We start from the raw sequence: 114,271 nt of genomic DNA, 5'->3' as shown, positions 1-114,271 counted from the left end.
ACCGTGCTCCCCGAAAATACCATGTTGGGAACGGTAAACTGGCAGGCCTGAGCAAAAGCAAAGCTTGGCAGAAGCAGAAGACCGAGGAAGCAGGCGAGATAAATCCACCAGTTTCTCATGAGCACACCACCTTGCCTATCTTGACCTGCGTTCCCGGTTGCGGCCGGTAGGAAAACTGCGCCTTGCAACTGCGTCCGTCCAGAAGATCGACGCTGATGCTGTTCTGCGCCTGCAGCTTGTCGATGAAGGCCTCGCCGTCATAACCGATGACAAATTCGTCCGGCGAGCCGTCCAGATGCCCGCGCAGCCCGGCTTCGAGCGGCTTGCCGCTGCTATCGACCAGATCGACAACGGCCGTGGCCGACGTCTTGCTGACGTGAAAATCCACCACCACGCCGCTGCGGTCGGCGGGCACGATGATGTTACGCGTCGATCCGATACTGGCATCGACCGGCAGGTTCTTGGGATCGATGGCCACCGTGTTGGGCTCATAGGAGTTCAGATCCGGCACCAGGATCTTGCCGCTGCGATTGGTCTTGCCGACCGGCCGGTTTTCCGACAGGACCTCGACATCCGGTGCGCCGACATCGACAACGGCAAAAGCATCGTTGATGCGGTTCGTGGCAAACACGCCGCCAGCCGCCACGGCAAGAGCACCATCGAGCTGGAGGCTGGCGCGGGTATTGCCCGCGAACTGCTCGACATCCCCCTGCACCCGTGCATACCGTCCGCGATAGCTCGCGGAGGCCAGGCGGTCGGGATTGTTGCCTTCGCGTGTCCTCAACCGCCAGCCGTAGCTGCCCTCTTCGAGCTGCTCCGATTTGGCGACGTCGACAACGCCGGAGACGCCGTCTGCGGTCTGTTCCACACCGGTTGAAACCGTGATGTTGTTGTCGAACGGGATCGTCAGTCCGGCAAAGATGCCAAAACTGTCACTATTTTCCAGATCGGTGAAAGCGGTTGCATAGAACGAGCTGTTCTTGAAAATCGACTGGGTATAGGAGGCCCCGACGATGCGGTTCCTGTCGCCATTGGCCGATTCAATCTGCGTGAAGGACAGATTGAGATTGGACCGGTCAAACGGCCCTGGTGCCGACACGGTGACCTGGGCCAGCGAACGCGGAACGCGGGGGCTGAACACCGTCACGCCCGTCGGATCGAAAACCGACAGCTGCCGTGTATCGGCTGAAACCGAAGCGACATCGTCGTAATTGCCGAATGCCTGCTGCATCCGCGCGAAAACCGTATAGCCGTGATAGCTGAGTTCCACGGAGCCGTTGACAAGAAAGCCCGTGTCTCCGTCATGACTGCTGCCGGCCACCGCCAGCGAACTGACGCCATAGCCGCCGATGGGGAAAGCCACGCCGACGCCGCCATTGAGCAGGTTGGCCCCGCCTTCAAAATGTCCTTCCAGGGTCAGCCAGTCGGCAACACCGTATCGTGCCGTGGCAAACCCCATTGCATCGCCGGCATAATCGTTGGACGCCGTGCCGAAATCCCGCCGCGGAAAACCCACTTCGGCGGAAAAATCCAGCAGTCCCTTCTGCAGCAGCAAATTGGATGAATAGAACGGCAAGGTGGTCTTCGTCTCGCGGCCAAGCGTATCGCGCACCACCACCTGCGCTTGTCCCGAACCGGTAAACACCGGAAAATTCGTCACCTGAAACGGACCCGACGGTACCGTACCGCTATAGGTCCTGACATTCTGGGTGTAGACTTCAAGCGTCGAAGGCACCGCAGCGGAACCCGATATGACCGGTATGGGGATGGTGACCAGATCCGAACGCAGGTGAAAATTGCGCTGTACCTGAAGGCCGCCCAGATAAACCGGCCGCGTCCACTGCAAACCGCCGGAAATGAAATCACCGGCGCGATAGGTGATCAGCCGTTCCGTGTCGGAGTAGGCATAGGTCGTGTTGAGGCGCTTGAACCCCTGAAAATCCGTATCGCTCGCACTTGATGTGAAGGATTGGGTCAGCGTGCCGAACGGGCTGAAAAAGCGGGCATCAAACCCGCCGGAAATACCCTGAAACGGCTTTGTACTGCCCTTGAACAGATTGTTGCTGCTGGCAAAGAGCGAGTAATTCAGAACAGCGCCATAGCTGGATTGGGGCTTGGGGCGGTCCTCGTCGGATTTTGGATTGAGATCGACCACCTTGGCCGCGCGGGCAGTGTCGTTCGTGGTGACGTAAAGCCGCTGGTTTTCCGCATCAATGCGGTACTGAACATTCGGCAGACGGTCGACCCGGATCGAGCCATCCTTGTCCTTCGCATCGGACACCGGCTTCAGTCCCACATCCGCCAATTCCTGCGGACTTGCCGACAAGCCTCCATCCTCCCTTTGGCGGAAGGCAGCGACCAATCCGGTCGGCTCATCATTGATGAAGACCTCGAGATAGAGATCCTGGGAGATACCGGGCTGTGGCACGGTCTGCTCCACATCTTGAGCATTGGGTTCCTGGGCCCGTCCAGAGGTAAGCGTGCACGGGCCTATGCAGAGTGCCACAACAAGGCTAGCGGCCGCTGACCGCAACGTTGACATCAAGCGGTCCAGAATCGCTTTGAGCTTTCATGGACACGGAACCGGATGACAGGGACTTGCCGCTGCCAACGGGCCATTCCATGGAAGCTCCGCCCAGGACGTAGCCAATCAATCCCTTTCGCGTTGCAATTTCGCGGCCGCTTTGCGTCAATTGCAGCTCGGAGAGGCGCAATCGCGTATCGCCATTGTTGCGGGCGGCAAGGACAAGTCCGTTGCCGGAGCGCTTGATCGCCCATGCCACCTTGGGCGCCGATGCATCGGGGCCCTTGAAGAACACCGGAATGGAATAGCGCACGACCAGCGTCACCGTACCGGACTTGCGGCGGGCTGGATCGGGCAATTCATCCACGATGACCCGGTAGCTTTCTTCCCGCGTCACCGGCTTTTTGCTCACCCGGATAACCCGAACGAGATAATCCTTGTTGCCGGTCAAAGCGGTTGATGGCGGACTGACAACCACATCGTTCGTCGGTTCGAGCTGCTCGACACCATTTGTCTGAGTCCAGCGAAAAACACGGATCTGCACGTTGATCGGCCGCTTCGCCTCGTTTGTCAGCGTCAGTACGGCCGCGCTTCCCGGTGCAATCATTTCCAGATTTGTCGGGGCCACACGCAGCGAAGCTGCCGTGGCGCTGCCGCAAAACAGCATAAAGAGCCCCGCCGCTCCAATGCCTTTGAGCATGGATCGCATCCTGTTCTCCTTTGTATCTTATCTTCAATAGGTGACTGTCACCGTGATCGTATCGGTGTAGGCACCGGGCGCCGGTGTGTTCTGGGCGGGAACCCGCCCGAATACCGTATAGGGTTGCGCGGCGCCGGTACCCACCGCCGAAACCGTATCGGTGTTGACGGTCTGCCCCCACACGGTGGTCCGGTTTGAATCGGAATAAAGGGTATAGTTCACAAGCGCACCGGCCGGCCCCGTCATCTTGCGCGAAGCCACGGTTGCACCAATGCCCAATCCGGCGTTCAACCCTATATTATAAGGGGTCGTGTTGGTGCACTGAACGGAAAGCGTCGTGGACGCATCTTCGTTTGCCGTGATCACACCCACGGCGGCGAAGGTCAGCGGCGCCGTGCTCACCACGGTGCAGGATGCTTGAATGGTGATCTGGACTGTGAAACTGCCGCTGGCCGTTGCGGCCAGCGCCGGACTGGAAAAGCCAAGCAGAGCGGCCAGCCCCACTGTTGTAAAACTGCGTAGCGAATAGCCGAAACTCATTCATCCTCCCCAAGGCTGCTTGCCGCAGGCAACCGCCTCTGATTGACTATAAATGACCCAGTAGTTCTTCACTGCATAATACTTAAGTCTTATATCTTTAAAAGAACTTATCGAACAATCGAAAACATTACATAAAATATCCCGTCTTCTGTCGCAATTTGTACTACTATACAGAAAACGACATATCCTATTTGGATAACATTCTTAAATTCTACATCAAACTATCGTGTTTATTCGTTGATAAAACTGAACATTACAATTTTCTCTATTTTATTTTACTATCAAAATAATTTCTTATGAATATTACATGCTACAAATGTACAGAGCATTCATCGCAATATAAGCGTCATAATTTCTTCATTTCCTGCGCCATCGTTGTAATTGAGCATCGCTTGTTATTTGTATTGGAAGAGATATAGAGCGAATCAGAATTACTCGGTAATTTACTTTCGATACTGAGGATTGATACGGGCGTTGTGCATCTCGCGCCTGCCCTTCCATGGCATCAAGCGAAATGATCCATCCGCAGCGACACGGTGTGTCAGCATGAAGCTTTGTTTTGCCGGCGAATGGCAGCACTGCACCGCACCATGATGAATTGCTCTTGAACATTTGTTTTTTGGCGGCAAAGATCGCGCCGGACCTATGAAAGACCGGGCACATGGCACAGCAAGGAATACCCACGACATCCGACGCTCTGGCACAGCTGAAATGGCTGACACCGGAAAATGTTGGCGCAGCGCTCAAAGGTCTGCCTTTGAAGGTGCAGGCCGCCCTAAGAGCGGCAGCGCATCTCCCCCGCGGCACACTGACCATCACAACCCCCGACCAACAGGTGTTCAAGGTGGGGGGCAAAGCCTCCGGCCCCGATGCCGCCTTGGTGCTGCACAACTGGAATTTACCGCAGCGGGCCTTTTCCGCCGGAACGATCGGCGTGGCGGAATCCTACATGGACGGTGACTGGGAAAGCCCGGATGTAACCACTTTCCTGGAGCTGTTTGTGGTCAACCAGCAGATCGGCGAACGCATTGCCGGCGGCGCGAGCTGGTTTGCCAATACCGTTCAGAGATTGCGCCACTGGCTCAACGACAACACGCGGTCGCGCTCCCGCAAGAATATCTCGGCCCACTACGATCTCGGCAACGCCTTCTATCGCGAATGGCTGGACCCGACGATGACCTATTCCTCCGCATTGTTTGCCGAAGGCGCCAATGACCTGGAGAGCGGACAGACCGCAAAGTATCGCGCCCTTGCCCGCAATATTGGTATTACCAGGGACAGCAAGGTGCTCGAGATCGGCTGCGGCTGGGGAGGTTTTGCCGAGTTTGCGGCGCGTGAGATCGGCGCCCGTGTCACGGGCCTGACCATCAGCCGCGAACAGTTCGACTTTGCGACGGAACGGATGCGCAAGGCCGGCCTTTCCGACAGGGTTGAAATCAAGTTCCAGGACTATCGCGACGAGACCGGCCAATATGACCACGTCGCCTCGATTGAAATGTTTGAGGCCGTCGGCGAAAAATACTGGCCGGTCTTTTTCGGCAAGGTGAAGGAATGCCTTGCTCCCGGCGGCAGCGCCGGCATGCAGATCATTACGATCAACGAAGACTCGTTCGAACGCTATCGCAAGCGTCCCGACTTCATCCAGCGCTATGTGTTCCCCGGCGGCATGCTGCCGACACCGGCCCGTTTGAAGACCCTTGGCAAGGATTTCGGCCTCAATCTCTATCGCGAAACCATTTTTCCGCAGGATTATGCCCGCACGCTGGCCGAATGGCGCGCGCGCTTCTGGGGCTCATGGGACAAGCTGAAACATCTGGGTTTCGATGTCCGCTTCAAAAAACTATGGGAGTTTTACCTCTTTTATTGCGAAGCGGGCTTCAGATCGGAATATATCGACGTGCGGCAGGTATTTTACAGGTCATGACAGAGATATCGCTCAATGAGGTTTTCGAGCGCATCTGGGCGCTTGCGGATGCGTTGCACCTGCCGGAATTGACCCAGGGCACGCACCATGGCACGCCATCGCTGAAGGCCAGGAGTGCGTTTCTGGGGCGGCTTCGGGATGCGGACACATTCGCCATTCATTGCCCGCTGGAAGAAAAGCCGCTCTTGATGGAAAGCGCGCCGAACATCTATTTCGAGACCGATCATTACAAGGGCTGGCCCTATATTCTGATCCATCTCGATACCATCTCCGATGCGGAACTCGCGCACCGCATCCGGCTCGCCTGGCTGGCCAAGGCGCCAGCCAAGCTCAAAAAGCTCGTCGAACCTAAAGCTTGATGCGGTAGCGGGTGAAACCGTTTTCACCGTCGCCTGCTTCCTCGATTTTCACCGCTTTCACATCGGCGAGGAAATTCTTGCCCTTCGGACCGGATTCGAACACCACCGACGCGCCCTTTACCGGGGCGAATTTCCAATTGTCATCCGCCGACGGGTTGATGGTCTTCTGGTCGATGATGTAGCGCACGATCACGTCGCGATTGGTGTCGGGCGCAACGAAGATGACCTTGCTCTCATTGATGCCGGGGAAATTGCCGCCGCCCCCTGCCCGGTAATTGTTGGTCACGACGACAAATTTCTGCGCCGGATCAATCGGTTTTCCATCAAAGGTCAAGTTGACGATGCGATTGCTCTGCGCATGGGCAAGCTCGCCCTTCGCACCATATTTCGCCGGTTGCGACAGGTCGATCTGATAGGAGACGCCGTCGATAACATCGAAATTGTAGGACGGGAAGCTGGTGTCGATCAGCGGCTGGTCCGCCTTTTCAGGCTCGATGGTCTTGAAAATGCCGGACGACATTTCCAGCCATTCCTTCACATCCGCCCCGGTGATGGCAACCGCACGCACGGTGTTGGGATAGAGGTAGAGATCGGAAACGTTCTTGATGGCGATATCACCGGCCGGAACATCCGTATAGTAATCGGCACCGCCGCGGCCGCCGGCCTTGAAGGGGGCTGCGGCTGATAGCACGGGCCAATCCTTCCATTGCGTATCCTTCAGCATCTCCTTGATGTACCAGGTCTGCGCGTTGGACACGATCTGCACCGACGGATCATCGGCAACCAGGGAAAAATAGGAATAAAGCGGTGCGGACGTCTTGCCGACCGGGCGTCGGACATAGGCGAGCGTTGCCTCATGGTCGGCCTTCGCCGCTTCCAGCACATCGGCACGGCTCTCGACCAGCGGCTTGACCGCCTTTTCCACACGTTCGTAGATCGGGCGCGCCTCGGTGGTGAAATCGGCCACCTTCCATTTGTCGCCGTCGCGCTCGAGCAGAAGATCGATCAGACCCATATGCGAGCCCCAGAAACCAGCCATGACGGCAGGCTTGCCCTGCAGCGTCCCCTTCTTGACGTCGACACCCTCAATACCGGCAAAATCCTTCGGATCGGGGAAGACCAGGTGCTGGTGTCCGGCGACGACGGCATCGATGCCGTCAACGCCCGCCACATAGAGCGAGGCATTTTCCATGCCGCTGCTCTGCCCCGCAGCAATGCCGGAATGCGACAGCGCAACGATGATATCGGCGCCCTCGGCCTTCATCTTCGGCACCCAGGCCTTGGCGGCCTCGACGATATCGCGCGTCACGACCTTGCCCTTGAGGTTCTGCGCGTCCCACAGCGTGATCTGCGGCGGGACAAAGCCGATGAACCCGACTTTCACGGGCAGTTTCTGCCCGGTTCCGTCGGCAATCTCGTACTGCTTGATCAGGTAGGGCTTCATGTAGAGCGGATCGTCGGTGGGCGTTGCCGCCAGTTCGCCCTTGACCAGATTGGCGCAGACATAGGGATATCCGGCACCCGCCAGAACCTTGTCCATGTAATCGAGACCGTAATTGAATTCGTGATTGCCGAGCGTCCCCACTTCGTAGCCGATCGTGTTCATCGCCTTGATGATCGGATGGACATCGCCAGCCTTCATGCCCTTTTCGTAGGCGATATAATCGCCCATCGGATTGCCCTGCAGGAAGTCGCCATTGTCGACGACAATCGAATTGGTCGATTCGGCGCGGATTTTTGCGATGATCGATGCCGTGCGGGCCAGACCCATCGTGTCGTTCGCCTTGTCGGCGTAATAGTCGTAGGGGTAGACGTTCACATGCAGATCGGTGGTCGCCACGATGCGCAGATGCGCCTGCGAAGCCGCTGCAAAGGCCGAGAACGGGTGAAGGATTGCCACGGCCCCGGCTGCGGCCGTGCTTGCCAGAAAGGAACGGCGGGTGAGAGCGGTGGACGATTCTTGCATGACGAGGCTCCAGGGCAAGGGATTGTGAGCGGCTTTTTAGCCGGCGAGGATCACCGAATTATGATGAGTTTGTCACGGCCGATCGCCGCCAGCAATCAGCCTCCGGCAATTTCGATGAGTGCGGTCTCGACACCAAGACCGGTGCGGTCCGCCACCTCGCGCAAGGCGAAGGATGAATTGATCTTGGTGACATGCGGCATCGCCGAAAGCCAGAACTTGTGGATACGTTCGTAATCCTCGAGATCCTTGGCCGCAATGCGCAGGAGATAATCATACTCACCCGACATGAGGTAGCAGACCAGCACATTGGGGCAGCGGCGCACGGCCGCTTCGAATTCGCGCAATTGTTTGTCGGCCTGGCCCGAGAGGGATATATTGACGATAACCGTAACCGGATGACCGAGCATCTTGTTGGAAAGACGCGCGTGATAGCCGCGGATGACACCTGTCTTCTCCAGAATGTCCAACCGGCGCGAACAGGCGGACTGGGACAGCCCGACCTTTTCCGCCAAAGTTGCATTCGACATCCGGCCGTCTTTTTGCAGGCAATCAAGGATAGCGATATCAATCCTGTCCAGCGACATTGTTCGATCTTTCTTCGACAAAGAACCAATTTGGCGCAAGAATATTCGAAAAATTGCATGCCGTCGATATTGCTTAGCAAGGACATGCGAAGCGATTCATGATGTCATACGCACCTCAACCGGGAACTTTGAACTTACTCTAGAGGAGGCGCAAATGCGTGTAGGCTGCCCGAAAGAAATCAAAAACCATGAATATCGCGTCGGTCTCACTCCGGGGGCCGTACGCGAATACATCGCCCACGGCCATACGGTCATTATCCAGTCCGGAGCTGGAGCAGGAATAGGCGCCGACGATGGAGCCTATCAGGCGGCTGGCGCCAAGATCGTCAAAACCGCCGAAGAAGTCTTTCAGCAATCGGACATGATTGTGAAAGTAAAGGAGCCCCAGCCGTCCGAATGGGCGCAGCTGCGCGAAGGCCAGCTCCTCTACACCTATCTCCACCTCGCTCCCGATCCGGAACAGACCAAAGGCCTGCTGGCTTCCGGCGTCACGGCCATCGCCTATGAGACCGTTACGGATGATCGCGGCGGCCTGCCGCTGCTCGCGCCCATGTCGGAAGTGGCCGGACGTCTTGCCATTCAGGCGGGTGCCACCGCGCTGCAGAAGGCCAATGGCGGACGCGGCGTGCTGCTTGGCGGCGTGCCCGGCGTTTTGCCCGGCAAGGTCACCATCATCGGCGGCGGCGTTGTCGGCATCAATGCAGCGCAGATGGCAGCCGGGCTCGGCGCCGATGTGACCATCCTCGATCGTTCGATCCCGCGCCTGCGCCAGCTCGACGATCTGTTCCATGGCCGCATCCACACCCGCTACTCCACCATCGAAGCGCTCGACGAAGAAGTCTTCTCCGCCGACATCGTGGTGGGCGCGGTCCTCATTCCCGGCGCAGCGGCCCCCAAGCTGGTCACCCGCGAAATGCTGTCCGGCATGAAGAAGGGCGCCGTGATCGTCGACGTCGCCATCGATCAGGGCGGCTGCTTCGAAACATCCCACGCCACGACGCATTCCGACCCGACCTACGAAGTCGACGGCATCATCCATTATTGCGTGGCCAACATGCCGGGCGCAGTCCCCGTCACCTCGGCGCATGCGCTGAACAACGCCACCCTGCAATACGGCCTGCAGCTGGCGGACCGCGGCGTCAAGGCATTGGTCGACAACCCGCATCTGCGCAACGGTCTGAACGTTCACAAGGGCCGCATCACCAACCAGGCCGTTGCCGAAGCGCTTGGCCTCGAAATGGTGGAAGCCAAGGCCGTCCTCGCTGCCTGAAGCCGGCATCGCGCAAAAGAAAAGCCCGGGTTTGCCCGGGCTTTTTCTTGAGCGGTGTTCAGACCACCCAGTCGGCTTCGTGCCATTCAATCCGGCACTGGAAGCAATTGTTCCTTGCCGACCGCATATGCACATAGGCCACGTCGTCGCGCTGCAGCAGTTCAGCCGCCCGCGCCGGAATAGTGCCGGTAGGGATCACGCCGCCGGTGCCGTAGACGATCCGGTCCTGACGGGAATAACCGCGCAGGATATAGTCGCTGGTCTTGCGGAACATATCCGGCATATCAGCTGTCTCCGCATAGCGTTCACATGCATCCGCATGCAGAAAAATCGGCCCCGTTTCCGCATAGGGTTGCGGTGCGGGGAACGGCCGGTGCGACAGTATGAGATATTTATCGCCGGCTTTCACGTTCTGCAGGCAGTGGCGGCACGGCGTGCCGTCGCCATCGGAAACATGCACCTCCGGCGTCTGGCCATTTGCATCCGCACCGCCCGCCTGGTAATGGCGGGCCAGTGTCGTCGGCATTGCAATAAAGCGGATCGTGCTCATGGGGAACCTCCTTCGTTGACCCCGAGCAAACACCCAAACCGGCAAGCGAACCACCCGATTCCTGCCGCGCTGACAATCGGAGTTACAGCCAGGCCTCGATTTCCGCATCGGCAAAGCCGACGGGATTGAACCCCATGCGCTGATACATTTGCAGGGCGCGCGGACTGTCGAGCGTATTGGTCTCGATGATGACCTTTGCCGGGCTGCTCATCCACGCCGTGGCGATCGCTTCGCTCAGGAAGAATTTCGCCAGGCCCCGCCCCTGAAATTCCGGCACAAGACCGAAGTAAAGGATTTCGGCCACACCCGGCTCCTGGTTGAGCACCAGTTCGAAAAAGCCGGCGGGCGAGCCATCCACGTAGAGCACGTGGATTTCGACCGAATCCCGGTGAATGAGGGCGGCCAATGGCTCATCGCTGAGAGTGCGGTGTACAAACCAGTGATGCGGCTTGCCGACCTGTTCGTAGAGAAAGCGGTAAAACGGCAGGGAAATCCGCTTCGCCGACATGATCGCCAGCTTGAAGCTGGCGGGCGTCGGAATGGAATAGACCGGCCGGTTGGTCATTTCCAGCAGGGTCACACGTGTCTTCAGGATTTTGGGCTTCGGCGTTTCGGTCATTGCTCTGCTTCGCCGGTTGCAACAGGCGTATCCGCATGTGCACCCCACTCGCTCCACGATCCGTCGTAGAGGATATTGTCCCTGTGTCCGAGGGATTCAAGCGCCAGCGTGATCACGGCAGCCGTGATGCCGGAGCCGCAACTCGTGACAATGGGGCGAGACAGGTCGACGCCCGCTTCATCCAGAACCTGCCGCAGATCGGTGAGATTCTTCAGATAGCCTTTATCCGCCAAGGTCGAGGACGGCACATTGCGCGCACCTGGCATGTGGCCGGAGCGAAGTCCTGCGCGCGGCTCCGGGTCCTTGCCGGCAAAGCGCCCCGCTGCCCGCGCATCGGCGATCTGGCGTGATCCCGTGTCAACAATCCCGCGCATGTCGGCAAAGCTCGCCACCTTGTCCGCCTGAAAATCCGCGATGAACGCTGACGGCGCAATCTTCGTGACCTCGCTCGTTACCGGTCGGCCGTCTTTCTTCCAGTTGTCGAATCCGCCGTCGAGGACGAAGACATTCTTTGCACCCATGACGCGCAGCATCCACCAGACACGCGGCGATGTGTTCATGCCGGGACCGTCATAGACAACGATCGTATCGCTGTTGGTGATGCCCATGCTGCTGACCGCGGCGGCAAAAGCCTCAGGCTTCGGCAATGTATGCGGCAGGGACGAGTCCGGATCGGACAGTTTTTCATGGTCGAAGAACACCGCACCGGGAATGTGCGCAGCCTTGTATTCACCCTCCGCATCGCGGTTGAGGAACGGGAAATACCAGGACGCATCGAGAATGCTCAGGCCCGGCTGGCCCAGCCGCTCCTGCAACCAGTCCGGGGAAACCACAAAAGCGCTCTTGTCCGCCATGCTCATTCTCCTTCCGGCAAGGCACCGAAGCGGATACGGAACCGCCGGTTTTCCTTGCCCTTCTTTTCTATTTTTCCGATATGGATCGCGCCGACTTCACCTGTTGTTGCCACGTGGGTTCCGCCGCAGGGCTGCGAATCGATGGCCGCATCCTTGCCGATGCAGACGAGGCGGATGCGCCCCGTGCCCGTCGGCGGGCGCACATTCTTTGATTTGATCAGGCCCGGATTGGCCGCAAGCTCGTCATCGGTGATCCAGCGGGTGAAAATCGGATGGTTGGCGTTGACCAGCTCCATCAGCTTTTCCGTCACGCTTTCCTTGGTCACGCCGGCATCCGGCAGGTCGAAATCGACGCGGCTGTCATCCTCGGCAACGGACGCGCCGGTGATGGGAAACGGGCAGACAACGCTGAGCAGATGGCAGGCGGCATGCATGCGCATGAGCTTGTAACGGCGGTCCCAGTCGATGCGCAAAAGCAGCTTCTCACCGGCGGCAGGCACTGGCTGTTCCGGCGCTGGCACGTGGATGATTTCTTCCTTGCTTTCGCCCGTCACGGTCGCAGCGATGGCAATCGTGCTGCCATCGGCCCGCACGAACACGCCGGTATCGCCAGGCTGTCCGCCTGACGTGGCATAGAAAATCGTCTGATCCGTAAGAATGCCGCCGCGTTCATTGATGGCGAGGACAGTGGCCTCGATTTCCTTCAGATAGGAATCGTCGCGGAAGAGTATCGTCGTGTCGTATGCCATCAGTGATTGCCTTCAAATGGAACAGAGATATGCGTCTTCGCTTCCATCCAGCGCGGTACCGGCAAATCTTTGGAACGCAGGAATTCAGGATTGAACATTTTTGACTGGTAGCGGTTGCCGTAGTCGCAGAGGATCGTGACGATGGTATGGCCTGGACCAAGGTCGCGGGCCAGCCGGATAGCACCGGCAATGTTGATTCCAGACGAGCCGCCCAGGCAAAGCCCCTCCTCCGTCACCAGATCGAACACCACATCCAGCGCATCCGCATCATGTATCTGATAGGAAAAATCGGGGGTAAAACCTTCCAGATTGGCGGTCACGCGGCCCTGCCCGATCCCTTCCGTGATCGAACTGCCTTCGGCCTTGAATTCGCCTGTCGTATAGTAGGAATAAAGCGCCGCTCCCAGCGGATCGGCTAGACCGATCTTGACGTCCTTGTTGCGTGCCTTGAGTCCGGCCGCCGTTCCCGCAAGCGTTCCGCCGGAACCGACCGCGCAGATGAAGCCGTCGACCTTGCCATTGGTATCGCGCCAGATTTCCGGCGCCGTCGTTTCCACATGCGCCAAACGATTGGCGACATTGTCGAACTGGTTGGCCCAGATTGCGCCGTTCGGCTCGGTCTTTGCCATCTGCTCGGCGAGACGGCCGGATACTTTCACGTAGTTATCGGGGTTCTTGTAGGGAACTGCGGGAACCTCGACCAGTTCGGCGCCGAGCAGCCGCAGCGCATCCTTCTTTTCCTGGCTTTGTGTCTCGGGGATAACGATAACCGTGCGGTAGCCCAGGCTCTTGGCGACCATGGTCAGGCCGATGCCGGTATTGCCCGCCGTACCCTCGACGATGACGCCGCCCGGGCGCAGCAGGCCGCGATTTTCCGCATCGCGGATGATATAGAGCGCCGCCCTGTCCTTGACCGACTGTCCGGGATTGAGAAATTCGGCCTTGCCGTAAATATCGCACTCGGTCAAAGCCGATGCCTTGCTCAGGCGGATAAGCGGCGTGTTGCCGATGGCGTCGATCACTGAATTCAACATGGGCCAAGTCCTCATTCTGCTTGGCCTGAACCTATTTGCCCGCAGCACACCATTCAAGCACCGAATGGCAGAAAGTCATGCAAATGCAGGTCTTTATTTCCCGGCATTGCCGCATCACGCCAAGCCGATGCCAACAAAAAGGCCGCCGGTACGTCGTACCGGCGGCCTGATCGATTCTCTGCAGCGAAGCTTAGGCTGCCTTGGCGCCGAAGCTCTTGCGCTTGTTGCGGCGCATCGGACGCTTCTGCGCCGGAGCGCCGCCATCGTTGCTCCAGATCTTTTCGCCGCGCGGCTCGCGTGGCTTGCCCGGTGCCTGACCGCGATGCGGCTTCTTGGCCGGTGCGCCATTGCCGCCTTCGCGGCGTGGCGGACGCTGATCATTGCTGGCAACGCGTGCCGGCAGGCTGGACAGGTCAACCGGCGAATCGGCAACCGGAAGACGCATGCGCGTTACCCGTTCGACGGCCTTGAACTTGGAGGCTTCCTCGGCCGGATCATAGAGCGTGATCGCGCTGCCCGAAGCGCCGTTGCGGCCGGTGCGGCCAATACGGTGCACATAGCTTTCCGGCTCATCCGGCAGGTCGAAATTGATCACGTGGCTGATGCCGACAACGTCGATGCCGCGTGCGGCAATGTCGGTGGCAACGAGAACACGCACCGAACCGTCCTTGAAGCCGTTGAGCGCGCGCTGACGGGCGTTCTGCGACTTGTTGCCGTGAATGGCAGCCACATCATAGCCGTCCTTCTCCAGAACGCGGGTGACGGCATCGGCACCATGCTTGGTACGGGTGAAAACGATGACCGAAGACAGCGTTTCGTCTTTCAGCATGGCCGACAGGACCTGCTTCTTCTGCTTGGTCGGGATCATGTGCACGACCTGCTTGATCTCGGCAGCGGTGGTGCCCTGCGGCGCCACTTCCACGCGGATCGGGTTGCGCAGCAGGCTTTCAGCCAGCGTCGCCACTTCCTTCGGCATGGTTGCGGAGAAAAGGGCCGTCTGGCGGTCCTTGTGCGTGCCCTTGGCAATGCGCTTCACGTCGTTGATGAAGCCCATGTCGAGCATGCGGTCGGCTTCATCGAGCACAAGCCAGCGCGTTTCCGACAGGTCAACGCGGTTGTCACGCACCAGATCGGTCAGGCGGCCGGGTGTGGCGATGAGAACATCAACGCCGCCCTGCATCTTGTTGATCTGCGCAGCGCGCGATACGCCGCCGAGCACGAGCGCGGTCGAAATATGCGCGCCCTTGGAGAGCTTGCGGACCGTTTCTTCGATCTGCACGGCCAGTTCGCGGGTTGGCGCGAGGATGAGCGCACGGGCGGTCTTGCCCTTGCGCTTGTCGCCGATGGTCAGAATCTTCTGCAGGATCGGCAGGCTGAACGCCGCCGTCTTGCCGGAGCCCGTCTGGGCAATGCCGAGAATGTCCTGACCGGCGAGCTGTGCCGGGATGGCCTGTTCCTGGATGGGCTTGGGAGTAGCCATTCCAGCTGCCTCGACTGCTTTGAGCAGGATGGCATTCAGACCCATGGCGGCAAAGCCGGTTTTTTCAATATTTTCCAATTCAATCTTCTTTCATTGGCCAGACGCGATGGGAGATCGCGGGCCATAAACACATCACAGGGCGCAACCTGCATGCAACATATTCGGGATGAACGACGAGACGCGGAGAACCCTGAGGATTCTATGCGACTTGCGCAGCCGTGCCTGTGACGGTGTGTCAGCAGGTCTTAGACGCCACGAAGTCCGCAATCGGAAGACCGGAGTGTCCGGTCCAAGCGCCTGAGTGGCATATGGGCTCTCTTGGGCAAAAAAGCAAACGATTTTATTGTGCGCCGCAAAATAGCGCTTTCGGTGAAACGATTCATCCGGCCAAAGTCAGCGGCTCATCCAGCCGCCCGGCGGTCAGATTGCCGCTATAAAGCGCCGCAATGAGATCGGATTGGGTGACCATACCGACAAGCCTGTCATCGTCGTCGGCAACGGGCAAATGATGCAGCCCCCTGTCCGCCATGGCCGGCACGAGGTCCGTCACCAGCGTTTGCGGACGAACGAACTGCACTTCGCTGGTCATGATATCGGCAACGGTGCGATGCTTCAGACGATCGAGCTTGACGACGCGGCGCAGGCGGCGTGCCAGACCGATATGCAGATCACCGTCTCGATCCCAGTTGGCATTTTCCATGAAATCGGTCTGGGTGACGATGCCGATGATGTTGCGGTGGGCATTCACGACAGGCAATGCCTTGATGCGATGCTTGACCAGCAGCGCCCAGGCGAGATGCAGCGGCGTGTCGGCTTTCACCGTGGCAAGGTCGGTGGACATGATCTGCGCGCAGCGCACCTCGCCGAAACGCCTGCGGTAGGCCTGCATCTCGGTCTTGTGCAGGATGGCATCGAGATCGTCAGGGCTGACATTGAGCACTTCGTCATATTGGCGCAGCACCGTATCGAGGTCCGCTGGGGTAAACCCGATGCGCCGGGTCGGCAGCGGATCGGCTGTCTTGTGCACATTGGCGGCCGGAACGGGCGTGATGTGCGGATAGCGGCGGCCGGTGAGATTGTTGTAGGCCAAGGCCGCAATCAGCAGCAGAAGGGAGTTGAGCCCGACGGGCCACAGCACAAAGCCATAACCGAGATTGTGCACGACAGGACCGCCGAGGACGGCCGTCAGGGCAACAGCCCCGCTGGGCGGATGCAGGGAACGGGTGGCGATCATGGCCAGAATTGCCAGGGACACCCCAACCGCCGAGGCGATAACGAGATCGGGAATCCACAGTGCGCAGGTGACGCCGATCAGCGCCGCGATGGTATTGCCAACCATGATTGACCAGGGTTGTGCCAGCGGACTGGAGGGAACGGCAAACAGCAGAACGGCCGAAGCGCCCATCGGTGCGATCAGCAGCGGCACTGCGGTTGTCGCGCCCAGCGCCTGCTCGCTGACGACGCCGGTGACAAAAACGCCCAGCAAAGCCCCGAAACAGGCGCGCAGGCGCTCCATGGTGCTGACCGGTGCCAGCGCGGGCAGGAACCGCTGCAGATTGGACAGGATTGCTTTCATCATGCGTTCTCGACGTTGCGCCCAAGCGCATACCGCCTCGCATCCGCGCTGGCAAAGAATGAATTGCTCGAAAACGGCGGAAAAGCAGAAAAAATGACCAGGACTGGCTGGTGTGGGACCTTGGATGGAGCGGAATTCCGTCAGGCCGCGTCTGGTACCTGAATGGCTTTGACGGGAGGCTGCTCGTGCTGCAGAGCCTTGGCGAGTTCATAGCTGGTCTGCAGCGTCAGCCAAAAGCGCGCCGTGCTGACGCCTGCCCGTTCCAGTCGAATAGCCAAGTCAGGACTTATTCCAGCCTTTCCATTCAAGATTCGGGAAAGCGTGACCCGTGAAATGGCCAGCCGGTTTGCCGCTTCGGTCACATTGATACGGAGTGGTTCAAAGACATCTTCACGGAGCAATTCACCGGGATGAGGTGGTGTCTTCATCATTTGCAGCATCCTCTCAGTGATAGTCCAGATAATCCACGAGTTCCACGTCGTTTCCATCAAAACGGAACGTCACGCGCCAATTGCCATTGATCCAAATCGACCAGTGACCTTTCAATGCGCCCTCCAATGGGTGAAGCCGGTAAGCCGGCAAGTTCAATTCTTCCGGACGAACAGCATTCTCAAGAGCGTATAAAACACGCAACAACTTTGGCGCATGGGCCGGTTGTATGCCTCGTGTCGATCCTGTGCGGTAGAAAATTTCCAACCCCTTGTGTCGAAAGCGCAGGATCATGCTTTCTTGTAAACTATAACGATACACTTTGCAAGAAAACTGGCATCTTTTGGCGTTTCACCCGAGGAGTTACCGGGCGAAATGTTTTGCGCCTGCGACACACAGAATGACGGCCATCGTCACCAGGATCATCGACCAGCCCACGGTCTCGTGCAGCAATGTGGCTGCCAGAACCAGCCCGAAGAAGGGCTGCAGCAGCTGCAGCTGCCCTACGGCGGCGATGCCGCCCTGCGCCAGACCGCGATACCAGAAGATGAAGCCGATCAGCATGGAAAACAGCGAGACATAGGCAAGACCAAGCCAGGCGCCCTGCCCGATCACGCTCCAATCATGCGGCATGATGTAGAGTGTCAGCGGCAGCATCAGGGGCAATGACACGACAAGAGCCCAGGAGATGACCTGCCAGCCGCCGAGCCTGCGCGACAGCCGTGCGCCCTCCGCATAGCCAAGGCCGCAGACAATGATGGCCGCAAACATCAGGAGATCGCCGGTCAGCGAGGCAGTACCCCCCTGATAAACCGCAAAACCGACAACACACAGACTGCCGAGACAGGAAAAAACCCAGAAGACCGGGCGCGGACGTTCGCCGCCGCGCAGCACGCCGAAGATCGCAGTCGATAACGGCAGAAGGCCGATGAACACGATGGAATGGGCCGATGTGACATGGCGCAGCGCCAATGCCGTCAACAGGGGAAAGCCGACGACGACACCGAGCGCCACCACCAGCAACGACATGAGGTCCGCCTTGGCCGGGCGCTTTTCGCGAAATGCCAGCAGCATGGCCAATCCCAGCAGGGCCGCAATCGTGGCACGGGCGACCGTCAGGAACACCGGATCAAAATCGGCGACAGCCACGCGGGTGGCCGGCAGCGAGCCGCTGAAAATCACCATTCCGACGAATCCGTTGATCCAGCCGCTCGTCATCTTGTCCATCAGTACACCTCGTTTTGCCCGCAACACCCTTGTCCGAACAATCACCAGCCGATACCTCACAGCCATGGATTTTCCAGAGACGGTACAGTACAATAGTGACAAACTGTCATGGTGTATTGAGCGGTACAGATGGATGAGAAAACCGAAATTGCCGGACGGGACGCGACGCTTGTCGAACGCGTGATGCAGGCGATCCGCCAGCGGATTGCCGCGCGCACGCTCGGCCCTGGCGCGCGCCTGCCCTCGATCCGCAGCTTTGCCGCAACCATGCAGGTATCGAAATCCACCATTGTCGAAGCCTATGACCGGCTTGCGGCTGACGGCACGATCCAGTCGCGCCGCGGTTCCGGCTTCTATGTTGCCGGACACATGCCGCCGCTGTCCCTGGCGGAGATCGGCCCGCGGCTTGATCACGCCATCGACCCCTTGTGGGTTTCGCGCCTGTCACTGGATGCCGATGACGGCATGCCAAAACCCGGATGCGGCTGGCTGCCGGCGTCGTGGATGCCGGAGGTTGGCGTACGCCGCGCGCTGCGGACACTGGCGCGCGCCGACGACGCCCTGCTGACCGACTATGCGACACCGCTGGGACTGAAACCGCTGCGCCAGCTTCTGGCGCGGCGCATGGCCGAGCACGGGATCGAGGCCGCCCCGGACCAGATCATGATCACCGAATCCGGCACGCAGGCCATCGATCTCCTGTGCCGCTCCCTCGTCGGACCGGGCGACGCGGTCATTGTTGACGACCCCTGCTATTTCAATTTCCACGCCCTGCTGCGGGCGCACCGGGTCAAGATCGTCAGCGTTCCCTATACGCCGCATGGACCTGACCTCGAGCGCTTTGCCGAGGCCCTGGCGGAACATCGCCCGCGCCTCTACATCACCAATTCCGCCCTGCACAACCCGACCGGCGCGGTGCTGTCGCCTGTCATTGCCCACCGCCTGCTCAAGCTGGCGGAACAGCACGACCTCACCATCGTCGAGGATGACATTTTTGCCGATTTCGAACATGAACCAGCGCCGCGCCTTGCCGCCTTTGATGGGCTGGAGCGCGTCATTCACATGGGCAGTTTTTCCAAATCATTGTCGGCCTCCGTGCGCTGCGGCTTTATCGCCGCCCGCCGCGACTGGATCGACGGACTGGTCGACCTGCGCATCGCCACCTCGTTCGGCGGCGGCCGCCTGTCGTCGGAACTCGTTCTGCTGATGCTGAAGGACGGCACTTACCGCAAGCATATGGACCATCTGCGGGCCCGCCTCGCCCATTGCATGGGTGAAACCAGCGTGAAACTCAAAGCGCTTGGCATCATGCCATGGATTGAACCGCGCGGCGGCATGTTTCTCTGGTGCAAACTGCCGGAGGGCATCGACGCGGGAAAGGTTGCCCAGGCAGGCTTGCGGGAGAACATCGTTTTTGCGCCCGGCAATGTGTTCAGCCAGACTCATTCAGCCGACAATTATATGCGCTTCAACGTGGCTCAATGCGCAGATCCGCGCATCCTGCACGTGCTGGAGACAACGTTAAATGGCCGCGAGCATGCCCTGGAGCGTTAGAACAGTGCGCCAGTTGCGCGCCGTGAGCGGCACTTTCAGCACCTTGTCGAGCGCTTCTGCCATTTTCGACCTGCCGAAACCATCGGGCGTGTAGAGATAGAGCACCCTGTTGCGAACCGTAAATTCCTCGGTTTCGCTGGCGCGGCTGGCAAGCTCCACCAGCGCCGCATCCGTCGGATCATCGTCCATGATCACCGCATGCAGGTTTTTCGGATTGTCGAGCGCTTCGGGATAAGCGTTCTTGCTGACCATGGCGTTCCATTCATCCCCGGTGCGGATTGTCACACGCGATGGAAAGCCAAAGGTCCGCGGAAAGATTTCCCCGATGATTTCGGCAACGCGGCGCGCGGTCTGCTCCGACGACAAAATGACATTCCCGCTCTGCACATAGGTTTTGACATCGCCAAATCCTGCCACCGCCAGGACGGTGCGCAAGGTCTCCATTTTGACGATCTTGTTGCCACCGACATTGATTCCCCTGAACAGCACCACATATTTCGTCATTCTGCTCCCCTGTCGATTTGTTCCGCCAGTTGCGCGAGTTTCAGCACCGTGTTCCAGTTGCGTGCTGTCGCGGCGACTTTGAGCGTTGTCTCGATCTTGCTGTAAAGTTTGGATTCCGCAGCACCCTGCGGCGGGTAATAATAGAGCACCGTACCGTCGATGGCGAACTGCTCCGGTCCGGCATTTTTCCGCGCCAGGGCTTCCACCGCCTCCGGAACAGGCTTCTTCTCCAGAACATAGGCGTGCAGCGTGTCGCCTTCACCTTCAGGAAACGGATTGCCTGCAATGAGCTTTTTCCAGGCAGCTTTGCTGACGATCATGATGGACTTTGAAAAAGCAAATTTTTCCAGCGCGATAGCAGCGACTCTTGCCACGATTTGTTTCGGCGTCCTGTCCGAAACCAGAACGACGTTGCCGGTGTTGATGTAAGTGACAACCTTCTCGAAACCGTCGGCAAGAAGCGCGGCCTTCAACGGCTGCACCGGCAGCGATGTCGCACCGCCGACGCCGCGAAACAGAATGATGTAGGTTGTTCTGCGCCCCATGCCACCCCTTAGCCTGACACCGGGATTTTTCCCTCACGCCATGCCAATCCACGACCCCGGCGCCAATCTTTGCATCGGATGGAAGGAACTGCAATGGCCGGAAATATTCTAGATGATCAACCCGGCAATGGTTTCGTTCTCGGTAATATCCTGATAGGCCCAGCCCGCTTCATCAAAGCGCTGGAACAGAGTATCGAAGTTCGCCTTGTTCTTGGTTTCGATGCCGATGAGCACCGAACCGAAATTGCGGGCGGATTTCTTCAGATACTCAAAGCGCGCCACATCATCCTCCGGACCGAGCAGATCAAGGAATGACCGCAAGGCGCCGGGACGCTGCGGGAACCGGAAGATGAAATACTTCTTCAATCCCTCATAGCGCAGGGAACGTTCTTTCAGTTCCGGCAGACGCTCGAAATCGAAATTGCTGCCTGAAATGACCAGGATGATGCGCTTGCCCTTCAGATCGCTCTTCCGGAAATCCTTGAGCGCATCGATGGCAAGCGCGCCAGCGGGCTCGACAACGATGCCTTCGATGTTCAGCATTTCAATGATGGTCGAACTCAAGCGGTTTTCCGGAATCAACATCACAGAATCCGCGGTAAACTCCTTGAGAAGCTTGAAGTTTTCCCGGCCAATCTCGGCAACGGCAGCCCCGTCGACAAAGTTGTCGACCGTGTCGAGCTTGACGCGTTTTCCCGCCTCCAGACTGCGTTTGAGGCTGGGGGCGCCCGCAGGTTCGACAAAGCGGAACCGGGTTTCCCAGCCAAGATCGGTGAGATAGCGTGTCACGCCAGCAGAAAGTCCGCCGCCGCCGACCGGCAGAATGATCAGATCGGGCTTGCGCTTGTCTGGAAGCTGTGCGGCGATCTCATGCGCGACAGTCGCCTGCCCGGTAATGATATCAGCATGATCGAAGGGCGGTACCATGACCGCATTCCTGTCGGCGGCAAAATCCTGCGCCGCCGCGTAACACTGATCAAAGATATCGCCGACGAGGCGGATTTCGATGAATTCACCGCCGAATGTCCGGGTCTTGTCGATCTTCTGCTGCGGGGTCGTCACCGGCATGAAGACCACGCCATGCTTGCCGAAATGGCGGCAGATGAAAGCAAAACCCTGCGCATGATTGCCCGCCGATGCGCACACAAAGGTCGCATCTTCGGCTTTATGCTCGTTCAGGTAGTGGGCAATGAAATTGAAGGCGCCGCGAATCTTGTAGGAGCGGACCGGCGAAAGATCCTCGCGTTTCAGCCAGATCTGCGCGCCATATTTCTGCGAAAGATAGTGATTGAGTTGCAGCGGCGTTTCCGGGAACAACGCACGCATTTTTTCCGTCGCGCGGTCCACAGCCTTGATGAATGCAGTCATAGGAACAGGTCAACCTTCTCGAATGTTCTGACATCGATAATGCCGACATCGGAAATACGCAATTCGGGAATGACCACCAGCGCCAGCAGCGAGTGCTGCATATAGGCGTTGTTGAGGCTGCACCCCATGGCGCGCATGGCATTCACCAGCTTGTCCGCCTTGGCCGCAACGACTTCCGCCCGCTGGTCCGACATCAGTCCGGCAATCGGCATTTCCACCAGCGCCAGCTCGCGCCCTTTGGAGAACAGCACCACGCCGCCGCCGACTTCGCCGAGACGGTTGGCGGCCTTTGCCATATCATCCTTGTTGGTGCCGACAACGATCATGTGGTGGCTGTCATGGGCAACCGTCGATGCCATGGCACAATCCAGCGTGTAGCCGAAGCCGGAAACAAAGCCGTTGACCACGGCACCGGTGCCGCGATGCCGCTCCACCAGGGCGATCTGGCACACATCATTGCGCCGGTCCATCTGCACAATGCCGTCGGACACCGGCAGTTCGGCTTCCAGCGCCTTTGTCGGCGCCTGGTTCTCGATGACGCCGATCACCCGCGCCGTCACCTGTTTGCCGGGTTTGGGCGCCTTGATGTCGAAATCCCTGGCATTGAGTTTCTTGCCAAGCTTGATCGTGTTCTTGGCAAAGGCCGGATAGTCATAGGCTGGAATGTCGGCGGCAAGCTTGCCTTTTTCCGCCAGAAGCACCCCGCGGCCATACACCCGGTCGATTGTCAGATTGGCGAGGTCCGAAACAATGAGGAAATCGGCAAGGCGGCCGGGGGTGATCGACCCGATCTCGCGCTCCATCCGGAAATGCTGGGCGGTGTTGAGCGTTGCCATCTGGATTGCCGTCACCGGCTTCAATCCCTGTGCGATCGCGTGGCGAACCACCCGGTCCATGTGGCCATCATTGACCAGCGTGCCGGAATGGCTGTCATCGGTGCACAGGATGAAATTGCGCGGATCGATCCCCTGCTCCGTCACCGCCTTGATCTGACTGGCGACATCGTACCAGGCCGAGCCGAGCCGCAGCATGGCGCGCATGCCCTGGCGTACGCGGGCAATCGCATCTTCCATGCGCGTGCCCTCGTGATCGTCCTCCGGCCCGCCCGCCACATAGCCATGGAAGGCACGGCCAAGTTCCGGCGAGGCAAAATGCCCGCCCACGGTCTTGCCGGCCTTGACCGTCGCATCGATGCCGCCGCGCATGGTTGCGTCATTGTTGGCAACGCCGGGGAAATTCATCACCTCGCCAAGCCCGACAATGTTCGGCCATGTCATGGCCTCCGCCACGTCGGCCGGGCTGATGGCCGCACCGGCATTTTCAAGACCCGGCGCCGAGGGAACGCAGCTTGGCATCTGCACATGCACGTTGATCGGCATGGCCAGCGCCTCGTCATGCATCAGCCTGACGCCCTCCAGGCCAAGCACATTGGCGATTTCATGCGGATCGATGAACATGGAGGTCGTGCCATGCGGGATGACGGCGCGCGTGAATTCGGTAACGGTGACCATTCCGCTTTCCACGTGCATATGCGCATCGCACAGGCCCGGCACGAGGTAGCGGCCGCCCGCATCGATCACCTTGGTTTTGGGACCGATGCAGTGTTCGGCCCCGTGGCCGACAAAGGCAAACCGTCCGGCAACAACGGCGATATCGATGCCCGCAATAATCTCGCCGGAATAGACGCTGACAAGGCGGCCGTTGCGCACGACAAGATCGGCATGGCTGCGGCCCATGGCAACATCCACGAGCAAGGGTGCCGATTCTGTCCATGCCTGCGGCTTGTTGCCGGTTTTCGCCTGTCTGCTCATCTCATCACCTCATTCACTATCCATATAATCCATATACGAAAAATACGCCTGCAACTGTGTTTCCGGCGCAATCGTTGAAAAAAACCTGAAATCTTGAGGCCACTCGCCGGGTGGCGCTGGATGGCAAGGCGGCAAACTTTGTCTGCCGGCGCTTCAGCGCGCCGGAATAACAACGTAGCTGACGGCCTTGGTCTGATCGGGATAGTATTTGTAGCCGAGCGTGATGTGCTTGATGTCCGTGGGCGGGTTGGTGACACCCGCGCCTTGCATCAGCCCCTGCACCACCGGGTTCGGGGCCTCACCGAACCAGACAAACAGCGCGGGAAACCGGATGCGGGCCGCCGCATTGGGCATTTCCCAGTGGATCGGGCTCAGGGACTGATCGTAAAGGCGCAGATTCCCCGGCAATTGCGGGCCATCCGAAACCACAGTCACATAGTGTCCGTCAGCCCGCGTCGCCGCGTAGAGCTTGCCATAGTCCAGCTGGCCGATGGACGGAGCCCCGCCCTCATAGGCGTAGAGGATATTGACCGCCAGTATCGGAATGACCGCAAGGCCGCACAGTGCACCGACAATGGCAAAGCGCTTCAGCGGCACGTCCGAAGCGATGTAACGGCCAAGCAGCATTGCCAGATAGAGCGGTGACAGAAAAAGCACCGGTTGCAGCCAGCGATCCTTGACCTCGGCCGCACCGCTGACAAGGACACCGACAAAGACGGCGGCCAGCGCGAACAGCAGAACACGGCCGAGAAAGGTTTCGCCGTCAGTCAAACCTGCCTTCGGCGTGATCTGCTGCGCACGGCTGCGCCACCAGGCCACGGCAAAGAATACCAGCGCGACGCCGGAGAAGAGGACGCCATTGAGAAACAGTTTCCATTCGCCATGCAACCGGCTGACAATGAACTGCCCGCCCTCATTGATCTGGAACTTGTGCGAGCGCGCCAGGAGGTTGTCCATGTGGGAGAGCGCCCATAGGCCGGTCGGCGTCACGGCTGCAAAAAAAGCTGCAAGCGTCAGAATGGATTTGGACGACAGAAGAACGGCCCGGTAGGCGGGAACCGAAAGCCCGGCCAGGATCAGACCGACCAGAAAGAAGCCCGCATTGAATTTTCCGAGAAGTCCAGCCGCGATACCCAGCCCCAGCAAGGCGGCAGACAGCGAGGAACGCGATTTCATGTGCCAGGCAAAGGCAAGGAACGCCCAGGCGCAGCCGGTGGTCGCACCGACGGAATGGGTCAGGGTCCGCTGCGATTCCCACGCGATCTGCGGCAGGAGAAACACGCCGACCATGCCGGCCGCCGCAACCGCCTTTCGCATTCCCAGCAGCCGGGCGCCGCCATAAACGCTGACGAAGAGGCTTGCCAGCATGCCGAACTTCACCAGGAAGACAGTCGACATGCGGATACCGAAAACATCCCCCGCCACGCTGTTTATCCAGGTATAAAGCGGCGGCTGCGAGCCACCATAGCCCCATTGCAGCGCACCGACATAGGCCAGCTGTTCGGCATCATCGACGCCGGCGCCGTTGGAAATGATCGTCAGGAACACCACCTGAAAGGCGAAATACAGCAGAACAAACAGCAGCCCCGGATTCTCCGACGCCAGTTGTCTGACACTGCGCAAGGGAGACTGAAGCGGAATAGCGGACATTGATCTCTCATACTTTTGGATAAGCCGCTTCTAGTCCAACTAGAAGTGGAAATCCACCAGTACGTGTATCCGATGGTCAGACTGGTCTCGCCGCCGCTGGAACGCGTGCCGCACATTCGGGCCGGCCGCGACCGGCATATTGCAAAAGGGGACAGCAGCGTCCCTTTTCAAGTCCATGCAAGTGGCTAATGTCCCTAACTGTAGTTGCAATGTTCAGGGAGAGAGATCGGACATAACGTCTACAATTATTGCGGTCGAAAGCCTGTGAGTGGCGAAACGACAGGGCGCTGAGTATCTGGTGCGCTTCTTATGCGAAATTGATGACGGCATCTGAACAGCAAATCTCACACGAATATTCAAGCCTCACCAAAACAAGAACAATTCCTGGGGTGGGGTGAAGGGGCGGGATCGGTCAGTATCCCGCCCTTTCCTTTTGCGCTTTTCAATGAAGACAATAGTGCCGAAAATTAATCTGAAATTTCAACTAAATTTCCGTGTCCTTCATCCGTCTCTGTAGTGCCGGTTGCTTCCGGCTTCGGGGCTTGGTCATTGGACCATGGGCGTGGGAACGTGATCGAGCCCCGATTTTCGGCCCAGGCGCAAAATCCCATTTTACCGGCAAACGGCAGTTGACGGAATCGTGCGAACCGTTGAAAAGCATAGGCGCGCGGACGTGGCGAAACTGGTAGACGCAAGGGACTTAAAATCCCTCGGCCATAGGTCATGCGGGTTCGACCCCCGCCGTCCGCACCATATCCCATCCCCGCACACTTCATCATGCTGCCGTTCAACGCTGCCCTTGGCATTTTCATATCCACACTATATACACTTCATATACGAACCATATATGGAGATACCCATGGGCATTGTGAGCATAGACGACGATCTGCACGATCAGCTGCGCCGGGCGAGCAAAGTGTCGTGCCGCTCGATCAACGCGCAGGCCGCCTATTGGATCAAGATCGGCATGCTCTGCGAGACCAATCCAACGCTCAGTTTCACCGCGATCATCGAGCGCGAACTCAGCTCCGCCGGTGTTTCGGCACAATCGCTGGCCGCGAGTGAAGCATGACGAAGCTGCCCCAGGAACTGGCATTGCTGGCCGAATCCGGCCGGCTGCTGGCGTCCGTGTTCGGGCTGCTGGATCGAACCTCGCTGATCGGCCTGTCGACGCTTCAGATCAACGACATGGCCGAGCATTTCATCGTTCATGATCTTCAGGCCCGCCCGGCGAGCAAGGGCCAGTATGGCTATGGTTTTGTGCTGAATTCTTCCGTGAACGATGTGGTCTGCCATGGCATCCCTTCCCAATCGGACGTGCTTCGGGATGGCGACATCGTCAATTTGGACATCACGCTTGAAAAGAACGGCTATATCGCGGATTCCAGCAAGACCTATCTCGTAGGCAGCGTCAATCCGGCCGCCAGACGCCTGGTCCACACCGCCTACGAAGCCATGTGGATGGGCATCCGCGCCGTACGACCGGGTGCGCGGCTCGGCGATATCGGCTGGGCAATCGAACGCCATGCCAAGCGCAATGGCTATTCCGTGGTGCATGAATATTGCGGTCACGGCATTGGCCGCGAGATGCATGAGGAACCGCAGATCCTGCACTTCGGCAAGCCGGGAACCGGCCTCACCTTACGTGAGGGCATGGTTTTCACCGTCGAGCCAATGCTCAATCAGGGCCGCCGGACAGTGAAAACACAGGCCGACGGCTGGACCGTCGTGACGAGAGACGGGTCACTTTCCGCGCAGTTTGAACACACCGTTGCCGTTACGGCCGACGGTGTGTCCGTGCTGACGCTGCGTCCTGACGAATTGGCTGCAGGACCAGTCAGGCGGCTTGCGCCGGCTGGCTGATACACTCAGCCATGCAGCTTGATGGTGATCTCGGCAACGCGCTTGCCCTGGAACTTTGCTCCTTCCAGTTCCTGCGCCGAAGGCTGGCGCGAACCATCGCCATCGGCTGTCGTGGTCATGCCGTAGGGCGCGCCGCCGCGCACGACATCATTGCCCATCTGCGCCTGATAGGCGTAGGAAAGCGGTACGATGATCATGCCGTGATGCTGCATCTGCCACTGGGTGGAAACAAGCGCCAGCTCCTGACCGCCATGCTGGGTGGCCGAAGAAGCCATGACCGAACCGACCTTGTTGATCAGCGCACCCTTGGCCCAGAGACCGCCGGTCTGGTCGAAAAAGTTCTTCATCTGCGCTGACATCGAGCCAAAGCGCGAGGATACGCCAACGATGATCGCATCATAGGTTTCGAGTTCGTCCACCGTGGCGATGTCCGCCTTCTGGTCGAGCTTGTAGTGATAGGCCTTCGCCACATCGAGCGGAACCAGTTCCGGCACGCGCCGGACAGTGACGTCAGCGCCGGCTTCCCGTGCGCCGTCCGCAGCGGCATAGGCCATCTGCTCCATATGTCCCCAGCTTGAATAATAAAGCACCAATACCTTGGCCATGATCGTCTCCATTGTTGCAACCGTCGGGCGGGCTAATGCCCTCGCTCCTCCTCAACCTACGCTTTTCGCTGTTCATTAAAACAGACATTGTCGCGACATACTGTTCACCATTTGAAATGGCTTGCGGCGGCTGTTTGCGCCCATTACGGTCGCCACCGCGATAGGAGAATCCAGATGACGAATGAAGTCGTGAGCGCGGCCATGCTTGCCATTGGCGACGAGTTGCTGTCCGGCCGGACCAAGGACAAGAACATCGGCCATCTCGCCGACATTCTGACGGCGGTCGGCATCGATCTGAAGGAAGTGCGGATTGTTCCCGATGAGGAAGACCGCATCGTCGAGGCGTTGAATGCCCTGCGCGGCGCCTATGATTATGTCTTCACCTCCGGCGGCATCGGCCCCACCCACGACGATATCACCGCGGATGCCATTTCAAAGGCATTCGGCGTGCCATGCGAGCACGATGCCAAGGCCATGAAGCTGATGGGCGACAATTATGCCGCACGCGGCATGGAGTTCACCGAAAGCCGCCAGCGCATGGCACGCATGCCGCGCGGCGCGGTTCATATCGACAATCCCGTCTCGACCGCTCCGGGGTTCAACATCGGCAATGTCTATGTGATGGCGGGTGTTCCATCGATTTTTCAGGCCATGCTCGACAATGTGATTCCGACATTGAGGGTCGGCAAGCAGCTGCTTTCCCGTTCGGTCAACTGCCCTTTCGGCGAAGGCACGATCGCCATACCGCTGCGCGATATTCAGGCGGCACATCCCGATACGATCATCGGTTCCTATCCGAAGTATGAAAACAACAGGTTTTCAACGGAATTGGTTGTCCGTGCCCGTGACGAGGACAAGCTCGCCGCCGCAGAACAGGCCGTGCGTGCCATGGTGGAACAACTCGCATCGGGCAAGCAAATCTAGGGAACCATAGACGGCTGGCCAACGTTCCATTTCGCACCTGCGATAAAATCACACGCGCCGGTCTTGCGTTCGGAGCGTATAATGCTCTGAATAGGAAGATCGAGTATCAACCGATGGAGGCCAGCATGGCATTTCGCACGATCATCGCTTTTATCCGCAGCGAGCGCGAGGCGCCAAGGGTTATGGGCGCGGCAAAGCTGATCGCCTCGTCAAGTGAGCGAACCCATATTATCGGCCTCTACACGATCCCCTCTCCCATCGTTTACGCCGATCCCACCGGCTTTGCCGATACGACCCTGTTCGAAGCGCACGAACAGCGGCACAAGGAGAACTCGGAAGCAATCTCCGCGCTGTTCAACAAGGAAATGGGCAAAGGCAAGATTTCCCACGAGTTCCGGATCGTGCGCTCGGAAAGCAGCAGCCCGTCGGCCGGCGTTACCCAAAGCGCCCTGCGTGCCGATATCATCGTGGCCGGACAACCGGACCCGGACGATCCGGACAGCGTCAATGACGTCACCGACCCGCTTGTCATGGAAAGTGGACGTCCAGTGCTGTTTGTTCCCTACAAGGTTGAACTTCCCGCGAAAATCCACCGCGTGCTCGTTGCCTTCAACGGCAAGCGCGAGGCTTCGCGGGCAGCCTTCGATTCCCTGCCCTTTCTGATCAAGGCAGAGCGTACGGATGTCGTGTGGATCGATCCGAAGAAAACCACCGACCCGAACATGGACATTCCAGGTACCCCGCTTTCAGACGCCCTGCGCCGCCACGGCGTCAACGTCAATCCGTTCACGATTGACTCCAATGGCGAGGCTGCGGACAAGATCCTGCGCCGCAAGATTGCCGATGATAAAGTCGATCTGGTTGTCATGGGTGCCTATAGCCAGTCGCGCCTCAAGGAATGGGTATTCGGCGGCGTTACCAGCTCATTCATATCGGACATGCCCTGCCTGACGCTGATGTCACGCTGAGGATTGAGCGGATAAAGCCGTAAATCACATGTTTCTGCCTCCTTGCAACGGACAGGCTGCGCAAGCAGCTTGCCATGGGCAGGCATTTCCCGCTATTGCGAGACGCATTCCCTAGTGGTCCGATTCTGACATTTGCGTCCCTTTTGATACAGCCCATTCGGGCAAATGTCAGAATCAAAGGACCACTAGTAAGTTTATATTTCTAGTGGAACTTTGAATTTGACATTCGCAGGTTCCGCGTGATGTCAAATGGGGGCGAATGTCAAATTCGTTCCACTAGCGGATTATTAGCTCCGCCTGTTTCGTGTTTTCTTGATGGAGTGCGCCATGTCTCTTCCCGATAAAGCTTTTCCGGTTTCCTGGGACCAGTTCCATCGGGATGCCCGTGCCCTTGCCTGGCGTGTGGCCGGCATGCAGCGCGAATGGCGCGCCATGGTCGCCATCACCCGCGGCGGCCTCGTACCGGCGGCGATCATCTGCCGCGAACTCGGCATCCGCATGATTGAAACCGTGTGCATCGCCTCCTATCATGACTACGAAGAACAAGGCGAACTCAAGGTGCTGAAAGACGTCGATCCGCGCCTTCTGGAAGATGGCGGCGACGGCATTCTCGTCATCGACGACCTGACCGATACCGGCAAAACCGCTGCCGTTGTGCGCGCCATGATGCCCAAGGCGCATTTTGCCACGGTCTATGCCAAGCCGAAGGGCCGCCCGCTGATCGACACGTTCGTCACGGAAGTCTCGCAGGATACCTGGATCTATTTCCCCTGGGATATGGGCCTGACCTATCAGGAACCGATCACCAAGGGCCACCGGGGCTAACCGGCCACGCCCGGCGGACAAGCCAAAACCGCTTCCGCCCAACCGCGCAGACCGGAGCCATGATCTCACTGGAGGCCATGGCATGCCTGCCTCAGCGCCGTTCATTCTGGCTGCCCCTTATTCTTCCGTCGAATAGATTCCCTGCTTTCGAACTGGTATTGCCTCACCGGGGGCCGATGTTGTTTTTTTGCACTGCTGTTCAAAAAATCGACACAAGTCGCATATAAGCTAGGAACAGCGCCTATGAAGTGATTGCGATTTGCAAGAATCGGTTCACAATCATTGAAACAAATCGCAAAAAAAGAGCGGAGCATTGAACTTAAATTACGCCAACGAGATCGTGACGGAAAAACGGATTGAAATGCCGGACGGCAGAATCCGCCAGGTTGCCGCGCTCGTTTACCGGGTCAAGAAACAGCAGACCGAAATTCTCCTGATCACCAGTCGCGGGACCGGGCGATGGGTGCTGCCCAAGGGCTGGCCGCAGGTTGGCAAAACCTTTGCGCACTCGGCCAAGGCCGAAGCCTATGAGGAAGCCGGAGCACGCGGCGATATCGCCCCCTTCTCGGTTGGCGTCTACCGCTATGAAAAACACGATATGTCGGAAGGCGAATGCGGCGATTTCGTCGTCGATGTCTTTCCCATGCATTTTTCCCATCAGGAAAAGAACTGGCCCGAGCGCGGCGAACGCCGTCTTGAATGGGTCAGCGTGGAAGAATGCGCGCGCCGGGTCGAAGAACCGGAACTAAAGGCCCTCATTGCGAGTTTTGATCCGGCGCTCGTCACCCTGCGCTGACAGTCAGGACATGCGATATGATCCGTCTCCATTTTCCGCTCGCCATTATCGCCATCCTTTCCAGCCCTGCCCTTGCTCTCGACAATGCGCAGCTGCAGAAGATCGAGCATGGCTGCATCGACGAGACCGCATCCTCATCGCCGGAAGAGCGAATCAGCAACTGCAACAACTGGATTGACAGTGCGCCGGATGCGCTGCGCCCCAAGGCCTATTATGACAGGGGCAACGCCTATCTCGATGCCCAGAAGCTCGACCTTGCGGTTGCGGATTATTCCCACGCCATCAGCCTGAAACCGGACTTCAAGGATGCCTGGTATAGCCGCGGCTATGCCAGGCACGACCTGGGCGATTACGATCAGGCGATCGATGACTACAACACCGCGCTCAAGCTGGCGCCCGAAGACATCGACAGCCTGTACGGCAAGGCCTATGCCTATCAAAAGAAAGGCGATCTCGACGCCGCCATTGCCGGCTACACCGCCGTCATCCGCCTCAAGCCCGATTACCCCACCGCCTATTACAACCGCGCCATTGCCTACAACGCCAAGGGCGATACGGAAAATGCCACGCGCGATGCACTCGAATATGAGCGCCTGAAGGACAAGAACCCGCAATAGGTGGTGTCGGCCGGTGGGTGGCGCCACGTTTCCATGCATAGCCAGCTACCGGAAAAACAGGCGAAAGTTCTCCCCGTTATCCACATATGTGACACACAAGATGTTGCGGTCACAAATATGTAAAAAACTAATTCTTGACGCTCGACCCCGAGTCACTTTTTATAGGGCAGTCGTTGCGTTAGTGGCGTGACCGGGGAGTAATGTGACCGGTCTTTTTCCCAGTTTATGCAGTGTTTTTCGCAGCTTGCGCCTTCTGGTGCATGCCGGGGATGACCTGTGTCTGCAGTGGGAAGAATACCATCATGCACCGAGAGATATTTGTTGGGTAAATGGTGTTTAACACAATATTTAGTGTTTGCAGGTACATTCAACACCAGATAATGTGACATTCTCATTTGGGGCGAGTCACAAAACAGGCGTCAAAAAAGGGCCGCCGGGCCAGGGACTGAAGCGGGAAAAACCGCATCGAGGACGGGTCGCGGCGACAGCACCGGATTCAGGGACTGAATCCGGATAGGGCGGGTTTGTGTTCTTGGTGCGCAGCTCTTCACATGGCGCCCGATGAACACTATATATAGAGACAAGGACGAAGCAGATGCGGATCGAACGGCGTTTTACCAAAGAGAATCAGTCAGCCTATGCGGACATTGAGTTCCGCGTAGCCACGAGCGAGATCAAGAATCCCGACGGTTCTGTTGTGTTCCGTCTGGAGAATATCGATGTGCCGGCCCAGTTCAGTCAGGTCGCAGCCGACATTCTCGCACAGAAATATTTCCGTAAGGCAGGTGTACCGGCCAAGCTGAAGAAGGTTGAGGAAAATTCCGTCCCTTCATGGCTGTGGCGTTCGGTTGCCGATGAGGAAGCCTTGGCAGCGCTGCCGGCCGACGCACGTTACGGCTCGGAAATGGATGCGCGCCAGGTTTTCGATCGCCTTGCCGGCACCTGGACCTATTGGGGCTGGAAAGGCAAATATTTCGATTCGGAAAAAGATGCCCTCGCCTTCCGTGACGAGCTTGCCTACATGCTCGCCACCCAGCGCGTCGCCCCCAATTCCCCGCAATGGTTCAACACGGGCCTGCATTGGGCCTACGGCATCGACGGCCCCGGCCAGGGCCACTATTACGTCGACCCGGACACTGGCAAGCTGACGAAATCAAAATCGTCCTACGAACATCCGCAGCCGCATGCCTGCTTCATCCAGTCCGTTGCTGACGATCTGGTCAATGAAGGCGGCATCATGGATCTGTGGGTTCGCGAGGCCCGCCTGTTCAAATACGGCTCCGGCACCGGTTCCAACTTCTCGTTCCTGCGCGGCGAAGGCGAAAAGCTTTCCGGCGGCGGACGCTCCTCCGGCCTGATGTCCTTCCTCAAGATCGGTGACCGCGCTGCCGGCGCCATCAAGTCGGGCGGAACGACCCGCCGCGCCGCCAAGATGGTCGTGGTTGATGTCGATCACCCGGATATCGAGGAATATATCGACTGGAAGGTCAAGGAAGAGCAGAAGGTTGCCGCGCTCGTGACCGGCTCCAAGATCGTCAAGCAGCATCTGGCTGCCATCATGAAGGCCTGCGTCAATTGCGAGGCCGACAATGGTGATTGCTATGAGCCCGCCAAAAACCCGGCGCTGAAGCGCGAGATCAAGGCTGCCAAGAAGAACCAGGTTCCGGAAAACTACATTTACCGCGTTATCCAGTTCGCCAAGCAGGGCTACACCGATATCGATTTCAAGACCTACGACACCGACTGGGATTCCGAAGCCTACCTCACCGTTGCCGGCCAGAATTCCAACAATTCCGTGTCGCTCAAGGATGAATTCCTGCGCGCCGTCGAGAATGATGGCGACTGGAGCCTGACTGCCCGCAAGGACGGCAAGGTCATGAAGACCCTGAAAGCCCGCGACCTCTGGGAAAAGATCGGTTACGCCGCCTGGGCGTCCGCCGATCCGGGCCTGCACTTCAACACCACGATGAACGATTGGCACACCTGCCCGGCGGCCGGTCCGATCCGCGCCTCCAACCCGTGCTCGGAATACATGTTCCTTGACGACACGGCCTGCAACCTCGCATCGATCAACCTCCTCACCTATCGCGGCAAGGATGGCAAGTTCGACGTGACGGGCTATGAGCACACGGCGCGCCTGTGGACCATCGTCCTCGAAATCTCCGTGATGATGGCGCAGTTCCCGTCCAAGGAAATCGCCCGCCTCTCCTACGAATACCGCACGCTCGGTCTCGGCTACGCCAATATCGGCGGCCTGCTGATGACCTCGGGCATTCCCTATGACAGCGCTGAAGGCCGCGCCATCGGCGGTGCCCTCACCGCCATCATGACCGGCATTTCCTATGCAACCTCGGCTGAAATGGCCAAGGAGCTGGGTGCTTTCAACGGTTATGCACCAAATGCCGCCAACATGCTGCGCGTCATCCGCAACCATCGCCGCGCTGCCCATGGCGAAACCCAGGGTTATGAAGGCCTCGCCGTCAACCCGGTCGCCCTGATCGCATCCGACTGCCCGGACCAGGACCTGATCGCCCATGCCCGCCAGGCCTGGGACAAGGCGCTGGAACTTGGCGAAAAGCACGGCTACCGCAATGCGCAGGCCACCGTTATCGCGCCGACCGGCACGATCGGCCTGGTCATGGATTGCGACACCACGGGCATCGAGCCGGATTTCGCCCTGGTCAAGTTCAAGAAGCTCGCCGGCGGCGGTTACTTCAAGATCATCAACCGCGCCGTTCCGGAAGCCCTGCGCACGCTCGGTTATTCGGAAAGCCAGATTGCGGAAATCGAGGCTTACGCCGTCGGTCACGGCAATCTCAACCAGGCACCGGCCATCAATCCGGGCTCGCTGAAGGCCAAGGGCTTTACCGACGAGATCATTGCGACGCTGAACACGGCGTTGAAGTCAGCCTTCGACATCAAGTTCGCAGTCAACAAGTGGACCGTTGGCGCAGATTTTGCCAAGAACGTCCTTGGCTTCACCGATGAACAGCTCAACGATTTCTCCTTCGAAATGCTACCGGCACTCGGCTTCTCCAAGAAGGAAATCGAAGCTGCCAACATCCATATCTGCGGTGCGATGACACTGGAAGGCGCGCCCTTCCTGAAGGAAGAGCATTATCCGGTGTTCGATTGCGCCAATCCATGCGGCAAGATCGGCAAGCGTTATCTCTCGGTCGACAGCCACATCCGTATGATGGCTGCCGCCCAGCCCTTCATCTCCGGCGCGATCTCCAAGACGATCAACATGGCCAATGAAGCGACCGTGGATGACTGCAAGTCCGCCTACATGCTGTCATGGAAACTGGCCCTGAAGGCCAATGCGCTCTACCGCGATGGTTCGAAACTGTCGCAGCCGCTGAATTCCTCGCTGCTCGCCGATGTGGACGACGATGAGGACGACGCCATCGAGGCGCTGATCGAGGCACCCGCTGCCGCCCGTGCGGTGCAGGTCACCGAAAAGATCGTCGAGCGCATTGTCGAAAAATATATCCACGACCGCGAGAAACTGCCGAACCGCCGCAAGGGTTACACCCAGAAGGCCGTCGTCGGCGGCCACAAGGTCTACCTGCGCACCGGCGAGTTCGATGATGGCCGTCTCGGCGAAATCTTCATCGACATGCACAAGGAAGGCGCCGCCTTCCGCGCAATGATGAACAACTTCGCCATCGCCATCTCGCTCGGCCTGCAATATGGCGTGCCGCTGGAAGAATATGTGGAGGCATTCACCTTCACCAAGTTCGAGCCGGCCGGCATGGTTCAGGGCAATGACGCGATCAAGAACGCCACGTCGATCCTCGACTACGTGTTCCGCGAGCTGGCTGTCTCCTATCTCGACCGCCATGACCTCGCCCATGTCGACCAGTCCGACTTCTCCAATACTTCGCTCGGCCGCGGTATTTCCGAGGGCAAGACCGAGCCGGTTTCCAAGGGCCTGACCCGCGGCGCCGTGCTGAAGATGGTCAGCCCCGGCGCTCCCGATCCGAAGGGATTTGGCGCGGCTAGCACACCGAAGGCCATGGCCTCGAACGTGACGGCACTGGCGACGCGCTCCGCGGTTGCTGTTGCGGCCAAGCCGGCCGTTGCCCAGGCGCAGGATCAGGCCACCGGCTTCAAGCGCGACTACGAGGAACGCGCCAAGGACCAGCTGGAAGAAGAGACATCCGCTGCCTCCGCCCTGTTTGACGATGCCAGCGCGGAATCCGCGGCGGAAGAAGCCAAGGCCGAAGCAAAGAAGGTGATGTCCGACCGCCGCATCAAGTCGATGATGCAGGGCTATACCGGCGACAGCTGCTCCGAATGCTCCAACTTCACCATGGTGCGCAACGGCACCTGCCTGAAGTGCGATACCTGCGGCGCCACAAGCGGCTGCAGCTAAACACGGCGGTCTTTCGCATATTTGCAAATGAAACGCCCGGGTGATCAATCGCCCGGGCGTTTCACTGTGCTGGAACCGGCGGCAAGCGCACCCGTCCGATTATCTCATGCCGTCATCAGCGCCGCAGTCCGGCGCAGCCAGTCGGCTGGATCACCGTGATGATAGACGTGCTCCGACGGCTCGATATTATCGATGAACCGCTGGTAGATCACGGCCCGTCTGGCCGCGGCAACCGGCGCGAGAAGACCGGCGGCACGGGCGGGGCCGCAGCCGGGCACCCTGGCCAGCCATGCGCGATTCCAGTGATCCTTGATTGCCTCCGCATGCTCCGGTGCAACCCCGTCGAGAAAGGCCGGCTGGTCAAGCAACGGGTGACCGATACCGCTGTCTCCCCAATCAAGCAGCGTCAGCTGCCGTTCCGTCCCGCGAAAATTGCCGGGATGGCAGTCGCCATGAACAAGCGTATCCGGCAATCCGCAGGCGTCGAGTGCAGCGAACCGGGCAGGAAGCTCTTCCACGAAACGCCGCAGCGCTGAGCCTTCCTCCCCCGACAGTTCTGCGCTCGTCCGCTGCACGACACTGGCGATTTCGGCAGACAGGCTCGCGCCGCGCCAGTCGGGCAATCCCATGGCGCGCAGTTCCTCCGTGCGGCCGATCCACAGGGCCTGCATGTCGACAAGCAGCGTCACCATGCCGAGCAGTTGCGGCAGGGACGCCTCAAACAGGTCATTGCCCGGAATTTCCGCCAGCAGAAGGCGCCCGCTATCATCGTGTCCAAACAGTTCGGGAACACGCTGTCCGCGCAACGCGGTGATGATGCGCGACTCATGCCCCAGGAACGGCGGCACGACTTTCAGCCACGCCGATTGGCCGCCGATGGGGATGCGCCAGACGCTGGAGAGATTCCAGGTGCGAACCTGAACGGGTTTGCCGGTGGCAGCCAGGCCGTGGCCGGCAAGCACCTGCTCCGCCCAACCGAGATCAGCGGCGGGACCGCCGGGCGTGGCGTAGGCGCGGCGCAGCGCATGGGCTTCGATCCTCCCGGTCCAGACCTGCGCCGGCACGGGCTCCGCAATCTCGGCGAGATAGGTGACTTCCACCCCAGGCGGCCGGTCCCGCGCCACGTCGAGCAGGCGCAGGATCGTCACCTCGATGCCATGCTGCTCGCGGGCGGCGCGCACGACGGACTCCACTTCCTGCCACCACGGAACATCGACAGGCATCGGCGGCAGGCTGCCGACCACCGCGCCGTCAGGTGTGACCAGCACCAGCCGTGCTGCGCGCGGCGGGACGGTTGTTTGTTCTTCGCTCTCTATTTTATGCTCCTGTCGCTGACCCGCCCCGCGGGTTTCCTGCATTGGCGTTGATATAGACGATCCCTGCAAAAGCCATAGGACCTGCCGGAATATCCGGCAACACATGTCTCACCTGCAGCTTGGTACGGCGGCGCGGGCCGCTCGATTGTCGTTACGGAAAGGCGAACCTCGCTGCCTTGGCAGAGCGTACTGCCACGACGCTCGACACCACCGCCAGGCTTGCAAGGATCGCGCCCGACAGGGGAAGCGCCAACAGTGACGCATTCTTCATCGTCAGGCCGCCGACAGCTGTTCCTAGCCCCACGCCAAGGTGCATCGCGGAGAAATTGAGGCTGACGCCCGCTTGCGCGGTCTCGGGACTGGTTGCCATCAAAAAGCTCTGCACCACCGGAGAAATCATCCAGCTGATGCAACACCAGATCATCATCAGCATGAATGCCAGCCAGGGCAGACCCGCAGCGAGCGGGATGGTTGCCAGAGCCGACAGATAGGCAAACGGCACGAACAGAATGGCGAACCGGGGTGACATCCCGTCGGACAGCCAGCCGCCTAGATACCCGCCGCTGACGCCAGCGACGCCAAATGCGATGAAGGCCGGAATAATCCATGGCTTTGGGATGCCGGCAGCATCTGCGGCATAGGGCGCAAGATAGGCGAAAACAACGAAATGGCCGCCGATCATCAGGATGGAAACCAGCTGCGCACCGACAAGCGCACGCACGCGCAGGTGCCGCAGATAGCCCGGGGAGCCCTGCCCGCTCCGGCCTGAAACAGGCACCGCGGCCATGCTGATGACGAGCACGATTGCCGCCAGCAATGCCAGGGCAACGAAGACGCTCCGCCAGCCGAACCATGCATCGATCGCCATGCCCATCGGCACGCCCAAAACGAGCGAACCGCTGATCCCCATGAAGATGATGCCAATGGCGCGGCCGCGCATCTCCTCACCGGCCATCGCCGTCGCCAATGTTGTGCCCACAAGGCAGATCGTTGCACTTGCGGCCGCCATGCCCACGCGCGCCGCGAATAGACAGGCATAACCGGGACTGGCCGCCGCCAGCAGATTGCTGGCGATGAAGAGAACGAGCGCGGCGAGAAATACCGTCTTGCGCTCGGCGCGCGCCGTAAGCCAAAGCGCAGCCGGCGCGGCAAGCGCAAAGCTGATTGAAAATACCGCCGTCAACTGTCCGGCAAGCGCTATCGAAACACCAAGCCCGGACGCGACATCCGGCAAAATTCCGACAATGATGTTTTCCGCCGTGCCCGTCGCAAAGGTCGCAAACGCCAGGAAAATAACCTTGATATTCATTCTCTCACCCCTCCAATGCATCCTTGTCCATGCAGTGAAGGGCAATCCCCTTCCCGACATGGACCAATGGCCTGTCGGGTTTCGCGGCGACGCTTCGGTTATCCCTTGCTCAATCAAATATCATGCGATCCGGCCAACGGGAAGAGTACCTGATGCCTCGCTTGACAGTCTCCCGCCCCACATGAAACAAATCCGCATACAAATTGCTGAGAGCAATCAAATTGTACTTTGCTGCCGTTTCAGAGAAAACCATGCGGACCGTATTTCTATGCTTGATGATATGTATGTTCTCGTCCGCTGCTTTCGCACAACGAACGATATACCTGACCTTCGACGACGGCCCGCTTGAGGGAACGTCGAACATCCTGGACGTCATTCAAACGCAAAATGTTCCGGCCACGATGTTCATGGTGGGCTTGCATGCCGATGCGAGCAGCGAGCGGGCGGCATTGGTGACAAAGGCCAGATCGATACCGTTCATTACGGTGGGCAACCACAGCTATACCCATGCGAACAATCATTACCGCCTCTTCTATTCCTCCGTTGAGGAATTGCTGGCCGACCTTGCACGCGCCAACACCTCGCTGGGCCTGACCGGCAATCCAATCCATGCGCGCCTGCCGGGACGCAATGTCTTCCGCCTTCCCGACCTGTCATCGGACGATCTGTCGATTGGCAAACCGGAGGACCGGCGTGAAGAACCGGACTTCGAATTCGTCGCGGCGAGCGGCTATTTTCTCTACGGCTGGGACCATGAATGGGTCCACGAAAACAGCGGCAAACCCGTGCAAACCGTCGATCATTTGCTCAGTGAAATCGACCACCTCTTCGGCTTCGGCAAATTGGCCCGGCCCAACAAGCTGATCCTGCTGATGCATGACGAGATGTTTCAGGACACGTTCAATGGCGCCGGCAATCTGAAAGCCCTGATTACGGGACTGAAGGCCCGCGGTTATACCTTTGGCCGGATCAAGGATTATGACGCCGGCTGAACCTGTGCTGGCATGCACCAGGGATAAGCGGCGCTGACGCAGGATGTGTGAATGCGGCAAATAAAAAACCAAAAACACATGCTCCGCCTGTGCACAGGAATGCCATACTTGTCCTGTAAGGGTGCGCAAAACGCGGTTGTTAACCGGCTTGCGAACCCAACGCCCCACGAAGGCCAGGAGATATCCATTGATTACTGTGCGAAAAGCTATTTTCTCGTGTCTTTTTCTCGCGGCACTGACTGCTCAATCGGCCGCTGAGGCACCGGACATCGCCGGAACATATGTCAATGATACCGGCCGCACGAAAGTCCGGCTCAGCGACTGCGGTGCCGGGATTTGCGGCACGGTTGTCTGGATGAGTGCGCCTGTCAATGATGTGAAAAATCCGGATGCGTCCAAGCGCAACCGGCCCGTTGTCGGCATTCAGGCCGTAACATTGAAACCGACCGGCGAAGGAACCTATTCCGGTACCCTTTACAACACCGAGAACGGCCAGACCTATACGGGCAAGGCAAAGGTTTCGGACCAGGGTATCGAGCTGTCCGGCTGCGTCCTTGGCGGATTGATCTGCAAGGTTTCGGTCTGGCGCCGCGCCGACTGAGTCAGCGCGCGCTTCTCTGCGCGGATCAACGCTTGCACACGGCTGACTGCACACCTATGTCCAATGCCAGGCATTAACGGGCATTCACTGGAGGGCTTTCATGACTCGTCGTGCGGTTGCCGTCGTCCTTGCAATCCTTGGCATTGCCGGTTCCGGCCCGGTCGCATGGGCTGCCGCATCGGTCAACGCGGGCAGGAATGCGCCAAGCGCCACCACCCCTTTCACGGCAACGACCGTTGCGCGTTTCGACACGCCATGGGCCATAGCCTTCCTTCCCGATCGCCGCATGCTCATTACGGAAAAACCGGGCCGGCTTTTCCTCGTGACCCCGCAGGGGGACAAAACGGAGATAAGCGGCGTTCCTAAAGTGGCCTATGGCGGCCAGAACGGGCTGCTTGACGTGGCAGTTGCGCCGGACTTTGCCCGCAAACCCGTGATTTACCTGACCTATGTGGAACCGGGAGCTGGCGGCAGCAGTCTCGCCCTCGCCCGCGCCGAGCTCTCTCTGACCGGAAAGACCGGCGAATTGAAGGGGCTCGACGTCATCTGGCGGCAGATGCCGAAGGGCAGCGGCGGACAGCCCGGCGGAATCATAGCGTTCTCGCCTGACGGGCGTCACCTGTTCCTCACATCGGGGGATCGCATGCGGCCAAGCACGGCGCAGGACCCCGATCAGGCCCTCGGGAAAGTTTTGCGGCTCAATCTCGACGGATCGACGCCCCCCGACAATCCCTGGGCCAAGCAGGGCGGCATCAAAGCGCAGATCTGGACCCTGGGGCACCGCAACCCCTATGGCCTTGCCTTTGATGCCAAAGGCAGGCTCTGGCTGGATGAAATGGGCCCGAAGGGTGGCGATGAACTCAACCTTTTGAAGCCGGGACGCAACTATGGCTGGCCAATTGTCTCCAACGGCGACAATTACAATGGAACGCCCATCCCGCGCCATGACACCCGCCCGGAATTCGAGGCTCCGCTCGTCTATTGGACGCCGGTCATCGCTCCCGCCGGCCTGGCGTTTTACCAGGGCGACCTCTTCCCGCAATGGAAGGGATCGGCGTTCATCGGCGGGCTGGTCGAAAAAGGCTTCGTGCGGATCAGCTTCGACACCGATGGCGGTGCCAGGGAAGCGGACCGATGGGTGCTCGGCCATCGCATCCGCGATGTCGCCGTGGCACCGGACGGCGCGCTTTGGCTGATCGAAGACGAAAGCAACGGCCGCCTGCTGCGGCTGACGCCGAAATAGCAGGGATGTCATCAGTTCCGTGCTTCGACGCTATGCTCAGCGCGATATGAGCATGGGCAGCTCGGTGTCCGACAACAGCGATCGCGTCACGCCGCCAAACAGGATTTCGGTGGAACGCGGGTGGCTGTAGGCGCCAATGACCAGAAGATTGGCCCCGATGCCGCGCGTCTCCCTGATAATCGCGTGCGCAACCGGTTCATTCGACGAAACTGCCAAAACAGTTGCCTGCACGTCGTGCCTTGCCAGATGGCTCAAAAGGTCCGCGCCCGGCTCATGCGTGCAATCGGCCGCTGCGTGACCGTTTTCAATGACGAGTATGGTGACCTGCTTTGCCGTCACGATAAACGGCATCGCATCATAAACGGCACGCCGCGCCTCCCGGCTGCCATTCCAGGCGATAACCACCCGGTTGCCGATCGTGTCCCCATCCCACTCCCGTGGAATAACCAGCACAGGAATTCCCGTTGCGAGGAGCAATTGTTCGGCCGACCAGCTCATGGGCAGATCGCCCAGCGGCGGTTGCGCGGCAACGATCAGATCCGCATTCAGGCCACGGACCATGTTCTGGTCGCCGGGCCTGTCGTGCCACGCCACGCGAAACTCGGACCCGATGCCCTCGGCTTCGGTAATCCGGGCAAAATGGCGGCCCGACCTGATCAGTTTGTTTTCGTCAGCGCTTCTCTGGCGAACGATCACCTGCCGGATTGCTTCCGGCCCGCGCGCAAAATTATCGGATGGCGAGCCGTAGGCCGCTCGGGTCAAACCGTAAACACCGACGAGATAAGCCCCATGCTTCCTGGCGAGGCGCGCCGCATGCGCACCAATTTTTTCACCGGGGAGAGAGGCATCCAGGAAGACGACGATATCACGCCACACGGAAAGCATCGGAATACTCCTTGAACCATGTCCTTCACAAGATATGGTGTTGGGATATCCGTTTGTCACCCATCATGGGGTGCGCCGCGCGTTAAATTATCGATACGGTTAAAATGCGCGGTCGCCTGTTCTTCAGGCGCCATTCGCCTTGCGGTTATTTACCGGCAAGCACGCCATCCAGCGTTGAGGCGAGACGCCCATCGGCATTCTGATCATGGGCAATCCGGGAAAAAACCTCTGCCATGGCCTGGAAAAGCGCCGCGCCGGGATCATCAGGTCCCAGGAATTCGGCAATCTCCTCCATCTCCGCTACCCATCGATAGGCTTTGGGATACATATCGGGTATCGAGCGCTGGAAGCGTGCGAGAAGCTCCGGCATACTTTCCGCCATCTCCGCATGCAGGCTTGCCGCAGACCCCGATCCGGCTGCGGCCAGCAGCATGGTTGTACCAAGCCCGATCAGCCCCTTGTTGATGCCGGCATAAACCATCTTCAAGGCAGAGGCTGCACCGATCGAACCATCGACGCGGTGCGCCCGCAAGCCCAGCGCCGCAAGGCGATCCACGATCGCAGCGCTGCCGCCGCTGACATAGAATTTCGGTCCGGCATTATCGGGTTTCGGCGGCAGGCCGATAATGGCGCCGTCGCATATGTCCCAACCCGTTCCGGCCAGAACCGATCCGACGTCGCGCATCGAATTGGGATTGATCGCATTGAAATCGATGAAGGTGCCTTTGGCGCTCGCTGCCGACAAAACCGGCGCGAACCTGCGCGCGACGCCGGTCGCCTCGGCGGGAGGAACAATGGAGAATATCAGGTCGGCCTTTGCGATATCGGCGATGGCTGCGGGTTCGATACCCGCCGCCCGGACGCGGTCCAGTGTCCGCTGGCTTCGCCCTTCGGTAAAGGAAAGGACGCGGGCGCCGCCCTGTATCAGGCGTTGCCCGACGGCGCTGCCCATGGCCCCGGCTCCGATGATGGCGATGGTTGTCGGCATGGGTTGTCCTCACATGAGCTGAACACTCCGGCCAAGCCTCGCCAAGCGCTGTTCAGTTGTCAACGGCGCAATCCGCCGAAAGCCACCGGATGCGCTCAAGCAGTGTGCGGACGGCACGCCGCTGGCTGCCCCGTTCCGTGATGGCATGGAATTTCAATTGGCTGGCCACCGGAGCGCTGGACATCGGCACGAGGCTGCCGTTTTGGACAAACACCTCGCCATAGGGCGCGCGCAGAAGCGCCACGCCGCTTCCCGCAGCCGCCGCGTGCAGGCCCAGATCATAGTCCGGATACCGGCGGTCCTGCGGGCGCGGGCGATACCGGTGCCCGCGCTCGGCCAGCCAGATACGCCACGCATCGGGATAGGCATCGTGAATCAGGGGGTAGCGGAGAATGTCGCCCGGCTCAGCTTCATTTCCCAGGATGAGCGCGAGTTCGGGCGATGCGACGGGAAGGAGAACTTCGTCGAAGAGCGGCATTGCCGCACCATCGCTCCAATCACCGCGGCCGTAACGGATCGCCACGTCAACCTCGCCAAGCGGGGCATAGCGGCGGTCAAGCTCCAGTTCGATCCGCAGATCGGGGGGAGAGCCCTCCAGTTTGCCAAGATTCGGCAAAATCCACAGCCGCGCAAACGACGGCAGGACACTGATCCTGACAGTTTCGGGCTGGCGGTTCTCCCGCCATTCGGCTGCCCCGCTATCGATCAGGTCGAGCGCCTGCTCGAATAACCGCACAAGCCGCTGGCCTTCGATCGTCAGGCGCACACCGCGCCCGTGGCGTTCGAACAATGCCGTCCCGGCCCATGCCTCGACGACGGCGACGCGCCGGCTGACAGCCCCATGCGTCAGATCGAGTTCATCGGCGGCGCCGGAGAATGAGCCGGTACGATTGGACGCCAGAACCGCCTGTATGGCATCGAAGGACGGGAGATCCGAGCTGTGTTTCATTCTCACAGCTCACGCCATATCAGCACTCTATGTCAAGCCTTGAACCTGTTTTAGTTTCTCCCCATGACCCCATCCCGCCCCACACTTCTACCGATCCTGGCTATCTCCACCACCATTCTCGTGTGGGCGACAGCTTTTCCCGCAATCAAGCTCGCGCTTACACAATTGGAGCCCTTGCCGCTCGCATCGATCCGCTATGCCATCGCCGCCGTACTGGCGGCGATGTGGCTGATCTGGAACCGCCCTGCCCGTATGCCGTTGCCTCACCTCCTGCTCTGCGCCGGCTGCGGCATCGTGGGCGGCGCCGGTTACAGCGTTCTCCTGAACATCGGTCAGCAAACCGTCGCGGCGGGCGCCGCAAGCTTTCTCATCAAGACTGAATCGCTGTGGATGGCGACGTTTGCCGTCGTGCTCCTCAAGGAGCGGTTCCCGCCCATTGCCTGGGGCGGAACCCTGTTGTGCATTGTCGGTATTGGCTTGATTGCCAGCGCACAGGCCGGCGGCCTCACCCTGAATTCAGGTGCTGCCTTTGTGCTCGGCGCGGCATTGTGCTCGGCAACGGGCTTTACCGTGCAACGCCAGCTGGTGTCGCGCTATGGCGCCCTGCATGTCGCAGCCGTCATGTTTATTTCAGCCGCCCTCGCCCTTTCACCATGGCTGTCGCAGGCACTGGCCCAGACCGGCAAAGCATCGCTGGCAGTACAGGGCTGGATCGGCTTCCTCGGCATCTTTCCCACCGCAATCGGCCTGGTTTGCTGGGCCTATGCGCTCGGCACATTTGGTGTCGCCCGTGCCGGAAACTTTCTCTACCTCATTGCGCCGATCGCCATGCTGATCGCTTGGCTCATTGCCGGCGAACCGCCGAAAATGAGCACGGTCCTCGGCGGCATGCTCATCCTGGCCGGGGTTGTGATCGTGAACATGCGCGGCAAGACTGTGCAGGCACCGGTTGACGTTCGCACGGAAGCACCGGCAACCGATACCGCCAAATTGTGATCCTGCGCGTCTGCGCCGGGTATCGCAAAACTGCCTATAGCGTCGACAGTTTCAGGCCAATCAGTCCCGCAACGATGAAGCCGACGCTTGCAATCCGGAAAAGCGTGACCGCTTCACCGAGGAAGAATATCCCGACGAGGAATGCGCCAACCGCTCCGATACCGGTCCAGATGGCATAGGCGGTGCCGAGCGGCAGGGATTTCATCGCCACGGCGAGCAAGCCGAAGCTGATGATCATCGTGACGATGGTGATCACACTTGGCACAAGCCGCGTGAAACCATCGGAATGTTTCATTGTGGAAGCCCAAATCACCTCAAACAGGCCAGCAAGGGCAAGATAAATCCATGCCATAATCGTTCCTTTCACATGGGTATGGTTTCAGTGGCCCGGATGAACGACATCAGCCGTTCGCGACCTGTCAGCGCAACGGCCATGGCCAGCGGCAGAACGGCAGCCAGACGGACAAGCGGTCTGACGATGAGTGCTGGCTGGGCCAGCGACAATCAAATGGGAAAAATTCGGTCTGGTATGGGACACCATCATCTCCTTCAATCGAGATAACGGGGCCGTCCCCATGCGCAACCATGACACAGGTCGTCCTGTGCATGGCGGTCGTAACCGCCAGGCGGAAACAATTCAAGTCAACAAATCGTCATATGCGGATCAGAAGATGTGCAAGCCAGCGCGAACAGATCCTGTCTGCGATCTGTTCGCGCTCAGGCGCGGCGTGCGCTAATCGACGGAAATCACGTCACCCGTTCGCCGGTCGACGCTGACGCGAATATCGTTACCCCGCCGGTCTGTCCCCTCCACGATGAAACGGGACCGCGTCCGGTCTATATTGTCCACGTTGCGCAAACCTTCGGCGCGGGCAATGCGGACCGCCTCGCGCTCGCTGATATCCATGCCGCGCCGCATGGGCCGTTCAACGCGCGGTTCGACAAGGCGCACGCCGCCCGGTCCGATTTCGAGCGATTGCGCGAGGGATGGGGCCGCCGGCAGGAGAGCCGCCGCTGCAATGGCCGCAATAGCAAAATATTTCAACATGATCGCCTCCCAAAGAGCATTGTTAAATGCATTATCATCAGGGGAAACGCCAAGCTGGGGCTGTGGTTCCGTTCAAATGCCTGCAGCCTGTTGATCTGCCGGCTTTTTGTCATAGAACAGTTCACCCGTTGCCATGGTCAAATCGGCTTTCACAGCGGCAAAATCGCTGGCCGAGGTCCAGTACCGCAGGGTGATGGCGATGGATTCATCCGTGAGATCGGAGGCGAAGACCTGCGGCGCCGGCTCCCGCAAGATGCGCTTGTCACCAGCGGTCAGGGCCACCAGGCTCTTGCGCATCCGGTCAATATCCTCGCCATGATCAGCCCCGAGCGTGATGTCGTTGCGCCGGACGCCATTGCGCGTATAGTTTTTGACGGGCTGGGTCCAAAGGGTTGAATTGGGCGCAAGGACATAGACGCCGTCCGCAGCCCGCAAGCGGGTGGCAAACAGCCCTATTTCCTCCACCGTGCCGGAAATGCTGCCGACTTCGACATATTCCCCGATGCGCAGCGGCCGCAAGGCGAGGAGCATGATGCCGGCTGCGATATTCTGCAGCGTTCCCTGCAGGGCAAGACCGATGGCCAGGCCGACCGCGCCGATGGCGGCAATGACCGACGCGGTCTGGATGCCGAACTGGCCGAGCACCATGACCGCCACCAGTCCCAAAACCGCATAGCGCGCGATCTTCGAGAAGAAGCGGCGCAGTGTCAGGTCGAAGCCGCCGACCTTCCCCAGTCCGGCATAGAGCCAGCGTTCCACCAGCCCGGCGACGATATAGCCGATCACCAGCAGCAAGATGGCGCCAAGGACCGAGAACGAATAGGTGACAACAAGCGCGCTTGCCTGGTGAATACCGGTCTGTATGGCGGTGACGGCGTTTTGGGGATCAAGTTCCATGGGCCAATTCTCCTGATCAGAAACTGTAGAAGGAAACATCAGAGTGCCGGGATGGTTCCTTCGTCAACGATTGCGTCAATCTCATGGGCACTGCGTCCGCGGCACCGTTTCGCCAAGCGTTGCGGACATACTTTTGACAAGCCATCCGGGCGATATGCCATTTCAGGGCTTGCGCCGAAACCCGCTGTCTGATTCTTTGCCGGACAATGGGGTCAGGAGAAGCTTTGATTCTCCTGGTGAGCTCCGTCATAACATTACGTACCTGCAAGCCGATACGACCATCGGCCGGGAATAAGGATTGCACGATGTCAATTAACCTCAAGAAGCCGGAAATTTCCGAGATGAAGCCGAATATCACCGTGTTCGGTGTCGGCGGCGGCGGCGGCAATGCGGTTAACAACATGATCCGTGAAAACCTGCAGGGCACGCAGTTCATCGTGGCCAATACGGATGCGCAGGCGCTGGCCATGTCCAAGGCAAGCCGGCTGATCCAGCTCGGCGCCAACGTGACGCAGGGGCTTGGCGCAGGCTCGCATCCGGAAATCGGACGGGCCGCTGCGGAAGAAAGCATCGATGAAATCATGGATCATCTCGCCGGCACGCACATGTGCTTCGTGACGGCGGGCATGGGCGGCGGCACCGGAACCGGCGCAGCGCCGGTCATTGCCCGCGCAGCCCGCTCGGCCGGCATCCTGACGGTTGGCGTCGTGACAAAGCCGTTCTCGTTCGAAGGCACGCGCCGCATGCGCATGGCCGAAGAGGGTCTGGAAGAGCTGCGCGACAGCGCCGATACGCTGATCGTCATCCCCAACCAGAATCTTTTCCGCGTCGCCAATGCGTCCACGACCTTTGCCGATGCCTTTGCCACGGCCGACCGCGTTCTCTATTCGGGCGTTGCCTGCATCACCGACCTGATGGTCCGCGAAGGCCTGATCAATCTGGATTTTGCCGACGTGCGCTCGGTCATGCGCGACATGGGCCGCGCCATGATGGGAACCGGCGAAGGCACCGGCGAAGGCCGTGCACAGGCGGCCGCCGAAGCTGCAATCGCCAATCCGCTTCTCGACGTGGAATCGATGAAGGGTGCCAAGGGCGTCCTGGTGTCGATCTCCGGCGGGCGAGACATGACCCTGTTCGAGGTCGACGAAGCCGCAACCCGTATCCGCGAAGAAGTCGACGATCAGGCCAACATCATTCTCGGCGCAACCTTCGATGATGCGTTGGAAGGCGTCTTCCGCGTATCGGTTGTGGCAACCGGCATCGATGTTGCCCGCGCAGGCGCACTGTCTGACGCAGGCACACCCGGCTCCGTCCTGTCGATGACACGGCGTCAGGCCTAAATCCCCTTGCATGAATTCCCATACGGCGCCGTTTCCGGCGCCGCATGGGTTTAGACATCAGTCTTTTTTCTTGCCTGATTCTATGTCCAGCGCCGCCTGTTCGAGGATCTTGCGAACCCGGTCGACCTCTTCCGCATCCCAGCCGTGACTGTGAAGGTGGAGCGCGGTGCGCAGCGTGTCCATCGCATGGGCGACCGCTTCCGGCGCGCGCTGTCCAGCCATCGAACGAGCAACCATGCCCATCCGCGTGCGGACCGCATCCACAAGGTTCTTGTTCTCGGCGAGATAGGCAAGTCCCTCCTCCGTGATGGTATAGAGCTTTTTCGAGCCTTCGCTCGCTGCAGCCGTTACCTGCCCTATTTCCTCCAGGAACGTCAGGGACGGATAGACAGAACCGGGGCTCGGCGCATAGGCGCCGCCGAACAGCTCCTCGATGTCCTTGATCAGCTCATAACCATGGCGCGGCCGTTCGGCGACCAGCGCCAGCAGAACCAGACGCAGGTCGCCTGACGCGAACACCCTGCCTCCGCCGCCCCTGCGGCCGAAACGGCCGCCGCCGCCGGGGCCATCGTGACCGCCGCCGTGACGGCCAAAACCGCGCCCCATGCCGTATATGACAAAACGCTCATCGCGTTCATGCCGTTCGTGATGACAATTTCTAAACATTGTACATTCTCCTTTCATGCACAAACGATATATCTTTTGAGTCTATCTGTAAATACAAACTTCAACCTGCATCGAACGTTTACTCCGTTGGAGGAGCTACACGCATGATTGTGCTGGGGAAAATATTGCGATGCGAACCCGCGCTGCATGATGCCGGGTATTCGACAAGCCTTGCGCATGCCGTGTCCGGGCGATAGCAATAGGTGCGGAAGTCTCGCTCCTGCGAATGTAAGCACTTAAGCCAACGTAGGGACGCTCAGATATGCTCACTGTCTATGGCGAAGGTCGCGGGTTCCGTGTCGTTTGGCTGCTCGAAGAATTGGGAGTGGCCTATCGGCTGCGCCCGGTCGATCTGCTCGCGGTCGAAAACGATCCCGATTTTCTGGCGATCAACCCCGCGGGCTTCATCCCCGCGTTGCAGGACGGCGAGATGATCATGGTCGAATCGATTGCGATCCTCGAATATCTGCTTGCCCGCTACGGCCCGAGCCCGCTCGCCATTGCCCCGGATGATCCGGCTTTTGCCGCCTATCTGCAATTTCTCCATTTGGGAGAGGCCGGGCTCGCTGGGCCAATGAATGCCGTCCTCATCGGTCGCGCACTCGCGCCCGAAGCAGAGAGAAACGCCCGGGTCACACGCTGGGCACTGGAGACCTTTCATAGCCGGCTGGGATTGGTCATCCGGCGTCTCGCAAATCGGCCATTTCTCGCCGGAGACCGGTTCACTGCCGCTGACATTTCAGTGAGCTACGCTCTCCTGTTTGGTCTGCGCACCGGCAACTATACCCCAGGTTCGGTGGAGCGTGCCTATCTCGCCCGCACAACGGCACGCCCCGCCTATGCCCGGGCGATGGAAACCTGCCAAGCCACCAAGGCCTGGGCGGCACGGTCACCGGCGTTGTAGAGCCACTTTTTGCCCCCCATAAGCCGGGAGAGGCGTGCCGCGTATCGGTGACCGGTGCATTCATGAGTCTGCGGCTTCATCAGCGGCGGCGGCGATCGATCTCCCGGGCTTCTTCCCGCGTTATGCCGATGTCATCAAGCAGATGATCGCTGAGCTTGCTGACCTTTGGCTCGCCTGCCCGCCCGCCACGAATATGCAGATAGTTGTTCCAGATATCCGTTGCGGTGTTTTTGATGAATGATGCCAATGCATTGCCGCCGCGTCCTTCTAGTAGACCAGTCGTCTCGATATTGGACATGATAAATCTCCTATGGATGGTTTGTAAGCAGGCAATCGAGCGTCATGGTCGCGAACCGCTTGAGCGGTGCAATGCTGCCTTCCGTCTTCATCCGCACCAGCGCCCCTTCATAGGCATCGATCAGAAAAGCAGCGGTTTCATCGGGATCAAGGTGCGCGGGCAGTTCGCCCTGCGCCCGTGCCTGCCGCAGAACCGTCTGGAAATCGTGCTGCCACGCGGCAAAGGCCCGGTGCAGTTCGTGCCTCAGGACATCGCTGTGGGCGGCAATCGATTGGGCGAGATTGCCAAGCAGGCAGCCGCCAATCGGATTCTCCCGGGCGAATTCCTGTTCGTAATATTCAAAATAGGCACGCAGGCGTTTGAGCGGCGTTTTGCTTTCGTCGCCCAGGATCCGCGTCCGGACAATCTGGTTGCCCTCGGTGTAAAAGGTGAGGACCGCGGAGGCAAACTCCTCCTTGCTGGCGAAGAAATGGTAGAACGAGCCCTTCGGCACCCCGGCCGATTTGAGCACCGGGCCAATGCCCGCCCCTTCATAACCGTGCGAAAGCAGAGCTTTCAGCCCTTCCTCAATCAATACGGTGCGTGTGTCGATCTTTCCCATCTATTCAGAATAGACCAGTCGTCTAGTAAAGTCAAACCCGCTTGCGATGAGTCGTAAAAGAAAAGCCCACCGGACGGCAGGCTTTCAGCAGGTTCTGGACAATAATCGAAAACTACCGATGCCGTCCGGCAGCGGCCACCCGGAAAAATCGCCGGTCGACAGGCTCGCCGTGCGTCGCCATATCGGGCGAAGCCTCTGCCATTCTGCGCAGATTGCGCTCGCTTTCAAACTGCATCACGGACAGCGCGATACCGACAGATGGCTTGCAGCGTCCATGCAGGGATGCCACCAGGATTTCGCGGCAGGAGAAAAAGGTGCCGAGATCACAGCCCGCAAGATAGTCATCCACCGCAGCCCGCGCATTCAGGAAGGCCGATTTCCAGACCTCCATGATCTCGCTGTGCAGGACAACCGCAAGCCGCCAGCGCTCGAGACGCTCCGCCGCATCGGCCGCATTGCGATAGGAATCCAGTCGCAGGCGCAGCGCGTCGCACAGCGCCGCCAGCGGTCCGATCTCCTGTTGGATGACCGCTTCCGCCCCCTGGATCAGTTTTGCTGTTTCCGGATGGGCATCTATAGGTTGGGATTTATCCCAATTGCTCGGCATAGTGTTCGATTCCCTCGAAAATAGAAGCACTTGAGGACGCGTTTTCCCATGCGATGCGAAGTCCTGTCACGTATGCAGGACCAGGATTTCACCGCATGTACCGGTTCGAATTACTGGCATTCCGACTGTGGTTGTGCGATCAGCCTCTGCAGGATTGAAAACAGTTCGTACTTGTCCAAACTGTCGTCCTCCTCCAGCAGAAGAGAACAGATATGCTGTGCCTTCGCCGCAAACTCTTCCAACGTGTTTGCCGGATGTTTCAGCATGGCAACGCGCGCGTGATGTTCCGCGTCCGTTGCCGCCGCCAGGCGCCGGTCTGACGATGCATTGTCCTGTTCGGAGTCCGCACGATCGGTGCATGTCCGGACAATCCATTGCAATTCACGTCTGGAATGTCTGTGCCGTTCAAGCACAGTTGCAATCGAAGCAACGCGTTCGGTCGGATTAACCCGGACACCATCGATGGTAATGATAGCCAAAGTCACGCCGTGTACCCTCTCAATGCATTTCAATGCACCGTTTCGCGTTTCGGTCGGAACACTATGCGGTTACGCTCAGAAAAATAGGGACAACCCTGTCCCTATTTTGCGCTTTGCATAAATCGCACTACTCTCTAAACGCAACTGCTGTATTTTATACACTGTGGCGTGCAACTGTGAGTACGCGTGAGAGCCATGTCGGAACAAACGTCAAAGCATACACATGTGCTGGTCATTGAAGACCAGCACCTCATGAGGCTGGCCCTGATACATGAATTGCAGGCGGCACTGCCTGCATCCATTGTTCACGGGGCGGCCAATGTCACCATTGCCCTCGACCTTCTGGAATCGCATCAGTTCGACCTTGTGGTCATTGACCCCGGCATGCCCGGCTATGATCCGAAATCGCAGGATGATCGCCTGGATGTCGTGCAGGTCATCCTCGACCTTTCACCGGACGCAATCCATATCGTCGTCACGGGTTCCGACACGGATGAAGAATGGGAGCATTGCCAGAAGCTCGGTGTCGTCGGCTACCTCGCCAAGAACAATATAAGGCCGGGAGCACTCGTCGATGTTCTGCAGGAGGTTGCAGAACGGGGCTACAGCGTGAGGTTGTCGAACGAAACAACGGCGCCACCGGAATTCTATCATTCCGGTCTGACGCCACGCGAACAGGAAATACTCGGCTGGATGCGGCAAAGACCGTCTGGAATCAGCCGCAAGGACATATATGAACAGCTTGGGGAACGCTTTGATATCGACGCGGCATCGGCAGAAAAATACTACAAGCGAGCGCGCGCAAAGCTTTTAAAAACCGGGCTCCTGCCAAAGGGGTTGTGATGGGGTCGGCTCTGGACATCAAAAAAACCGAAAAATCATTGGCGAAGGCAGGCACGGAAGAACCCTTCCCTGCCGTTATCGCCAATAGAAAACAACGCGCACCGCGCATCTGGAAATATGCTGCCTTGTTTTTTGCCGCACTGTCGATCGGCGCGCCGCTCTGGTGCGGCGCGGCAGCGGCCAATGACGACCCTGCGGTCATTCAAATACAGGACGCGTCGGGCAGCCCTCTCGGGACCTTTACCCAGGAGCAGTTGAAGCAGCAGTTTCCCATGCGTGATCTGGTCACGGAAACGCCGTGGACCAATGGGGTGAAGGTGCATTTTCGCGGCCCCTCGCTGCAGGAGATGATCGCGAAATACAAAATCGGCGACAAGGCCAACCTCGAAGTTGCCGCCTATGACAATTTCATCGTGAAAGTCACGATGGATGAGGTTGTCGAATTTGCACCCGTGATCGCCATCGAGAGAGCCTGTACCGATGCCGACAAGCAAAGCGGAGCCTGCGCCAAGGATCAGGATTTCAAACCATTGTCACTCGATGATGGCGGCCCGTTCTACATTGTCTGGCCGCTATCCAAACTGCCAAAACCCTATGTCCCCGCGCGCAACACCATATGGGTTTGGTTTGTTACCTCGATCCGTCCGGTTGACTGAACATGAAACTGGATAAGTACCTCGATCCGCTCTTCTACATCATACTGATCAGTGCGGCTTTGATCTGCTGCTGGTCATTCATCCGGGCGGACACGTATCGTATCCAGTCAAACGAAATCATGAGCCAGAGCTTCGAGATTCAGGTCCGCGCCTCGCAGGCGCGCGAAAAGATTTCCAGCATCAAGGGCTATCTGACGCTGGCAACCCGGACAGGTGAAGTCGAGCCGCGCCTGCTGTCGGAAGTCACGCTCATGAACTTCAATCTCAAATCGCTGCAGCAGCTGGAATATGCCGACCGGTTTCTGGATGCGCCCGACATCGCGACACTGCAGAAAACCATCTCGACCGTCGATACCGTCCTGGTTCCCCAGATCAGGGCGGGAAACCAGTACGACAAGGCCCTGAAAACCTTGCAGACAATCGAAACGGATATTTATCGCACCGCCGGTTCGACAATGGCCCACAGCATCACCCTTCAGGGAACCGCGACGATTGCCGCTGATGTCGCCAGGAACAAGCTCCTGGGCGCCGCGGGTGCCCTCATCCTGGCGGGATTGCTCATCCATCAGCGCAGCCTGCTGGCGCGGCGCAAGGACCAGCATATCCGCTCCTTCTCCACCCTGTTTGCCCATATGACACGCACGCGCGTTGCCGCCCTGCGCCTTTTTCTCGGCTATGTCGGCAGCAACACCGTTCCGTCCTCTGAAATGACCTCTGCGGCCCGCAACACCATCGCCGAGCTTGAAAGCATCAACGAGGGGTTGATGATGATCGGGCATTCCAAGACACAATTCCGCAAAGTGCCGTTGGGTGACCTGCTTGCGGACATCGTGTCGAAGAGCGCGGTCGACCTGCAGCTCGACATCGATCAGGCAGCGCGAAATTCGCTCATTCCCGCATCGCAGTTTCACCTGATCATCGACGAACTCGTCCGCAATGCGATCAACGCCGTCGCCACCCGCACCACCCCCGTCATTGCCATCAAGGCCAGCATCCATCGGCGCTTTCTGCAGCGGCCGCAGCTGATACTCGTCGTTGCCGATAACGGCATCGGCATGAACCCGTCGACGCTTGCCAAGGCCAAGGAGCCGTTCTTTTCGACCAAGGCGGGCGTTCATCTCGGCCTCGGGCTGACAAACTGCATGGAGCTGGTGAAAACCATGGCCGGCAAGTTGAAAATCACCTCGACGCCTGACGTCGGCACCACCGTGCGCATCAGTTATGCCCTGGACAGCTGATTTTAGAACAGAATAGTTCGAATTAAACGCAAGCAGGCATGGCTTTCTTCATCTGTTTCGGGCTTGAATGCCGGTGCTTTCAACCAGCCCGGCAAACACCATGAACATCTACACCCTATGGATGACCAAGTTCGGCGCGCTCTCGCCGTTGACGCAGGTCGCGATCATGGTCGGCATGGCCACGATATCCTCGGATATCCTCGCCGTTCTGGCGTTTTTCGTCATCGGCCTGCGAACGCCTTATCACGTTGCCGGCGTCACAACCGCGATCGTGGTGCTGGTCAGCGTCCCCCTCGGGGCTTTTCTCGTCGGGCTGAACTTCAAGCTGAAACAGCTGGCCGCACAGCTCGACCTGGAATCCCGCCGTGACGACCTGACCGGGCTTCTCAACCGGGCAGAGTTCTATGTGCAGGCGCAGGGCCTGTTTCTCGCAGCAAGGCCGATGGATAGCGCCGGAGCCCTCCTCTATATCGACGCCGATCATTTCAAGGCAATCAATGACCGGTTTGGCCATGCCGCCGGCGACGAGGTCATCCATGAGATCGGCCGGGTGATCAGGGCGAATATCGGCGCGCGGGATTTGGCGGCGCGGATCGGCGGCGAAGAGTTTACCGTATTCCTGGCAGACGCGGACCTTGGCCGGGCCAACTGGATCTCGCATAAAATCCTCATGGCCACCCGCACCATCGGCAGGGAGCTTGGACTCGATACGACGGCCATCACGGTCAGCATCGGCATTGCCTTGCACGAACCCGGACAATCGCTCGAGGAAACCCTTGGTGTCGCCGACAAATATCTCTATTCGGCCAAGCATCAGGGCCGCAACCGGGTGGTATATGGTTAGGGGATTTTCGTTCAACCTGTTCGTTCCGGCTCTTCCGCCCGCTTCACTTTCCCATTATGGTCCGCGATGAGGCCGGTCGAAACGGATCGGTCTTGGGGCTCGTAACCCCTCCGCAAGCGGTCGGTGTCGACCGCAAAGGCACCTCCTCAGCCCTATGGCCGGGGGGGCCTCGGCGTATGTCCAGAGCTTCGGCTTAAAGGCCGTGGCGGTCGTCTTGCGGCGGCTTACGAACCTCCCGGTCACCAGAGGATAACCCTCGGGTGACCACTTTCCTCGCGAAACAAGGGGGTGCACATGGACAACTACAATTTCTGGCAGGATTTGTTCGATACGTACCAGTCGCTATCCGACTGGCTCAAGATTCTGTGGCTGATCGTCCCGCCTGCCTTCGTGCTGGGGCTGGTGGCGCTGACGCTGCGCTTCCGGATTGAGAGCAAGAAGGTGGAAAGACGTTTTGACGGCGAGCTGGTCTATTCCATCCACCGCGATGCGGACAACCGCGTCCACATTCTCCGGCATGGTCCGGGCGCGGAGGAAAGTCCCGCACTGCTCCTGCTCGATCCCGCAGGCGCGGAAAAAGCAAAAGACTTCAGCCGATAGGCTCAAAAGGAAAAAGCGGGACTTTCGCCCCGCTTCCACTGTGATTGCCGTGATCAGCCCTTCAGGCGGGAATTGCAGAGGCTGTAATAGCCGCCGCCCTTCTGGATCCACTTGAGGCCGCCGAGCGTGTTGTTCTGCTTGTTGGCATAATACTGCTCGAGGCATGTCTGCATGCGGGCCTTGCCGGCGCTCTCGGTGGAATATTTGCTGGAAACAGCGCTCGGGAAAACAACGCCCTTCGGTGCCGGTGTGGTCGCTGCCGGCGGCTCATCCTTGTAGGTCGCTGTCTGCGGGGTCGGTGCTGTCTCATCAGCAGCGGCAGGAGCAGCTGCAGCCGTTGCACCGGCGGCGCACTGGGTCTTACGGAAGTCGTTCCACTTCACGTTGCCGAGCGTACCGGCGGTTTTTGCAGCCTGATACTTGGCACTGCACTCTTTCATGCTCAGGCCCGTTGCAGCCGGTGCGGCTGCTGCTGGAGCGGCGGCCTTGGGTGCTACGGTTGTTGCCTTCGCGGCAGGCTTGGTCGTGGCAGCAGGAGCCGCCGGAGCGGCTGCAGCGGCCGGTGAAGCATCGGCACACTGGGTCTTGCGGAAGTCATTCCACTTCACGTTGCCGAGCGTACCGGCTGTCTTGGCCGCCTGGTATTTGACGCTGCATTCCTTCGCGGTCAGCGCATAGGCTGGCACAACCGTAAATGATGCTGCGCCAATAATTCCAGCGAGTATGAGATTCCGGGTGATAGTCATATTTGAACTCCCTCAATTTCAACAGTGCACATTCAGAAACTGTCACCAACTACAGGTTTCCCCAGAACCCATAGTCTTCCCATGTGATGAAATGATTATGGCTTAAATTTGAGAAGTAACCAACTAGAATCATTCGGGAAAAATATTCACCAAACATGACAAATTATTACAAGATTTCAAATGATTACGAACGAGTTTTGTTAAAATACTATTTTATCAGATATGTCCGGTAAATAATAAGAAAATGGCCTGAGAAAAAACAACCGGGCCGGATGGAAAGAATCGCCTGCGATTAACCATCGGCAGAGCTTGCGGATCAATCTGCAGTTGTTGAATGGATCCTTGTCTCCCAGACACATTTATGCGGCATTTACGCAGCACGATCTTTCGTTGTTATATGAGATAAATGCCTAATCTCCGAAAAAACTGTTTTATCAAGGACACCGCATTGCCCCCATCGCCGCCCCGTCCGCTGCCCGTATTGGTCTTCCGAAACTATACCGTGGCAGAACTGTGGGCGGATGGCGTCGTCCATATGACGGGTGTGACGCTGGCAATCATCGGATCGATTCTGCTGCTTGCCTTTGTTCCGGAGGAAGCAACCGCAGGCGCCTACGCGGCAACCGCCATCTATCTGGCGACCCTTGTTCTGTCCATGGCCCTGTCGGCAATGTACAATATATGGCCGATTTCCCCGACCAAGGGGTTTCTGCGGCGCTTTGATCATTCGGCCATCTATCTGCTCATCGCCGGCACCTATACCCCCCTCATGGCCAAAAGCGGCACATGGTGGCTCCTGTCCATCGTCTGGTCGATTGCCATGGCCGGCGTCCTGTTGAAGCTGTTGATGCCCAACAGGTTCGACAGGCTTTCCATCGTTCTCTATCTCGCCCTCGGATGGAGCGGCGTTGCCGCCTATCAGGAACTGACGATTGCCCTGTCGGCCACGGTCTTGTGGCTGATCCTGGCCGGCGGCCTCGTCTATTCCTTCGGTGTCATCTTTCACGTCGCGGAACGGCTGCCCTTTCACAATGCGATATGGCACGGCTTCGTTCTGACGGCGGCAAGCATCCACTTTGCCGCCATATGCACGGCGGTCGCCTGAATCCGCCCGGTACACTCCTGCCATTCCGCTGATCCATGCTGACACATCAGGCTTGAGACATTGCCAGAAATAGGACAATCTCACGGGCGGACGAAAAGCTGCAATTTTTCGTTGCATGGCCTTTTCGCGAAAAGAAATACCCGGACCGATCGCTGTAATCGTGATTAAAAGGTCGCTTCAACTCGGGATATGCAAAGGGAACGAAAAGAATGTCTACCAGCAAAACTTTTCTCGGCGTAGCGCTTGCTCTGGCGCTTTCTCTCGGATCTGCCAGTGCGCAGGTTGTTGTTTCTTCCAAGATCGATACGGAAGGCGGTGTCCTCGGCAATATTATTCTGGCCGTTCTCAACGCGAATAAAATTCCAACAACCGACCGCATCCAACTGGGCGCCACGCCGATCGTGCGCAAGGCGATCACGGCCAAGGAAATCGACATCTATCCCGAATATACCGGCAATGCCGCGTTCTTCTTCGAAAAGGCCGATGATCCCGCCTGGAAAGACGCGGCCAAGGCCTATGAGACCGCCAAGAAACTCGACTACGACGCCAACAAGATCGTCTGGCTGACACCCTCGCCCGCCAACAACACCTGGGCCATTGCGCTGCGCAAGGAAGTGGCTGATGCGGAGAAGCTGGTAACCCTTTCCGACTTCGGCAAATATGTGGCCAAGGGCGGAACGGTGGTGCTTGCGGCCTCCTCCGAATTCGTCAATTCGGCAGCCGCCCTGCCTGCATTCCAGACAACCTACGGCTTCAAGCTGAAACCCGAGCAATTGATCACCCTGTCCGGCGGCGATACCGCTGCAACGATTGCAGCCGCTGCCAACAAGACCAATGGCGCCAATGCGGCCATGGTCTATGGCACCGATGGCGGCATCGCCCCTTCCGGGCTGGTGGTGCTCCAGGACGACAAGGGCGTTCAGCCGGTTTATCAGCCCGCGCCGATCATTCGCGAGGCGGTTCTGAAGGAGCATCCGCAGATCGAAACCCTGTTGAAGCCGGTGTTCGAAAAGCTCGATCTTGTCACGCTGCAGGAACTCAATGGCCGCGTGCAGGTTGGCGGCGAACCGGCAAAAGCCGTTGCGGAAGACTTTTTGAAGAAGAACGGCTTCCTCAAGTAAATCCGCTCTTTGCCGGGATGGGGTGAGCCCGGTCTGGGCTTGCCCTGTTCCGGCAAAAAGGAGGCCATGCCGTGCGTCTGGACAAACTAGGTGTCGTGATTGCCCTGATCGCCGGATATGCCGTGGCGGCAGCACCCTTTGCCACGTTCCGTGCCAACCGGATCGTCGCCGGTGAGCCGCAGACGCTGTTGGCGGCCTTGCCCTCCTGGGCTGGCCCCACGCTTCTGGCGGTCATTGCAGCAGCCGTTCTCGTTGGATTGTTCCGCACACCCTCGACATTGCGGCTGGCGGCGAGCTTCGCCGCCCTGGCCGCCCTCCTCCTGTTGATCGGCACGGCGGCCGACCATCTGACGCCGCCTGGCAACACCTACGCGCGCGTATCCCCGGCCTCGGGCTTCTGGCTGCTGCTCTTTGCCTTCGCCCTGCTGGCGGCGGATGCCCTGACGCGCCTGCGCCCGACACCGCCGCTCCGCATCCTAGTCCTTGTCCTGGCCGGGGCCTTCCTCGGTTTTGTCCTGTTCACCGGCAGTTGGGACAGGCTGTCGATACTCAAGGAATACAGCGCCCGCGCCGACAGTTTCTGGGCGGAGGCCAGCAAGCATGTGACGCTGGCGCTCGGCTCGCTCGCCGCTGCCGTCATTGTCGGCATCCCGCTCGGTGTCCTGTGCCACAGGGTGCAGAAGCTGCGCGCCGCCGTTCTCAACGTCCTCAACATCGTCCAGACCATCCCCTCCATTGCCCTGTTCGGCATTCTCATCGCCCCGCTCGGCTGGATCGCGGCGCATGTGCCGGGCGCCGCTGACATCGGCATCAAGGGCATCGGCATGGCGCCCGCATTCGTCGCGCTGTTTCTCTATTCCCTGCTGCCGGTGGTGGCCAATACGGTGGTCGGGCTTGCCGGCGTGCCGGTGCAGGCCAATGATGCCGCCCGCGGTGTCGGCATGACGGAACGGCAGCGCCTGTTCCGGGTGGAGTTTCCGCTGGCCTTTCCCGTGATCCTGACCGGCGTGCGTATTGTCTTGGTTCAGAATATCGGCCTTGCAACCATCGCCGCGCTGATCGGCGGCGGCGGTTTCGGCGTCTTCGTGTTTCAGGGCATTGGCCAGACCGCCATGGATCTGGTTCTGCTCGGGGCGGTTCCGACCGTGCTTCTCGCCTTCGCGGCTGCCATCATTCTCGATGCGGCCGTCGAACTCAGCTCCCCCTTTCACGCGAGGACATCCGCATGATCGAAATCGAGAACATCACCAAGCGCTACGGCGCGGCAACGGTCGTCAACGACGTCTCGCTTGTCGTGCAGCCGCGAACGATCACCGTTATCGTCGGGACCTCAGGGTCGGGCAAGACGACGCTGATGCGCATGATCAACCGGCTGGTCGAACCGACAGCGGGCGTGATCAGGCTCGATGGCGAGGACAACCGCACCCTGCCCGGATACGAACTGCGCCGCCGCATCGGTTATGCCATTCAGGGGCATGGCCTTTTCCCGCACCGTACCGTGGCGCAGAACATCGCGGTCGTTCCCGAACTTCTCGGCTGGGACAAGGCAAGAACCGATGCCCGCGTCAGCGAGCTGCTCTCCCTGTTTCAGCTCGACCCGGAAACCTTTGGCCCACGCTATCCGCATGAACTTTCCGGCGGCCAGCAGCAGCGCATCGGCGTTGCCCGGGCGCTGGCAGCGGAACCCAACGTCCTGTTGATGGACGAGCCGTTCGGCGCGCTCGATCCCGTCATACGCTCGAAGGCGCAGGAGGACCTGCTCGCCATCCAGAAGCGGTTCGGCACCACGATCATCCTGGTCACGCATGATATGGAGGAAGCGATCCACCTTGGCCACAAGATTGCAGTGATGGATGGCGGCAATCTGCTGCAGTATGCAACGCCCGCCGAAATTCTTGCCAATCCGGCAACGGATTTCGTGGCAACACTGGTCGGCACGGGTGACCGGCCGTTCCGCTTCCTGTCCCTGAGCCCCGCTGGCGACGCGGTGGAGCCCGGCACAGCCGAGGGCGAAGCCATCCCCGCCTCCGCCACCCAGCGCGATGCGCTGGCTGAACTCCTCTGGTCCGGCCGCCCCGCTTTGCCCGTGGTCAACGAGGCCGGCAAAGCCATCGGCCGGGTCACCGTCGATGGGCTGGTCAAGCGGGCGTCGAGGCCCGCCGCATGAAACTGCGCCTGCCCGCCATAGTGCGCATCGGCATCCTGGTGCTGCTGGTCGTGTTTCTCGCACGGCCGGAATGGTTCGAGCCGGTGTTTCGCCCGCTGACGCAGAACAATGCTCCGGTGATCTATAATCAGGGCAGCCTGCTCAACCTGACACTGCTTCACCTGCGCACCGTTGCCATTGCGACGGCGGGCGCGACCATCGTGGCCATCGCGCTGGCCATTCTGGTCACGCGCCCCTTCGGCGCGGAATTTCTGCCACTGTCCCGCAGTCTGGTGAATATCGGCCAGACATTTCCGCCCGTCGCCGTGCTCGCTTTGGCGGTGCCAGCCGTCGGCTTCGGTGAAAAACCCACGCTGATCGCGCTGTTTCTCTACGGATTGCTGCCCATCTTCGAAAACGCGCTGACCGGCCTGACCACCCTGCCGCCGACCGTCACCGATGCGGCGCGCGGCGTCGGCATGACCGGCTGGCAGCGGCTTGTCAAAGTGGAGCTGCCGCTGGCGATGCCGGTCATTCTTGCCGGCATCCGCCTCTCGGTGACGATCAATCTGGCAACGGCCACCATCGGCTCCACGGTTGCCGCCAAAACGCTGGGCGAAGTGATCATTGCCGGGCTGCAATCCAACAACCTCTCCTTTGTGCTGCAGGGCGGTCTGATCGTCGGAGTGCTCGCCGTCATGATCTATGACGGATTGTCGGCGATGGAACGTTTCATTTCGCGGCGCATGGGCCTTCTCCAGCAAGGCTGACCGTTTCCCCTGCGCTTTTTTCATTCATTACATCGTGTCTAAATCCGGTGGTCGAGCCGCTTGACCAGCCTGTCGCCAACCCACTGGATGCCGCAGACGAGAACGATGAGCACGATCACCACGGCAATCATGATCGAGGTTTCAAACCGCTGGTAGCCGTAGCGGATGGCCAGATCGCCGAGGCCGCCCGCGCCGATGGCACCGGCCATGGCTGATGCACCGATCAGAGTGACGAGCGTCACCGTGAAACCGGCGATAATGCCCGGCAGCGCTTCGGGCACCAGCACTTCGCGGATAATCGTCCAGCGGTTGCCGCCCATGGCGCGTGCGGCCTCGATCAATCCGCGATCGACTTCGCGCAGCGACACCTCGGCAATGCGGGCATAATAGGGCGTCGCGCCGATGGACAGCGGCACAATGGCCGCCCATGTGCCGATGGATGTTCCGACGATGAGCCGCGTTACCGGGATCAGCGCCACCAGCAGGATAATGAACGGCACGGATCGGAAGGCGTTGATGACGGCACCAAGCACACTGTTGACCCAGGGATTGGGCGCAATGCCGCCACGGTCCGTTGCCACCAGGGCAAGGCCAAGCGGCAATCCCGCGGCCAGCGAGATCAGACCGGAGGCCCCGGTCATGACAAGCGTTTCCCAGATGGATTGAACGAGAAGATCAAGCATGACCGGTGACATAGCCGAGCACCTCCACACGGGCCGAGCGGGCCTCGAGAAATTGAATGAATGTCTGGACAGCGCCGGCAGGCACAGCCGGAACCGCAAGATAAAGCCGGGCAACCGCCTGGTCCTGCACATGATCGACACCGCCATGCAGCAGGCGGAACGGCCGTGGCAGCTCGGCCAGCAAGGTGCCCTGCGCTGCAGCACCAGCGAGATCGACACCCAGCACAGCCTCGCCGCCCGGTTCCGCCGATAGGGCATCGGCGATATGCGCCGGAAGCTGCGGGCGAATACCCGCCAGCAGGCTTTTGGTGATATCCGTCTGCGGATCGGCGAACACCGACCAGACGGGACCCTCCTCGACGATTTTCCCTGCATCGATCACTGCCACGCGGTCGCCGATGGAGCGGACCACTTCCATCTCATGGGTGATCAGCAGGATGGTGAGGCCAAGCTTGCGATTGATGTCCTTCAGCAGCGCGAGGATGGAGCGGGTTGTTTCGGGATCGAGTGCCGATGTCGCTTCGTCCGAAAGCAGCAAGGCCGGGCGTGCCGCCAGTGCCCGCGCAATGCCGACCCGCTGCTTTTGCCCGCCGGACAGGGAGGACGGATAGGCCCCTGCCTTGTCGGAAAGGCCGACAAGATCGAGCAGTTCGCGCGCGCGTTGGAGCCGTTCAGCCCTCGGACGGCCCTCGATCTTCAGCGGTAGCGCCACATTCTCTTCCACGGTCTTGGCCGACAAGAGGTTGAAGTGCTGGAAGATCATGCCGATACGGCGGCGGAAGGGCTGCAGCTCCCGCTCGCTAAGCCCGGTGATCTGCCTGCCTTCGACGAAAATGGCCCCGGATTCCGGCCGCTCCAGCCCGTTGAGGCAGCGGATCAGCGTCGACTTTCCCGCGCCGCTGCGGCCGATAATGCCAAGAATTTCCCCCTTGCGGACAGTCAGGGACACACCGTCCAAAGCCGGCGTTTCCCCAAAATGCCGTTTGACATTCTCAAGCCGCACGACAGCGTCGGCAAGCGGCGTACCGGCTATGATTGCACCCGTCTGGCCGGGAACAGAGACATGCGAATTCATGTGTTTTCCTCTTGGAGGGATGCCGCAACGGCATCCGCATCAACCGGGAAAGCGGCCCGCGGCATATATCCATGCTGCGAACCGCTTTGTCGTGATTGCTTTTAGATCAACCGGTTATCAGTAAGCGCTGATACCTGTTCCCTTGTACACCTTGTCGAATTCCGCCTTGACCTTGTCGTTCTGGTAGGAGGACACGAGGGTTTTCACCCATGGCTCCTTCTCCTGCCCGGCCTTCACGGCAATGAAATTGCGGTAAGGATTGTCGGCGATCTTTTCCTGGGCGATGCGGTTTTCCGGTGTCAGGCCGCTCTTCAGCGCCCAATCCGTGTTGACCACGGCTGCATCGAGATCTTCAACCGAACGCCCGACAATACCGGCATCGAGTTCCTTGATTTTCACCTTCTTCGGGTTGTCGGCAATGTCGGCGATGGTGGCGAGAATGCCCGTGCCGGGCTTGAGCTTGATGACGCCCTGATCTTCCAGCACCCGCAGCGCCCGGCCTTCATTCGACGGATCGTTGGGAACGCCGACCACGGCGCCTTGCGGCAGGTCAGCGATTTTGCTGAACTTCTTGGAATAGAGGCCGATGGGCCAGACGCCGGTATAGCCGACCGGAACAATGTGGTAGCCCTGCGTCTTGATCTGGTTGTCGAGATAGGGCTTGTGCTGGAATGCATTGGCGTCGAGATCGCCACGTTCCAGCGCTTCGTTCGGCTGAGTGTAATCGTTGAAAACAACCGTCTGGATTTTCAGGCCGTTCTTGGCGGCTTCCGCCGTCACGACTTTCCAGACATCTTCGTCCTCACCACTGATGATGCCGACCTTGATGGCCTTGTCAGCCGCCTGCGACGGTTGCGGCGCGGTGAAGCTGGCAATGGCGATAGCCGAAGCCATCAGCGCAAACAGGCCGGCGCGCCGCGTGATTTTCCCGTTGTTTTCGAGATTTTCTATGGTTTTTGTCATGTGCTGGCCCCCGTAGGCAGTGTGAATAGCGAAAAGAGAAACGTCTTGTTTCATCCCGGATATTCGCGAATGCACACGGTTTGAGCGAGGGATGACTATCTTTTGTGCAGAGCAGCAGGCGAAAAACCTTTCAACAATTGCCGCAACCGGAGCTGGAATTTTCCAGAATGTGGAATACATCCGGGTTTTGCCGCGAAATGAATCTGCCATCGGGTTTTCCATGGCGCGCCGCCGCCAGAAAATATAAGCCTTTGAACACCCTGCCCCGTACCCCCCGCAAACCTGTCACAGACGGATATTTCCCATGAGCCGCATTTCCCCGATTGTTTATGAAAACGCTGCGCCGGATGTTCGCGCCGAGCACGACCGGGAGCTGCAATTGCGCGGCCGCATGACCAACATGAAACGCATCATGCTGCATTCACCTGTCGCCCACCGCATCTATGCGGAATGGTTTACCTTGCGGGATCTGTTGCGCCCGGCCCTGCCGGATCGCGCCATCTGGCTTCTGTCGCTCGCCATCGCGCAGGCAAGCCATGCGGATGTGCCCGTCACCTTTTTCCGCCGCGCCCTGATCGACTCCGGGCTGCAGCCCGAGACCATCGTCCCGGATGCGGATGAAACGGTGCTGATCGATTTTGGCAAGGCCATCGTTGCCGATGCCAATGCGGTGCCCGAGCGGTTGTGGAACAAACTGGCTGCACGTTATGACGAGCCGACGCTGGTCAACCTTGTCGCCTTTGCCGGTATCATGATCGCCACGGCGGTCTTCACCAACGTGGTTGAGGTGGAGCTTGATCCGGAACTGCATTCCTACAGGGCATGAGCCGATTGCCATATCCGCGACCCCGGCGATAATCTGGCCGGGATCGCGAATGATGCAGTGTAATTAAAGGGTTACATGCTTTTCATCAGGTCCGCACAGGCCTGCCAAACCCAGTGTGACAACGGCCGCCACGGCGGCAAACACCGCAACGGGCCAAAAGCTCGCCTCGGGGAGCAGGACCACGGCCAGCGTCCCGGCAGCCCCGACAATCACACTTTGGATGAAATAATAGATGGCTGTCGCCGTTCCCGCGATATCACCAAAGTCGCGCAAAGCCCCGTTTGCCGCAACGGCAGATGTCAATGATATGGCGCAAGCCATGATCCACATCGGCGCCATGAACGTGACAATGGAGATGGGCAGGACCATCTGTCCCGCCATCAGCACCACCGCGCCGGCCAGGAACAAGGCCATCCCCCTGATCAGGCATCCCTTTAGCCCCCAACGCCGGACGAACACACCGCCAAAGCGGCTGCACACGATCATGACAAGGGCAACGGTTGCAAAGACGAGGCTGAACATGGTCGAAGACAGGCCAAGCGCCTGCATGAGAATGCGCGGCGCCGTCGAGAAATAGGTGAAGAACGTTCCCATAGCGGTGCTGAAACCCATTGTATAGGTCCAGAACGAGACGCTGGAAAACACCCTGCCAAAACTACCTCGCAGTGTTGCCGGATGTGTCTGTAGCGGACATGTTTCGGGCCAGCGCAGAAACGCATGCAGCCCGGACAACACAGCAAGCCCGGCAAGCAACCAGAAAACGGCACGCCAGCCGAATATATGATCGACCAATGCGCCGATCATCGGTGCAAAAGCCGGAACGAAGGCCAGCATGGAATCGAACAGGCCATAGATGATGGCGCCTTCCGGCCGCGCCGCATAAACATCGCGGACAGTGGCAAAGGTTGCCACCAGGGCCGCCGCGCCACCTGCCGACTGGACAACGCGCAGCGCTATGAAAACGCTGGCCGAACTGGTCATGGCCAATCCGGCGGAGGCAAAGGTGAACAGAAGTGCGCCGCCGAGCAGGACGGGCCTGCGTCCGATGCGGTCGGCCAGCGGGCCGAACAGGAGCTGCCCGCAGCCAAGAACGATCATATACAGGCTGAGTGTCAGCTGGATCGTCGCCGGTGTGGTTTGGAGAACCGCAGGCATGCGGACGACAACAGGCAGATAGATGTCCATGCCCAGCGAAGCGAGCAGGTCAAAGGGAGCCATCAGCAGCAAGGCTGCCGGCAGCGAATAAGTCCAATTTTTGGGGTAAAGCATAACAAAGAATCCCACACGAACAGGAAAGTCCGGCGGCGATCATTGATCCCAACGCAAAAAGCATGATGAGAGCTTTGAATGCCGCAACAACGGTTGAAAACGGTTGTTGCGGCCTAGCGGGTTGCGAGCGTGGTGGCTTTCATGGAAGTGCAGCTCCCGGTTGAAGCGCCGATATAGAGCCGTGATGCGCGAGCGTCAAGCAGCTGCAAAACAGGGCCGTTTCATGGAAAAAATTAATGTTGATGCACACAAAGAAAACACGGTCGATCAATAATCTGTGACTCGAGCAATGTTGGCATGGCGTATAGCACCGCGCATCTCATTGATTTGCAAGGGCTTGGCGAAATGCAAGCAGTGCTCAGGTGCAACCGTAGCGCGAGAGAACCTGGTGTCACAAAGCGCTACAAAACGGGTTTGTAACTCAAAGGAAACGACCATGAGACTAGTTGCCACCCTTACCGCCACCGCGATCCTTGCCTTTGTCGGCACAAGCGCGATGGCACAGACTGCAGCCCCCGCAACGACAGCGCCAGCGGCCACAACCGCACCGGCCGCACCGACCACAACGACAAAGCCGGCCGCCAATTCCATGGCCAAGAAACCCGCCGCTGCTCCGGCTGCCACAGCCACCACCCCGGCCAAAACAGCCATCTCCAAGGCATGCTCGGCCCAGGCTGATGCCAAGGGCCTGCATGGCAAGGAACGCCACAAGTTCCGCGCCGAATGCAAGAAGAACGGCGGCAAGAGCTAACGCCCGACCTGCTGCTGGCGGGCGCGGTAAATCCGCCGCCCGCCAGTTATCGATAAAGGTAAATACGCGGCCGCTCAGGCTTTCAGCCCGTCGCCGCCCGGACGGCATTGTTTCCGTCCGGTCGCTGCCCCGCCATCAGGGGCTTCTTTGGCGAAGCGCAGGCAAGCCGGATCGGCTATAATAGGCCTTGCAGCAGGCGCAACTTCGGAAATACTCCCATCATAGGTCTGTCGTGCCTGCCCTCCCGCGCGATCAATCCTCTGAATTGGAGTTCTGCAATGACCGGTACATCCTTCTTCAGCGACATGGTGCAGACGATCACCGAACGCGGCCGCAAGCTGCTGTCGTTTGCGCCACGCGCGGAACGGACGCAGACCAGCCTCACCAGCCTGGAAAAACTGTGCGACATGCTGCTCTCCAGCCGCGGCGAGGCATCCGGCATGGCGCTGGCGGCGGAAATCCTGCAGCAATGGTCGCGCCTGAACGACGGACAGCAGCGCGATTTCATGCTGCTTCTTGCCGGCAAGTTCGGGCCTGACTCCGACAAGCTCGACAAGGCCATCGACACATACCGTGCGGAACGTAGCGCGAAAGCAGTGCTGGAACTGCATGAGGCCGCGGAGCCACGCCGGCAGGAACTGATCCGGCGCCTCAATCTCGCGCCCAACGGCATATCAACGCTGGTGCGCATGCGCGAACGGCTGCTGGAGCTGAAGATCGACACTCCGGACCTTGAGGCTGTGGATGCGGATTTCGCACATCTCTTCACCTCATGGTTCAATCGCGGCTTTCTGATACTGCGTCCGATCGACTGGTCAACGCCCGCGCATATTCTGGAAAAAATCATCCGCTACGAGGCCGTGCACGAGATCGGCGACTGGGATGAACTGCGCCGCCGCCTGGCGCCGGGCGACCGGCGCTGCTTTGCCTTCTTTCATCCGCAACTGGCCGACGATCCCCTGATCTTCGTGGAAGTGGCACTGACCAAGACCATTCCCGAAACCATCTCCGACGTGCTCGGGGAAAAGCGCGCGCCGATTCAGGCACAGGATGCGCGAACCGCCGTCTTCTATTCCATTTCGAACTGCCAGGCGGGCCTGCGCGGCATTTCCTTCGGCAATTTCCTGATCAAGCAGGTGGTCGAAGATCTGCGCCGTGACCTTCCCAAACTGGATACATTCGTCACGCTTTCACCGGCTCCGGCCTTTGCAGGCTGGCTGGGGCGCGAACGGCGCAATGAGGATTCCGATGTGCTGACGGCGGAGGACAAGGCCGCTCTCGCCGTGCTGGATGACGCCGACTGGGCCAGCGGCACGGCCGGGACCGCCGATGTAAAGGCGGCATTGCTGCCCGCCGCCGCCTGGTATTTCCTCCGGGCCCGGACGCCGGATGGCCGGCCGGTTGATCCGGTTGCCCGCTTTCACCTCGGCAACGGCGCGCGGCTGGAGCGGCTGGATTTTCTTGCCGACCGTTCAAGCCGCGCCATGCGGCAGGCGCACGGGCTGATGGTCAATTATCTCTACAAGCTTGACGATATTGAAACCAACCACGAGGCTTTCGCCCAGCGGGGCGAGATCGTTGCCGCGCCAGCCATCCGCAAGCTGCTTCGCAGCATCAAGCCGAACCGCTCCGCGCCTGCCGCGGAGCGCGCCGGGAACGCAGCAGACAGCAAGGAATTGAGTTCATGAGCAATCATCTGTCCGACGCCATCCGGGATGCCATTCCCGCCGGCAATGCCGTGTTCATTGAAACAGGCGACGGACGCAGCTGGACCTATGGCGCCATGCTGCGCTGCTCCGGCCGGATGGCGGGCGCCCTGCGCGGCCTCGGCGTTGTCCCCGGCGACAGGGTGGCCGTTCAGGTGGAAAAAAGCGCAGAAGCATTGATGCTTTATCTCGCCTGCATCCGCAGCGGAGCGGTCTATCTGCCGCTGAACACCGCCTACACCCTGGCTGAACTTGACTATTTCATCGGTGACGCCGAACCGCGTCTCGTCGTGGCAACACCGCAGGCAGCCGATGGCATCAAGGCTGTGGCATCGAACCATGGTGCGTCGGTTGAGACGCTCGATGACCACGGCTGCGGCTCGCTCATGGATATTTCAAGAGATCAATCGCCGGATTTTCCCGATATTGCGAGAGCGGCAGATGATCTCGCCGCCATTCTCTACACATCGGGCACAACCGGACGTTCCAAGGGCGCAATGCTGACCCATGACAATCTCCTGTCGAATGCCCTGACATTGCGGGCCTGCTGGCAGTTCACAGCCGATGACCGGCTGATCCACGCCCTGCCGATCTTTCACACCCACGGGCTTTTCGTCGCCACCAACGTCATCCTGATGTCCGGCGCATCGATGTTCCTCTTGCCAAAATTCGACCCGGCGGAAATCCTGTCGCTGATGCCGCGCGCGACCACCATGATGGGCGTTCCCACCTTTTATGTCAGGCTTTTGCAGAATGAGGGATTGACCCGTGATGCCGCCAGGGGAATGCGGCTGTTCATCTCCGGCTCGGCGCCTCTGCTTGCCGATACGCACCGGGCATTCCAGGAGCGTACCGGCCATGCCATTCTGGAGCGGTACGGCATGACCGAAACCAATATGAACACCTCCAATCCCTATGATGGCGAGCGGATTGCCGGAACGGTCGGCTTTCCGCTTCCGGGTGTTGCCGTGCGGGTCACCCATCCGGAAACCGGCGCGATGCTCCCGGCCGATGCAACCGGCATGATCGAGGTCAAGGGGCCGAATGTGTTCAAGGGGTACTGGCGCATGCCGGAGAAGACCAAGGCGGAGTTCCGCGATGACGGCTTCTTCATCACCGGCGATCTCGGCAAGATCGATGCGGGTGGCTATGTGCACATTGTCGGCCGCAGCAAGGATCTGGTGATATCGGGCGGCTACAACATCTATCCCAAGGAAGTGGAAACCGAAATCGATCAACTGCCGGGCGTCATGGAAAGCGCCGTGATCGGTGTTGCCCATCCGGATTTCGGCGAGGGCGTGACCGCCGTCGTGGTCAGGCAATCCGGCGCCGATATCGATGAGAAAGCCATTCTCGACGCGCTGCAGGACCGCCTGGCGCGCTACAAGCAGCCCAAACGTATCATTTTCGTCGATGACCTGCCGCGCAACACCATGGGTAAGGTGCAGAAGAACGTGCTGCGCGAGCAATATGGCAATCTCTATGCGAGCCAGGTGAACGCCTGAACGCCCTACCGGCTGACGATGGAGATTTTCCCGTCCTTGCCGACATGGGCGGCAATGGCGTCGTAGCTGGCGATTGCCGGGTGAGCGGTGGCAATCGCGTGCACCTGCGTCGCCGTCACTACGATGACCTCGGCACCGGCCGCCTCACCGGCTTGAATGCCCGCCGGCGCATCTTCAAAAACCAGGCAGTCCGCAATATCCACGCCGAGTTTTTCGGCACCGAGCAGATAGCATTCCGGATTCGGTTTTCCGATCGAGACATCCTCGGCCGTCACCATCGTTCGGGGAACAGGAATACCCGCAGCTTCCAGCCGCCGCAGCGCCAGCGCAAGGGGGGCTGATGTCACGATCGCCCAGCTCTGCGGCGGCAGGGCGTTCAGAAAGGCCACCGCCCCGTCAATCGCGACAATGCCTTCGACATCGTCGATTTCCTCCCGCTCGATCTCCGCTGCTTCCGTTTCCGGATCCACCCCCGGCAGAGCCAGGCGGCGGATCGTATCGACACCGCGGACGCCGTGCATGGTGGGCAGGAAGGTTTCGACATCAAGGCCCTTGCGGCGCGCCCAGTTGCCCCATATGCGCTCGGCGGAAGCCAGCGAATTGAGGATCGTGCCATCCATGTCGAAAAGCAATGCCGCAAACGGCTTGCTGAAAACGGCGGAAGTGGTTGGAGACAATTTGAATTTCCTTTCATTGGCAAAACCACCGATACACAATTGCAGCGCTTGCCCGCAACGCCCGCCATGCTAATTTCCGGCGCAAAATGGCACCAAAATCTGTGTTTGCAACCATGACGCGCCTGAGGTGCCGATGTCAGCGGCCGATCTGTTTTTGCGCCGCAATTTATGTCACAAGATATTGCAGCAAGCATATCGTTCATGCGCTGCGTGTATCGCAGCTTTGAACAGTCGGGGGCGTGATGGACAAAGAAGATGCCGATGCGATCGAGGCACTCGCCACCGGCGCGTTCTCCCTGTTTCAGCAATCACCGCGCGTGGCCTTTGCGTCGATTGCCGCCCTTGCCGGATCAATCATCGTCGCAGCATTGATCACCCGGCGGCTGAAACGGAAATGGCCGATCAGATCGCGCATCCGCATTCTCATCGATTATCTCTCGACTGTTGTTCTGACCATCATCTTCATCCTCGCGCTGATGCAGATATTCAGGGGAACACTGGCCAACACGCTGGTGTTCGTGATGGGCGGCGCGCTTGGTTCCTTTCTTGTCGTCCGGGTTGTCGGCGCGGTCGTCGAACTTCTTTTCAAACCGCATGACCCGTTTCGCTCCATCCTGCGCGTCGGGTCCGTTCTATTCTGGTTTGCACTGTTCGTTTATCTCTTCGGGCAATGGAATCCGGCGATCAAGGGTTTCTTCGAGGCGGAAATCCCCATCGGCGACTCCAGAATCAGTGCGCAGGCGATCTTCAACATCCTGTTTCTGGGCGCCATCATCCTGATTGTCACGATCTGGATTTCCGAAACGGTGCAGCGTTATCTCCACCGCAGGAGCGGCCTGCAGCCCAATCTTGCGCTTGCTCTCGACCGTATCATCTCGGTAACGATGTGGGTGGTTGCGGCCCTGCTGATCATTTCATTGGCCGGGATCAATCTGACCGCCCTTGCCGCCTTTGGCGGCGCGCTCGGCATTGGTCTTGGCCTTGGCTTCCAGAAGCTTGCCGCCAGCTATATCAGCGGGCTCATCCTGCTGTTTGAACGTTCGGTCCGGGTCGGCGACAATCTGGTTACCGACCGCATTTCGGGCAAGGTCACGGAGATGACCATCCGCTACACAACGATCCATACCACCGATGGACTCGATGTCCTGATATCCAACGACACGCTGATCAGCAGCACGATCTTCAACGAGACGCTCTCCGACAGCAATATACGGCTGGAATGCCCGGTCGCGGTGGCATCCTCCGCCGATCTGGATGCGGCGCGCCGCATCTTTCTCGATGCCGTGCAAAAGCAGCCGCGCGTCCTGAAACAGCCGCCGCCCCGGATTTTTACGGCAACGATCGAAAACAAGAGCATCAAGCTTCTGGCCCGCTTCTGGATCAGTGATCCTAGCAATGGCCGTATAGAGATCATCTCTGATATCAATGAGATGATTCTGCAGGAATTCAAGAACAAGGGAATCGATCTGGCCTGACAAAGAAGCGGCAGATCACGGCAGTGGGGTTGGGAGGCACGCATGTCACTGAACGAAACGGTAGATCCATACCGAAAAATAAGCCTGCGCATCATTCCTTTCATGATGGTGCTCTATCTCGTCGCATTTCTCGACCGGGTGAATATCAGCTTTGCTGCCCTCACCATGAACGACGATGTCGGCCTGACGCCCTATGTCTACGGATGGGGCGCGGGTATTTTCTTTCTCGGCTATTTCCTGTTCGAAGTGCCCAGCAACGTCATTCTCGAAAAGGTCGGCGCGCGGCTTTGGATCGCCCGGATCATGATTACCTGGGGGCTTGTCTCCGCCGCCATGGCCTTTGTGCAGGGGCCATGGAGTTTCTTTATCCTGCGCTTTCTGCTTGGCCTCGCCGAGGCGGGGTTTCTTCCCGGCATGATCCTTTACCTCACATACTGGTTTCCGGCGGCGCAGCGGGCGAAATTCATCGGCCTGTTCATGGCAGCGGTGCCGCTGGCAAGTGCCGTCGGCGCACCGCTTTCCAGCCTGATCATCGGGATCGATCACGCCTGGGGGCTGAAAGGCTGGCAGTGGCTGTTCATCATCGAGGGCATCCCATCCTGCCTGCTCGGCCTTGCGGTGCTGCGCCTGTTGCCCAATGGCCCCGCGCAGGCGCCCTGGCTGACGCTGACCGAACGGCGCATCGTCCAGGAGAGACTGGACAAGGACCACCTCGCCCATCCCGGCCGCACCCAGCACAGGCTCTGGCCCGCTTTGGTTGACAGGCGGGTATTGCTCCTCGGCCTTGTCTATTTCGGCATCGTCATCGGGCTTTACGGCATTGGCCTGTGGCTGCCGCAAATGATCAAGGCGATGGGTTTTTCCAACACGCAGGTCGGCTTCATCACGGCCTTGCCTTATCTCGTCAGCGCCATCGCCATGCTGCTCTGGGGCAGGCACAGCGACAAAAGCGGCGAGCGGGTCTGGCATGTCGCCATTGCCGCGGCGGTCAGCGCCATCGGCTTCATCGGCAGCGTCTATCTCCAGTCCAATCTGGTGGCGCTTTTCTGTCTCGGCGTTGCCTCCGTCGGCATTTATGCGAGCCTCGGCCCCTTCTGGGCCATGCCGCCGGTCTTTCTGCAGGGAACGGCGGCAGCCGGTGGCATTGCGCTGATCAATTCCGTCGGCAATCTCGGAGGGTTCGCCGGTCCCTATCTCGTCGGCTGGATCAAACAGAGCACCGGCAGTTTCCAGATCGGCATGGGCGTGCTTGCCTGCTGCCTTGCGGCGGCAGCCATCATCGTTCTGTTTCTCGGCCGGGAACTGAAATCCAGCCGGCACGATGCGGTGCGCTGACCTCTATTCGAACAGATCCGGGTGGTTTTTCTCCACCTCCGGCAGGGCGCGCAATATTTCGGTGAGGTGGTGGCGCATCGCCGCCTCCGCCGCGTCGGGATCGGCCGCATCGATGGCGCTGACGATTGCCTGATGCTGCTGGATGAGCAGCTGCATGGCCGCCGCATTCAACAGGGTAAGCTGGCAGGCCCGATCCATATGGGCCTTGAGGTTGCCGACGACCGACCATGCCATCGGACAGCCTGCGCCTTCCGCAAGCGCAATGTGGAACTGCTCGTCAAATCTCTGGAAAGCGCTGTGGTCGGTGCGGGCGGCGGCACGCGCCTGCGCTTCAAGCGCCTCGTCGATCTTTTCCCGGCTTGCCGGGTCAAACGCTTCACAGGCCCGGCGCACGACGGCGCTTTCGATGACCTCGCGCAGAAACCGCGCCTCCCGCATCTTGGCAAGGGAAATCTTGACCACCATCGTGCCCCGCTGCGGCAGCACTTCGACAAACTGCTGTTTGCTGAGCGCGATCAGAGCTTCGCGCACGGGCTGGCGCGACACGCCGTAGCGCTCGGCAATCTCCTGCTCCGACAAGCGCACGCCCGGATATAATTCCAGCGAAACAATGGCCCTGAGCAGCTCCTTTTCGAGCCGGTGCGCCGTTGAGCCACCACGGCTGAGATCAATCGTCAAACCTGTTCCTCCAATCCGCTTGCATTGCATCGATTACCATATCATACTACCATACTAGTATATGCCGTGCCAGCCGCGGTCAAGCGACGGCCTGTTTGTGAACCAGAATCCGGTGCCGGATAGACAAGGCACCCATGCTGTTTCGCACAGGAATCCGCCTGAACCAAGCAAAGCGTGCATAGAGCCAGCACCACGGCGGGTGGATTGAGGAGTCCGCGACCGTGTCCGAAGCCGTCCTGAGCAAGAACGGCAGCATGGGGTGACGCCGATCATGTCTGGCGTCGGGAACAATCAAGGCCACGGGGAGTGGCCGATGTGGAGGAGAGACTATGAAGGATTTTCGCCTGACACGCCGTGCATTCGGCCTTGGCCTTGCCGGTGCCGGTACATTTGCCATTCTCGGCCGCGCGACGCGCGCCGAAGCCGCCCCGGTGACCCTGCGCATGTCGTCATCCCTGCCCGCCGATCCGAACTCGGCGCATTGGCTGTGGTATGACCGCTTCCAGAGCAGCCTGAAAAACAAGGCCGGCGATGCTGTCGAGATCAAATATTTCCCTGACAATCAGCTTGGCAAGGAAGCCGACATTGTCGGCCAGGTGAAGCTCGGCATTGTCGACATGATGATCTCCGGCTCCTCCATCTGGGGCACGCTCGCGCCGGAAATCGGTGTTCTCGATCTCGGCTATCTCTTCAATTCGATGGATGCGGCCGGACCGGTGCTCGATGGCAGCGCGGGCAAGGTGCTGAACGGCATTTTTGCCGACAAGATTGGCGTGGAGGTTGTCAGCTGGGCCTATAGTCTCGGCGGGCGCAACGTAACGGCGCGCCAGCCTGCCAACACGCCGGAACTGCTCAAGGGACAGAAGATTCGCGTCCTGCCGGTTGCCAATTTCGTCGCCACGCTGAAGGCGATGGGGGCATCGCCCACGCCGATGTCACTGGGCGAAGTCTACACCGCCCTGCAGACGGGCGTCATTGACGGGCTGGAGCACGATGCCCCGACCGTCCTGGCACTGAAGTGCTATGAGGTGGCCAAGCACATTTCCCTCACCCAGCATATCTGCAATCCGCAGACCATCGTCATCGGCAGGCGTGCCCTGTCCAAAATACCGGCGGAACATCTGCCCGCTTTCCGCGAGGCGGCGGCGGAAGCCTCCGCCTTCCAGCGCAGCAAGGCAAACGAGATCGAAGCCAGCGCGCTGGCAAAACTGCGCAGCAATGGCGTGACGACGCACGAGGTCGATCGCGCCGCCTTCAAGCAGCTTGTCCTGCCGCTCTGGGATGAGTTCGCCAGGACCTATCCAAGCACCAAGCCCGTGCTTGAATCCATCACCAAGGCCTGAGGTCGCCCATGTCCGTCGAGGCTGCCTTGCCCACCGCCCATGCACCCGCCGTCAGGGGCGCGCCGTTTGTCGGCGCTCTCCTGCGCACCGTCGAGATCCTGGCCGCCATCGCCCTGGCCGCCGATCTCGCCCTGGTCATCATCGCCGTCCTCTGGCGCTTCGCCTTCAACGACACCATTTTGTGGGCCGATGAAGTCGCACGCATGCTGCTCATCGCCGTCGCCTTTCTGGGCGGCGCTGCAGCGGTCGCCAAGGGCAATCATGTCGGTATCCGTATCCTGCGGGACAAGCTGGCGCCGCACCATGCATCCCGCGTGGAAGCGGCGGGCCTGTGGATCGAACTCGGCGTGACACTCGCCGTGGCGGTCTTCGCCATCGAGTATTGCGAGTCTGCCTCCACGCAGGTGACTTCGACCGGCCTGCCGCAAAATCTCTTCATGTATCCGCTCGTTGCCGGCGGCTTCTGCATGGCCATTTTCACCGCGGCACGGCTGCTGGCCTATCCCAAGACAGACATTGCGATGGGCCTGGCCGGGCTTCTTGTTCTGGCTGGTGCGGTGACGCTCTGGACAACGCTTCTGCCGGATCATGCACCCAGCCCGCTGGTTCTGATGCTCGGCGGGTTTGCCATTTGCCTGTCCAGCGGCATTCCCATCGCCTTTTCGCTGTGTGTCGGTGCCCTGCTCTACATTCTCGGCGATGGTTTCATTCCATTTGCGGTCTTTGCCCAGCAGGCCTCCAGCGGTATCGACAATTTTGTGCTGCTTGCCGTACCGTTCTTTGTCCTGACCGGCCTTGCCATGGAGGTGAATGGCATGTCGGTGCGGCTGATTGAATTGCTGCGCCGGGGTGTGGGCGAGCGCAAGGGCGGGCTCAACATCGTCACCATTCTCAGCATGGTGCTGTTCTCAGGCATTTCCGGCTCGAAACTTGCGGATGTGACGGCTGTCGGTACGGTCATGATCCCGGCCATGCGCCGCTCGGGCCATGATCCCTCCGAAGGCGTGGCCCTTCTGGCGGCCAGTGCCGTCATGGCGGAAACCATCCCGCCCTGCATCAACCTCATCATTCTCGGCTATGTGGCCAACCTGTCCATCGGCGGCCTGTTTGCCGCTGGCATTTATCCGGCGATCCTGATGGCCGGAGCCCTCATCCTTGGCGTCGTCATCTTCTCCAAGAAAGCGCCGCCTGCCCCGGTCGAAACCTCGGGGCGCAGCCTGAACAATCTCATGTGGAGCAGTGCGGTCAGCCTTGGCGTCATTGTGATCATTTTCGGCGGCTATCGCTCCGGCTTTGCCACCGCCACCGAAATCGGCGCCTTCGCCGTGGCCTATGCGCTCCTGGTCGGACGCCTCGTGTTCCGGGAGCTGACATGGCGCAGCACGGTACACCTGTTCATCCGCTCCGCGACGCTTGCCGGTATGATCCTCTTCGTGGTCGCAGCCTCCCAGACCGTTGCCTTCTCGCTGACCATCGACCAGGTGCCGCACATGCTGGCGGAAGCCATGATCAATCTCAGCCACGGCGCAGGCTCCTGGGCGTTCACCATCGCCTCCATCCTGATCCTCATCGTCATGGGTGCCGCACTGGAAGGCGCTCCGGCGCTCATCATCTTCGGCCCGCTGCTCATTCCGGTGGCGCAGAGCTTTGGCATCCATCCCCTGCACTACGGCATCGTGCTCATCGTCGCGATGGGGCTTGGCCTGTTCGCGCCGCCATTGGGGCTCGGGCTTTACACGAGTTGTGCGGTGGGCGGCGTGTCCCTGGAGGCAACGGTCAAGCCTATCGCCAAATATCTGGCGATCCTGTTCGTGTGTCTGCTGCTGATCGCCTTCATTCCGGATATCACATTGTCGCTGCCGCGCTATATGGGCTTTGTGCATTAGCCGGGAACCATGGCAGTCTCGATCCCTCGCAGAAGGGATCGAGCCCTCGGATCAAACCCGGGATCAAGCCGTCTTTTCCTCGATTCTGGCATCATCCTGAATTGCTTCGTCAGGCAAACAAAAAGCAAAACTGCATGACGCACGCCTGAACGCATCGGCCACCGCCCGCGCAGACGAATTCAAGCTGGCATCGCCGTGCATCAGAAACAGTTTCCGGGAAAATGGCGGATCAAGCGGACGGACAACACAGCCATCGACAATGGCCGGCAGCGCCAGTTCAGGCACCATGGCCACGCCGACATGGGAGCGGACCATCGAAAACAGCGTCTCCTTTTCCCTCACGCGCACGACAACATCGATTGCAACACCGGCATCCCCGAGCATCCTGTCGATCTGCGGGCCGCACCCCATTGCCGGCACGACAAAGCGGGCATCCTGCAAGTCGGCCTGCAATACGGTCTCGCGCCCGGCCAGGACATGATCTTCCGGAACGAGGAGAAGCAGCTTTTCTTCCATGAAGTGCTCGGCGTTCAGACCATCGCAAATACCGGCTATGCCAATGTCGATCAGATCATTTCTGGCCCATTCATGCACTTCCTGATCGGTTCCATCCCAGATATCGAGCCGGATATCGGGAAAATTGCGGCGCAGGTCGCGCAAGGCCGCCGGCGTGATCCGCGACGCGATGCTGGCGACGACGCCGACGCGCACCGTGCCGCAGACATTGCGGTTCTGGCCGAGTTTGCGCAGCCGCTCGATGGCCTGCAGCACGCCGCGCGCTTCCTCGGCGACTTTCTGGCCCATGGCCGTCAGTTCCATATTGCCCCGCTGCCGCTCGATCAGTGGTGCGCCTATCGCGAACTCCAGGCCGCGGATGGCGTGGCTGACGGCAGACTGGCTGACGCCGATCCGGTCGGCGCCGCGGGAAAACCCGCCTTCTTCCACGATAGCAATCAAAGCCTTCAGCATGGTCAGGTTGATATGAATCTTGCTCATGATGCGCGTCCAGAAGTTTTCATTTTACATGTTTCGATGGCCTATCTATCAGCTCCCCTTGTTTCCGGGCAAGTCAATTTTTGTATTATAACCCGGTAAAATGCAAAATGAGGCGGTGCTATCCGTAACAGTCTCCCAGGAATCGCGGATTGCACCCCGCATCACCAGGCCACCGGCGGCGACCTGGCGGCACAGGCTCATAGCTTGGCGAATACAACTCAACTGACCATTGACAGGAAAAACCATGTTCAACCACTTCACGAAATTATGCGTCCGCAGCAGCCTGATCGTGGCCATGATGGCAACAGCCGCATGGGCTGAGGAAACGGCGCTGCCCAAAAAGGATATTGCGGGCGCATCGGACAGCCCGGCGCTCAAGCGCTATGAAGGCTCGCTCATTTTGAGCCATCTTCACCAGAAATTCACCGACTTCACCTTTCCGCTGTCTCCGCTTGTCGATACGGGCGAAAAGATCGAGCGGACCTATATGGAAGTATTCAAGCCCAAGCAGAAACAGACGGTCGAAGGCGAACTGACCCGGCTCATTTATCTCACCCCTGAAGGGCGCTCCACCCTTGAAGTCACGCGGAACTATCAGGATGAAATCGCCGCGAAGGGCGGCAAGATCCTCTATTCCTGCAAGGGCGAAGAATGCGGCGGCAGCGCCGATCTTTCGGCCCGCGTCCCCACGGGCGGCAATGAAGACACCAGCCTGATGATGTACTTCATCGACGAGAGCAAGCTGCAGGCGAAATTTGATGATGCTTTGGGCTGCTCGGCCCTGCCGTACAAGATCGATGACCAGCGCTTTTTTGCGGCGAGCTTTCCGCAGGGCGGCGCGGACGCCTATGCGACGGTCCACACCTATCGCATTGCCAAGAGCTTCACCGACGGTTGCGCCCGTTATACTGACAGGACGATCGCCCTCGTCAACGTGGTGGAGCCGGAAAAGCGCGAACAGAAAATGATCACCGTCAATGCCCGCGAAATGGCAACGGCCCTTGATACCAGCGGCCGCGTTGCCCTCTATGGCATTTTCTTCGACACGGACCGGACCGACATCAAGCCGGAATCCGACGCTGCGTTGTCCGAGATCGCCAACATGATGAAATCGAACCAGGACCTCAACGTTCTGGTTGTCGGCCACACCGATGACGTCGGAAATTTCGACTACAATGTCGACCTGTCCAAGCGCCGGGCGGCTTCGGTGACCAGAGTGCTGGCAGATCGTTACGGCATCGCAATCGGGCGGCTGCGCTCCTTTGGTGCAGGCATGTCTGCCCCCGCGGCAAGCAATGCAACCGAGGAAAACCGTTCCAAGAACCGGCGTGTTGAACTCGTCAAAATGCGCTAATGCGCGCAATCCGCTGGCGGCGCAAATACCGCCAGCGCCATGTGTTTCAGAGTTTCAAATCTCCACTGGCAGATGAATGGCCGACATGGCAATCATCGCACGCCGGCAGTTGCACATTCTCAAAGATCAAGCAGGACACTCATGTGGAACTTCAGCATCACGCGTTCACTCGGCCTCATGGCACGCACGGCCCCGTTCATCGCGCTTAGAATTGCCATCTACTTCGGCATGGTCATCGCCTATGTGCTCGTCACATCAACCGGCGCCGGTATCGGCTGGGGTATTGGCGGCCTTGGCGATGAAGGGTTCCGGGCCAATTCCATCTTCATCGGCGGGCTTGTCGGCTTCTGCATGACCGCCGGGGCCCTCTATCTCATGCGGGAATACATCCTCTATGTCGTCAAGGCAGGGCACATTGCCGTGCTGGTGGAGCTGCTCGACGGCAGGCCATTGCCGGACAATCAGGGACAGATCCGGTACGCCAGAGGCATCGTTGCAAACCGGTTCGCCGAGGCAAGCGTCCTTTTTGCCGTCGACCAGCTGATAAAGGGCGTGCTGGCGGCCATCACCGGACTGGTGCAGGGTGTCGCCGCCTTTCTGCCCCTGCCCGGCCTGGACCAGCTCATGTCGCTGATCCGGGCATTCCTGCGCATTGCCGTCGGCTTCATCGATGAGGTCATGCTTGCCTACATCATCCGGACGCGCAGCCCCAATCCCTGGCAATCGGCACAGTCGGCACTGGTGCTCTACGGCCAGAATGCGGGAACGATGCTGCGCAATGCCGCGTTTCTGACCGTCATCGTCTACGGCCTGTCGATCGCCGTATTCCTGGTGATGCTGGCACCGGCGGCAGCCCTGGTCTACTGGATTCCGGGCGGCTGGACATCCGGCGGCTTCCTTCTCGCCCTCATCTTTGCCTGGGCCGTCAAGGCCGCCCTCATCGAACCGTTTGCCATCACATGCATGATGCAGGTGTTTTTCCGGACGATTGAAGGCCAGTCGCCCAATCCCGAATGGGAAGCCAAGCTGTCGCAAATGTCCGGCAAATTCAGGAAACTCAAGGAAAATGCCGGTCTGGCGGCAACGGCATAACCCGCCGGCATACAAGACGGCCTGCCCCCGGACGGAAATGCCGGGAGCAGGCCGCATATCTCAGGCGCAACGCCTGTTCACATCCGCATGAACATCGTCCAGAATCCGCTTCAGGACATCCAGCAGCTGCCCGATCTGGTCAAGCGTCGCAATGAATGGCGGCGCCAAAACCACGGAGGCACCGAGCGGACGAATGATGAAGCCGAGATCCCGTGCCGCCTTGGCGATCCTGTCCCCAACGCGGTACTCTCCCGCATAGGCGGTCTTGGTTTTCTTATCCGCCACCATCTCCAGCGCGCCCATCAGGCCAAGGCCGCGCGCCTCGCCAACCATGGGGTGTTCGGCCAGCGTGCGCAACCCGGCCTGAAAAACCGGCCCGACCTTGCGAATATTGTCGAGAATGCCCTCTTCCGTGATGATGCGGATCGCTTCCAGCGAAATGGCACATCCGACGGGATGGCCGCCGGTGGTATAACCATGCGGAAACTCCTCCCAAAGTTCGCAGGCCGCGGTCGCCCGCTTGTCCATGTCGGCCGAAAGCATCACGGCGCCCATCGGGAAATAGCCCGCCGACATGCTCTTTGATGCCACGATGATATCCGGCCGCAGACCGACTGCCTGCGCACCCCACAGATGCCCCGTCCGGCCAAAGCCGCAGATCACCTCATCGGCGACGAGCGGGATGCCATAACGCTGCAGAACCGGCTGGATCATGCGGAAATACCCGTCCGGCGGCACGATGACACCGCCTGCCCCCATCACGGGCTCGGCGAACATGCCGGCAATGGTCTCCGGGCCTTCCGCCACAATCTGCTGTTCGAGCCGGGCGGCAAGCCGCGCGGAATAGTCCTCGTCGCTTTCACCCGGCAGCGCAAAGCGCCAGCTATGCGGACAGTCAAGGGTAACGATCTCGGCATTGGGCAGGCCGAAGGCCCGCACGTAATCCTTGCCCGTCAACGCCGAAGCCATGACGGTGGCGCCATGATAGGCGTTCTTGCGTGTCAGAAGCTTGCGCCGCCTGGGCTGGCCCTCTGCCGCCCACATCATCCACAGGAGCTTGATGACGGATTCATTGGCATCCGAGCCCGAATTTGTAAAAAAGACGCGGCTCATCGGCACGGGCGCCAGTTCAAGCATGCGCTCGGCCAGGGCAATGGTCGGCTTTGAGTTGCGGCCAAAGAAGGTGTGATAACCGGGAAACTGCGCATATTGCCGGGCGGCAACCTCGGCCAGGCGCGTTTCGGAAAATCCCAGCGTCATGTTCCAAAGACCGGAATTGCCCTCGAAATAGCGCTTGCCGGCGGTATCGAAGATATAGGCGCCATCGCCTTTCTCGACGATGGCAGGCCCGTCCTCCCGCAGCGATGCCAAATCCGAGAATGTGTGAAAGAAGCTGCCAAGTTCGCGCCGCTCCCAAGACTGTACTGTTGTATCCATGAATCCCTCCAGAAGTAACGATGCGTTGATCGCATCTGCACTTCATGAGAAGTCACATATTGCATTTTGTCAATATAAAATGCTTTTCGATATCGTAGGTTAAACCGCTCTACCCGATTGCATCGCACAATATATTTTTACAGATTGGCATAAACATGCCTGTTTATCGGTATATTCACTGCGATGTTTCTTGAAATAGGGATTTATCCCGGCACCCGGCAATTCCGGCGGGAAAATTCTTTATTGCACTATACCAATGTTAAAAACGAAAAACATCCACATGGGCCATCCGCATCCCATCCGCGGATCAGTACATCGGCGCAGCTGGCGGGTGCCGTATCAATCCTGCTCCAGGGAAAGATGCAAATCCCCCGCCCGGACCCGCTCCAGATCGTCATCGATGTATTTGAATGTTTCATCCCTGGAGATTTGCAGATGCAGCCGCATCAAGGCTGCAGCCACCTGCCTCTCACCGCGCAGCAGGGCCGCGATGATGTTGCGGTGCTCACCAAGGGATTCGCGGATGCGCTCAAGCCGGACAAACCCGATATATTCATTGACCCGCCGGATATTGTTCTGCCGCTCGATGGCATCAACCAGATGCGCAGACCGGGCGCCGAGCGCAACCAACCGGTGAAATTTGGCGTCCAGATCGAAAAGCCGCCGCTGATCAACTTTTTCGATATTGGCGATTGTATTGGCATGGTCGCGATCAATCGCCTGAAAGGCCTCGACATCGACGAAGTAGGGATCGGCCAGAATGGTGGCCGGCTCGAGAATCTGACGGAACTTGTATCCGCTTTCCAGGGCAGTCGCACTGACGTCGGCAAAAATCCATCCGTGACCGACGGAAGGCTCCACCAGCTGATCGCGCATCAGGCGGCGCAGGGTTGACATGAGAATGCCGTGCGGAACCGCATATTTCTGCATCAGCGCCCGCTCGCTGATCACGCTGCCGAGCTGGCCGAGCGCCATGTCGCGCATCACCCGTTCATCCAGCAGCTCATTCTTCTCGGCATCCGTATCAAACACGTCGGCGCTTGCGTCCGCGAGGCGAAACCCGCGATGCTGCTCGTAGCTGACGACACCTTCATTCTGCAACTGCCAGAGCACCTTGCGCACGGGCGTGCGCGAAATCCCCAGGGCATCGGCAATTTCCGCCTCATTCACCCGGTCGCCGACATGCAGGTCCTCACCGAACCGTCGTTGCAATTGATCGCGAATCCGTGTCTGAAGTGGCGTGTGCTTGGTCAAGTTCCGATACCCCTTGTAATAATAATTGTACTTTTTCCCAACAAAGAACTTTTATCAATCCTTATAAGGCCATTTCCAACATAAATGCGCACTTTTCTGCGTCAAACCATCACATTTGTTCAATAGCGAACGGCCATGGGGACATGTCGGGGCTGGTGATACGGCATTCATCCGTCCAGATCATGGCATTGGCGGATGTCCTTGCGGGCTGTCCTGACGGGCTGGCGCTCGAAGAATCCTGTAGCGCTTCCATGTTAGCCGGAATAGGAATTGGCAAAGGGAAGGAATCACCATGGCTTTACGATCATTCGGACCACTCACCGCAATTGCCATGCTGGCTTTGACAGCCGGCACCGCGCCTGCCTGGAGCAGCGACAGCGTCCAGACAATTGCCTTTATCAGGCATGGTGAAAAGCCGGAAAAAGGCTTGGGCCAGCTCAATTGCCAGGGGCTGAATCGCGCCCTTGCTCTTCCCCCCGTGATTGCCAAAACACTGGGCAAGCCCGACTATATTTTCGCGCCGAACCCTTCCGATCAGAAGGAAGATGGCGGCGAGAACTATGACTATATTCGCCCGCTGGCCACGATTGAGCCGACGGCCATTTCGTTCGGCCTGCCGGTCAACGCAAGCATCGGCGTTTCCGAGCGCAAGGACCTCGCCAAGGCTCTCAGCAAGCCAAAACTGCGCAATGCCCGCATCCTCGTCGCCTGGGAACACAAGAAAATCGACAACATTGTCACTGACCTGCTCGAGGCCAACAATGGCGATGCCGGCGCCGTGCCAAAATGGCCGAAAGACGATTTCGACAGCATCTATGTCGTCACGATCACCCGAAACGGCGAGACGTCAAAATCGACATTCGAGATAAAGCATCAGGGCTTGAACGGACAGCCGCAGACCTGCCCGCACTGACCTTGCATGCGCCGGAATCTGGCCGTCAGGCCGGGCCCGTCAGCCACCGTTGCCGCCGCCTGTACGCCGCAGCACGATTTCCAGTTGTTCTCCACACCTATTGCCAATAGTTTGGTTGTGGGCTGATTGGGTTGTAACAGCATGCGCCGCGTGCCGTTTCGGGGGTAACGATGATTTTTTGCGATTCGGCGGGACCGGTCTACTCGCCGCAGGACCTGGCAATCATGCGAAAGGCTTACGCTGAAGCTTTCCGCATGCTGGATCTTGGCCCGCGCTCAAAGGTCTATGCGCAGGAAATATCCCTGATCATCCTGCAGATTTATACCTCGGGTGTATCGGACGTGAAGCGGCTTGCCGAGCTTTCGCTTGACCGCGCCGTCCGCAAGAATTTCGAATTGCGCCTGACGCTCGACGCGGCAAGAGCCCATCAGCTGCGCCGTGAACAGGCCGAGGCAGCGGCGCGCAAGGCCGCCTTGATCAAGCCCGGCTCTCCCGCTCCGCACCGGCCCCGGTATACACGCGGCTAAAGCCAAATCGCGCCATTTTACGTGCCTCTTGTTTTGACGCGGCTGCGCCTTGGGTATAAACCTGCACGGGCAACTTTCCTCGTCCCTGCAGTCCAAAATGCTCCGCAAATTCAACATTCGCCGCCTTGGTGTCCTCTCCATTCTCCTGGCACCCAGCCGGCTCCGGGCCTTCGCGCGCGGCAGCGAGCTTGGGCTTGTGCTTGCCGCCGCACTGATCGGCTTGGTTGCCGGTGTCGTGGTCACGGGCATGAGCCTTGTTACCCAGCAAATGCACCAGCTCATCTTCAAGATCGAAGAGGGCGAACGCTTAAGCTCCATGAGTGCGCTGGATCAGGTGATTGTTTTTTCGGCTCCGCTTGCCGGTGGAATTCTGCTCGGTGTTCTGGTGCTGATACTGGCACGCTGGCGCAAACGCCCCATGGTCGATCCGATCGAGGCCAATGCCCTGCATGGCGGCCGGCTTTCCCTCAACGACAGCATCATCGTCGCCGTACAGAATGTCATCTCCAACGGTTTCGGCGCATCCGTAGGATTGGAAGCCGGCTATACTCAGCTGGCATCGGGCCTGGCATCCAAGCTCGGCCTGTCCCTGCAGTTGCGCCGGGCCGAACTGCGCATTCTCGTTGGATGCGGCGCGGCGGGCGCCATTTCGGCGGCCTTCAACGCGCCGCTTACCGGATCGTTCTACGCCTTTGAGCTGATCATCGGCTCCTACACCATCACCAGCCTCGCGCCCGTCGTTGTATCAGCCCTTATCTCCACCATGGTCGCCCGCGCCCTCGTCGGCAGTGATTTCATGATCGACGTCGGCAGTTTCGGCACCGTCGTCACCGCCGACTACGTACCGGCGCTGCTCCTCGGCATCCTGTGCGCCGGTGCCGGCATCCTGCTGATGAAGGGCGTCTCCTTTGTCGAGGAACTCGCCCGCAAGAGCTCGGTTCCGTCATCGATCCGTCCGGCGATGGGCGGCGCTGTCGTGGGTGCGCTTGCATTGGTTTCGCCGCAGGTGCTGTCCGGCGGCCATGGCGCCCTCCACCTCAATCTCGATCACACCGCAACCATTGCCTCGCTGCTCGGCATCCTCCTGCTCAAATCAATCGCATCCGCCGTGTCCATTGGCTCCGGCTTCAGGGGCGGTCTCTTCTTCGCCTCCCTGTTCATGGGCGCCCTCCTCGGCAAGATATTTGCCTACTCCGCTCCCTTCATCTTTGCCCATGCCACGCTGACCCCCGTCATCTATGCGGTAGTCGGCATGAGTTCCCTTGCGGTCGCCGTTATCGGCGGACCGCTGACCATGACCTTCCTGGCTCTGGAAATCACCGGGGATTTTCCGATCACCGCGCTGGTTCTGGCCGCTGTCATCACCGCATCGCTGACCGTGCGCAACACCTTTGGCTATTCCTTCGCCACGTGGCGCTTTCATCTGCGCGGGGAAAGCATCCGCAGCGCGCACGATGTCGGCTGGATCCGCAATCTCACCGTCGACCGCCTGATGCGCCGGGATGTGCGCACCGCATCGACCCATATGACCATCGCCGACTTCCGCCACGATTTTCCCCTCGGCTCCACCCAGCGCGTCGTGGTGCTTGACGATGCGGGCAAATATGCCGGTATCGTTCTCGTACCGGAAGCCCATTCGGAAATCGTCGATGAATCGGCGCGCACCCAGGAAATCGGCAGCCTGATGAAGTATCAGGGCGATTTCCTGCATCCGCAGATGAATGCCAAGCAGGCGGTCGGCGTTTTCGACAAGACGGAAAGCGAAGCGCTTGCTGTCATTGACAACCTGATCGAACGCAACGTCGTCGGGCTTCTCACGGAAAGCCATACGCTGCGCCGTTACAGTGAAGAACTCGACCAGCGGCGGCGGGAGATTTCCGGCGAACTGTAAGGCCGGAAACGCGCTGAAACCACCACCGGCATGCCGCTGCTCCATTACCTGCTGCAAACTTCATAAAACTGTCATCTGGCAGAAACGGAATATTCAAGGATGAGCGGAAATTATCCGGCTGCAATTTGCATCCATGCCGGAGTACCCCATGTCCTTCCAACCCGCTGAAATGCTGGTCCTGCGCCGTTTTGGTGACGATCAGCTCGTGACCCTCGCAAAGCTGGCCATAGAAACCGCATTCCAGCCGATCGTCGAGGCGGCAACCGGGGCGACTTTCGGCTATGAATCGCTCATGCGCGGGTTTGACCGGCTGGGTTTTGGTTCGCCGCCCGAACTGCTCGACAAGGCGCATGATGTCGGCCAACTGGCCGAGCTGGAACAGATGATCAACGGCCGGGCCTTTGCCGGGTTTTCCGGCCTGCCCGGCTTCACCCACCGCATGCTGTTCATCAATATCGATGCGCGGCTGATCAGCCTGGGCACCAATTTCATCGAGCGCCTTGCCCAGCAGCTGATCAAAGCCAGCATTCGCCCCTCCTCCATCTGTTTCGAACTGTCCGAGCGTTTCGACAACACCAAGGACGCAGCTTTCACCGCGCTGATCAACAAGCTGCGCCACGGCGGCTTCAAGCTTGCCATCGATGATTTCGGCGTCGGTTTCAACGGATTGAAACTGCTGTGCGACTATCCGACCGACTATGTGAAGATCGACCGCCACTTCATCTCGGGTCTCGACGCCAGCCCGCGCAAACGCCACATCGTCAAGCAGATTGTCCAGATGGGTCATATGCTGGGTGCACGCGTCATCGCCGAAGGCGTGGAAACGGAAGCGGAATATATCGTCTGCCGCGATCTCGGCTGCGATCTCGTCCAGGGATATTACATCGCGCGCCCCACCACCCATGTCGGGGAGCTGCAGGATACCTATCCCCACCTGGAACAGGCCGGCAGCGGGCGCCGCCAGACCACGACACTCGACAGCATTCTCATCCGGGCGCAGGTGCAGCGCCTTCCCGCCGTGCGTGAGAACGACGATCTCGACAATGTCTTTGAGCTCTTCCGCAAAAACCCGCAGCAGAGCTTTTTTCCGGTGCTCAGCGCCAATGACGAGCCGCGCGGCGTTTTGCACGAATATCACGTCAAGGCGATGATCTATCATCCCTTCGGCCGCGATCTCCTGAAAAACCGCATTTATCAGCGCGGCATTTCGCACTTCGTGACCGGAACCCCCATCGCCGATCTCGATACGCCCGCCGAGCAGATGCTCAAGATTTTCGCTGGAATCGACGGCAGCGACTGCGTGATCCTGACCGAGAACCTGCGCTATGCCGGTGTCCTCTCCGCCTCGTCCCTGTTGAAAATCATCAATGAGAAGCAGCTGAAGACCGCGCAGGACCAGAATCCGCTGACCGGCCTGCCGGGCAATCGCTCCATCCGCGACTATGTGCAGGACATCATGCGGGACGGTTCATCGACCCGCTTCTTCTGCTATTGCGACTTCGACAATTTCAAGCCGTTCAACGATCATTACGGCTTCCAGAAGGGCGATCTGGCCATCGGCCTGTTTGCCTCGCTGCTCCGGCATCATTTTGTCGGGGAAGACAAGTTCCTCGGCCATGTCGGCGGCGACGACTTCTTCATCGGGATGAGCGGAGGCAGCCGGGCGGAAATCGAGGAACGGCTGACCGGTCTGTTGAGCGATTTCCAGACCAATGTGCTTGATCTCTATACGCCGGAAGACCGCACTGCCGGCGCCATCCGCGCCCATGACCGGTCCGGTGGCGAGCGCCACTTTCCGCTCATGCGCTGCAGCATTGCCGTGCTGGAGATTGCCGAAGGTCTCATGCATGCGGACGTCAACCGGGTCAGCGCATCCATCGCGGCGATCAAGGCATCCGCCAAAGCCAATCCGTCCGGACTGGTGTTCAGCAATCTGACAGAGGTTTAACTGGCATTCTGGAAATTGCGGACATTCGACAGGATTTCCTTCGACAGCGCCGCGATCAGTTCACCATCGGCGCCCTTGCGCGGAACCAGCACGAATTCCACATCCTCAAGCGCCGGCAGCCGGCCCGCGGGAAGCTCCTGCAAGCCGGCCGGAACCATGCTGCGCGGCTGCACCAGAACGCCCATGCCGGCTCTCGCTGCCGCAATCAGGCCGCTGAGGCTGCCGCAGGTGCAGACGATACGCCAGGGAATCTGATGCTTTTCCAGTGTCTCCAGTGCGACACGGCGGGTAATGCTCGGCGGTGGAAAGGCGATCAGCGGCAATGCCTTCTGCTTTCCCACGAGACGCGCCGGATCACGCGCCAGCCAGACCAGCGGCTCGCGATAGACCAGCTCGCCGCGCGGGTCGCCAAGACGGCGCTTGGCCAGGACCAGATCGATCTCGCCCCGGTCCAGCATTTCATAGAGGACACCGCTCAAGGACACCGTGAGTTCCAGGTCGACGGACGGGTGCGCCCGGCCGAAATCCTCCAGCACGTCAGGAAGACGGCTGGTGACAAAATCTTCGGAAACACCCAGGCGCAGATGACCGCGCAAACTGTTTTCAGCAAAAAGCGCCTGCACTTCGCCATTGATCGTCAGCATGGTCCGCGCATGGGCAAGCAGCGCCTCGCCATCCGGCGTCAGGGCAAGACGGTGCGTATCGCGCTGCACCAGACTGCGGCCGAGCTGCGTCTCCAGCCTCTGGATATGCTGGCTGACGGTTGACTGGCCCAGCCCCAGCTTTTTCGCCGCCAGGGAAAAACTGCCCATCTGCTCCAGCGCGACGAAACTGCGCAATTGCATGAGATCAAGCATATGAAATCCTGAATCATGATAAGTGTTATTCCTTGCATCCTATATCATGATAGTGGATGCTGCCGCAAATCTATCGTACCGGAATAACAGCCATGTCCCGTTTCCTGCCTGACAATTTCACCCTGATGCTGGTTGCCACCGTTGTGCTCGCATCGTTTTTCCCCGTCAGCGGCGTGGCCGCCGGTTATTTCGGTCTGGCGACGAAAGTGGCCATCGGGCTTCTGTTTTTCCTGCACGGCGCGCGCCTGTCGCGGGATGTGGTCATTGCCGGGTTTCTGCACTGGAAACTGCATCTGACGATTCTCGCCGCCACCTTCGTGCTGTTCCCGATCTTCGGTCTGGCTGCCGGTGTGCTTGTTCCTGCCATCCTGCCGCCGGCTTTTTACACCGGCATTCTGTTTCTGTGCGTTCTGCCGTCAACGGTGCAGTCGTCCATCGCCTTTACATCGATAGCCGGCGGCAATGTTCCCGCCGCCATCTGTTCGGCATCCGCCTCGAATATTTTCGGCATGTTCCTGACCCCGCTTCTGGCTGGCGTCCTGTTTTCCGCCAGCGGCCACGCCGGGTTCTCGCTGGATGCACTGCAATCCATTCTGCTGCAATTGCTGGCGCCCTTCGTTCTCGGACAGGTGCTGCAGCCATGGATCGGCGATTTCATCCGCAGCAAGAAGAAAATCCTGATGCCGGTGGATCGCGGCTCCATTCTGATGGTTGTTTATCTCGCCTTCAGCGAATCGGTGAATGAAGGCCTGTGGAAGACCATGTCGCTGCGCGATCTCGGCGTGGTCATTGCCGTCAACATCGTGCTTCTTGCACTGGTCCTGCTCACGACCATGTATGGCAGCCGCTGGCTGGGTTTCTCCAAGGAGGACGAGATCGCCATCACCTTCTGCGGCTCGAAGAAGAGCCTTGCCAGCGGCGTGCCCATTGCCACGGTGATTTTCGCCGGTCAGAACATCGGCAGCATCGTGCTGCCGCTGATGCTGTTCCACCAGATCCAGCTGATGGCCTGTGCCGTCATTGCCCAGCGCTACGCGGATGCACGCAAGAAGCAGGCATCCGAGGCCCCAGTCCAATCTGCCGGGGATAAAAAGGCTGCAACCAGCGCCGCCGGCTAGGCGGCGCGGGTCTCCAGATTCGAACTGGCAACATTACTGCGCGGATGGCTGCGCCGGCACGCGGGATGCGATGGCTTCCATCAGTTTGGCAGCCAGCGTGTCATATTTTTCATCGTAATGATGATCGCCCTTCAACTGGATTTTCTGCACCGTGCTGAGCGAGGGGTCATTGCAGGCCGTATCGTCCTCCTGCGTGCCATAGACGCACAGGACCTTTGCCGGCGGCAGTTTGGCAATGGCGGGCGCCACCTCGTTGTCGCCGCCCAGACCCAGCCACGCACCGACCGAGACCTGGAACGGCGTGGTCTCCTCCGTGCCGATCAGCCCGACCATGGCGATACGCTGCTGCAGATGCTCGGGAATGAAGGGCCAGGCGAAGGGCACCGTGTTCGCCCCGAAGGAATAGCCGAGAAGAACCACGGGCAGCTTGCTTGTCGGATCGGCTTTCTTGATGATGCGGCCGATATCCTTGGCGATGTCCTCCGGTTTGCGCACCGACCAGAAGTACCGCAGGGAATCGACACCGACGACGTGCACCCCTTCCTTGGCGATGATGTCGCCGACGGATTTGTCGATATCGCGCCAGCCGCCGTCGCCGGAGAAGAAGACAGCGAGATATTTCGCCGGGCCGCTGCTGCTTGGAATATCAACGATCGGCAGGGTATCGGCGGAGGCATCCTCCTTGGCAATTTCCACTGCCGCATCCGCCGCCATCTGCATGCGCTCGGGCTTGCCTGCGGCCAGCTTCTCCTGCGCCTTGAAATAGCCGGGGGTCGGCGGACCGGATGGTGCCGGATCTGCCTTTTCCCGCACGACCACCGCCGGATTGGGCAGGTCGGCATCATAGGAATAGCTGTAGCCCTGTCCGGCCACGGGCTCGAAATCCGCCCCCTCGCAGGAGGGCAGCTTGGTGTTGAGCGCAACGGTCGGGTCGAGTGCCACCGCACCCGCAAGGGTTGCCGCCGGTGAATTGGCGACCGAGGCATAGGACATCACGCCGCCTTCGCCAATGCCGATCATCACCGGATGCATATAGGTATCGAGAGAAATCATGCGCTGAGCTTCCTTCGCAATGCCCTCAAGATCGGAGACGAAATAGGTGCATTCGCCCGTATCCTGGTTGAGTTGCTGACGCCACCTTTCCAGATCGACCATCAGGACGAGGAACCCGCGATCGAGCAGCAGCTTGGACAGCGCCTCGTCATCAGCACCGATACCGCCGGTCTGCGACACGAGGATGGCAATACCGGTCGGTTTCATGCGCGGCTGCAGCAGCGGGACCTCGCTCAGGCGTTCGGATGTGACCAGAATGCGTCCGGAGGTCCCGAAACCAAGCCAGGGCATGGTGCGATAGGTGACGGAGAGAATGATGCTGATAATCACAAGCGCAGCAACGAGATACAGATAGGGCCTGCGTAGAAATTTCATCGTTTAAACACCTCGAAGGGGCTGCCGCTCACCAAATTCGTTGCATCGATCAGCGAACGCGGCGTGGCAAGGCCTGGGGGGCAAATCAGATAATAGGGCGTCCATTTCGGCCCGAACTTATCCTTGAACGCACGCAATCCGTCAAATCGATAAAATTCGGCACCGCGCCGGTAGATGAACGACCCGATGCGGTTCCAGCGGGACGCAAGGTGGCTGTCGGAAAGACCGGACAAGGGTGCAGCACCGAGATTGAACCACTCGTAGCCCTCTGCCTTCGCCGCCATCAGCAGATTGGCAAACAGGCCATCCATGATAACGCTTGATGCATCGGGCCGGTGCCGCATCAGATCAACAGCAATTTCCTTCTGCCCCGCGCCGCGCCAGACATTGGCAAAAGCCACGATAGCACCATCCTTGCGCAGGACCGCAATGTCGAAATGCGAGAGATACGCCACTTCGAACGAGCCGAGCGAGAAACGCTTTTCGGAACCTGATTTCATTTCGAGCCAGGCGTCGGACACCTCGCGCAGTTCATCCATGACGGCCGGCGTCTGCTCCTTGGGCAGGATTTCAAAGGAGATGCCTTCTTTTTCCAGCCGCCTTGCCGCATAGCGCAGCGGCTGGCGTTTTGAACCCTCCAGCGAAAAATCACGCAGTTCCACGCGCGCCACTTCGCCAAGCTTGAGCGCTGTCAGGCCCATGTCGAGGAACAGCGGCAGGCGTTCCGGTCCGACGCCGTAGAAAACGGTCCGGGCGCCGGTGCGATCCGCCATGTCGCGAAACGCCCACGCAAGCCCCGCAATGACACCGTCATCCCCGCCGACCGGCTCGCCCATCGACACCAGACTGCCGCCGGAGCGGGCAAACATGACAAAGCCGCGCCCCTTGCCATCCATCAAGAACCGTTTGTCGCCCAAGAGTGCCAGCGCATCGGAGGCCCGCGGCGATTGCGCCACCAGATCCGGCACCTCTTCCGGGATGGGCTGCGCCCGCAGCTTGCCGCGCCCGACACCGTTGATCACCGTGTTGATGGTGATCGCCGCCAGCAGGGTCAGCAGCAGCACGCTACCGCGCAGGAAGCGGGATGCCTGCGCATCCCAGGCAAATTCCCACCAGAGCTGGTTGGCATATTCCACATGGCGATAGGCGAAGAAACCGAGCCACAGCACGGCAAAGGCGGTGGTGCCGATACTGGCGAGCCAGCCCCAGGTCAGCTTGAAACTTTCCCCCATCGGCTTGCGGTAAAAGGAATCGCCGAACAGCAGCAGCACGCCCGCCATCAGGGTCAGGGCCAGTGCTTCTTCCCAATCCAGTCCCTTTGCCAGGGAAAAGACCGCCCCCAGGCTGAAGAGGACAACGGCCATCACCCAGGCGCGCCAAAGCCGCCGCGCCAGTCCCCGCGCCACGATGAGCAGGGCCAGCCCGACAAAACTCGCGCCGAGATGCGACATTTCCAAAAACGGCATCGGCACGAAATCCGAGAGCACCTCGAGGCGGCGCGTGAAGTCCGGCGTGACCGAGGAAATCAGCAGGACAATGCCGCCGAGAAAGGCGATACCGGCGGAAAGCGGCGGTATCAGCGTTTCGAACACCCGCACGGCCAGCATGGTCGGCCCGGCAATGAGGTGCCGGCGCCGCAGTATTTCCGAGATGACAAAGCCGATGATGGCGACAAGGAACGGAATGAGGGTGTAGATCGCCCGGTACGCCAGCAAGGCAGCAATCGCGTCGGGATTGGTGCCAATCCCCAGACCGGCAATCATCGTGGCCTCGAACGCGCCGATGCCACCGGGCGCATGACTGATGATGCCAAGGGCCACGGCGACCACATAGATCAGCGCAAAGGCGGCGATGCTCGGCACCGCTCCGTGTGGCATCAGGACATAAAGGGTCGCCGCAGCGGCGGCAACATCAACCAGTCCCGCAATGATCTGCAGCATGGCGCCTTGCGACGACGGCAGGCGCACCGACATACGGCCGATGCGCAGCGTGCGCTCGCGGCGCGACAGCCAGTAGAGCAGGACCGCCACCGCAAGCAGAATGGACGCACCGATCATCTGGTCAATCACCGGACCGAACGACACGATCCAGGGAATACGCGTGGGATCGATCACCAGCGCAACGGCAATCATGATGGTGAAGGCAAACCAGATGGCCAGCCACGACGTGCCGATGATCCGGCCGATGTCGGCCACATTGATGCCTTCAGCGGCATAGACCCGGTAACGCAGCGCCCCGCCGGTCAGCAGCGAGAATCCGAGCGCGTTGGAGATGGCATATCCGGCACCGCCTGCCATGGCGGAGATATAATAGGGCACACGCTTGGGCGCGATGGTTTCCACCGCCACCACGTCATAGAGCGCAACGGCGGCAAAGCTGACGAAGGTAAAGAACAGCGCCAACAGCAATGTGCTGTTCGGTATCGCGTGGATGGAATGCTTGACGGCCTTGAACGAAATCTCGCTCGACAAATGCGTCAGCACCAGCAGACTGAGGACAGCCACGCCAACGCCGAAGAAGGCGAACATCGCCGATTTCGTCCGCTTTCCCCACGGCAGTTTAAGCTGCGAGCGCGCGTTAATTCTCTGCAGCGCTTTCTCGTTGCTATGAACCGGAGACGTGGCAGGGTCCGAAATCAATGCGTCGTCTTTCCAATAGTGCCAAAATCCCCATGACTTTGGTCAGGCGTGATAAGCTATGTAATAATGGCGGCAGTATGCCACAACACGAACGCTCGATTTTGGCCGAGCCAAAATCGAGTGCACTATTGTGTGCTTGTTATTGCATTCTGATGAATTGCGCTACTAGGCCGCTTGATCCAGCGCAAGGTGACGATACGATCCCGGTGCCCTTACTCTTCCGACAGCTGCGGATGGCGGCGTCAGCCCCATCCCTTCGGCAATGGCCGTTGCCACGGAGTTGCTGTTCTGGATCAGGAACGAATAGATGAGGCCGGATGCACGGATGCGCGACGCGACATCCACCGCCGCACGCCATTTTGTGGCGATGGACGTATAATTTCCTTCAAGCAGCAGTGTGGTGCGCGATGTCGGGCGCACATAGAACTCGGGGCAATAGATCAGGTCGCGCTTGGAATAGTCGGTTACCACAGCTGTCAGCCGGCCGCGAATGGCGCAGTAGTTGAAACTGCCGTCCGCATTGGCTGCACCGCCATTGATCTCATAAAGCGGCCTGCCCGTCTCATCGGTCCAAACCACAAAATTATGGCTGGCAATCCCGGCAAAGCGCGGGATCGGGTAGGAGCCAAAGAGAATGCGGTGGTTCATAAACGGGTGCTCTGGAGTTCTGGTGAGAGAAAAACAGATTCTTCAATAGACCATTTGATTTCAAAGACAACAGGGACGTTTCTAACAAAAATGTCATGCGGATTTGTTTAGCCGGAACACCATCAATGCACAGACACAAAACTGTCAAACTTGAGCGCCCGCCGGCCCATTTTGGACCGGTTTGACGCTGACCTGCGTGAAACGGATCGAGATATCCCCGCAGATCGGCGTCAAAATTTATTTTTCACTTTTTTGCTGATGCCAACGCGAAAACACTTCCCTTCGCTGGCAAAATTCAGCGGCATGGCGCTTGAGACTAGGGTCAGGACCTAGACGACTCGCGCCCGAATCTCGCCGATACCGTCGACGCCGCCATGCATTTCATCGCCGCGCACGATGGCGCCCACACCGGCAGGCGTTCCGGAAAAGATCAGGTCGCCCGCCTGAAGCGTGAACAGTGTCGAGAGATAGGCGATGGTTTCAGGGACATTCCAGATCAGTTGCCTGAGATCGCCGCGCTGGCGCTCCTGACCGTTCACCGTGAGCCAGATGGCGCCGGAGGACGGATGGCCGATTTTTGCTGCCGGAACGATGTCGGAACAGGGTGCGGACGCTTCGAATGCCTTGGCCACGTCCCATGGGCGTCCCAGCTTCTTGGCTTCCCCCTGCAAGTCGCGCCGCGTCATATCGAGGCCGACCGCATAGCCGAAGACGTGATCAAGCGCATCGCCCACGGCGATATCGGTTCCGCCCTTCCCCAGCGCAACAACCATTTCCATCTCGTAATGGACGTCGCTGGAGCCGCTGGGATAGGGGAAATTGCCATTGCCGGTGACCAGCGCGTCCGGATTCTTCTGGAAGAAGAACGGCGGTTCGCGGTTCGGATCATGCCCCATTTCGATGGCGTGATCGGCGTAATTTCGCCCGACACAATAAATCCGGTGCACGGGAAACAGCTTTTCCGAGCCGGTCACACGCAGAATCGGCTGGGAAACGGGCTGGAAAACAAATTGATCGTTCGGCATTATGGGCCCTTCACATGAGATTGATGACCGGGATCGGATTCGATCTTGGCAAGCTGTTTGGCACGCTACACATGGTGTAGAAGTCAGACAATCGTCCAATGCAATCCGGCATATGCAGCGTCATTGTGCCCTGTAGCAGGAATACCCGGCCATTATGGATCAAAGATTCGTGCGTGAAAAAGCAGGCATGGCCCCGGATGACGCGGGGTTGCTGGACGCGGTCCAGCGCGCATGCTTCCAGTATTTCTGGGACGGCGCGCATCCCCATAGCGGGCTTGCCCGCGACCGCACCGGCAAAAATGCCGACCCCAAGAACGATCTTGTTGCCGCAGGGGCAAGCGGTTTTGGTTTCATGGCCATACTGGTGGCAATCGAGCGCGGCTGGATCGAACGGCAGGCGGCTCTCGGCCGTATCGCCACAATGCTGACAGCGCTCGAACAGACCAAGCGCTATCACGGCGTGTTTCCGCATTTCTTCCATGGCAGAGACGGGTCCACCATCCCCTTTTCCAGACGCGATGACGGCGGTGACCTCGTCGAAACCGCATTCCTGCTGCAGGGTTTGATCTGCGTGCGGCAGTATTTTGGCGCACCAGTTCCGGAAGAAACTGCGCTGCGCGACCGTATCAACCATCTCTGGCACGCTGTCGAATGGACCGCACACATCAAGCATGACGAAAAGGTCCTGTACTGGCACCACAGCCCCCGCTACCATTTTGCCCGCAATATACCGATCCGCGGCTGGAATGAAGCACTGATCGCCTATGTGCTGGCGGCGGGTGCGCCCAGGCACGGCATTGATGCCGACATCTACCACGAGGGTTTTGCCACCGGCAGCCAGTTCATCAACCGGCGGGATTATTACGGTATCAACCTGCCGCTCGGTCCCGACTATGGCGGGCCGCTGTTCTTCGCGCACTATTCGTTCTGCGGTCTCGATCCGCGCGGACTTTCCGACCGCTACGCCGATTACTGGCAGCAGAACTGCAACCACGCCCGCATCAACTACCAGCACTGCGTCGAGAATCCACACGGCTATCGCGGCTACGGCCCGGACAGCTGGGGACTGACGTCGAGCCATGGCCCGGCCGGCTATGTCGTCAGCTCCCCCGCCTCGGATTTCGGCCTGATTGCACCCACGGCCGCCCTTTGCAGCCTGCCCTATCTACCCGAGGAGGCCATGCATGCCTTGCGGCATTTTTTCCAGCTTCCCCAGGCGAAAATGTGGGGGCGCTTTGGCTTTGTCGATGCGTTTTCACAGACCAGCGGATGGTTTGCCCGCACCTATCTCGGCATCGATCAGGGACCCGTGGTCGCCATGATCGAGAACCATCGCACCGGCCTGTTGTGGAACCTGTTCATGGGTGCGCCCGAAGTTCGGGACGGCTTGCTCAAGCTCGGCTTCTCCAGCCCGCATTTTGCCGTTGCCCCGCCGCCTGTTTTGGAACCATTGGGCTGATTGTGCATTGCCACAAGCGGAGCAGCCGGCAAGATTCCGGCGGATCGCAGCAGTCATCGGGGAGTATTCATGCAGGTTCACGCCGTTTTCAACCGCGATGGCGGCACCTTCCGCACCATGGACATTACCGCATTCGCCCTGAAGGCCAAGGACATCTTCGAACAGCATGGGCATGCCTTCCAGAGCGATATCGTGGCCGGCAAGGACATCGTGAAGGCGCTTGAGACGGCCGCCGCGCGGGATCGGGATGGCGTGCTGATGGCCGGCGGCGGTGACGGAACCATCTCCGCCGCGGCGGCCCTCGCCTGGAAGACGGGCGTTCCCCTGGCGGTTCTGCCTGCCGGAACCATGAACCTGTTCGCCCGCTCCCTGAAAATACCGCTTGAGCTGAATGCCGCGCTGGAGAGCCTTGCCAGCGGCGTGATAACCGCAGCCGATATCTCGACCGCCAACGACCGCGCCTTCGTGCATCAGTTCTCCATCGGCTTTCAACCGCGGATGATCAAGCTGCGCAACACGCTCGAATACAATTCCCAGTGGGGCAAACGTCTGGCCAGCATGCGGGCATTCGCCAGGGTGATGGGGCGCCCGCCGCGCTTTGCCGTCCGGCTGACTGTCGATGGTGTACCGGACGAGCGCACGGTCTCGGCCATTTCCGTCTCCAACAACCCCTATGGCCGGGGTCTGATGCCAATCGCCGACAGGCTGGACCAGGGGAAACTTGGCCTGTACATCGCCGAACGGATATCGCTGTCATCCCTTACCAAATTGGCCGCCACCATCCTGATGGGCTCGTGGCGCAACAACAACGACGTCGACGAGATACTGGCCAGGGAAGTCGGCCTGCATTTTCCGCATCTTCATCACCGCAAGAAAGCGACCATCGACGGCGAACTCATCCCGCTGGAGCGCGACGTCGTCATCAAGGTGCATGCGGGCGCGCTGAAAGTGCTGGTTCCGGCCGAGCCGGCATCCGGGTGAAAAAACAAAAACGGCGTGGCTTTCGCCACGCCGTTTGCATGAAACCTGAAGGCGATCAGCCTTCCTGCTGCTGTGCCTGCTTCTTCTTCGACTTTTTGGCCGGAGCTGCGGTACCGCCAGCTGCTTTCTTGGCAGCGGCCGCTTCTTCGGCAGCAACCTGATCGGCGCTCTTCGGCATGGTGTCGACGACGGAGCGGACTTTGCCCTTGTCGGTGACGGTGCACAGCGCGTTGCGGATATCGACTTTCAGGGAGACTTCGTTGACGCCGCCGCCGACGGCGCGCTCGTCCACGGCCTTGATGTTGCTCGCCGAAAGCACGTATTTGCTTGCTGCGGCAGCGATGCACGGCGCCGCAAGTTCCGAACTGACGGGCGGGCGGACGGGAGAGAAGGTTGCGAATGTCGGGCCTGCGCTGGGCTCGCCGGTTGTGGAACATGCGGCAAGAGGAATGAGAACTGCCAGGGGGGCAATCCGGCTTAGAATAGAGGTAGGCAGGCGCATGGCTTTCTCCGCAAAGTCTCGTCGCAGGATGATGTCTGTTTAGGCCGGAAACTATTCGCTTTTACCCATTTGTCTAGTGGCACAATCGCCACAATGGGACTTTATTGCCACAATCCCCAGATCGCGCCTTATGGTGAAACACTGAGCATCCAGTTCAGAACGCCGCGCCAATCCGACATGCGGATGGGCGTTCCGTGGTTGCCTGTCTCGAAACGGACGAAGCGCACCGGATAGCCTTTCGTGGTGCTGCGTATCTTCTGGTAAAACGCCTCCTGGTTATCGATCGCGAACACCGGATCGCGGCTGCCGTGACCAAAGAAAACCGGTATGCGCCGCTTGTAGGCGGGCGAACCGGTGAACTTGTCCTCCCACAGGGAACCCAGCATGACCAGGCCGGAAATGTTTTTCGCGGCTTCGGCGTCCTGTGACAGTCCCCAGCACAGCGAGCCGCCCATGGAACCGCAGGCGACGAACAGCTTTGCCTGCGGCGATTGCGACTTGAAATAGGCAATGAGCCCGGCAACCTGCGCCACACCCTTGTCGCCAAAGTCGCGGAAATCGGGCGTGAGATAGAGCCCGCCATTGAGAACCATCAGGTTCTTGATGCGGTTGAAGTTGCCGCCGAAGGTAAAATCATTCATGCCCTGCTGGCGGTTACCGCCCTGCCCGTGCAGATAGATCGTGATCACGGATGCACCGGGTTCGATTTTCCCGGCGGCCATCACCTTGATCGGCCCGCTGGCGGTGGTCACCACCAGATCCTTCTGCATCCGCTTGGCGGCAAGGTCGATATAGCGTCGCTTGACCCGCAGTTCCGGCACCTCGTCGCGGCCATTGATATCGCGCATCTCATTGTAATCGACCACGATGTAGTCGCCGCCGTCGGCCGTCTTCATGATGCCGGGATAGGCAAACAAGTCGTCCTTGAACGGCGCAAGCTGCGCGGCAAGTGTCGCGCTGGAAAGACCGACGGCAGCCAGCGCGCCAAGAAAAATAGTCCTGAACAAATGCAAATCCCCTGATTACCGCACCGGCTCCACGATGGTGCCGCCGGCCAGCCGAAGCATATCGGGCGTATCGACGTCAATGGCCGCCGCTTCGCCAAGCTCCACATCAATGACCGGAATATCGCCGCGCTCCACCAGATGCCGCGCACCCACATCGCCCGCCAGCGTGAACACCTCATCAAACAGGAAGCGCGGCAGGATGACGGGATTGCCGCGTTTGCCCTTGAAGGTTGCCCGGACGACCGTTTGCCCGCCGACACCCTGGAATTGCCGGATCATCATTTGCAGATCCGATGCGGACAAGGCAGGCATATCCGCAAGCATGATCATCACACCATCCGATGAGGCGGGAACGTCGCGGATGGCGGCGTGCAGTGACGAGGCAAGCCCGCTGGCATGATCCGTGTTGAGCACAATGTTCACCGGCAATCCGTCCAGCGCGGCGCTGCATTCCTGCGCCATGTAGCCGAGTACGGCAATCACCGGCTCGCCTCCGGCCTGGACTGCCAGTTCCGCCGAACGGCGGATCAGCGGCACGCCATCGAACGTGGCCAGCAATTTGTTGGCACCGCCCATGCGGCTTGACCGTCCAGCGGCAAGAACGGCTATGGCGACCGCTGGCCGTGGCAGCGGCGGCCTCGGATCCCTTGGCTGCGGCCGGGTCGGAATTTCCATCAGCAGGCCGCCAACGCCCATACCGACAATATCCGCCTTGGTGACCGGAATATCGGCCATAAGACGGTCAATCACCCAGTCGAAACCGTTTTCCTTCGGGCTGCGGGCGCAGCCGGGCGCGCCGATGACCGGCTTGCCGCCCAGTTCGCCCAGTACCAGCAGGTTGCCGGGATCGACGGGCATGCCGACGTGATGAACAATGCCCCCCACGTCCCGAATGGCCGCGGGAACCACATCATCCCTGTCGACCACGGCGGATGCGCCGAAAATGATCACCATATCGCTGTTGCGATGCATCTGCCGGATGGAGGCCGCCAGCGCCCCTGCCTCGTGGGCCGGACGCAATTCTCCGATCAGGCTACCGCCGCTGGCGCTCACGCGCGCATCGACGACCCGTGTCGTCTTGTCGAGCACGGAGGGCTTGACCGAGGTCAGCGTCGTCTGGATCAGGCCGATGCGGGCACCGGTAAAAGCATGGACGCCAAAAGCATCGCGCTGATGGGCAAGCGCGGCAATTTCATCCAGAACGGCCTTCGGCACGGCAAAGGGGATGATCTTGATGGTGACAACCATCTGCCCCGGCTCCACCCGCTCGAATGGTTTGAGCGTGGCTATCGTGACCGATGGATCGACCGAATTGATCGCATTGATCAGGGCGGCATCCACCGTAAACAGTCCGGCGGTCTGCGCGTAGCAGTTCACCCGTCCCGTGGAGGCAGGCCCTGCCTGAACGCCGAAGCACTGCAAGGCAGCGGTTATCTGCCGGGCGGCGGTATTTTCCTCGACATCACCGGCGTCAAGGCGCGCCGCCGTGACGTGGGTAACGCCGGCACCGCGCAATTGCGCAATATCGTCCCCGGTCAGGACATGTCCCTTCTTCAGCTTCACCGCGCCCGCATGGGTGGAATGGGCGAGAATGGCACCGATGGCCTGATCAAGCGGTATATCGCCGAAAATCATGCGGTCTTTTCCAGTGTTTGGGCCGTGCGCAGCCGGCGCGCCCGGAAGGCCTTGATGACTTCCGCCAGCACCGCGACGGCAATTTCCGCCGGACTTGCCGCACCGATGTCGAGGCCGATCGGCGCGTGGATGCCGGCAATGCTTTGCTCATCAAGGCCGAGCGCCTGCAACCGCTCCACCCGTTTGGCGTGGGTTTTGCGGCTGCCGAGTGCACCGACATAGAAGCATCCGGCCTTCACGGCCTGTTCCAGCGCATAATCGTCAATCTTCGGGTCGTGAGTCACCACGGCGACAGCCGTATAGGCATCGAGCGGATGGGTTTTCAGCGCTTCCTGCGGCCATTCAGCCAAAAGCCGTACCTCGGGAAAACGGTCCGGCGTGGCGAAGGCCGTGCGTGGATCGATGATCTCCATGTCATAGCCCGCAAGCCGTGCCATCGGCGCCAGTGCCTGGCTGATATGCACGGCGCCGATGACCACGAGACGCGGCGGCGGCAGGTGAACATTGAGAAAGAACGACCGGCCGTCCACCGCGGCGACACCGGACTGTCCGGACAGGAATGCCTTCGCGATCACCTCGCCGAGTTGCCCGGCGACGGGATCGCCCTCCCTGATGACCCGGTCACGGCCGTCTCCAAGGTCGGTCAACAGCAGCGCCGCCCTGCGAGCCAGGCGTTCAATATTCAGTTTTTTGAGGCAGTAGGGATCCATGATGCAATCTCAGCCAAGCCGTTCAACATAGACTTTGATGCGGCCGCCGCAGGACAGCCCGACCTGCCACGCCGTTTCGTCGGCAACGCCAAACTCCAGCAGCCGGGGTTCGCCAGTCGTGATCACGTCCATGGCCTCGGCAATCACCGCCCCCTCGACACAGCCGCCGGAGACCGAACCTTCAAAATTGCCCTTCTCATCAATGACGAGATGACTGCCGACCGGACGCGGCGCCGATCCCCAGGTTTCGATGACCGTGGCAATAGCAACGTCACGGCCATCAGACATCCAGTGCTCGGCGACGAGCAGTGGATCGTGTTCACTTGTGCTTTGCTGTGTCATAGCCATGCCTCCCGCACCATTATGCGTATAAGCTGGGTTGCTGGGAAGAACTTTGCAACCAGCGCTTGGGATCATCGCACTGTTCCGATGGGCGGCTCAACGCCCGGCACAAATCCTCCAGCGCATCGAGATTGTGCACGGCGCGAAAATCATCGACATAGGGCAGCATGGCCCTGACGCCGCGGGCGCGCGGCTCGAAGCCTTCAAAGCGCAGCAGCGGGTTCAGCCAGATCAGGCGGCGGCAGGATTTTGCCAGCCGCTCCATCTCCGCTTCAAGCCCGCTGGTTTCCTCGCGCTCAAGGCCATCGGTAATCAGCAGCACCACCGCACCCTGCCCGAGCACCCGGCGCGACCACTGGCGGTTGAACACACGCAGCGTCTCGCCGATGCGCGTTCCGCCCGACCAGTCCTGTACGGCGCCGGTGCAGTGCGCAATCGCATCGTCCGGGTCTCGGTAACGCAGCGGGCGGGTGATGTTGCTCAGCCGTGTTCCGAAGACAAAACAATGCACGCGGCGGCGCTTGGCCATCATCGCATGCATGAAATGCAGGAAAATGCGGGTATACTGGCTCATCGAGCCGGAAATATCGGCAAGAACCACCAGGGGCGGGTGTATTTCCCGCCGCGAGCGGAATTTCGGCAGGATGAGATCGCCGCCGGTTTTCAGGCTCGACCGCATCATCGCCCTCGGATCAATGCGGGAGCCTTTCGGATCGGCCCGGAACCGGCGCGTCGCCACTTCATCGACCGGCAGCCGGAGCTGATCCATGGCGCGCCGCGCCTGCGCCAGTTCATCGGCGGTCATCTGGGCGAAATCCTTCGACCGCAGCACTTCCCTGCCGGAAAAGGTAAAACGCGCATCGATATCGATATCCGGCGGCCGCTCTTGCGGCGCGTTGCGGGCAGTGCCCTTGAACAGGGCTTCGGCAACGCGGGCTTCCGCCGCCTTCGGCTTCGGCCGTTCCCGTGCCACGGCAACCGGCGAGAACATTGCCAGCATTTTTTCGATCAGCTCGCGCGACCGCCAGTACAGCCGGAATGCCTCGTCAAAGGTGGCGTGATCCTCGCGCCGGGTGACAAGGACGCTGTGCAGCGTCCAGTAAAAATCATCGCGCGAACCGATGCCGCCCGCAAGCACGGCCTCGATGGCGTCCTTGACTGCCGCCGGGCCGACCCGCAAACCGGCCTTGCGCAGGGTCCTGGCAAAATAGACGATATTGTCCGCCAGCCGGCTATCCTGCCGGGCGGTCTGCGGGGAAGAGGCAAATGTCTCCATATCAAGCCGCGTTCAATTCTGCCTTGACCTCGTCGAGGATGCGCCGTCCTTCGCCCGTTGCGATGCGCGCAATATCGTCCTGATATTTGAGCAGCACGCCGATTGTGTCGGAGATGGTTTCCGGATCGAGCGCCAGCTTGTCCATTTCGGTCAGGGCACCCGCCCAGTCGATGGTTTCGGCGACGCCGGGCAGCTTGAAAAGGTCCATGTCGCGCAATTTCTGCACGTAGCGGACAATTTCGGCCGACAACCGCTCATTGGCCGCAGGCACCTTGCGCCGGACGATTTCCAGCTCCCGTTCCGCCGAGGGATAATCCACCCAGTGATAGAGGCAGCGGCGCTTCAGAGCGTCGTGGATTTCCCGCGTGCGGTTGGTGGTGATGATGACAATCGGCGGTTCGGCGGCAACAATGGTACCGAGTTCCGGCACCGTCACCTGATAGTCCGACAGAACTTCCAGCAGAAACGCTTCGAAGGCTTCATCGGTCCGGTCCAGCTCATCGATCAGAAACACCGGCGCCCGGCCCGGTTCGCCCGAAAGCGCCTGCAGAACCGGCCGCCGGATCAGGAATTTTTCGGAAAAGACATTACGCTCGATGGCTGTCTTGTCGGCTATGCCTGTCGCCTCATCCAGCCTGATCTCGATCATCTGCGCGGCGTAATTCCATTCATACACGGCGGAGGAGATATCGAGGCCTTCATAGCATTGCAGGCGGATCAGCGGCCGATCCAGTGTCGACGCAAGAACCTTGGCAATCTCGGTCTTGCCAACACCGGCTTCACCCTCGAGAAATAGCGGCCGCTTCATGCGCAGGCTGAGAAACAGCACGGTGGCCAGCGCCCGGTCCGCCACATAGCCACCGGTTTCAAGCAGTGCCAGCGTCGCGTCGATCGATTGCGGCAATGATGAAACAGTCTGGTCGGCCATGAAATCTCCGTTTTGGACCTATTCCCCTACACCATGATAGGAGCGGTTGAGATAGACAAGCGACTGGCCGCGCTCCCCGGTATTGAGCGCTGTGACCTTGCCATAGATGACATAATGTGTGGCAACCTCATGGGTGGCAATGATGCGGCAATCGAAACTGGCCAATGCATTCATCAGCACCGGCGCGCCGGTTTGCAGCGTTTGCCACTGCCCGAGGGCAAATCGGTCTTCCTGCGGCAAATCCCCCTTGCCGGAAAAGGCCTCGGAAATCGCTCGCTGGTCCGCCGAAAGCACGTTCAGCGCAAAAACCTGATTTTCGATGAAAAGATGATTGAATTCGTGCTGCCGGTTCAAACAGACCAGAATGGTGGCCGGATTGTCGGATACGGAACATGCGGCCGAAATGGTGACCCCGCGCCTGCCCGCTGGCCCATCGGTGGTAATGACATGGACCGCTTCCGCAAAATGACTCATGGCATTGCGGAATGCGAGCGGTTCTATTTTCTGATCCTTGGCGATGAGCACAGTTTTATTTCCATTGTCCAAATCATCACTAACGCAACGCGCGCCCGAACTATAGCTGTAGAATATTTTTTCTGCGGCTTGGACTCTTTCCGGCGGAATGCGCCAATATTATCGCGCTATGCTTACCCTTTTATATAGAGCCGGATTGCACAGAGTGAAGGAAACAGTTACCCAAATCGAAAGTTTCGTCATCCGCCATCTCGAAGGTACGGCAATATCGCAATGAATCCGATGATACGAGCCGCAACGCTTGGTCTGTGCCTGTTGAGCAGCAGTGTCGCCTTTGCACAGGATAAGATTGGCGTTATCGCGCCGCTCTCCGGCTCGTTCGCGCGGCTGGGCAATCAGATGGTCGATGGTGCCAATGCCGCGGTTGCCGGCAACAGGCAGGGGCAGGACATCAGCGTGGTGACGGCCGACGACAAATGCGATGCCGCAGGCGGGGCCGCCGCCGCCCGGGAAATGGTGCTGGCCAATGCGACTGTTGTCATCGGTTTTCTCTGCTCGGAATCACTCGAAGCTGCCCTGCCCATCCTCGGGCAGAAGGGCATTGCCGTCATTACACCCGGCGTTCGAGATCTGACGCTGACGGAAATGCGCGCAGATACACCCTATCCGGTGTTTCGCATTGCCTCCTCCGAACGCAATGCCGCGCGCGAGACCGGCGACATACTGGTGAACCTCTGGCGCACCCTGCCCTTTGCCATCATCGATGACGGCACTATTTTCGGCCGCGAGATCGCCGCCACGGTGCGGGGACGCCTCGAGGAAAAAGGCCTGAAGCCGGTGTTTGCCGATACTTACCGCCCCGGCCTCGACAATCAGAATGCACTGGTCGGGCGCCTGAAGCGGGCCGGAGCGACACAGGTCTTCGTCGGCGGTGAGCGGGATGACGTCGCTGCCATCGGCCGCAGCGCCGTGGCGCTTGCCTATCCCCTGACGATCATCGGCGGTGAATCGCTCAAGGCAACGGCGAGCGGCGGTGACCTGTCTACGGGAACGCTGATGATCGCACCGCGCGATCCGGAGACCCTCGAAAGCGCCCGCAACGCCCGCAATGCCATGGAACTCGCCGGCAAGGCGCCAGAAGGTTATGCCATTCCCGCCTACGCTGCAGCGGAAGTCGCCATCCAGCTGCTGACAACCGCGCAGGCCCAGGCCGGTTCGCTATCCGATCTTCTCAAGAAAAACGTCTTTGAAACCGCCATCGGCCCCGTGCAGTTCGACGCCCGCGGCGAGCGCATTGCAGATACGTTTCGCCTGCAGCGCTATGATGGAAAACAGTTCGTGCAGGAGACCAATTGATGCCGTTGAAGACAGGGCCGCGCAACCTCATCACCGACGTCGCCGGACTGAGCATCGGCAATGCCTCGGATGCAACAATCAAATCGGGAACCACCGTCATCCTCTGCGACGAACCCGCGACAGCCGCCGTGCAGGTTCTTGGCGGCGCGCCCGGCACCCGGGAAACCGATCTGCTTGAACCGCACAATACGGTTGAAACCATCAATGCGCTGGTTCTCTCAGGCGGCTCGGCCTTTGGCCTCGATGCCGCGTCGGGCGTACAGGCGGCCCTGCGCGAAAAGCGCATCGGCTTCAAGGTTGGCGGCCAGCGCATTCCGATTGTTCCGGCGGCCATTCTGTTCGACCTGATCAATGGCGGCGACAAGGACTGGGGCCTCTACCCGCCCTATCGCGAGCTCGGCTATCAGGCCGTGCAGTCCGCATCGCGCGATTTTGCGCTCGGCAGCACCGGTGCAGGTACGGGCGCGCTGGTCACCGGCCTGAAAGGCGGGCTCGGCTCGGCCTCATCCATCCTGCCGAATGGTGCAACCATGGGCGCGCTGGTGGCCGTCAATGCGCTCGGATCGGTGACCGTCGGGCGCAGCCGCCACTTCTGGGCCGCCCCCTTCGAGATCGGCAATGAGTTTGGCGGACTTGGCCTGCCGCATCCGCTCCCCGCCGATGCGGTGGAGATCAAGACAAAATTCAAGGAAGCGGCAACAGACACCAACACAACCATCGGTGTCATCGCGACCGATCTGCAATTGACCAAGGCGCAAGCCAAGCGTCTCGCCATTGCGGCGCATGATGGCTTTGCCCGCGCCATCTGGCCCTCGCATACGCCATTCGACGGCGATCTGGTGTTTGCCCTTGCCACCGGCACCGCCGGGCGCGCGCCTGAGATCGATGAATTCATCGAATTGTGTGCGGCGGCAGCTTCCACCATGGCACGCGCCGTCGCACGCGGTGTTTTTGCGGCAACAGCGGCTCCAAACGACCTGTTTCCTGTGTGGAACACCCGGCCCTGACGGTTTTCATTGTGCCTTCCGGGCGCGCATGGTAACGGGCGCGCACAACATTTCCACCGGAGAACGCCATGAGCCGCCCGCTTGTCATCGCCCCGTCCATTCTCGCTTCGGACTTTTCGAAGCTCGGTTCGGAAGTCACCACCGTGCTCAAGGCAGGGGCCGACTGGGTGCATATCGACGTCATGGACGGCCATTTCGTGCCGAACATCACCTTCGGTCCCGAAGTGGTCAAGGCGATCCGGCCGCTGACGTCAGCGGTTTTCGACACGCATCTGATGATTTCCCCGTGCGATCCCTATCTCGAAGCCTTTGCCAAGGCGGGCTCAGACATCATCACCATCCATGCCGAAGCCGGACCGCACGCCCATCGCTCGCTGCAGGCCATCCGTGCGCTGGGCAAAAAGGCCGGGATCGCCATCAACCCAGGCACGCCGGAATCCGCCATCGAATACATGCTGAATGACGTCGACCTTATATTGGTCATGACCGTCAACCCCGGCTTTGGCGGCCAGAAATTCATTTCCGAGACCCTGGACAAGATCCGCAAGGTCAAGGCGATGATCGGCGACCGCCCGATCGATCTGGAAGTGGATGGCGGGATCACCGCCGATACCGCCGGTCTGGCGGCGCAGGCGGGCGCCAATGCGCTGGTTGCCGGTTCTGCCGTGTTCAAGGGTGGATCGGAAGCAAGCTACCGCGCCAATATCGAATTGATCCGCAACGCAACCGTCAAGGGCTCGTGATGCGCCTTTCCCTCCTGCTTCGCGCCGCCCTCGCCGTTCTGGTCCTGGGTTTTTCGCCAGTGGCGGCACGGGCAGGAGATGTTGCAAAGCTCGACATTCTTGGCTTTTCCAAAGACGGCAAGGTTTTTGCCTTCGAGGAATACGGCGTGCAGGATGGTTCCGGCTTTCCCTACGCCAACCGCTATTACATCGACACGGCAACCGACGCCTTTCTTCCCAAGACGCCGGTCCGGGTGCGCCTTGACGATGAAAAGGCCTCGCTTGCCGAAGCGCGTGAAAAGGCCGGCCGCGATGCACAGGGGCTGACCGGGCTTGCCGATACGGAACTGCGCGCCAATGCAGGTGATACGGTTGCAGCCAGCCCGATCACCGAGCTGTCGGCCGACAAGTTCAAGGTGACATTCAATCCGCGTCCGGTTTTCCCTCCCATGGACGAGCCGCTGACGGTGCAACTTGAGGAAATCGATGTCCCGCGTCCGGACAAATGCCCGGAACCGGAGATGTACAAAGGATTTCGCCTGACGATCCAGCAGGGTACATCAGCCGATGTCAGGACGCTGCACGAAGACAAATCCATCCCATCGAGCCGCAACTGCCCGCAAGGCTACAGCATCGGCGCCGTCCAGACCTTTTACCTTTCGGATGGCAAACCAGCCCTCGCCATTCTGATCGCTGTCCGTTCCATCGGCTTTGAAGGCCCCGATTACCGCTGGCTGGCGGTCACCACGCAACGCTGATTTCCGGTCATTTGCCCTGCCGGGCCGAAAATGGCGCGTTGAGTACGGCGCCTTCGTCTGTTAGAGCAGGTTTCACACTCATCCGCCCACCGATTGCCTATAGGAACACACAATGATCCCGCGTTATTCGCGGCCCGAAATGGTCGCCATCTGGTCCCCGGAAACGAAATTCCGCATCTGGTTCGAAATCGAGGCCTATGCCTGCGATGCGCTGGCGGAACTCGGCGTCATTCCCAAGGAAGCCGCCGCGACAATCTGGGAAAAGGGCGGGGCCGCGACATTCGATATCGACCGCATTGACGAGATCGAGCGCGAGACCAAGCACGATGTCATCGCCTTCCTGACGCATCTGGCTGAGATCGTCGGCCCCGACGCGCGCTTCGTGCATCAGGGCATGACCTCGTCTGACGTGCTCGATACGTGCTTCAATGTCCAGCTGATGCGTGCCAGCGATATTCTGCTGGCCGACCTCGACAAGCTGCTCGCCGCCCTGAAGAAGCGCGCTTTCGAGCACAAGGACACGGTCACCATCGGCCGCAGCCACGGCATCCATGCCGAGCCGACGACGTTCGGCGTCAAGCTGGCACAGGCCTATGCCGAATTCGAGCGCTGCCGCACCCGCCTCGTGGCCGCACGCGCCGAGATCGCCACCTGCGCCATTTCCGGCGCTGTCGGCACCTTCGCCAATATCGATCCCTATGTCGAAGAACATGTGGCCAAGTCGCTGGGCATGGAGCCGGAGCCGGTCTCCACGCAGGTCATCCCGCGTGACCGCCATGCCATGTATTTTGCCACGCTCGGCGTCATCGCCTCGTCGGTCGAGCGCCTCTCCGTTGAAATTCGCCACCTGCAGCGCACGGAAGTCCTGGAAGCGGAGGAATATTTCTCCCCTGGCCAGAAGGGTTCGTCGGCCATGCCGCACAAGCGCAATCCGGTGCTGACGGAAAACATGACCGGCCTTGCCCGCATGGTGCGCGCCTTTGCCCTGCCTGCGATGGAAAATGTGGCGCTCTGGCACGAACGCGACATTTCGCATTCATCCGTCGAGCGCATGATCGGCCCCGACGCGACGATCACGCTTGATTTTGCCCTCGCCCGCATGACCGGCGTCATCGACAAGCTGTTGATCTATCCGGACAACATGTTGAAAAACATGAACAAGTTCCGTGGCCTGATCCACTCCCAGCGTGTTCTGCTTGCCCTCACGCAGGCCGGTGTGTCTCGCGAGGATTCCTACCGCCTCGTCCAGCGCAACGCGATGAAAGTCTGGGAACAGGGCAAGGATTTCCTCGAGGAACTGCTGGCCGATGCGGATGTCCGCGCCGCGCTGCCGGAAGAAACCATCCGCGAGAAATTCGACCTTGGCTATCACACCAAGCATGTCGACACGATTTTCAAGCGCGTGTTCGGCGAAGCTTGAGCATTCCCCCGTGGACCAAAAGAAAAGCCCGCGATTTCGCGGGCTTTTTATTGGCAGAAGCCGGTCAGGCCTTTGCCGGCACGATGCGCATGACATTGCCCCAGGGATCGACGATTTCCCGCTCGTCCCGGGCATCGCTCGACACGAATTCGGCCCAGGCAAGACCGGAACGGTCATTGTCCCGCTTGCCAGCGCCCCGGCTCTGCCAGGAATTGGCGGCAACATGGTGATGGTAGCCGCCGGTTGACAGGAACACGGCGCTGCCGCCGAAACCGGCGACGGTCTGCATGCCGAGCTCCCGGTGCCACCACGCCTCCGCATCCCCGGCATTGCCGACCCGCAGATGCAGATGACCGACCATGGCGCCATCCGGCGCACCATTCCATTCCGCCGTATCCGGCTTTAGCTCGCCAAGCAGATTGCCGACATCCAGTGCAGCGGTGCCCATCTCGACCGATGAACCGTTCCATTTCCAGTTCTCATGCGGGCGGTCGGCATAAATCTCGATGCCATTGCCTTCCGGGTCCGTCAGATAGATGGCCTCGCTGACAATATGGTCCGATGCACCGACAATCGGCGTGCGCTGGTCAATGGCGCGCCGCGCCCAACGGGCAAGATCGACCCGGCGCGGCAGCAGAAAAGCCGTGTGATAAAGCCCGGCACTGCGCGGATCGTCGGCACGGATCGCCGCCGCCTGCTCAATCTCGAGCAAAGGCACCTCGCCTGCGCCAAGGACAATTGTCTGGCCTTTGCGGGAGAGTTCCCGCAAGCCGACAACCTCGCTGTAATATTTCGACAGCTGATCGGCGTCCTTCGCCTTGATGCCAACTTTTGACACATGGGTCGGGGCCGTCGCTGCAAAGGGAATGCTGCTCATATCTGTCTCCGCGCGGGCTGATCCCGCAATCGCCTGAAAGGCAAGCATACCGGCACCGCCGACAACATCTCTGCGTGTGACCTTCATGTGCACTCCCGGCGATCCACCTGTTAATATATCGCATCTAAAGTCGGCCGTTACGTCAACGGATACAAGCCATGCAGCGGCGAACAGCATGTTCACCATTCGTGAACCATCAAATCCGGATTGTTTACAACTTTGCGCCGTTGCGATCCCGGCATATTTTTCCTAAATGGGGAGCATGAAAGTCCAAGACGCAGATATCCTCATCATTCCCGGTTATACCAATTCCGGTCCCGATCACTGGCAGACACGCTGGGAGGCCAAGCTGTCGACGGCACGGCGCGTCGAGCAGAAGGAATGGTCAAAACCCGTCCTCGCGGACTGGGTGGCCGAGGTGGTCAAATCCGTCAACGAAGCCACCCGCCCGGTTGTCGTCGTCGCGCATTCGCTGGGGGTGCCGACCTTTGTGCACGCCTTGCCGCAGATCGGCAGCAAGATCAAAGGCGCATTTCT

At 59.7% G+C, this 114,271-nt stretch carries 111 protein-coding genes and 1 tRNA gene (2 of these 112 only partly in view); 52 read left to right on the top strand and 60 right to left on the bottom strand.

Going from position 1 to position 114,271, the window contains the following annotated elements; translation table 11 throughout:
• The 4 genes from C5750_RS04070 to C5750_RS04055 all read right to left on the bottom strand — a co-directional run.
• Positions 1–119, bottom strand: partial view of a Csu type fimbrial protein gene (locus C5750_RS04070; RefSeq protein WP_105732553.1) — the start only. Its footprint begins 850 nt before the window's first position; 119 of the gene's 969 nt are visible here — the first part of the coding sequence; the start codon lies at positions 117–119; the stop codon falls past the left edge of the window.
• Positions 116–2,428, bottom strand: a complete 2,313-nt coding sequence (locus C5750_RS04065; protein ID WP_245420970.1) for a fimbria/pilus outer membrane usher protein — start codon at positions 2,426–2,428, stop codon at positions 116–118. The genes C5750_RS04070 and C5750_RS04065 overlap by 4 nt, the downstream gene beginning before the upstream one ends.
• 85 nt (positions 2,429–2,513) lie before the next feature.
• Positions 2,514–3,233 (bottom strand): fimbrial biogenesis chaperone, encoded by a 720-nt coding sequence (locus C5750_RS04060; protein ID WP_105732551.1) that lies wholly within the window; start codon positions 3,231–3,233, stop codon positions 2,514–2,516.
• Between the two features lie 24 nt (positions 3,234–3,257).
• On the bottom strand, positions 3,258–3,764 hold the full coding sequence (locus tag C5750_RS04055; RefSeq protein WP_105732550.1) for a Csu type fimbrial protein: 507 nt from the start codon (positions 3,762–3,764) through the stop codon (positions 3,258–3,260).
• A 661-nt stretch (positions 3,765–4,425) separates the two neighbouring features.
• Between C5750_RS04055 and C5750_RS04050 the strand changes: the two genes are divergently transcribed.
• Both C5750_RS04050 and C5750_RS04045 read left to right on the top strand, forming a co-directional pair.
• Positions 4,426–5,688, top strand: coding sequence for an SAM-dependent methyltransferase (locus C5750_RS04050; protein ID WP_105732549.1), 1,263 nt, complete (start codon positions 4,426–4,428; stop codon positions 5,686–5,688).
• Complete coding sequence (locus tag C5750_RS04045; RefSeq protein ID WP_105732548.1) at positions 5,685–6,047, top strand: MmcQ/YjbR family DNA-binding protein; 363 nt, start codon at positions 5,685–5,687, stop codon at positions 6,045–6,047. The genes C5750_RS04050 and C5750_RS04045 overlap by 4 nt, the downstream gene beginning before the upstream one ends.
• Here C5750_RS04045 and C5750_RS04040 read toward each other — a convergent pair.
• A complete protein-coding gene (locus C5750_RS04040; protein WP_105732547.1) occupies positions 6,037–8,013 on the bottom strand; it encodes a bifunctional 2',3'-cyclic-nucleotide 2'-phosphodiesterase/3'-nucleotidase in 1,977 nt (658 codons plus the stop codon). The two genes, C5750_RS04045 and C5750_RS04040, sit on opposite strands and share 11 nt — an antisense overlap.
• Before the next feature lie 95 nt (positions 8,014–8,108).
• Positions 8,109–8,597, bottom strand: a complete 489-nt coding sequence (locus C5750_RS04035) for an Lrp/AsnC family transcriptional regulator (protein ID WP_105732546.1) — start codon at positions 8,595–8,597, stop codon at positions 8,109–8,111.
• Between the two features lie 154 nt (positions 8,598–8,751).
• Between C5750_RS04035 and ald the strand changes: the two genes are divergently transcribed.
• Positions 8,752–9,867 (top strand): alanine dehydrogenase, encoded by a 1,116-nt coding sequence (gene ald, locus C5750_RS04030; protein ID WP_105732545.1) that lies wholly within the window; start codon positions 8,752–8,754, stop codon positions 9,865–9,867.
• Positions 9,868–9,925: 58 nt separating this feature from the next.
• Here the strand turns inward: ald and C5750_RS04025 are convergent, their stop codons facing one another.
• The 10 genes from C5750_RS04025 to C5750_RS03980 form a co-directional block, all read right to left on the bottom strand.
• Complete coding sequence (locus tag C5750_RS04025) at positions 9,926–10,417, bottom strand: DUF1203 domain-containing protein (protein ID WP_105732544.1); 492 nt, start codon at positions 10,415–10,417, stop codon at positions 9,926–9,928.
• Between the two features lie 82 nt (positions 10,418–10,499).
• Positions 10,500–11,036 (bottom strand): GNAT family N-acetyltransferase, encoded by a 537-nt coding sequence (locus tag C5750_RS04020; RefSeq protein WP_105732543.1) that lies wholly within the window; start codon positions 11,034–11,036, stop codon positions 10,500–10,502.
• Positions 11,033–11,890, bottom strand: coding sequence for a 3-mercaptopyruvate sulfurtransferase (gene sseA / locus C5750_RS04015; protein ID WP_105732542.1), 858 nt, complete (start codon positions 11,888–11,890; stop codon positions 11,033–11,035). The genes C5750_RS04020 and sseA overlap by 4 nt, the downstream gene beginning before the upstream one ends.
• Before the next feature lie 2 nt (positions 11,891–11,892).
• Positions 11,893–12,639: an alanyl-tRNA editing protein gene (locus C5750_RS04010; protein ID WP_105732541.1), complete on the bottom strand. Its 747-nt coding sequence runs from the start codon at positions 12,637–12,639 to the stop codon at positions 11,893–11,895.
• Positions 12,639–13,673, bottom strand: a complete 1,035-nt coding sequence (locus C5750_RS04005; protein WP_105732540.1) for a cysteine synthase A — start codon at positions 13,671–13,673, stop codon at positions 12,639–12,641. The genes C5750_RS04010 and C5750_RS04005 overlap by 1 nt, the downstream gene beginning before the upstream one ends.
• Before the next feature lie 190 nt (positions 13,674–13,863).
• Positions 13,864–15,198 (bottom strand): DEAD/DEAH box helicase, encoded by a 1,335-nt coding sequence (locus C5750_RS04000; protein WP_105733104.1) that lies wholly within the window; start codon positions 15,196–15,198, stop codon positions 13,864–13,866.
• A 334-nt stretch (positions 15,199–15,532) separates the two neighbouring features.
• Positions 15,533–16,729: an HPP family protein gene (locus tag C5750_RS03995; RefSeq protein WP_425350421.1), complete on the bottom strand. Its 1,197-nt coding sequence runs from the start codon at positions 16,727–16,729 to the stop codon at positions 15,533–15,535.
• A gap of 140 nt (positions 16,730–16,869) precedes the next feature.
• Positions 16,870–17,160 (bottom strand): HigA family addiction module antitoxin, encoded by a 291-nt coding sequence (locus tag C5750_RS03990; RefSeq protein ID WP_105733103.1) that lies wholly within the window; start codon positions 17,158–17,160, stop codon positions 16,870–16,872.
• A gap of 13 nt (positions 17,161–17,173) precedes the next feature.
• Entirely contained in the window at positions 17,174–17,452 is a 279-nt protein-coding gene (locus tag C5750_RS03985) for a type II toxin-antitoxin system RelE/ParE family toxin (protein WP_105732538.1), read from the bottom strand.
• Between the two features lie 69 nt (positions 17,453–17,521).
• Positions 17,522–18,385: a DMT family transporter gene (locus tag C5750_RS03980; RefSeq protein WP_105732537.1), complete on the bottom strand. Its 864-nt coding sequence runs from the start codon at positions 18,383–18,385 to the stop codon at positions 17,522–17,524.
• A gap of 129 nt (positions 18,386–18,514) precedes the next feature.
• On the opposite strand from C5750_RS03980, the gene C5750_RS03975 reads away from it, so the two are divergent.
• Positions 18,515–19,939, top strand: coding sequence for an aminotransferase-like domain-containing protein (locus C5750_RS03975; RefSeq protein WP_105732536.1), 1,425 nt, complete (start codon positions 18,515–18,517; stop codon positions 19,937–19,939).
• On the opposite strand, the gene C5750_RS03970 is transcribed toward C5750_RS03975, so the two are convergent.
• The 5 genes from C5750_RS03970 to C5750_RS03950 form a co-directional block, all read right to left on the bottom strand.
• On the bottom strand, positions 19,907–20,443 hold the full coding sequence (locus C5750_RS03970; protein WP_105732535.1) for a DUF1697 domain-containing protein: 537 nt from the start codon (positions 20,441–20,443) through the stop codon (positions 19,907–19,909). The two genes, C5750_RS03975 and C5750_RS03970, sit on opposite strands and share 33 nt — an antisense overlap.
• Positions 20,440–20,988: a DUF1697 domain-containing protein gene (locus C5750_RS03965; RefSeq protein ID WP_105732534.1), complete on the bottom strand. Its 549-nt coding sequence runs from the start codon at positions 20,986–20,988 to the stop codon at positions 20,440–20,442. Before C5750_RS03965 ends, C5750_RS03970 begins: the two co-directional genes overlap by 4 nt.
• 108 nt (positions 20,989–21,096) lie before the next feature.
• Positions 21,097–22,356 (bottom strand): threonine ammonia-lyase IlvA, encoded by a 1,260-nt coding sequence (gene ilvA / locus C5750_RS03960; RefSeq protein ID WP_105732533.1) that lies wholly within the window; start codon positions 22,354–22,356, stop codon positions 21,097–21,099.
• The gene (gene ade, locus C5750_RS03955) at positions 22,353–24,167 is read right to left on the bottom strand and encodes an adenine deaminase (protein WP_105732532.1); all 1,815 of its coding nucleotides are present in this window, start codon (positions 24,165–24,167) and stop codon (positions 22,353–22,355) included. The genes ilvA and ade overlap by 4 nt, the downstream gene beginning before the upstream one ends.
• Before the next feature lie 153 nt (positions 24,168–24,320).
• The gene (locus C5750_RS03950; RefSeq protein WP_105732531.1) at positions 24,321–25,817 is read right to left on the bottom strand and encodes an ArnT family glycosyltransferase; all 1,497 of its coding nucleotides are present in this window, start codon (positions 25,815–25,817) and stop codon (positions 24,321–24,323) included.
• Positions 25,818–26,484: 667 nt separating this feature from the next.
• On the opposite strand from C5750_RS03950, the gene C5750_RS03945 reads away from it, so the two are divergent.
• From C5750_RS03945 to map, 3 genes are all read left to right on the top strand, one after another.
• Positions 26,485–26,570: transfer RNA gene (locus C5750_RS03945), tRNA-Leu, on the top strand.
• A gap of 106 nt (positions 26,571–26,676) precedes the next feature.
• Positions 26,677–26,889, top strand: a complete 213-nt coding sequence (locus C5750_RS03940) for a ParD-like family protein (protein WP_105732530.1) — start codon at positions 26,677–26,679, stop codon at positions 26,887–26,889.
• Positions 26,886–27,680, top strand: a complete 795-nt coding sequence (map, locus tag C5750_RS03935) for a type I methionyl aminopeptidase (RefSeq protein WP_105732529.1) — start codon at positions 26,886–26,888, stop codon at positions 27,678–27,680. Before C5750_RS03940 ends, map begins: the two co-directional genes overlap by 4 nt.
• A gap of 5 nt (positions 27,681–27,685) precedes the next feature.
• Here the strand turns inward: map and wrbA are convergent, their stop codons facing one another.
• A complete protein-coding gene (gene wrbA, locus C5750_RS03930) occupies positions 27,686–28,285 on the bottom strand; it encodes an NAD(P)H:quinone oxidoreductase type IV (protein WP_105733102.1) in 600 nt (199 codons plus the stop codon).
• 174 nt (positions 28,286–28,459) lie between these two features.
• Between wrbA and C5750_RS03925 the strand changes: the two genes are divergently transcribed.
• The 6 genes from C5750_RS03925 to C5750_RS03900 all read left to right on the top strand — a co-directional run bounded on the left by C5750_RS03925 (position 28,460) and on the right by C5750_RS03900 (position 36,793).
• Positions 28,460–29,209 carry a competence/damage-inducible protein A gene (locus C5750_RS03925; protein ID WP_105732528.1) on the top strand — a complete coding sequence of 250 codons (750 nt, stop codon included), beginning with the start codon at positions 28,460–28,462 and terminating at the stop codon, positions 29,207–29,209.
• 125 nt (positions 29,210–29,334) lie between these two features.
• Positions 29,335–30,177 (top strand): universal stress protein, encoded by an 843-nt coding sequence (locus tag C5750_RS03920; protein WP_158531242.1) that lies wholly within the window; start codon positions 29,335–29,337, stop codon positions 30,175–30,177.
• Between the two features lie 327 nt (positions 30,178–30,504).
• Complete coding sequence (gene gpt, locus C5750_RS03915) at positions 30,505–31,002, top strand: xanthine phosphoribosyltransferase (protein WP_105732526.1); 498 nt, start codon at positions 30,505–30,507, stop codon at positions 31,000–31,002.
• A 361-nt stretch (positions 31,003–31,363) separates the two neighbouring features.
• Entirely contained in the window at positions 31,364–31,798 is a 435-nt protein-coding gene (locus C5750_RS03910) for an NUDIX hydrolase (protein WP_105732525.1), read from the top strand.
• A 17-nt stretch (positions 31,799–31,815) separates the two neighbouring features.
• Positions 31,816–32,415: a tetratricopeptide repeat protein gene (locus tag C5750_RS03905; protein ID WP_105732524.1), complete on the top strand. Its 600-nt coding sequence runs from the start codon at positions 31,816–31,818 to the stop codon at positions 32,413–32,415.
• 595 nt (positions 32,416–33,010) lie between these two features.
• Positions 33,011–36,793 (top strand): vitamin B12-dependent ribonucleotide reductase, encoded by a 3,783-nt coding sequence (locus C5750_RS03900; RefSeq protein ID WP_105732523.1) that lies wholly within the window; start codon positions 33,011–33,013, stop codon positions 36,791–36,793.
• Positions 36,794–36,897: 104 nt separating this feature from the next.
• Here the strand turns inward: C5750_RS03900 and C5750_RS03895 are convergent, their stop codons facing one another.
• Positions 36,898–38,061: a phosphotransferase family protein gene (locus C5750_RS03895; protein ID WP_130502063.1), complete on the bottom strand. Its 1,164-nt coding sequence runs from the start codon at positions 38,059–38,061 to the stop codon at positions 36,898–36,900.
• Positions 38,062–38,260: 199 nt separating this feature from the next.
• A complete protein-coding gene (locus tag C5750_RS03890; RefSeq protein ID WP_105732521.1) occupies positions 38,261–39,418 on the bottom strand; it encodes an MFS transporter in 1,158 nt (385 codons plus the stop codon).
• Positions 39,419–39,702: 284 nt separating this feature from the next.
• Here C5750_RS03890 and C5750_RS03885 point away from each other — a divergent pair, with 284 nt between their 5' ends.
• From C5750_RS03885 to C5750_RS03875, 3 genes are all read left to right on the top strand, one after another.
• A complete protein-coding gene (locus C5750_RS03885) occupies positions 39,703–40,410 on the top strand; it encodes a polysaccharide deacetylase family protein (protein ID WP_245420968.1) in 708 nt (235 codons plus the stop codon).
• Positions 40,411–40,606: 196 nt separating this feature from the next.
• Positions 40,607–41,011, top strand: coding sequence for a DUF2147 domain-containing protein (locus C5750_RS03880; protein ID WP_165401860.1), 405 nt, complete (start codon positions 40,607–40,609; stop codon positions 41,009–41,011).
• Between the two features lie 100 nt (positions 41,012–41,111).
• The gene (locus tag C5750_RS03875; RefSeq protein ID WP_105732519.1) at positions 41,112–42,254 is read left to right on the top strand and encodes a PQQ-dependent sugar dehydrogenase; all 1,143 of its coding nucleotides are present in this window, start codon (positions 41,112–41,114) and stop codon (positions 42,252–42,254) included.
• A 36-nt stretch (positions 42,255–42,290) separates the two neighbouring features.
• Here the strand turns inward: C5750_RS03875 and C5750_RS03870 are convergent, their stop codons facing one another.
• The 3 genes from C5750_RS03870 to C5750_RS03860 form a co-directional block, all read right to left on the bottom strand.
• The gene (locus C5750_RS03870; protein WP_105732518.1) at positions 42,291–43,139 is read right to left on the bottom strand and encodes a universal stress protein; all 849 of its coding nucleotides are present in this window, start codon (positions 43,137–43,139) and stop codon (positions 42,291–42,293) included.
• 145 nt (positions 43,140–43,284) lie between these two features.
• Positions 43,285–44,127 carry an NAD(P)-dependent oxidoreductase gene (locus C5750_RS03865; protein ID WP_105732517.1) on the bottom strand — a complete coding sequence of 281 codons (843 nt, stop codon included), beginning with the start codon at positions 44,125–44,127 and terminating at the stop codon, positions 43,285–43,287.
• A gap of 52 nt (positions 44,128–44,179) precedes the next feature.
• On the bottom strand, positions 44,180–45,076 hold the full coding sequence (locus C5750_RS03860; protein WP_105732516.1) for a LysR substrate-binding domain-containing protein: 897 nt from the start codon (positions 45,074–45,076) through the stop codon (positions 44,180–44,182).
• A gap of 63 nt (positions 45,077–45,139) precedes the next feature.
• On the opposite strand from C5750_RS03860, the gene C5750_RS03855 reads away from it, so the two are divergent.
• Entirely contained in the window at positions 45,140–46,072 is a 933-nt protein-coding gene (locus C5750_RS03855; RefSeq protein WP_105732515.1) for a DMT family transporter, read from the top strand.
• 34 nt (positions 46,073–46,106) lie between these two features.
• Here C5750_RS03855 and sugE read toward each other — a convergent pair whose 3' ends face one another.
• From sugE to C5750_RS03840, 4 genes are all read right to left on the bottom strand, one after another.
• Entirely contained in the window at positions 46,107–46,424 is a 318-nt protein-coding gene (sugE, locus tag C5750_RS03850) for a quaternary ammonium compound efflux SMR transporter SugE (RefSeq protein WP_105732514.1), read from the bottom strand.
• An 11-nt stretch (positions 46,425–46,435) separates the two neighbouring features.
• Complete coding sequence (locus C5750_RS26490) at positions 46,436–46,576, bottom strand: hypothetical protein (RefSeq protein WP_158531241.1); 141 nt, start codon at positions 46,574–46,576, stop codon at positions 46,436–46,438.
• 229 nt (positions 46,577–46,805) lie between these two features.
• A complete protein-coding gene (locus C5750_RS03845; RefSeq protein ID WP_105732513.1) occupies positions 46,806–47,120 on the bottom strand; it encodes a PepSY domain-containing protein in 315 nt (104 codons plus the stop codon).
• 72 nt (positions 47,121–47,192) lie between these two features.
• Positions 47,193–48,017, bottom strand: coding sequence for a mechanosensitive ion channel family protein (locus C5750_RS03840; protein ID WP_105732512.1), 825 nt, complete (start codon positions 48,015–48,017; stop codon positions 47,193–47,195).
• Between the two features lie 305 nt (positions 48,018–48,322).
• On the opposite strand from C5750_RS03840, the gene ftsZ reads away from it, so the two are divergent.
• Entirely contained in the window at positions 48,323–49,357 is a 1,035-nt protein-coding gene (gene ftsZ / locus C5750_RS03835) for a cell division protein FtsZ (protein ID WP_105732511.1), read from the top strand.
• 57 nt (positions 49,358–49,414) lie between these two features.
• Here the strand turns inward: ftsZ and C5750_RS03830 are convergent, their stop codons facing one another.
• A complete protein-coding gene (locus C5750_RS03830; protein WP_158531240.1) occupies positions 49,415–50,023 on the bottom strand; it encodes a PadR family transcriptional regulator in 609 nt (202 codons plus the stop codon).
• Positions 50,024–50,285: 262 nt separating this feature from the next.
• Here C5750_RS03830 and C5750_RS03825 point away from each other — a divergent pair, with 262 nt between their 5' ends.
• Complete coding sequence (locus tag C5750_RS03825) at positions 50,286–50,927, top strand: glutathione S-transferase family protein (RefSeq protein ID WP_105732509.1); 642 nt, start codon at positions 50,286–50,288, stop codon at positions 50,925–50,927.
• 79 nt (positions 50,928–51,006) lie between these two features.
• Here the strand turns inward: C5750_RS03825 and C5750_RS03820 are convergent, their stop codons facing one another.
• The 4 genes from C5750_RS03820 to C5750_RS03805 all read right to left on the bottom strand — a co-directional run bounded on the left by C5750_RS03820 (position 51,007) and on the right by C5750_RS03805 (position 52,918).
• Positions 51,007–51,225: a DUF1127 domain-containing protein gene (locus tag C5750_RS03820; RefSeq protein WP_105732508.1), complete on the bottom strand. Its 219-nt coding sequence runs from the start codon at positions 51,223–51,225 to the stop codon at positions 51,007–51,009.
• Between the two features lie 10 nt (positions 51,226–51,235).
• Positions 51,236–51,826: a TetR/AcrR family transcriptional regulator gene (locus tag C5750_RS03815; protein WP_105732507.1), complete on the bottom strand. Its 591-nt coding sequence runs from the start codon at positions 51,824–51,826 to the stop codon at positions 51,236–51,238.
• A 112-nt stretch (positions 51,827–51,938) separates the two neighbouring features.
• Positions 51,939–52,433, bottom strand: a complete 495-nt coding sequence (locus tag C5750_RS03810; RefSeq protein ID WP_105732506.1) for a hypothetical protein — start codon at positions 52,431–52,433, stop codon at positions 51,939–51,941.
• A 110-nt stretch (positions 52,434–52,543) separates the two neighbouring features.
• Positions 52,544–52,918: a hypothetical protein gene (locus C5750_RS03805; RefSeq protein ID WP_130270419.1), complete on the bottom strand. Its 375-nt coding sequence runs from the start codon at positions 52,916–52,918 to the stop codon at positions 52,544–52,546.
• 189 nt (positions 52,919–53,107) lie between these two features.
• Here C5750_RS03805 and C5750_RS03800 point away from each other — a divergent pair, with 189 nt between their 5' ends.
• The 5 genes from C5750_RS03800 to C5750_RS03780 all read left to right on the top strand — a co-directional run bounded on the left by C5750_RS03800 (position 53,108) and on the right by C5750_RS03780 (position 57,093).
• Positions 53,108–53,755, top strand: a complete 648-nt coding sequence (locus C5750_RS03800) for a response regulator transcription factor (protein WP_105732504.1) — start codon at positions 53,108–53,110, stop codon at positions 53,753–53,755.
• Entirely contained in the window at positions 53,755–54,411 is a 657-nt protein-coding gene (locus C5750_RS03795) for a putative pterin-binding protein (RefSeq protein WP_105732503.1), read from the top strand. Before C5750_RS03800 ends, C5750_RS03795 begins: the two co-directional genes overlap by 1 nt.
• A gap of 2 nt (positions 54,412–54,413) precedes the next feature.
• Positions 54,414–55,649: a sensor histidine kinase gene (locus C5750_RS03790; RefSeq protein ID WP_105732502.1), complete on the top strand. Its 1,236-nt coding sequence runs from the start codon at positions 54,414–54,416 to the stop codon at positions 55,647–55,649.
• 100 nt (positions 55,650–55,749) lie between these two features.
• On the top strand, positions 55,750–56,493 hold the full coding sequence (locus tag C5750_RS03785) for a GGDEF domain-containing protein (RefSeq protein ID WP_105733100.1): 744 nt from the start codon (positions 55,750–55,752) through the stop codon (positions 56,491–56,493).
• Between the two features lie 294 nt (positions 56,494–56,787).
• Positions 56,788–57,093: a hypothetical protein gene (locus C5750_RS03780; protein WP_105732501.1), complete on the top strand. Its 306-nt coding sequence runs from the start codon at positions 56,788–56,790 to the stop codon at positions 57,091–57,093.
• Between the two features lie 53 nt (positions 57,094–57,146).
• Here the strand turns inward: C5750_RS03780 and C5750_RS03775 are convergent, their stop codons facing one another.
• Positions 57,147–57,839, bottom strand: coding sequence for an antifreeze protein (locus C5750_RS03775; protein ID WP_105732500.1), 693 nt, complete (start codon positions 57,837–57,839; stop codon positions 57,147–57,149).
• A gap of 502 nt (positions 57,840–58,341) precedes the next feature.
• Here C5750_RS03775 and trhA point away from each other — a divergent pair.
• From trhA to C5750_RS03750, 5 genes are all read left to right on the top strand, one after another.
• A complete protein-coding gene (gene trhA, locus C5750_RS03770) occupies positions 58,342–58,944 on the top strand; it encodes a PAQR family membrane homeostasis protein TrhA (protein WP_342588450.1) in 603 nt (200 codons plus the stop codon).
• A gap of 209 nt (positions 58,945–59,153) precedes the next feature.
• Entirely contained in the window at positions 59,154–60,065 is a 912-nt protein-coding gene (osmF, locus tag C5750_RS03765) for a glycine betaine ABC transporter substrate-binding protein OsmF (RefSeq protein WP_105732498.1), read from the top strand.
• A 71-nt stretch (positions 60,066–60,136) separates the two neighbouring features.
• Positions 60,137–61,294 (top strand): ABC transporter permease, encoded by a 1,158-nt coding sequence (locus tag C5750_RS03760; protein WP_105732497.1) that lies wholly within the window; start codon positions 60,137–60,139, stop codon positions 61,292–61,294.
• Positions 61,291–62,232 carry an ABC transporter ATP-binding protein gene (locus C5750_RS03755; protein WP_105732496.1) on the top strand — a complete coding sequence of 314 codons (942 nt, stop codon included), beginning with the start codon at positions 61,291–61,293 and terminating at the stop codon, positions 62,230–62,232. Before C5750_RS03760 ends, C5750_RS03755 begins: the two co-directional genes overlap by 4 nt.
• Positions 62,229–62,981: an ABC transporter permease gene (locus C5750_RS03750; RefSeq protein ID WP_105732495.1), complete on the top strand. Its 753-nt coding sequence runs from the start codon at positions 62,229–62,231 to the stop codon at positions 62,979–62,981. The genes C5750_RS03755 and C5750_RS03750 overlap by 4 nt, the downstream gene beginning before the upstream one ends.
• A 38-nt stretch (positions 62,982–63,019) precedes the next feature.
• Here the strand turns inward: C5750_RS03750 and C5750_RS03745 are convergent, their stop codons facing one another.
• The 3 genes from C5750_RS03745 to C5750_RS03735 all read right to left on the bottom strand — a co-directional run bounded on the left by C5750_RS03745 (position 63,020) and on the right by C5750_RS03735 (position 65,702).
• Complete coding sequence (locus C5750_RS03745) at positions 63,020–63,676, bottom strand: methionine ABC transporter permease (RefSeq protein WP_105732494.1); 657 nt, start codon at positions 63,674–63,676, stop codon at positions 63,020–63,022.
• Positions 63,657–64,739: a methionine ABC transporter ATP-binding protein gene (locus tag C5750_RS03740; protein ID WP_105732493.1), complete on the bottom strand. Its 1,083-nt coding sequence runs from the start codon at positions 64,737–64,739 to the stop codon at positions 63,657–63,659. Before C5750_RS03740 ends, C5750_RS03745 begins: the two co-directional genes overlap by 20 nt.
• Positions 64,740–64,856: 117 nt before the next feature.
• Complete coding sequence (locus C5750_RS03735; RefSeq protein ID WP_105732492.1) at positions 64,857–65,702, bottom strand: MetQ/NlpA family lipoprotein; 846 nt, start codon at positions 65,700–65,702, stop codon at positions 64,857–64,859.
• A gap of 304 nt (positions 65,703–66,006) precedes the next feature.
• On the opposite strand from C5750_RS03735, the gene C5750_RS03730 reads away from it, so the two are divergent.
• On the top strand, positions 66,007–66,528 hold the full coding sequence (locus C5750_RS03730; RefSeq protein ID WP_105732491.1) for a hypothetical protein: 522 nt from the start codon (positions 66,007–66,009) through the stop codon (positions 66,526–66,528).
• A 63-nt stretch (positions 66,529–66,591) separates the two neighbouring features.
• Here C5750_RS03730 and cml read toward each other — a convergent pair whose 3' ends face one another.
• The gene (cml, locus tag C5750_RS03725) at positions 66,592–67,797 is read right to left on the bottom strand and encodes a CmlA/FloR family chloramphenicol efflux MFS transporter (protein ID WP_105732490.1); all 1,206 of its coding nucleotides are present in this window, start codon (positions 67,795–67,797) and stop codon (positions 66,592–66,594) included.
• A 436-nt stretch (positions 67,798–68,233) separates the two neighbouring features.
• On the opposite strand from cml, the gene C5750_RS03720 reads away from it, so the two are divergent.
• The 3 genes from C5750_RS03720 (at position 68,234) to C5750_RS03710 (ending at position 71,759) form a co-directional block, all read left to right on the top strand.
• The gene (locus C5750_RS03720) at positions 68,234–68,548 is read left to right on the top strand and encodes a PsiF family protein (RefSeq protein ID WP_105732489.1); all 315 of its coding nucleotides are present in this window, start codon (positions 68,234–68,236) and stop codon (positions 68,546–68,548) included.
• 278 nt (positions 68,549–68,826) lie between these two features.
• Positions 68,827–70,236 (top strand): malonyl-CoA decarboxylase, encoded by a 1,410-nt coding sequence (locus C5750_RS03715; protein ID WP_105732488.1) that lies wholly within the window; start codon positions 68,827–68,829, stop codon positions 70,234–70,236.
• Entirely contained in the window at positions 70,233–71,759 is a 1,527-nt protein-coding gene (locus C5750_RS03710) for a malonate--CoA ligase (RefSeq protein ID WP_105732487.1), read from the top strand. Before C5750_RS03715 ends, C5750_RS03710 begins: the two co-directional genes overlap by 4 nt.
• 5 nt (positions 71,760–71,764) lie before the next feature.
• On the opposite strand, the gene C5750_RS03705 is transcribed toward C5750_RS03710, so the two are convergent.
• On the bottom strand, positions 71,765–72,436 hold the full coding sequence (locus tag C5750_RS03705) for an HAD family hydrolase (RefSeq protein ID WP_245420967.1): 672 nt from the start codon (positions 72,434–72,436) through the stop codon (positions 71,765–71,767).
• A gap of 242 nt (positions 72,437–72,678) precedes the next feature.
• Here C5750_RS03705 and C5750_RS03700 point away from each other — a divergent pair, with 242 nt between their 5' ends.
• Both C5750_RS03700 and C5750_RS03695 read left to right on the top strand, forming a co-directional pair.
• Entirely contained in the window at positions 72,679–73,911 is a 1,233-nt protein-coding gene (locus C5750_RS03700) for a mechanosensitive ion channel family protein (protein ID WP_105732486.1), read from the top strand.
• Between the two features lie 42 nt (positions 73,912–73,953).
• The gene (locus tag C5750_RS03695) at positions 73,954–75,246 is read left to right on the top strand and encodes an MFS transporter (protein ID WP_105732485.1); all 1,293 of its coding nucleotides are present in this window, start codon (positions 73,954–73,956) and stop codon (positions 75,244–75,246) included.
• 3 nt (positions 75,247–75,249) lie between these two features.
• On the opposite strand, the gene C5750_RS03690 is transcribed toward C5750_RS03695, so the two are convergent.
• A complete protein-coding gene (locus C5750_RS03690; protein ID WP_245420966.1) occupies positions 75,250–75,924 on the bottom strand; it encodes a GntR family transcriptional regulator in 675 nt (224 codons plus the stop codon).
• 329 nt (positions 75,925–76,253) lie between these two features.
• Here C5750_RS03690 and C5750_RS03685 point away from each other — a divergent pair, with 329 nt between their 5' ends.
• Positions 76,254–77,267: a TRAP transporter substrate-binding protein gene (locus C5750_RS03685; RefSeq protein WP_105732483.1), complete on the top strand. Its 1,014-nt coding sequence runs from the start codon at positions 76,254–76,256 to the stop codon at positions 77,265–77,267.
• Between the two features lie 8 nt (positions 77,268–77,275).
• Positions 77,276–79,153, top strand: a complete 1,878-nt coding sequence (locus C5750_RS03680; RefSeq protein ID WP_105732482.1) for a TRAP transporter large permease — start codon at positions 77,276–77,278, stop codon at positions 79,151–79,153.
• Between the two features lie 63 nt (positions 79,154–79,216).
• Here the strand turns inward: C5750_RS03680 and C5750_RS03675 are convergent, their stop codons facing one another.
• Complete coding sequence (locus C5750_RS03675) at positions 79,217–80,149, bottom strand: LysR family transcriptional regulator (protein ID WP_105732481.1); 933 nt, start codon at positions 80,147–80,149, stop codon at positions 79,217–79,219.
• A gap of 244 nt (positions 80,150–80,393) precedes the next feature.
• Here C5750_RS03675 and C5750_RS03670 point away from each other — a divergent pair, with 244 nt between their 5' ends.
• Together C5750_RS03670 and C5750_RS03665 are read left to right on the top strand one after the other, a co-directional pair.
• The gene (locus C5750_RS03670; protein WP_105732480.1) at positions 80,394–81,503 is read left to right on the top strand and encodes an OmpA family protein; all 1,110 of its coding nucleotides are present in this window, start codon (positions 80,394–80,396) and stop codon (positions 81,501–81,503) included.
• 141 nt (positions 81,504–81,644) lie between these two features.
• Positions 81,645–82,595, top strand: coding sequence for a hypothetical protein (locus C5750_RS03665; protein WP_105732479.1), 951 nt, complete (start codon positions 81,645–81,647; stop codon positions 82,593–82,595).
• A gap of 60 nt (positions 82,596–82,655) precedes the next feature.
• Here the strand turns inward: C5750_RS03665 and C5750_RS03660 are convergent, their stop codons facing one another.
• Positions 82,656–84,032 carry an aminotransferase gene (locus C5750_RS03660; protein WP_105732478.1) on the bottom strand — a complete coding sequence of 459 codons (1,377 nt, stop codon included), beginning with the start codon at positions 84,030–84,032 and terminating at the stop codon, positions 82,656–82,658.
• A gap of 339 nt (positions 84,033–84,371) precedes the next feature.
• On the bottom strand, positions 84,372–85,286 hold the full coding sequence (locus C5750_RS03655) for a GntR family transcriptional regulator (RefSeq protein WP_280952388.1): 915 nt from the start codon (positions 85,284–85,286) through the stop codon (positions 84,372–84,374).
• Between the two features lie 292 nt (positions 85,287–85,578).
• Between C5750_RS03655 and C5750_RS03650 the strand changes: the two genes are divergently transcribed.
• The 4 genes from C5750_RS03650 to C5750_RS03635 all read left to right on the top strand — a co-directional run bounded on the left by C5750_RS03650 (position 85,579) and on the right by C5750_RS03635 (position 90,565).
• Entirely contained in the window at positions 85,579–86,199 is a 621-nt protein-coding gene (locus C5750_RS03650) for a hypothetical protein (protein ID WP_105732477.1), read from the top strand.
• A 170-nt stretch (positions 86,200–86,369) separates the two neighbouring features.
• On the top strand, positions 86,370–86,726 hold the full coding sequence (locus C5750_RS03645) for a hypothetical protein (RefSeq protein WP_105732476.1): 357 nt from the start codon (positions 86,370–86,372) through the stop codon (positions 86,724–86,726).
• A 97-nt stretch (positions 86,727–86,823) separates the two neighbouring features.
• On the top strand, positions 86,824–88,617 hold the full coding sequence (locus C5750_RS03640; protein WP_105732475.1) for a chloride channel protein: 1,794 nt from the start codon (positions 86,824–86,826) through the stop codon (positions 88,615–88,617).
• A 148-nt stretch (positions 88,618–88,765) separates the two neighbouring features.
• Positions 88,766–90,565: a GGDEF domain-containing protein gene (locus tag C5750_RS03635; RefSeq protein ID WP_105732474.1), complete on the top strand. Its 1,800-nt coding sequence runs from the start codon at positions 88,766–88,768 to the stop codon at positions 90,563–90,565.
• On the opposite strand, the gene C5750_RS03630 is transcribed toward C5750_RS03635, so the two are convergent.
• A complete protein-coding gene (locus tag C5750_RS03630) occupies positions 90,562–91,422 on the bottom strand; it encodes a LysR family transcriptional regulator (protein ID WP_105732473.1) in 861 nt (286 codons plus the stop codon). The two genes, C5750_RS03635 and C5750_RS03630, sit on opposite strands and share 4 nt — an antisense overlap.
• A gap of 92 nt (positions 91,423–91,514) precedes the next feature.
• On the opposite strand from C5750_RS03630, the gene C5750_RS03625 reads away from it, so the two are divergent.
• Positions 91,515–92,540, top strand: coding sequence for a bile acid:sodium symporter family protein (locus tag C5750_RS03625; protein ID WP_199537958.1), 1,026 nt, complete (start codon positions 91,515–91,517; stop codon positions 92,538–92,540).
• 33 nt (positions 92,541–92,573) lie between these two features.
• Here the strand turns inward: C5750_RS03625 and C5750_RS03620 are convergent, their stop codons facing one another.
• The 4 genes from C5750_RS03620 to C5750_RS03605 all read right to left on the bottom strand — a co-directional run bounded on the left by C5750_RS03620 (position 92,574) and on the right by C5750_RS03605 (position 98,280).
• A complete protein-coding gene (locus C5750_RS03620; RefSeq protein WP_105732471.1) occupies positions 92,574–93,968 on the bottom strand; it encodes a virulence factor family protein in 1,395 nt (464 codons plus the stop codon).
• Positions 93,965–96,496 carry a bifunctional lysylphosphatidylglycerol flippase/synthetase MprF gene (mprF, locus tag C5750_RS03615; RefSeq protein ID WP_245420965.1) on the bottom strand — a complete coding sequence of 844 codons (2,532 nt, stop codon included), beginning with the start codon at positions 96,494–96,496 and terminating at the stop codon, positions 93,965–93,967. Before mprF ends, C5750_RS03620 begins: the two co-directional genes overlap by 4 nt.
• A 276-nt stretch (positions 96,497–96,772) precedes the next feature.
• Entirely contained in the window at positions 96,773–97,255 is a 483-nt protein-coding gene (locus C5750_RS03610) for a hypothetical protein (RefSeq protein WP_105732470.1), read from the bottom strand.
• A 329-nt stretch (positions 97,256–97,584) separates the two neighbouring features.
• Positions 97,585–98,280, bottom strand: a complete 696-nt coding sequence (locus C5750_RS03605) for a fumarylacetoacetate hydrolase family protein (protein WP_105732469.1) — start codon at positions 98,278–98,280, stop codon at positions 97,585–97,587.
• A gap of 169 nt (positions 98,281–98,449) precedes the next feature.
• Here C5750_RS03605 and C5750_RS03600 point away from each other — a divergent pair, with 169 nt between their 5' ends.
• Entirely contained in the window at positions 98,450–99,739 is a 1,290-nt protein-coding gene (locus C5750_RS03600) for a glucoamylase family protein (protein ID WP_245420964.1), read from the top strand.
• Positions 99,740–99,808: 69 nt separating this feature from the next.
• A complete protein-coding gene (locus C5750_RS03595) occupies positions 99,809–100,720 on the top strand; it encodes a diacylglycerol/lipid kinase family protein (RefSeq protein WP_105732467.1) in 912 nt (303 codons plus the stop codon).
• 55 nt (positions 100,721–100,775) lie between these two features.
• Here the strand turns inward: C5750_RS03595 and C5750_RS03590 are convergent, their stop codons facing one another.
• The 8 genes from C5750_RS03590 to C5750_RS03555 all read right to left on the bottom strand — a co-directional run bounded on the left by C5750_RS03590 (position 100,776) and on the right by C5750_RS03555 (position 107,639).
• On the bottom strand, positions 100,776–101,222 hold the full coding sequence (locus C5750_RS03590) for a hypothetical protein (RefSeq protein ID WP_105732466.1): 447 nt from the start codon (positions 101,220–101,222) through the stop codon (positions 100,776–100,778).
• A 128-nt stretch (positions 101,223–101,350) separates the two neighbouring features.
• Positions 101,351–102,229, bottom strand: a complete 879-nt coding sequence (locus C5750_RS03585) for an alpha/beta hydrolase family protein (RefSeq protein WP_105732465.1) — start codon at positions 102,227–102,229, stop codon at positions 101,351–101,353.
• Between the two features lie 15 nt (positions 102,230–102,244).
• Positions 102,245–103,864: an NTP transferase domain-containing protein gene (locus C5750_RS03580; RefSeq protein ID WP_105732464.1), complete on the bottom strand. Its 1,620-nt coding sequence runs from the start codon at positions 103,862–103,864 to the stop codon at positions 102,245–102,247.
• Positions 103,861–104,574 (bottom strand): XdhC family protein, encoded by a 714-nt coding sequence (locus tag C5750_RS03575; protein ID WP_105732463.1) that lies wholly within the window; start codon positions 104,572–104,574, stop codon positions 103,861–103,863. The genes C5750_RS03580 and C5750_RS03575 overlap by 4 nt, the downstream gene beginning before the upstream one ends.
• A gap of 9 nt (positions 104,575–104,583) precedes the next feature.
• Positions 104,584–104,916, bottom strand: coding sequence for an XdhC family protein (locus C5750_RS03570; protein ID WP_199537957.1), 333 nt, complete (start codon positions 104,914–104,916; stop codon positions 104,584–104,586).
• Between the two features lie 19 nt (positions 104,917–104,935).
• Positions 104,936–106,192, bottom strand: a complete 1,257-nt coding sequence (locus C5750_RS03565) for a vWA domain-containing protein (RefSeq protein ID WP_105732461.1) — start codon at positions 106,190–106,192, stop codon at positions 104,936–104,938.
• A gap of 1 nt (position 106,193) precedes the next feature.
• Positions 106,194–107,120: an AAA family ATPase gene (locus C5750_RS03560; protein ID WP_105732460.1), complete on the bottom strand. Its 927-nt coding sequence runs from the start codon at positions 107,118–107,120 to the stop codon at positions 106,194–106,196.
• Positions 107,121–107,138: 18 nt separating this feature from the next.
• Positions 107,139–107,639: a flavin reductase gene (locus C5750_RS03555; protein WP_374042771.1), complete on the bottom strand. Its 501-nt coding sequence runs from the start codon at positions 107,637–107,639 to the stop codon at positions 107,139–107,141.
• A 237-nt stretch (positions 107,640–107,876) separates the two neighbouring features.
• On the opposite strand from C5750_RS03555, the gene C5750_RS03550 reads away from it, so the two are divergent.
• The 5 genes from C5750_RS03550 (at position 107,877) to purB (ending at position 112,857) form a co-directional block, all read left to right on the top strand.
• Positions 107,877–108,950, top strand: a complete 1,074-nt coding sequence (locus C5750_RS03550; protein ID WP_105733095.1) for a branched-chain amino acid ABC transporter substrate-binding protein — start codon at positions 107,877–107,879, stop codon at positions 108,948–108,950.
• A complete protein-coding gene (locus tag C5750_RS03545) occupies positions 108,950–109,957 on the top strand; it encodes a P1 family peptidase (RefSeq protein WP_105732459.1) in 1,008 nt (335 codons plus the stop codon). The genes C5750_RS03550 and C5750_RS03545 overlap by 1 nt, the downstream gene beginning before the upstream one ends.
• A 68-nt stretch (positions 109,958–110,025) precedes the next feature.
• Positions 110,026–110,700: a ribulose-phosphate 3-epimerase gene (gene rpe, locus C5750_RS03540; protein ID WP_105732458.1), complete on the top strand. Its 675-nt coding sequence runs from the start codon at positions 110,026–110,028 to the stop codon at positions 110,698–110,700.
• A complete protein-coding gene (locus C5750_RS03535) occupies positions 110,700–111,437 on the top strand; it encodes a DUF2259 domain-containing protein (protein WP_105732457.1) in 738 nt (245 codons plus the stop codon). Before rpe ends, C5750_RS03535 begins: the two co-directional genes overlap by 1 nt.
• Before the next feature lie 112 nt (positions 111,438–111,549).
• Positions 111,550–112,857: an adenylosuccinate lyase gene (gene purB / locus C5750_RS03530; RefSeq protein ID WP_105732456.1), complete on the top strand. Its 1,308-nt coding sequence runs from the start codon at positions 111,550–111,552 to the stop codon at positions 112,855–112,857.
• A gap of 64 nt (positions 112,858–112,921) precedes the next feature.
• Here the strand turns inward: purB and C5750_RS03525 are convergent, their stop codons facing one another.
• Entirely contained in the window at positions 112,922–113,821 is a 900-nt protein-coding gene (locus C5750_RS03525; RefSeq protein WP_105732455.1) for a VOC family protein, read from the bottom strand.
• A 175-nt stretch (positions 113,822–113,996) separates the two neighbouring features.
• On the opposite strand from C5750_RS03525, the gene C5750_RS03520 reads away from it, so the two are divergent.
• A protein-coding gene (locus C5750_RS03520; RefSeq protein WP_105732454.1) for an RBBP9/YdeN family alpha/beta hydrolase crosses the window boundary here: on the top strand, positions 113,997–114,271 show its 5' portion. The gene runs 274 nt beyond the window's last position; the window shows 275 of its 549 coding nt (coding positions 1–275); the start codon lies at positions 113,997–113,999; the stop codon falls past the right edge of the window.

Source organism: Phyllobacterium myrsinacearum, assembly GCF_002980555.1.
In the GTDB taxonomy this organism is placed as follows: Bacteria; Pseudomonadota; Alphaproteobacteria; order Rhizobiales; family Rhizobiaceae; genus Phyllobacterium; species Phyllobacterium myrsinacearum.
Note: the sequence above shows the minus strand (reverse complement) of the source record. Positions and strands in the feature narration are given on the sequence as shown.

Excerpts from the sequence above, each read along its gene's own strand:
- C5750_RS04060 (WP_105732551.1), bottom strand. The coding sequence starts at position 3,233 with ATGCGATCCATGCTCAAAGGCATTGGAGCGGCGGGGCTCTTTATGCTG.
- C5750_RS04055 (WP_105732550.1), bottom strand. The coding sequence starts at position 3,764 with ATGAGTTTCGGCTATTCGCTACGCAGTTTTACAACAGTGGGGCTGGCC.
- C5750_RS04050 (WP_105732549.1), top strand. The coding sequence starts at position 4,426 with ATGGCACAGCAAGGAATACCCACGACATCCGACGCTCTGGCACAGCTG.
- C5750_RS04045 (WP_105732548.1), top strand. The coding sequence starts at position 5,685 with ATGACAGAGATATCGCTCAATGAGGTTTTCGAGCGCATCTGGGCGCTT.
- C5750_RS04040 (WP_105732547.1), bottom strand. The coding sequence starts at position 8,013 with ATGCAAGAATCGTCCACCGCTCTCACCCGCCGTTCCTTTCTGGCAAGC.
- C5750_RS04035 (WP_105732546.1), bottom strand. The coding sequence starts at position 8,597 with ATGTCGCTGGACAGGATTGATATCGCTATCCTTGATTGCCTGCAAAAA.
- ald (WP_105732545.1), top strand. The coding sequence starts at position 8,752 with ATGCGTGTAGGCTGCCCGAAAGAAATCAAAAACCATGAATATCGCGTC.
- C5750_RS04025 (WP_105732544.1), bottom strand. The coding sequence starts at position 10,417 with ATGAGCACGATCCGCTTTATTGCAATGCCGACGACACTGGCCCGCCAT.
- C5750_RS04020 (WP_105732543.1), bottom strand. The coding sequence starts at position 11,036 with ATGACCGAAACGCCGAAGCCCAAAATCCTGAAGACACGTGTGACCCTG.
- sseA (WP_105732542.1), bottom strand. The coding sequence starts at position 11,890 with ATGGCGGACAAGAGCGCTTTTGTGGTTTCCCCGGACTGGTTGCAGGAG.
- C5750_RS04010 (WP_105732541.1), bottom strand. The coding sequence starts at position 12,639 with ATGGCATACGACACGACGATACTCTTCCGCGACGATTCCTATCTGAAG.
- C5750_RS04005 (WP_105732540.1), bottom strand. The coding sequence starts at position 13,673 with ATGTTGAATTCAGTGATCGACGCCATCGGCAACACGCCGCTTATCCGC.
- C5750_RS04000 (WP_105733104.1), bottom strand. The coding sequence starts at position 15,198 with ATGGGTCTGAATGCCATCCTGCTCAAAGCAGTCGAGGCAGCTGGAATG.
- C5750_RS03995 (WP_425350421.1), bottom strand. The coding sequence starts at position 16,729 with ATGAAAGCAATCCTGTCCAATCTGCAGCGGTTCCTGCCCGCGCTGGCA.
- C5750_RS03990 (WP_105733103.1), bottom strand. The coding sequence starts at position 17,160 with ATGATGAAGACACCACCTCATCCCGGTGAATTGCTCCGTGAAGATGTC.
- C5750_RS03985 (WP_105732538.1), bottom strand. The coding sequence starts at position 17,452 with ATGATCCTGCGCTTTCGACACAAGGGGTTGGAAATTTTCTACCGCACA.
- C5750_RS03980 (WP_105732537.1), bottom strand. The coding sequence starts at position 18,385 with ATGGACAAGATGACGAGCGGCTGGATCAACGGATTCGTCGGAATGGTG.
- C5750_RS03975 (WP_105732536.1), top strand. The coding sequence starts at position 18,515 with ATGGATGAGAAAACCGAAATTGCCGGACGGGACGCGACGCTTGTCGAA.
- C5750_RS03970 (WP_105732535.1), bottom strand. The coding sequence starts at position 20,443 with ATGACGAAATATGTGGTGCTGTTCAGGGGAATCAATGTCGGTGGCAAC.
- C5750_RS03965 (WP_105732534.1), bottom strand. The coding sequence starts at position 20,988 with ATGGGGCGCAGAACAACCTACATCATTCTGTTTCGCGGCGTCGGCGGT.
- ilvA (WP_105732533.1), bottom strand. The coding sequence starts at position 22,356 with ATGACTGCATTCATCAAGGCTGTGGACCGCGCGACGGAAAAAATGCGT.
- ade (WP_105732532.1), bottom strand. The coding sequence starts at position 24,167 with ATGAGCAGACAGGCGAAAACCGGCAACAAGCCGCAGGCATGGACAGAA.
- C5750_RS03950 (WP_105732531.1), bottom strand. The coding sequence starts at position 25,817 with ATGTCCGCTATTCCGCTTCAGTCTCCCTTGCGCAGTGTCAGACAACTG.
- C5750_RS03940 (WP_105732530.1), top strand. The coding sequence starts at position 26,677 with ATGGGCATTGTGAGCATAGACGACGATCTGCACGATCAGCTGCGCCGG.
- map (WP_105732529.1), top strand. The coding sequence starts at position 26,886 with ATGACGAAGCTGCCCCAGGAACTGGCATTGCTGGCCGAATCCGGCCGG.
- wrbA (WP_105733102.1), bottom strand. The coding sequence starts at position 28,285 with ATGGCCAAGGTATTGGTGCTTTATTATTCAAGCTGGGGACATATGGAG.
- C5750_RS03925 (WP_105732528.1), top strand. The coding sequence starts at position 28,460 with ATGACGAATGAAGTCGTGAGCGCGGCCATGCTTGCCATTGGCGACGAG.
- C5750_RS03920 (WP_158531242.1), top strand. The coding sequence starts at position 29,335 with ATGGCATTTCGCACGATCATCGCTTTTATCCGCAGCGAGCGCGAGGCG.
- gpt (WP_105732526.1), top strand. The coding sequence starts at position 30,505 with ATGTCTCTTCCCGATAAAGCTTTTCCGGTTTCCTGGGACCAGTTCCAT.
- C5750_RS03910 (WP_105732525.1), top strand. The coding sequence starts at position 31,364 with ATGCCGGACGGCAGAATCCGCCAGGTTGCCGCGCTCGTTTACCGGGTC.
- C5750_RS03905 (WP_105732524.1), top strand. The coding sequence starts at position 31,816 with ATGATCCGTCTCCATTTTCCGCTCGCCATTATCGCCATCCTTTCCAGC.
- C5750_RS03900 (WP_105732523.1), top strand. The coding sequence starts at position 33,011 with ATGCGGATCGAACGGCGTTTTACCAAAGAGAATCAGTCAGCCTATGCG.
- C5750_RS03890 (WP_105732521.1), bottom strand. The coding sequence starts at position 39,418 with ATGAATATCAAGGTTATTTTCCTGGCGTTTGCGACCTTTGCGACGGGC.
- C5750_RS03885 (WP_245420968.1), top strand. The coding sequence starts at position 39,703 with ATGTTCTCGTCCGCTGCTTTCGCACAACGAACGATATACCTGACCTTC.
- C5750_RS03875 (WP_105732519.1), top strand. The coding sequence starts at position 41,112 with ATGACTCGTCGTGCGGTTGCCGTCGTCCTTGCAATCCTTGGCATTGCC.
- C5750_RS03870 (WP_105732518.1), bottom strand. The coding sequence starts at position 43,139 with ATGCTTTCCGTGTGGCGTGATATCGTCGTCTTCCTGGATGCCTCTCTC.
- C5750_RS03865 (WP_105732517.1), bottom strand. The coding sequence starts at position 44,127 with ATGCCGACAACCATCGCCATCATCGGAGCCGGGGCCATGGGCAGCGCC.
- C5750_RS03860 (WP_105732516.1), bottom strand. The coding sequence starts at position 45,076 with ATGAAACACAGCTCGGATCTCCCGTCCTTCGATGCCATACAGGCGGTT.
- C5750_RS03855 (WP_105732515.1), top strand. The coding sequence starts at position 45,140 with ATGACCCCATCCCGCCCCACACTTCTACCGATCCTGGCTATCTCCACC.
- sugE (WP_105732514.1), bottom strand. The coding sequence starts at position 46,424 with ATGGCATGGATTTATCTTGCCCTTGCTGGCCTGTTTGAGGTGATTTGG.
- C5750_RS03845 (WP_105732513.1), bottom strand. The coding sequence starts at position 47,120 with ATGTTGAAATATTTTGCTATTGCGGCCATTGCAGCGGCGGCTCTCCTG.
- C5750_RS03840 (WP_105732512.1), bottom strand. The coding sequence starts at position 48,017 with ATGGAACTTGATCCCCAAAACGCCGTCACCGCCATACAGACCGGTATT.
- ftsZ (WP_105732511.1), top strand. The coding sequence starts at position 48,323 with ATGTCAATTAACCTCAAGAAGCCGGAAATTTCCGAGATGAAGCCGAAT.
- C5750_RS03830 (WP_158531240.1), bottom strand. The coding sequence starts at position 50,023 with ATGTTTAGAAATTGTCATCACGAACGGCATGAACGCGATGAGCGTTTT.
- C5750_RS03825 (WP_105732509.1), top strand. The coding sequence starts at position 50,286 with ATGCTCACTGTCTATGGCGAAGGTCGCGGGTTCCGTGTCGTTTGGCTG.
- C5750_RS03820 (WP_105732508.1), bottom strand. The coding sequence starts at position 51,225 with ATGTCCAATATCGAGACGACTGGTCTACTAGAAGGACGCGGCGGCAAT.
- C5750_RS03815 (WP_105732507.1), bottom strand. The coding sequence starts at position 51,826 with ATGGGAAAGATCGACACACGCACCGTATTGATTGAGGAAGGGCTGAAA.
- C5750_RS03810 (WP_105732506.1), bottom strand. The coding sequence starts at position 52,433 with ATGCCGAGCAATTGGGATAAATCCCAACCTATAGATGCCCATCCGGAA.
- C5750_RS03800 (WP_105732504.1), top strand. The coding sequence starts at position 53,108 with ATGTCGGAACAAACGTCAAAGCATACACATGTGCTGGTCATTGAAGAC.
- C5750_RS03795 (WP_105732503.1), top strand. The coding sequence starts at position 53,755 with ATGGGGTCGGCTCTGGACATCAAAAAAACCGAAAAATCATTGGCGAAG.
- C5750_RS03790 (WP_105732502.1), top strand. The coding sequence starts at position 54,414 with ATGAAACTGGATAAGTACCTCGATCCGCTCTTCTACATCATACTGATC.
- C5750_RS03785 (WP_105733100.1), top strand. The coding sequence starts at position 55,750 with ATGAACATCTACACCCTATGGATGACCAAGTTCGGCGCGCTCTCGCCG.
- C5750_RS03780 (WP_105732501.1), top strand. The coding sequence starts at position 56,788 with ATGGACAACTACAATTTCTGGCAGGATTTGTTCGATACGTACCAGTCG.
- C5750_RS03775 (WP_105732500.1), bottom strand. The coding sequence starts at position 57,839 with ATGACTATCACCCGGAATCTCATACTCGCTGGAATTATTGGCGCAGCA.
- osmF (WP_105732498.1), top strand. The coding sequence starts at position 59,154 with ATGTCTACCAGCAAAACTTTTCTCGGCGTAGCGCTTGCTCTGGCGCTT.
- C5750_RS03755 (WP_105732496.1), top strand. The coding sequence starts at position 61,291 with ATGATCGAAATCGAGAACATCACCAAGCGCTACGGCGCGGCAACGGTC.
- C5750_RS03750 (WP_105732495.1), top strand. The coding sequence starts at position 62,229 with ATGAAACTGCGCCTGCCCGCCATAGTGCGCATCGGCATCCTGGTGCTG.
- C5750_RS03745 (WP_105732494.1), bottom strand. The coding sequence starts at position 63,676 with ATGTCACCGGTCATGCTTGATCTTCTCGTTCAATCCATCTGGGAAACG.
- C5750_RS03740 (WP_105732493.1), bottom strand. The coding sequence starts at position 64,739 with ATGAATTCGCATGTCTCTGTTCCCGGCCAGACGGGTGCAATCATAGCC.
- C5750_RS03735 (WP_105732492.1), bottom strand. The coding sequence starts at position 65,702 with ATGACAAAAACCATAGAAAATCTCGAAAACAACGGGAAAATCACGCGG.
- C5750_RS03730 (WP_105732491.1), top strand. The coding sequence starts at position 66,007 with ATGAGCCGCATTTCCCCGATTGTTTATGAAAACGCTGCGCCGGATGTT.
- cml (WP_105732490.1), bottom strand. The coding sequence starts at position 67,797 with ATGCTTTACCCCAAAAATTGGACTTATTCGCTGCCGGCAGCCTTGCTG.
- C5750_RS03720 (WP_105732489.1), top strand. The coding sequence starts at position 68,234 with ATGAGACTAGTTGCCACCCTTACCGCCACCGCGATCCTTGCCTTTGTC.
- C5750_RS03715 (WP_105732488.1), top strand. The coding sequence starts at position 68,827 with ATGACCGGTACATCCTTCTTCAGCGACATGGTGCAGACGATCACCGAA.
- C5750_RS03710 (WP_105732487.1), top strand. The coding sequence starts at position 70,233 with ATGAGCAATCATCTGTCCGACGCCATCCGGGATGCCATTCCCGCCGGC.
- C5750_RS03700 (WP_105732486.1), top strand. The coding sequence starts at position 72,679 with ATGGACAAAGAAGATGCCGATGCGATCGAGGCACTCGCCACCGGCGCG.
- C5750_RS03695 (WP_105732485.1), top strand. The coding sequence starts at position 73,954 with ATGTCACTGAACGAAACGGTAGATCCATACCGAAAAATAAGCCTGCGC.
- C5750_RS03685 (WP_105732483.1), top strand. The coding sequence starts at position 76,254 with ATGAAGGATTTTCGCCTGACACGCCGTGCATTCGGCCTTGGCCTTGCC.
- C5750_RS03680 (WP_105732482.1), top strand. The coding sequence starts at position 77,276 with ATGTCCGTCGAGGCTGCCTTGCCCACCGCCCATGCACCCGCCGTCAGG.
- C5750_RS03675 (WP_105732481.1), bottom strand. The coding sequence starts at position 80,149 with ATGAGCAAGATTCATATCAACCTGACCATGCTGAAGGCTTTGATTGCT.
- C5750_RS03670 (WP_105732480.1), top strand. The coding sequence starts at position 80,394 with ATGTTCAACCACTTCACGAAATTATGCGTCCGCAGCAGCCTGATCGTG.
- C5750_RS03665 (WP_105732479.1), top strand. The coding sequence starts at position 81,645 with ATGTGGAACTTCAGCATCACGCGTTCACTCGGCCTCATGGCACGCACG.
- C5750_RS03660 (WP_105732478.1), bottom strand. The coding sequence starts at position 84,032 with ATGGATACAACAGTACAGTCTTGGGAGCGGCGCGAACTTGGCAGCTTC.
- C5750_RS03650 (WP_105732477.1), top strand. The coding sequence starts at position 85,579 with ATGGCTTTACGATCATTCGGACCACTCACCGCAATTGCCATGCTGGCT.
- C5750_RS03645 (WP_105732476.1), top strand. The coding sequence starts at position 86,370 with ATGATTTTTTGCGATTCGGCGGGACCGGTCTACTCGCCGCAGGACCTG.
- C5750_RS03640 (WP_105732475.1), top strand. The coding sequence starts at position 86,824 with ATGCTCCGCAAATTCAACATTCGCCGCCTTGGTGTCCTCTCCATTCTC.
- C5750_RS03635 (WP_105732474.1), top strand. The coding sequence starts at position 88,766 with ATGTCCTTCCAACCCGCTGAAATGCTGGTCCTGCGCCGTTTTGGTGAC.
- C5750_RS03630 (WP_105732473.1), bottom strand. The coding sequence starts at position 91,422 with ATGCTTGATCTCATGCAATTGCGCAGTTTCGTCGCGCTGGAGCAGATG.
- C5750_RS03625 (WP_199537958.1), top strand. The coding sequence starts at position 91,515 with ATGTCCCGTTTCCTGCCTGACAATTTCACCCTGATGCTGGTTGCCACC.
- C5750_RS03620 (WP_105732471.1), bottom strand. The coding sequence starts at position 93,968 with ATGAAATTTCTACGCAGGCCCTATCTGTATCTCGTTGCTGCGCTTGTG.
- mprF (WP_245420965.1), bottom strand. The coding sequence starts at position 96,496 with ATGTTCGCCTTCTTCGGCGTTGGCGTGGCTGTCCTCAGTCTGCTGGTG.
- C5750_RS03610 (WP_105732470.1), bottom strand. The coding sequence starts at position 97,255 with ATGAACCACCGCATTCTCTTTGGCTCCTACCCGATCCCGCGCTTTGCC.
- C5750_RS03605 (WP_105732469.1), bottom strand. The coding sequence starts at position 98,280 with ATGCCGAACGATCAATTTGTTTTCCAGCCCGTTTCCCAGCCGATTCTG.
- C5750_RS03595 (WP_105732467.1), top strand. The coding sequence starts at position 99,809 with ATGCAGGTTCACGCCGTTTTCAACCGCGATGGCGGCACCTTCCGCACC.
- C5750_RS03590 (WP_105732466.1), bottom strand. The coding sequence starts at position 101,222 with ATGCGCCTGCCTACCTCTATTCTAAGCCGGATTGCCCCCCTGGCAGTT.
- C5750_RS03580 (WP_105732464.1), bottom strand. The coding sequence starts at position 103,864 with ATGATTTTCGGCGATATACCGCTTGATCAGGCCATCGGTGCCATTCTC.
- C5750_RS03575 (WP_105732463.1), bottom strand. The coding sequence starts at position 104,574 with ATGGATCCCTACTGCCTCAAAAAACTGAATATTGAACGCCTGGCTCGC.
- C5750_RS03570 (WP_199537957.1), bottom strand. The coding sequence starts at position 104,916 with ATGACACAGCAAAGCACAAGTGAACACGATCCACTGCTCGTCGCCGAG.
- C5750_RS03565 (WP_105732461.1), bottom strand. The coding sequence starts at position 106,192 with ATGGAGACATTTGCCTCTTCCCCGCAGACCGCCCGGCAGGATAGCCGG.
- C5750_RS03560 (WP_105732460.1), bottom strand. The coding sequence starts at position 107,120 with ATGGCCGACCAGACTGTTTCATCATTGCCGCAATCGATCGACGCGACG.
- C5750_RS03550 (WP_105733095.1), top strand. The coding sequence starts at position 107,877 with ATGATACGAGCCGCAACGCTTGGTCTGTGCCTGTTGAGCAGCAGTGTC.
- C5750_RS03545 (WP_105732459.1), top strand. The coding sequence starts at position 108,950 with ATGCCGTTGAAGACAGGGCCGCGCAACCTCATCACCGACGTCGCCGGA.
- rpe (WP_105732458.1), top strand. The coding sequence starts at position 110,026 with ATGAGCCGCCCGCTTGTCATCGCCCCGTCCATTCTCGCTTCGGACTTT.
- C5750_RS03535 (WP_105732457.1), top strand. The coding sequence starts at position 110,700 with ATGCGCCTTTCCCTCCTGCTTCGCGCCGCCCTCGCCGTTCTGGTCCTG.
- purB (WP_105732456.1), top strand. The coding sequence starts at position 111,550 with ATGATCCCGCGTTATTCGCGGCCCGAAATGGTCGCCATCTGGTCCCCG.
- C5750_RS03525 (WP_105732455.1), bottom strand. The coding sequence starts at position 113,821 with ATGAAGGTCACACGCAGAGATGTTGTCGGCGGTGCCGGTATGCTTGCC.